The sequence below is a fragment of the Maribacter corallii genome (assembly GCF_047345415.1).
Taxonomy (GTDB): domain Bacteria; phylum Bacteroidota; class Bacteroidia; order Flavobacteriales; family Flavobacteriaceae; genus Maribacter_C.
The window spans coordinates 115344-230686 of record NZ_JBLFEP010000004.1 but is presented as its reverse complement, the minus strand read 5'-3'; the positions used below and the strand labels follow the sequence as shown (position 1 = coordinate 230686).

General features: G+C 40.6%; 90 protein-coding genes and 15 tRNA genes (2 of these 105 cut by a window edge). 43 read left to right on the top strand and 62 right to left on the bottom strand.

The genetic code is table 11. The annotated features are described in order from the left end of the window. Positions 1 to 1853, top strand: partial view of a malectin domain-containing carbohydrate-binding protein gene (locus ACKWCA_RS15320; protein ID WP_413979082.1) — the 3' portion only. Its footprint begins 7723 nt before the window's first position; the window shows 1853 of its 9576 coding nt (coding positions 7724-9576); the start codon falls outside the window, past its left edge; the stop codon is at positions 1851 to 1853. A gap of 72 nt (positions 1854 to 1925) precedes the next feature. On the opposite strand, the gene ACKWCA_RS15315 is transcribed toward ACKWCA_RS15320, so the two are convergent. Then, positions 1926 to 2429, bottom strand: coding sequence for a hypothetical protein (locus ACKWCA_RS15315; protein ID WP_413979081.1), 504 nt, complete (start codon positions 2427 to 2429; stop codon positions 1926 to 1928). 603 nt (positions 2430 to 3032) lie between these two features. On the opposite strand from ACKWCA_RS15315, the gene ACKWCA_RS15310 reads away from it, so the two are divergent. Continuing rightward, the gene (locus ACKWCA_RS15310; protein WP_413979080.1) at positions 3033 to 12731 is read left to right on the top strand and encodes a BspA family leucine-rich repeat surface protein; all 9699 of its coding nucleotides are present in this window, start codon (positions 3033 to 3035) and stop codon (positions 12729 to 12731) included. A 65-nt stretch (positions 12732 to 12796) separates the two neighbouring features. Here ACKWCA_RS15310 and ACKWCA_RS15305 read toward each other — a convergent pair whose 3' ends face one another. The 5 genes from ACKWCA_RS15305 to gcvT form a co-directional block, all read right to left on the bottom strand. Further along, complete coding sequence (locus ACKWCA_RS15305) at positions 12797 to 13507, bottom strand: YebC/PmpR family DNA-binding transcriptional regulator (protein ID WP_413979079.1); 711 nt, start codon at positions 13505 to 13507, stop codon at positions 12797 to 12799. Positions 13508 to 13667: 160 nt separating this feature from the next. Further along, entirely contained in the window at positions 13668 to 13955 is a 288-nt protein-coding gene (locus ACKWCA_RS15300; protein ID WP_413979078.1) for a 4a-hydroxytetrahydrobiopterin dehydratase, read from the bottom strand. A gap of 16 nt (positions 13956 to 13971) precedes the next feature. Further along, the gene (locus tag ACKWCA_RS15295; protein WP_413979077.1) at positions 13972 to 14793 is read right to left on the bottom strand and encodes a sugar nucleotide-binding protein; all 822 of its coding nucleotides are present in this window, start codon (positions 14791 to 14793) and stop codon (positions 13972 to 13974) included. Between the two features lie 3 nt (positions 14794 to 14796). Beyond that, positions 14797 to 15711 (bottom strand): glutaminase, encoded by a 915-nt coding sequence (locus ACKWCA_RS15290; RefSeq protein WP_413979076.1) that lies wholly within the window; start codon positions 15709 to 15711, stop codon positions 14797 to 14799. Continuing rightward, positions 15708 to 16796 carry a glycine cleavage system aminomethyltransferase GcvT gene (gene gcvT / locus ACKWCA_RS15285; RefSeq protein ID WP_413979075.1) on the bottom strand — a complete coding sequence of 363 codons (1089 nt, stop codon included), beginning with the start codon at positions 16794 to 16796 and terminating at the stop codon, positions 15708 to 15710. Before gcvT ends, ACKWCA_RS15290 begins: the two co-directional genes overlap by 4 nt. A 204-nt stretch (positions 16797 to 17000) precedes the next feature. Here gcvT and ACKWCA_RS15280 point away from each other — a divergent pair, with 204 nt between their 5' ends. Beyond that, entirely contained in the window at positions 17001 to 18614 is a 1614-nt protein-coding gene (locus tag ACKWCA_RS15280; RefSeq protein WP_413979503.1) for an aminopeptidase P family protein, read from the top strand. Here ACKWCA_RS15280 and thrC read toward each other — a convergent pair. Genes thrC through thrA form a run of 3 tightly spaced genes read right to left on the bottom strand, consistent with a single transcriptional unit; the run spans position 18611 to position 23280 of the window. Beyond that, positions 18611 to 19906, bottom strand: coding sequence for a threonine synthase (gene thrC / locus ACKWCA_RS15275; RefSeq protein ID WP_413979074.1), 1296 nt, complete (start codon positions 19904 to 19906; stop codon positions 18611 to 18613). The two genes, ACKWCA_RS15280 and thrC, sit on opposite strands and share 4 nt — an antisense overlap. Next, positions 19903 to 20832 carry a homoserine kinase gene (locus ACKWCA_RS15270; RefSeq protein WP_413979073.1) on the bottom strand — a complete coding sequence of 310 codons (930 nt, stop codon included), beginning with the start codon at positions 20830 to 20832 and terminating at the stop codon, positions 19903 to 19905. The genes thrC and ACKWCA_RS15270 overlap by 4 nt, the downstream gene beginning before the upstream one ends. Before the next feature lie 3 nt (positions 20833 to 20835). Then, entirely contained in the window at positions 20836 to 23280 is a 2445-nt protein-coding gene (gene thrA, locus ACKWCA_RS15265) for a bifunctional aspartate kinase/homoserine dehydrogenase I (protein ID WP_413979072.1), read from the bottom strand. A gap of 309 nt (positions 23281 to 23589) precedes the next feature. On the opposite strand from thrA, the gene ACKWCA_RS15260 reads away from it, so the two are divergent. Beyond that, positions 23590 to 25137 carry an NAD(P)H-hydrate dehydratase gene (locus ACKWCA_RS15260; protein ID WP_413979071.1) on the top strand — a complete coding sequence of 516 codons (1548 nt, stop codon included), beginning with the start codon at positions 23590 to 23592 and terminating at the stop codon, positions 25135 to 25137. A gap of 50 nt (positions 25138 to 25187) precedes the next feature. Here the strand turns inward: ACKWCA_RS15260 and ACKWCA_RS15255 are convergent, their stop codons facing one another. Together ACKWCA_RS15255 and ACKWCA_RS15250 are read right to left on the bottom strand one after the other, a co-directional pair. Continuing rightward, positions 25188 to 25598 (bottom strand): STAS/SEC14 domain-containing protein, encoded by a 411-nt coding sequence (locus ACKWCA_RS15255; protein ID WP_413979502.1) that lies wholly within the window; start codon positions 25596 to 25598, stop codon positions 25188 to 25190. Between the two features lie 201 nt (positions 25599 to 25799). Continuing rightward, complete coding sequence (locus ACKWCA_RS15250) at positions 25800 to 28349, bottom strand: ATP-dependent Clp protease ATP-binding subunit (RefSeq protein ID WP_413979070.1); 2550 nt, start codon at positions 28347 to 28349, stop codon at positions 25800 to 25802. Positions 28350 to 28609: 260 nt separating this feature from the next. On the opposite strand from ACKWCA_RS15250, the gene gyrA reads away from it, so the two are divergent. After that, entirely contained in the window at positions 28610 to 31159 is a 2550-nt protein-coding gene (gene gyrA, locus ACKWCA_RS15245) for a DNA gyrase subunit A (protein ID WP_413979069.1), read from the top strand. Positions 31160 to 31201: 42 nt separating this feature from the next. Next, on the top strand, positions 31202 to 32464 hold the full coding sequence (locus ACKWCA_RS15240; RefSeq protein WP_413979068.1) for a tetratricopeptide repeat protein: 1263 nt from the start codon (positions 31202 to 31204) through the stop codon (positions 32462 to 32464). Positions 32465 to 32520: 56 nt separating this feature from the next. On the opposite strand, the gene ACKWCA_RS15235 is transcribed toward ACKWCA_RS15240, so the two are convergent. Beyond that, the gene (locus ACKWCA_RS15235) at positions 32521 to 33273 is read right to left on the bottom strand and encodes a C40 family peptidase (protein ID WP_413979067.1); all 753 of its coding nucleotides are present in this window, start codon (positions 33271 to 33273) and stop codon (positions 32521 to 32523) included. Positions 33274 to 33296: 23 nt separating this feature from the next. After that, on the bottom strand, positions 33297 to 34472 hold the full coding sequence (locus tag ACKWCA_RS15230) for an acetyl-CoA C-acyltransferase (protein ID WP_413979066.1): 1176 nt from the start codon (positions 34470 to 34472) through the stop codon (positions 33297 to 33299). A 206-nt stretch (positions 34473 to 34678) separates the two neighbouring features. Here ACKWCA_RS15230 and ACKWCA_RS15225 point away from each other — a divergent pair, with 206 nt between their 5' ends. The 15 genes from ACKWCA_RS15225 (at position 34679) to ACKWCA_RS15155 (ending at position 49240) form a co-directional block, all read left to right on the top strand. Then, on the top strand, positions 34679 to 36727 hold the full coding sequence (locus ACKWCA_RS15225) for an HD family phosphohydrolase (protein WP_413979065.1): 2049 nt from the start codon (positions 34679 to 34681) through the stop codon (positions 36725 to 36727). A 67-nt stretch (positions 36728 to 36794) separates the two neighbouring features. Then, complete coding sequence (locus ACKWCA_RS15220; RefSeq protein WP_413979064.1) at positions 36795 to 39131, top strand: TonB-dependent receptor; 2337 nt, start codon at positions 36795 to 36797, stop codon at positions 39129 to 39131. A 98-nt stretch (positions 39132 to 39229) separates the two neighbouring features. Beyond that, a tRNA-Ser gene (locus ACKWCA_RS15215) sits at positions 39230 to 39313 on the top strand. Between the two features lie 34 nt (positions 39314 to 39347). Next, positions 39348 to 39422 (top strand) — tRNA-Pro (locus ACKWCA_RS15210). A 218-nt stretch (positions 39423 to 39640) separates the two neighbouring features. Then, a complete protein-coding gene (locus tag ACKWCA_RS15205; RefSeq protein WP_413979063.1) occupies positions 39641 to 39856 on the top strand; it encodes an Arm DNA-binding domain-containing protein in 216 nt (71 codons plus the stop codon). Between the two features lie 15 nt (positions 39857 to 39871). Continuing rightward, the gene (locus ACKWCA_RS15200) at positions 39872 to 40906 is read left to right on the top strand and encodes a site-specific integrase (RefSeq protein ID WP_413979062.1); all 1035 of its coding nucleotides are present in this window, start codon (positions 39872 to 39874) and stop codon (positions 40904 to 40906) included. Between the two features lie 329 nt (positions 40907 to 41235). Beyond that, entirely contained in the window at positions 41236 to 41787 is a 552-nt protein-coding gene (locus ACKWCA_RS15195) for a BfmA/BtgA family mobilization protein (protein ID WP_413979061.1), read from the top strand. Positions 41788 to 41959: 172 nt separating this feature from the next. Next, positions 41960 to 42487 (top strand): O-acetyl-ADP-ribose deacetylase, encoded by a 528-nt coding sequence (locus tag ACKWCA_RS15190; protein WP_413979060.1) that lies wholly within the window; start codon positions 41960 to 41962, stop codon positions 42485 to 42487. Next, positions 42477 to 43031: an NADAR family protein gene (locus tag ACKWCA_RS15185; RefSeq protein WP_413979059.1), complete on the top strand. Its 555-nt coding sequence runs from the start codon at positions 42477 to 42479 to the stop codon at positions 43029 to 43031. The genes ACKWCA_RS15190 and ACKWCA_RS15185 overlap by 11 nt, the downstream gene beginning before the upstream one ends. 14 nt (positions 43032 to 43045) lie before the next feature. Then, a complete protein-coding gene (locus ACKWCA_RS15180; protein ID WP_413979058.1) occupies positions 43046 to 44005 on the top strand; it encodes an ADP-ribosylglycohydrolase family protein in 960 nt (319 codons plus the stop codon). Then, the gene (locus ACKWCA_RS15175) at positions 44002 to 44676 is read left to right on the top strand and encodes an NUDIX hydrolase (RefSeq protein WP_413979057.1); all 675 of its coding nucleotides are present in this window, start codon (positions 44002 to 44004) and stop codon (positions 44674 to 44676) included. The genes ACKWCA_RS15180 and ACKWCA_RS15175 overlap by 4 nt, the downstream gene beginning before the upstream one ends. Before the next feature lie 121 nt (positions 44677 to 44797). Then, entirely contained in the window at positions 44798 to 45814 is a 1017-nt protein-coding gene (locus tag ACKWCA_RS15170; RefSeq protein ID WP_413979056.1) for an SPFH domain-containing protein, read from the top strand. A gap of 1 nt (position 45815) precedes the next feature. Next, on the top strand, positions 45816 to 46739 hold the full coding sequence (locus ACKWCA_RS15165; RefSeq protein WP_413979055.1) for a diacylglycerol kinase catalytic domain-containing protein: 924 nt from the start codon (positions 45816 to 45818) through the stop codon (positions 46737 to 46739). A 238-nt stretch (positions 46740 to 46977) separates the two neighbouring features. Next, on the top strand, positions 46978 to 48015 hold the full coding sequence (locus tag ACKWCA_RS15160; protein WP_413979054.1) for a nucleoid-associated protein: 1038 nt from the start codon (positions 46978 to 46980) through the stop codon (positions 48013 to 48015). Further along, the gene (locus ACKWCA_RS15155; protein WP_413979053.1) at positions 48008 to 49240 is read left to right on the top strand and encodes a hypothetical protein; all 1233 of its coding nucleotides are present in this window, start codon (positions 48008 to 48010) and stop codon (positions 49238 to 49240) included. The genes ACKWCA_RS15160 and ACKWCA_RS15155 overlap by 8 nt, the downstream gene beginning before the upstream one ends. 88 nt (positions 49241 to 49328) lie before the next feature. Here ACKWCA_RS15155 and ACKWCA_RS15150 read toward each other — a convergent pair whose 3' ends face one another. Further along, positions 49329 to 50429, bottom strand: coding sequence for a slipin family protein (locus tag ACKWCA_RS15150; RefSeq protein WP_413979052.1), 1101 nt, complete (start codon positions 50427 to 50429; stop codon positions 49329 to 49331). Between the two features lie 618 nt (positions 50430 to 51047). Between ACKWCA_RS15150 and ACKWCA_RS15145 the strand changes: the two genes are divergently transcribed. Next, positions 51048 to 51557, top strand: coding sequence for a hypothetical protein (locus ACKWCA_RS15145; RefSeq protein ID WP_413979051.1), 510 nt, complete (start codon positions 51048 to 51050; stop codon positions 51555 to 51557). 838 nt (positions 51558 to 52395) lie between these two features. Here ACKWCA_RS15145 and ACKWCA_RS15140 read toward each other — a convergent pair. From ACKWCA_RS15140 to ACKWCA_RS15050, 19 genes are all read right to left on the bottom strand, one after another. Then, positions 52396 to 52468: transfer RNA gene (locus ACKWCA_RS15140), tRNA-Arg, on the bottom strand. Between the two features lie 4 nt (positions 52469 to 52472). Continuing rightward, positions 52473 to 52545: transfer RNA gene (locus ACKWCA_RS15135), tRNA-Phe, on the bottom strand. 116 nt (positions 52546 to 52661) lie between these two features. Further along, positions 52662 to 52733: transfer RNA gene (locus ACKWCA_RS15130), tRNA-Gln, on the bottom strand. 5 nt (positions 52734 to 52738) lie between these two features. After that, positions 52739 to 52810, bottom strand: a tRNA-Arg gene (locus ACKWCA_RS15125). A gap of 6 nt (positions 52811 to 52816) precedes the next feature. Further along, positions 52817 to 52890 (bottom strand) — tRNA-Leu (locus ACKWCA_RS15120). A gap of 4 nt (positions 52891 to 52894) precedes the next feature. Further along, positions 52895 to 52967 (bottom strand) — tRNA-Leu (locus ACKWCA_RS15115). A 5-nt stretch (positions 52968 to 52972) separates the two neighbouring features. Then, positions 52973 to 53045 (bottom strand) — tRNA-Lys (locus tag ACKWCA_RS15110). Positions 53046 to 53050: 5 nt separating this feature from the next. Further along, positions 53051 to 53121: transfer RNA gene (locus ACKWCA_RS15105), tRNA-Glu, on the bottom strand. Between the two features lie 87 nt (positions 53122 to 53208). Beyond that, positions 53209 to 53280 (bottom strand) — tRNA-Pro (locus ACKWCA_RS15100). 5 nt (positions 53281 to 53285) lie between these two features. Continuing rightward, positions 53286 to 53358, bottom strand: a tRNA-Asp gene (locus ACKWCA_RS15095). 4 nt (positions 53359 to 53362) lie between these two features. After that, a tRNA-OTHER gene (locus ACKWCA_RS15090) sits at positions 53363 to 53499 on the bottom strand. A gap of 8 nt (positions 53500 to 53507) precedes the next feature. Then, positions 53508 to 53603: transfer RNA gene (locus ACKWCA_RS15085), tRNA-Cys, on the bottom strand. A 4-nt stretch (positions 53604 to 53607) separates the two neighbouring features. Then, a tRNA-Ser gene (locus tag ACKWCA_RS15080) sits at positions 53608 to 53696 on the bottom strand. A gap of 841 nt (positions 53697 to 54537) precedes the next feature. Continuing rightward, positions 54538 to 55083 carry a tetratricopeptide repeat protein gene (locus tag ACKWCA_RS15075; protein WP_413979050.1) on the bottom strand — a complete coding sequence of 182 codons (546 nt, stop codon included), beginning with the start codon at positions 55081 to 55083 and terminating at the stop codon, positions 54538 to 54540. Then, positions 55074 to 55766, bottom strand: coding sequence for a peptide chain release factor H (gene prfH, locus ACKWCA_RS15070; protein ID WP_413979049.1), 693 nt, complete (start codon positions 55764 to 55766; stop codon positions 55074 to 55076). The genes ACKWCA_RS15075 and prfH overlap by 10 nt, the downstream gene beginning before the upstream one ends. 92 nt (positions 55767 to 55858) lie before the next feature. Further along, positions 55859 to 57250 carry an RtcB family protein gene (locus ACKWCA_RS15065; RefSeq protein ID WP_413979048.1) on the bottom strand — a complete coding sequence of 464 codons (1392 nt, stop codon included), beginning with the start codon at positions 57248 to 57250 and terminating at the stop codon, positions 55859 to 55861. Between the two features lie 669 nt (positions 57251 to 57919). After that, entirely contained in the window at positions 57920 to 58207 is a 288-nt protein-coding gene (locus ACKWCA_RS15060; RefSeq protein ID WP_413979047.1) for a hypothetical protein, read from the bottom strand. A gap of 120 nt (positions 58208 to 58327) precedes the next feature. Continuing rightward, entirely contained in the window at positions 58328 to 58744 is a 417-nt protein-coding gene (locus ACKWCA_RS15055; RefSeq protein ID WP_413979046.1) for a hypothetical protein, read from the bottom strand. Continuing rightward, positions 58734 to 60125 carry an RtcB family protein gene (locus ACKWCA_RS15050; RefSeq protein WP_413979045.1) on the bottom strand — a complete coding sequence of 464 codons (1392 nt, stop codon included), beginning with the start codon at positions 60123 to 60125 and terminating at the stop codon, positions 58734 to 58736. Before ACKWCA_RS15050 ends, ACKWCA_RS15055 begins: the two co-directional genes overlap by 11 nt. Before the next feature lie 158 nt (positions 60126 to 60283). Between ACKWCA_RS15050 and ACKWCA_RS15045 the strand changes: the two genes are divergently transcribed. The 3 genes from ACKWCA_RS15045 to ACKWCA_RS15035 all read left to right on the top strand — a co-directional run bounded on the left by ACKWCA_RS15045 (position 60284) and on the right by ACKWCA_RS15035 (position 65461). Further along, entirely contained in the window at positions 60284 to 60898 is a 615-nt protein-coding gene (locus ACKWCA_RS15045) for an HD domain-containing protein (protein ID WP_413979044.1), read from the top strand. Then, positions 60898 to 61914: a helix-turn-helix transcriptional regulator gene (locus ACKWCA_RS15040; protein ID WP_413979043.1), complete on the top strand. Its 1017-nt coding sequence runs from the start codon at positions 60898 to 60900 to the stop codon at positions 61912 to 61914. Before ACKWCA_RS15045 ends, ACKWCA_RS15040 begins: the two co-directional genes overlap by 1 nt. Positions 61915 to 62014: 100 nt before the next feature. Beyond that, complete coding sequence (locus tag ACKWCA_RS15035; RefSeq protein WP_413979042.1) at positions 62015 to 65461, top strand: VIT domain-containing protein; 3447 nt, start codon at positions 62015 to 62017, stop codon at positions 65459 to 65461. A 285-nt stretch (positions 65462 to 65746) separates the two neighbouring features. On the opposite strand, the gene ACKWCA_RS15030 is transcribed toward ACKWCA_RS15035, so the two are convergent. From ACKWCA_RS15030 to ACKWCA_RS14995, 8 genes are read right to left on the bottom strand one after another with little or no spacing between them, the layout of a single operon-like run. Further along, on the bottom strand, positions 65747 to 67645 hold the full coding sequence (locus ACKWCA_RS15030) for an arylsulfatase (RefSeq protein WP_413979041.1): 1899 nt from the start codon (positions 67643 to 67645) through the stop codon (positions 65747 to 65749). Next, complete coding sequence (locus ACKWCA_RS15025; RefSeq protein ID WP_413979040.1) at positions 67642 to 69156, bottom strand: alpha-L-fucosidase; 1515 nt, start codon at positions 69154 to 69156, stop codon at positions 67642 to 67644. Before ACKWCA_RS15025 ends, ACKWCA_RS15030 begins: the two co-directional genes overlap by 4 nt. 15 nt (positions 69157 to 69171) lie before the next feature. Then, complete coding sequence (locus ACKWCA_RS15020; protein ID WP_413979039.1) at positions 69172 to 69852, bottom strand: L-rhamnose mutarotase; 681 nt, start codon at positions 69850 to 69852, stop codon at positions 69172 to 69174. Between the two features lie 6 nt (positions 69853 to 69858). Further along, a complete protein-coding gene (gene fucP / locus ACKWCA_RS15015; protein WP_413979038.1) occupies positions 69859 to 71118 on the bottom strand; it encodes an L-fucose:H+ symporter permease in 1260 nt (419 codons plus the stop codon). Positions 71119 to 71136: 18 nt separating this feature from the next. Beyond that, complete coding sequence (locus ACKWCA_RS15010; protein ID WP_413979037.1) at positions 71137 to 72153, bottom strand: zinc-binding alcohol dehydrogenase family protein; 1017 nt, start codon at positions 72151 to 72153, stop codon at positions 71137 to 71139. Next, entirely contained in the window at positions 72150 to 73094 is a 945-nt protein-coding gene (locus ACKWCA_RS15005; RefSeq protein ID WP_413979036.1) for an aldo/keto reductase, read from the bottom strand. Before ACKWCA_RS15005 ends, ACKWCA_RS15010 begins: the two co-directional genes overlap by 4 nt. An 8-nt stretch (positions 73095 to 73102) precedes the next feature. Beyond that, on the bottom strand, positions 73103 to 73864 hold the full coding sequence (locus ACKWCA_RS15000; RefSeq protein WP_413979035.1) for an SDR family NAD(P)-dependent oxidoreductase: 762 nt from the start codon (positions 73862 to 73864) through the stop codon (positions 73103 to 73105). Between the two features lies 1 nt (position 73865). Next, positions 73866 to 74948, bottom strand: a complete 1083-nt coding sequence (locus ACKWCA_RS14995; RefSeq protein WP_413979034.1) for a mandelate racemase/muconate lactonizing enzyme family protein — start codon at positions 74946 to 74948, stop codon at positions 73866 to 73868. A 166-nt stretch (positions 74949 to 75114) separates the two neighbouring features. Here ACKWCA_RS14995 and ACKWCA_RS14990 point away from each other — a divergent pair, with 166 nt between their 5' ends. The 5 genes from ACKWCA_RS14990 (at position 75115) to ACKWCA_RS14970 (ending at position 81561) form a co-directional block, all read left to right on the top strand. Next, a complete protein-coding gene (locus ACKWCA_RS14990; RefSeq protein WP_413979033.1) occupies positions 75115 to 75966 on the top strand; it encodes an AraC family transcriptional regulator in 852 nt (283 codons plus the stop codon). A gap of 491 nt (positions 75967 to 76457) precedes the next feature. Then, positions 76458 to 78644 carry a tetratricopeptide repeat-containing sensor histidine kinase gene (locus tag ACKWCA_RS14985; protein ID WP_413979032.1) on the top strand — a complete coding sequence of 729 codons (2187 nt, stop codon included), beginning with the start codon at positions 76458 to 76460 and terminating at the stop codon, positions 78642 to 78644. Beyond that, positions 78641 to 79378 carry a LytR/AlgR family response regulator transcription factor gene (locus ACKWCA_RS14980; protein ID WP_413979031.1) on the top strand — a complete coding sequence of 246 codons (738 nt, stop codon included), beginning with the start codon at positions 78641 to 78643 and terminating at the stop codon, positions 79376 to 79378. The genes ACKWCA_RS14985 and ACKWCA_RS14980 overlap by 4 nt, the downstream gene beginning before the upstream one ends. A gap of 160 nt (positions 79379 to 79538) precedes the next feature. After that, positions 79539 to 79751, top strand: coding sequence for a hypothetical protein (locus ACKWCA_RS14975; RefSeq protein WP_413979030.1), 213 nt, complete (start codon positions 79539 to 79541; stop codon positions 79749 to 79751). Between the two features lie 85 nt (positions 79752 to 79836). After that, positions 79837 to 81561, top strand: a complete 1725-nt coding sequence (locus tag ACKWCA_RS14970; RefSeq protein ID WP_413979029.1) for an Lcl domain-containing protein — start codon at positions 79837 to 79839, stop codon at positions 81559 to 81561. Positions 81562 to 81826: 265 nt separating this feature from the next. Here ACKWCA_RS14970 and ACKWCA_RS14965 read toward each other — a convergent pair whose 3' ends face one another. Beyond that, positions 81827 to 83821 carry a T9SS type B sorting domain-containing protein gene (locus ACKWCA_RS14965; protein WP_413979028.1) on the bottom strand — a complete coding sequence of 665 codons (1995 nt, stop codon included), beginning with the start codon at positions 83819 to 83821 and terminating at the stop codon, positions 81827 to 81829. 458 nt (positions 83822 to 84279) lie between these two features. Then, positions 84280 to 84570 carry a hypothetical protein gene (locus ACKWCA_RS14960; RefSeq protein WP_413979027.1) on the bottom strand — a complete coding sequence of 97 codons (291 nt, stop codon included), beginning with the start codon at positions 84568 to 84570 and terminating at the stop codon, positions 84280 to 84282. Between the two features lie 295 nt (positions 84571 to 84865). On the opposite strand from ACKWCA_RS14960, the gene ACKWCA_RS14955 reads away from it, so the two are divergent. From ACKWCA_RS14955 to scpA, 8 genes are all read left to right on the top strand, one after another. Further along, complete coding sequence (locus ACKWCA_RS14955; RefSeq protein ID WP_413979026.1) at positions 84866 to 87022, top strand: VIT and vWA domain-containing protein; 2157 nt, start codon at positions 84866 to 84868, stop codon at positions 87020 to 87022. A gap of 258 nt (positions 87023 to 87280) precedes the next feature. Then, positions 87281 to 87847 (top strand): hypothetical protein, encoded by a 567-nt coding sequence (locus ACKWCA_RS14950; protein ID WP_413979025.1) that lies wholly within the window; start codon positions 87281 to 87283, stop codon positions 87845 to 87847. A 24-nt stretch (positions 87848 to 87871) separates the two neighbouring features. Next, the gene (locus ACKWCA_RS14945; RefSeq protein WP_413979024.1) at positions 87872 to 88768 is read left to right on the top strand and encodes an SH3 domain-containing protein; all 897 of its coding nucleotides are present in this window, start codon (positions 87872 to 87874) and stop codon (positions 88766 to 88768) included. A gap of 46 nt (positions 88769 to 88814) precedes the next feature. Next, on the top strand, positions 88815 to 89843 hold the full coding sequence (locus ACKWCA_RS14940; RefSeq protein ID WP_413979023.1) for a hypothetical protein: 1029 nt from the start codon (positions 88815 to 88817) through the stop codon (positions 89841 to 89843). A 116-nt stretch (positions 89844 to 89959) separates the two neighbouring features. Continuing rightward, positions 89960 to 92947, top strand: coding sequence for a sensor histidine kinase (locus ACKWCA_RS14935; protein WP_413979022.1), 2988 nt, complete (start codon positions 89960 to 89962; stop codon positions 92945 to 92947). A 7-nt stretch (positions 92948 to 92954) separates the two neighbouring features. Then, on the top strand, positions 92955 to 93704 hold the full coding sequence (locus ACKWCA_RS14930; RefSeq protein WP_413979021.1) for a LytR/AlgR family response regulator transcription factor: 750 nt from the start codon (positions 92955 to 92957) through the stop codon (positions 93702 to 93704). Between the two features lie 247 nt (positions 93705 to 93951). Beyond that, complete coding sequence (locus ACKWCA_RS14925; protein WP_413979020.1) at positions 93952 to 95328, top strand: methylmalonyl-CoA mutase subunit beta; 1377 nt, start codon at positions 93952 to 93954, stop codon at positions 95326 to 95328. Further along, positions 95321 to 97516 (top strand): methylmalonyl-CoA mutase, encoded by a 2196-nt coding sequence (scpA, locus tag ACKWCA_RS14920; RefSeq protein WP_413979019.1) that lies wholly within the window; start codon positions 95321 to 95323, stop codon positions 97514 to 97516. Before ACKWCA_RS14925 ends, scpA begins: the two co-directional genes overlap by 8 nt. Before the next feature lie 57 nt (positions 97517 to 97573). On the opposite strand, the gene ACKWCA_RS14915 is transcribed toward scpA, so the two are convergent. From ACKWCA_RS14915 to ACKWCA_RS14870, 10 genes are all read right to left on the bottom strand, one after another. After that, the gene (locus ACKWCA_RS14915) at positions 97574 to 98581 is read right to left on the bottom strand and encodes a 2-hydroxyacid dehydrogenase (RefSeq protein ID WP_413979018.1); all 1008 of its coding nucleotides are present in this window, start codon (positions 98579 to 98581) and stop codon (positions 97574 to 97576) included. Further along, the gene (locus ACKWCA_RS14910; protein ID WP_413979017.1) at positions 98562 to 99221 is read right to left on the bottom strand and encodes a hypothetical protein; all 660 of its coding nucleotides are present in this window, start codon (positions 99219 to 99221) and stop codon (positions 98562 to 98564) included. Before ACKWCA_RS14910 ends, ACKWCA_RS14915 begins: the two co-directional genes overlap by 20 nt. A 7-nt stretch (positions 99222 to 99228) precedes the next feature. Further along, on the bottom strand, positions 99229 to 99660 hold the full coding sequence (locus ACKWCA_RS14905; RefSeq protein WP_413979016.1) for a hypothetical protein: 432 nt from the start codon (positions 99658 to 99660) through the stop codon (positions 99229 to 99231). Positions 99661 to 99729: 69 nt separating this feature from the next. Then, a complete protein-coding gene (locus ACKWCA_RS14900) occupies positions 99730 to 100170 on the bottom strand; it encodes an Hsp20/alpha crystallin family protein (protein ID WP_413979015.1) in 441 nt (146 codons plus the stop codon). A gap of 98 nt (positions 100171 to 100268) precedes the next feature. Continuing rightward, positions 100269 to 100706, bottom strand: a complete 438-nt coding sequence (locus ACKWCA_RS14895) for a hypothetical protein (protein WP_413979014.1) — start codon at positions 100704 to 100706, stop codon at positions 100269 to 100271. 6 nt (positions 100707 to 100712) lie between these two features. Then, positions 100713 to 101114, bottom strand: a complete 402-nt coding sequence (locus ACKWCA_RS14890) for a pelota family protein (RefSeq protein WP_413979013.1) — start codon at positions 101112 to 101114, stop codon at positions 100713 to 100715. 13 nt (positions 101115 to 101127) lie between these two features. Then, the gene (locus tag ACKWCA_RS14885) at positions 101128 to 101976 is read right to left on the bottom strand and encodes a universal stress protein (RefSeq protein ID WP_413979012.1); all 849 of its coding nucleotides are present in this window, start codon (positions 101974 to 101976) and stop codon (positions 101128 to 101130) included. A gap of 64 nt (positions 101977 to 102040) precedes the next feature. Beyond that, complete coding sequence (locus tag ACKWCA_RS14880) at positions 102041 to 102877, bottom strand: universal stress protein (RefSeq protein ID WP_413979011.1); 837 nt, start codon at positions 102875 to 102877, stop codon at positions 102041 to 102043. 6 nt (positions 102878 to 102883) lie between these two features. After that, complete coding sequence (locus tag ACKWCA_RS14875) at positions 102884 to 103729, bottom strand: universal stress protein (RefSeq protein WP_413979010.1); 846 nt, start codon at positions 103727 to 103729, stop codon at positions 102884 to 102886. A gap of 17 nt (positions 103730 to 103746) precedes the next feature. Then, positions 103747 to 104592 (bottom strand): universal stress protein, encoded by an 846-nt coding sequence (locus tag ACKWCA_RS14870; protein ID WP_413979009.1) that lies wholly within the window; start codon positions 104590 to 104592, stop codon positions 103747 to 103749. 111 nt (positions 104593 to 104703) lie between these two features. On the opposite strand from ACKWCA_RS14870, the gene trxA reads away from it, so the two are divergent. After that, a complete protein-coding gene (gene trxA, locus ACKWCA_RS14865) occupies positions 104704 to 105003 on the top strand; it encodes a thioredoxin (protein ID WP_413979008.1) in 300 nt (99 codons plus the stop codon). Positions 105004 to 105005: 2 nt separating this feature from the next. Here trxA and ACKWCA_RS14860 read toward each other — a convergent pair whose 3' ends face one another. The 5 genes from ACKWCA_RS14860 to ACKWCA_RS14840 form a co-directional block, all read right to left on the bottom strand. Continuing rightward, positions 105006 to 105512, bottom strand: coding sequence for a ClbS/DfsB family four-helix bundle protein (locus ACKWCA_RS14860; protein WP_413979007.1), 507 nt, complete (start codon positions 105510 to 105512; stop codon positions 105006 to 105008). Between the two features lie 190 nt (positions 105513 to 105702). Next, the gene (locus ACKWCA_RS14855; RefSeq protein WP_413979006.1) at positions 105703 to 106542 is read right to left on the bottom strand and encodes a universal stress protein; all 840 of its coding nucleotides are present in this window, start codon (positions 106540 to 106542) and stop codon (positions 105703 to 105705) included. 83 nt (positions 106543 to 106625) lie between these two features. Further along, positions 106626 to 107678, bottom strand: coding sequence for a response regulator (locus tag ACKWCA_RS14850; protein WP_413979005.1), 1053 nt, complete (start codon positions 107676 to 107678; stop codon positions 106626 to 106628). Positions 107679 to 107801: 123 nt separating this feature from the next. Further along, positions 107802 to 109037 (bottom strand): PAS domain-containing sensor histidine kinase, encoded by a 1236-nt coding sequence (locus ACKWCA_RS14845; protein WP_413979004.1) that lies wholly within the window; start codon positions 109035 to 109037, stop codon positions 107802 to 107804. A 352-nt stretch (positions 109038 to 109389) separates the two neighbouring features. Next, positions 109390 to 110349 (bottom strand): ROK family protein, encoded by a 960-nt coding sequence (locus ACKWCA_RS14840; RefSeq protein ID WP_413979003.1) that lies wholly within the window; start codon positions 110347 to 110349, stop codon positions 109390 to 109392. 111 nt (positions 110350 to 110460) lie between these two features. Here ACKWCA_RS14840 and ACKWCA_RS14835 point away from each other — a divergent pair, with 111 nt between their 5' ends. Further along, positions 110461 to 110727, top strand: coding sequence for a hypothetical protein (locus ACKWCA_RS14835; protein WP_413979002.1), 267 nt, complete (start codon positions 110461 to 110463; stop codon positions 110725 to 110727). Between the two features lie 10 nt (positions 110728 to 110737). After that, entirely contained in the window at positions 110738 to 111142 is a 405-nt protein-coding gene (locus ACKWCA_RS14830; RefSeq protein WP_413979001.1) for a hypothetical protein, read from the top strand. Positions 111143 to 111208: 66 nt separating this feature from the next. Here the strand turns inward: ACKWCA_RS14830 and ACKWCA_RS14825 are convergent, their stop codons facing one another. Further along, complete coding sequence (locus ACKWCA_RS14825; RefSeq protein WP_413979000.1) at positions 111209 to 111508, bottom strand: HPF/RaiA family ribosome-associated protein; 300 nt, start codon at positions 111506 to 111508, stop codon at positions 111209 to 111211. 124 nt (positions 111509 to 111632) lie between these two features. On the opposite strand from ACKWCA_RS14825, the gene ACKWCA_RS14820 reads away from it, so the two are divergent. After that, entirely contained in the window at positions 111633 to 112259 is a 627-nt protein-coding gene (locus ACKWCA_RS14820) for a WG repeat-containing protein (protein ID WP_413978999.1), read from the top strand. A 329-nt stretch (positions 112260 to 112588) separates the two neighbouring features. Further along, positions 112589 to 112849, top strand: a complete 261-nt coding sequence (locus ACKWCA_RS14815) for a heavy-metal-associated domain-containing protein (RefSeq protein ID WP_413978998.1) — start codon at positions 112589 to 112591, stop codon at positions 112847 to 112849. A gap of 11 nt (positions 112850 to 112860) precedes the next feature. On the opposite strand, the gene ACKWCA_RS14810 is transcribed toward ACKWCA_RS14815, so the two are convergent. From ACKWCA_RS14810 to ACKWCA_RS14800, 3 genes are all read right to left on the bottom strand, one after another. Further along, positions 112861 to 113655 (bottom strand): DUF6544 family protein, encoded by a 795-nt coding sequence (locus tag ACKWCA_RS14810; RefSeq protein ID WP_413978997.1) that lies wholly within the window; start codon positions 113653 to 113655, stop codon positions 112861 to 112863. An 11-nt stretch (positions 113656 to 113666) separates the two neighbouring features. Next, entirely contained in the window at positions 113667 to 114395 is a 729-nt protein-coding gene (locus tag ACKWCA_RS14805; protein WP_413978996.1) for a sulfite exporter TauE/SafE family protein, read from the bottom strand. A 237-nt stretch (positions 114396 to 114632) separates the two neighbouring features. Next, positions 114633 to 115343: the 3' portion of a LacI family DNA-binding transcriptional regulator gene (locus ACKWCA_RS14800; RefSeq protein ID WP_413978995.1), read on the bottom strand. The gene runs 315 nt beyond the window's last position; 711 of the gene's 1026 nt are visible here — the last part of the coding sequence; its start codon lies beyond the right edge, outside the window; its stop codon occupies positions 114633 to 114635.

Genomic DNA, 115343 nt, shown 5'->3' with positions numbered 1-115343 from the left:
CCTCAAGTTTATTCGATGAGGGGTCATTGGGCGGTTCCGATGTGATCATCAATGGGGATAGTAATGCATTGATCGCTCCATCTATTCTCGTTGACGGACTGGCTACCTCACGCTTGGTTACGGACGCCAATCACTTGGTAGAGGTAACGGGTTCACCGAATAGTTCAATCACCCTTCTACGAGTAGATGGACGTTTGTATATAGATCCGGGTAATCCGAGTGTTGGGTATGATATCGATTTATTCGAGGCCAACCAGGCCTTAGCCAAAGAACTGTACACCGTACAATTGGGTCCTTCAGGTGTTGCGAACATACCCGTGACCCTAACCCAGACCCCAGGGGCAACCAACACTCCAGATGGTGGATTGAACCATTTTATTGCCGTGGTCAACGGACCGAATGGGGAAAACAGTATAGCCTCTAATGTCATTGTCTTGGAATATGATCCCGATGCCATAATAGGTCCGGCCGTGTTGATCGAGATGACACCAGGAGCCGATTTGGATACCAGTACGTTTACGGCTGGAAGCATGCAAATTACCAACAATTCTTCAGGAGCCCTGCAGATTACCAATGTCACCATTGACCTTAGTACGGGTATCTTACCAGATATGGTATTCGATCCGTTAGGTAATGGTGGTGACGCTACGGCCAAGTGTTTCGAGGCCAGTACAGGCGCAACGGCTGTAGGTTTAGTAGTGCCTACTGATCCTTGCGCTACACCATTCTCGCAACCTAGAAACGGAGGTTTTGATGTGATGAGTATCGACTTTAAGGAGTTTGACCCAGGTGAGATTTTCACCTTTGCTACGGATATCGATCCAAACAGTATTCAAGCGGTGCCCGGAGCAGGAGCAGCGGGATCGGTTTCCGGTTTTGAAGTGGTGGGCGCAACGGTGACCATATCCTTTAGTGATGGTTCCAATTTGACGACGAGTATATATGAGGATGGTTCCTTGGGTGGAGGCCAGGCCATAGCGGCTCTTGACACTCCTGTGACCCCATCCATTTCGGTTGTTGGAACTGGAGTCGGGCCGGCAACGGTCAATAGCTTAAATCAAGTCGTAACCGTGACCGGAACCCCTGGAGATGTAGTTTCCTTGATGGTCGTTGATTCGAGATTGTATATCGCGCAAGGAGGTGATCCGTTTAATGTTCCTGATCCGACATACTACGCCAATGAAGCCATGGCAAAAAGTCTTTATACAGGGTTGATCGGCACTGGAGGTTCTGTGGATATTCCTATTGAGCTATTACAGACCTCGTTCGGTAACGGTACTCCCGATGGTGGGTTGAATCAGTTGGTGGCAGTGACGTCTTCCGGGGCGTATGCACCAGATAAACCTGTCAGTAATACTTCAAATGTCGTGACGTTATTGTATGATCCAAATGCGGTCGATACCGGTGATTTGACCCTTTCCTACACCATGCAAGGAAGAACTGACCTAACGACCGAGATGACCGTTGAGGTATATGAGCAAGGAGCATCGGTTCCTAGTTATCAATTTACGCCTACGGGAAGCGCTGGAGGTGAGGTAACGGTTTCCGGTATTGAAGCGGGCACTTATGAAGTGGCTGTTAAAGTATCCAATTACTTACAACGGGTGACCACAGTTACCATCGTGGCTGGTGCCAACACGGCGTCGGTAGCCGAGCTAAGGGCGGGAGATGCTAATAACGATAACTTTGTAACGCTTCAAGACTTTTCGATTTTGGCGGGTACGTTTAATCTACAGGAAGGAGGAGCCGGCTATGACCCTCGCGCCGATTTTAATGGAGATGGTTTTGTGACCTTGGTCGACTTCTCATTGTTGGCCTCTAATTTCAATACCCAAGGTGAGGAAGTCCCCTAAATAAAACTTAAATTTATTCAAATAAGAAAGCCCCTTGCATCATGTGCAAGGGGCTTCTTATATCATTAAGCTTCATCCTCTTTTGATTAGCTTTTTTTGTTTTGGGCTTTCTTTCTTTTTCGTATTTCCGGGAAATACCAAACTGGTACTTGAATAGGTGGTGCCAAATGTCGCCGCTGCCGAATAGACTTGGTCGATGGCATCCAATACCTGATGGTCCGATAGTTCTTTCAACGGATGGATGAACACTGACCAAATGATCTCATCGCTCAAAGCGTATTTCACATCCAGGGCGGAGTGGAAGTTGGCTACGAGCATATTCAGTAGTTGTTCTTCTTCAAGTTCCTTTGTTTCGATAATCGGAGTGATGATGCGCATACGGTTGGCATTGGCATCATAAACACAGATCAAAGGGGTCTCTTGATATAGAAACTGAATGGAATTGCCATTGACCATTAAAGTATCGGATACCTGTGAAATGAGTTCCTGAAGTTTTTCAGGTGACATCGTTTGGGCCTTCAGATGTGATATGTGAACAACTGAGAAAAATATAAAAAGGAATAGGAATTTACGCATAAGGAATTCTTTACGGATTAAGTCGTTCGATGACAGCCTTATTTACAAAACCCCTTTTCCAATCGATTATTGTAAATGCGTTTGGTCTGAATACCATTAATCGAAAGAATCATGCACTTTATCGATGAAGCAAGGCAATACAGGCGTTATAAAGCCGTTATCTATGGAAGTTTATTTTGATTTTGAGTCCATGCATTTGGTTGTTGAGAGGTCCCTGACTTGTTTGAAGTGACTCAATTTAGAAGAGTTTAGTTGCAACAAGAAGGTGACATCGATGTCATGAGGTTTTAGGCATATGAGCCACATGTTGTATCTGTAAATGTTTTACAACGATATATTCCGTAAATCGTCTAGTTAAAGCTATGGTCTCAGGATCATTTAAGTACTTCGCTATGATTTGTAAGAAATTAATGTTCTTTTTGTCGCATAAAAACCAAATCAATATGAAAAGCTCCTTCCTAAGTTTTAAATGTAAAAATATTTCTTTCCCATTTTCAACGGAGTTTTCTAAGCAGACTTTTTTCGGTTTTTAGCAAGATTTTGTTCTACCTATTTTTTTTAACCACCCATTCGGGGCACACAGCCTCTCATCAATTATTATTTATGAAAAAAATTACGTTACTTTTTTTTAGTTTTCTTTTTTCCGTTGGTCTATTTTCCCAAGATCCTACAATCACCAGTTTTACCTTAGTTAACGCTGATAGCAATGACGATATCTTAGAAATCTCAGAGGGTACGGAGATCAATTTATTGGAGTATCCGGGCGTTGAATTCAATATCCGGGCGAATACTTCGAACGAAGTAAAAAGTGTTCGCCTAAAACTGACGGGTACCTTGACCAATACAATGACAGAAAGTGCTGCACCGTACGCCCTATATGGGGATTTTCCAGCAGGAGATTATGAGGGTCAAGTATTTCCGGAAGGCTCGTATACGTTATTAGGAGTTCCTTTTTCAGAAGTAAGTGGAGGTGGAATCAAAGGCCAACGTCTTCTTATCAACTTCAAGATGGTTGAAATACCCATACAGCGGCCATTTATAACTACTTGGAAAACAGATAATCCCGGAGCTTCTGGTGACAACCAGATAACGATTCCCACGAAGAATGATATGGTGTATGATTATTCGGTGGATTGGGGTGATGGTACACAAAGCACCGGAGTCAGTGGGGATATAACACATACCTATGTCACACCGGGAATCTATCGGGTTTCCATTTTTGGGAGCTTCCCTAGAATATGGTTTGGCGGTAATGGATCGGAAATTTCCGATCGACCTGGGGATGCACACAAGATTTTGGAAGTGAATAGTTGGGGCGATATTGAGTGGAAAACCTTTGCGGCGGCCTTTAGTTCTTGTGAGAATTTGGATATCGTTGCCCAAGATATTCCTGATCTCACTAATGTTGATTCTTTTTCGGCGGCTTTTGCTTCCTGCTCGAATCTTGTTGGGAATGAATATTTCAATGATTGGAATATGGAAAACGTTGTAGATATTTCATACATGTTTTATAGAGCAGGTTCATTCAATCAGGATGTCGGTGCTTGGGATTTAAGAAATGTGGATGAAATGAACGATATGTTCGCCTATGCTTCTTCCTTTAATCAAGATATTGGCGCATGGAGATTTCCGAAAGTGAGAAGTTTAGACAGTGTTTTTGAACGCGCTACTAACTTTAACGGGCAAATTGGAGATTGGGATGTAAGCAACATAGAGGCACTAATTGATTTGTTCTCCCATGCCTATGCATTTAATCAAGATATTTCAGAGTGGGACGTTAGCAATGTAAAACACTTAGGGTATGCATTTAACGAAGCTCGATCATTCAACCAAGATCTTTCTAGGTGGAATGTAAGTCGAGCGGAATCGATGTCACACATGTTTTCGGGAGCGTTGGCCTTTGATCAGGATCTCAGTGAATGGAATGTTCAAAATGTCTTTAGAATGCCTAGCATGTTAAATCGGGTAAAGCTTTCTCAGGACAACTATGACAAACTTTTAATGGGTTGGGGCGCCTTGCCAAACCTAAAAAGAGATGTGGATTTTGGTGCCGGAATCAGTGAGTATTGCGATGGTGAAAACGCTAGACAGAATTTGATTGATAATTGGGGTTGGCAAATTACCGATGGAGGAAAGTCTTGCAATTCAGGCCTCTATGTAGAAGGAGTTATGTTAATAGATGCCCAAAATAATCAACCTGTGTACAGGCTGCGAGACAACATGCAGATCATTTCAGGTTCATTACCTTCAGATTTGTTGAATTTTGAGATAATCACTTCCACAAATGTAGAAAGTGTAAAAATAGAACTAAGCGATGGAGCCAATATCGTTCAGACGAGTAATGAGTTACCATATACACTATTCGGGACAAATGAATCTGATTATTTGGGTAGCACTTTGGAAAATGGAAATTATACCTTAAAAGTAACGCCTTTTGCGGAAGATGGATTGACAGGTAGTGAAGGAAATCCATTGGTTTTGAATTTCAAAATTTTGGATAGTGTGCCAAGGGCGTTTGTCATGAGAATTAAAACCGACAATCCGGGTACTTCTGATGATCGAACCTTCTCGATTAAGACTACTCCTGGGGAGTCAGCATATTACGATGTGGACTGGGGTGCCGGTTCTATTTACGGAGGTGTTTCCGGGAATACAAGTTATAGATATCAGCAACCCGGAACTTACACCATTAAAATAACAGGTGATTTTCCCGGTATTGATTTCGAGAATAATGGGGATGCCCAAAAATTACTTTCAGTGGACCAATGGGGCGATATTGATTGGGAATCAATGGAAGGAGCATTCGCCGGCTGTAGAAATATGGAAGTTTTGGCTCAAGATATTCCAGATCTTTCGAATGTGGAAAGTGCTGCTAGAATGTTTGCGTATTGTTCAAATTTGGTCGGAAACGAAACCTTCAAAGACTGGGAGACAAAAACCCTTCAAGACATGTCCAGTATGTTTTTTGAGGCAGATTCTTTCGATCAGAATATAAGTCAATGGAGCACATCAAATGTAACTGATTTTTCAGGAACGTTTTACAGAGCCGTTGCTTTCGACCAAAATTTGGGTAACTGGAGTGTCGGTAAAACCACATCCATGTCGAATATGTTTTTCCAGTCAGGTATGTCTACGTCAAATTACGATTCGACCTTAATTGGTTGGAGTGCTCAAGAACTTCAAAATGGCGTAACCCTTGATGCTGGAGACAGTCAATACTGCTTGAGTGAAGCCGCCCGAGAAAATATTATTGACACATACGGTTGGATTATAAATGATGCTGGTTTAAGGTGTGCAAACGGACCTGTAATAGTTTCCTTAAACCCTGCCGATAACGCTGTTGAGGTGCCTTTAGATTCTCAAATCTCATTCACTTTTGACAAACCTGTTCAAAAAGGATCGGGAGATGTAATTTGGGTGGATGATTCCAATGTTGGAGAATTGGGTAGCAGAATTATTGTAACTGCTATTTCTTACATCAATGGTAGTACGGTAACCATTCCTAGGGGTGGTGGTTTAAACCCAAATGTGAGCTATCATTTAGAAATTGAAGATGATGCTTTTCAAGATTTGTCAGGCAATTCTTTTGTTGGGTTTAATGATGCTACGACTTGGAATTTTTCAACGATCAGTACAGAAGATCAAGATGATCCTCAGCTGGTTGCCTTAAGTCCAATGGACAATGCTACAGACGTCGATATTGATTCAAGTTTTGTTTTAACATTCGATGAGCCTGTTCAGGCTGCTGTAGGGTGGATATATTTATGGGAAAGGGGTACTCAAGCAAATGGACCAACCCAAAGTTTAGCTGTACCTAATTCAAATGTCATATTTAATGATAATACAGTTACGATTAATTTTCCTGAACGACTTAAGTATGATACGGAGTATAATCTTCAGATAAACTATAATGTAATCGAAGACTTATCTGGGAATGATTTTATGGGCACTTCAGGAGATGAATACAATTTTAAGACAAAAATTGGTTTTTTCCCTTTTATCACTACCTGGAAAACGGACAACCCTGGTAGTTCGGAAGATAATCAAATCACCATACCGACTTTTGAAGGTGAAGTATATAACTATGCCGTGGATTGGGGCGATGGTACTTCTAATTCCGGGGTTACGGGTGATATCACGCATACATATGAGTCCTCTGGTACGTATCAGGTTTCAATTTCAGGAGAATTTCCGGGAATTTCCTTTTTTAGTTTGAATGGTGAAAAGGACAATGAAAAACTTCTGTTTGTTAATCAATGGGGTGATATTGAGTGGAAATCAATGGTGTTTGCATTTATGGAATGTTCTAAAATGGATGTAGTAGCTACGGATATCCCAAATTTATCTAACGTAACAAGCTTGCATAGTATGTTTTTGGGAACATCATCTTTAGTATATAATCAGAGCATTAATGATTGGGATTTATCATCTATTACAAATACGGATCAAATGTTCAGTCTATCGACTCAATTTGACCAGCCAATAGGTAATTGGAATGTCTCGAATGTTACGAGCATGGCTAGAATGTTTCAAGCATCAAATTTTAATCAGTCCATTGGCTCTTGGGATGTGGGCAATGTACAAAATATGGAATCTATGTTTGGCAACGCCAAATTCTTCAATCAAGATATTGGAAGTTGGAATACCGCAAGTGTCACCATTATGAACGGTGTGTTTGGTGGAGCGACATCTTTTAATCAAAATATCGGAGACTGGAATACAAGCCTTGTTAATTCAATGTTCGGAATGTTTACTGACGCAACTTCATTTAATCAAAATATAGGAAATTGGGATGTGGGTAACGTCGCTCAAATGGGGCAAATGTTTAGCAGTGCCAAGTCATTTAATCAAGATATTGGGAGTTGGGATGTCGGAAATGTAACTACGATGTCAACCATGTTCCTCGGGGCCGAGTTATTTAACCAAAATATAGGAGGCTGGGATGTCTCTCAGGTCACTGACTTTGACCGGATGTTTTTTGGCGCCACATCATTTGACCAAGATTTAGGTAAATGGAAAGTAGAGAACGCAAACAATATGAGTCAAATGTTTTTAGGCGTGGATATTTCTACCTATAATTATGATAGCTTGTTAATTGGCTGGAGTGCACAGCAACTCCAAAGCGGAGTGACATTCGATGGCGGTAACAGCCAATTCTGCCTAGCTGAAGAGGCTCGTCAAAAAATAATGGCCGATTTTGGTTGGACGATTACCGATGGTGGTAAGACAGTCGACTGTTCGGAACAAAGGCCTTTTATAACTACTTGGAAAACTGATAACCCTGGAAGTTCTGAGGACAATCAGATTACCATACTAGTGAATACTGATGAAGGCTACACCTATCACTATGCCGTAGACTGGGGCGATGGCACTTCTTCGTCTAACCTTACAGATAAGGTCGTTCATACCTATGAGAATCCAGGAATATATCAAGTATCCATTTCAGGGGACTTTCCCGCTTTTCTCCTTCAAAATGAATTTGATTTGACCACAAGGGATGATGCCCGTAAGTTAATCTCTATCGATCAATGGGGAGATATGGAATGGCTTACCATGAAAAGAGCCTTTGAATGGGGTAGTGAAATGGAAATCTTAGCGGAAGATGTTCCGAATCTAACAAGAGTAGTAAGTATGTCTAGAGTATTTGGAGGTTGTTCAATAATGCAAGGTCATCCATCAATGGGAACCTGGGATGTTTCCAATATTGAAGATATGAGCTATATGTTTGCGTCTACCCAATTTGACCAAAGTATCGAGCAATGGGATGTTTCCAAGGTTTCGGCTATGATGGGAATGTTCGCTACCACACCTTTTAATCAAGATATAACCCAATGGAACGTTGCCAATGTAACTGATATGAAAATTATGTTCAGTGGAACTAAAAATTTCGATCAGGATTTAAGTACTTGGAACATATCAAAGGTTGAGGAGATGAGTGGAATGTTTGATCAAAGTGCTCTAACAAACGAGAACTATGATAAAATCCTTATCGGATGGAGTGATCAAACCGTTCAACCGGGGGTCAGACTAGATGCCGATGCCCAGTATTGCAATGCTGAAGCAGCTCGTCAAAAACTCATCGATGATTTTGGTTGGACCATTACCGATGGAGGGAAGGCCGTAGACTGCGAAGAACCGCAACGCCCGTTTATCACCACTTGGAAAACGGATAATCCTGGAGTTTCTGAGGATAATCAAATAACCATCTATACTATTGGAGAAAATAATGATTATAACGTTGATTGGGGAGATGGTACGGTAAATACTGGGGTTAAGGGAGACATTGACCATACCTATATTTTACCTGGCACATACCAAGTTTCTATTACGGGCTCATTTCCGGGTATGTACTTTAACAATGGAGGAAATGCAAGGTTGCGAGACGATGATAAAATTATTTCCATTGATCAGTGGGGTGATATAAAATGGACTTGGCTTGGACTTGCATTCGCGGGATGTAATAATCTGGACGTAAGGGCAACAGATATTCCAGATTTTTCTCAAGGACCAAATTTGTTTGGTATGTTTTCTGAATGCACTTCATTTGTAGGAAACGAGACAATTAACTCCTGGGACATGTCTAGGGTAGATAACACCGCTTATATGTTTCATGGTGCAACCAAATTTAATCAGCCTCTTGATAATTGGGATGTTAGTGATGTTGACTTAATGTACAATATGTTCGCGTTGGCCTCAGTATTTAATCAAGACATATCTTCTTGGGATGTAAGTAATGTAAGAAATATGAACAGTATGTTCATACATGCTTCCTCAATGAACCAAGATTTGAGCAATTGGGACATTTCAAAGGTAGAGAATATGGATAGAATGTTCAATAGGTCAGGTTTGTCAAACGATAATTATGACAAAATATTGATAGGTTGGGGCGAATCCTCTTTATTAAAAGACAATGTTATGTTAGGAGCGCAGAATAATCAATATTGCCTAGCTGAAAACGCCCGTCAAAGACTCATCGATGACTTTGGTTGGATTATTACCGATAGCGGAATTTCTATGGATTGCAACCCTTGTCCGACAACAGAAATCATAATGAATACGCAACAGCAGGTTGATGATTTTGCCATAACATACGATATTGTGAATTGTACGTTTGAAGGAGGTATCCGAATTGAAGGTCCAGACATTGTTAACTTGGATGGTCTCTCAGGGTTGAGCTTTGTTGGGGGTGTTTTAAATATTGTTAATACGCAGGTCACCAATCTGGACGGACTATCTTCGGTAAGCGATGTCGGAACTTCACTATTAATTCAGAATAATGCATTGTTAGAGGATATAGATGGCCTATCTTCCATAACCTCATTGAACCAATTAAGTATCATTGAGAATGACCAACTTACCAATGTTAATGGGTTGTCTTTATTAAATTCTATCAGTAGACTTTCAATATCAGGTAATCCGTCTTTGATTGATATTGACGGGCTAAATGCGCTAACTCGGGTATTCGGGGATTTAATAATAGAAAACAACATTTCATTGCGTAGCCTTGAAGGGCTGTCCTTATTATTGGTTATCTCCGATTCTTTAATTATACGGAATAATGCCTCTTTAACAAATCTTGATGGGCTGTCATCACTGGTTATTATTGATAATGATTTGATCGTGGTATCAAATCAAGCCTTGACCAACCTAGACGGGCTATCTAATTTAGATGGTCTGGGGTCTTTCCTAACCATACAGTCCAATCCAGCACTGGAAAACGTGGATGGCCTGTCTTCAGTTACCAATATGTTTGGTTTAAGTATTATTGACAACTATATGTTGACCAATCTCGGTGGACTCACTAATGTGAACTTCATAGGTGGGGATGTGATTATTATCGGAAACCGAGCCTTATCAGATTGTGCCATTGACGCGGTCTGTGATTCGGAAACCATAGTGATGGGTGCGGTCACGATTTCGGGCAATACTGGAGCCTGTATGGATGAGACAGCTGCAAGGGCAGCCTGTACCGGAACAGTAGAGGTCAGTGCGGATCTTCTAGCCGCTACTTACCTAGAAGGTTCTAAGAACCCTAAGCCTTTGGGGCCCATTCTGCGTGTGGAGAAAGGGAATCGAGAAACCTACCTTAAATTCGATATGAGTAACATTAATGGTACTATTACCGAAGCCCGTTTAGAAATGCAAGTGGCTAGCGATCCAGGAAATGGAAACCTGCAAGTGTTTTTAGGGAGCAGCTCGGAATGGACCGAGACCGGATTGAATGGAGGAAATAAACCCATGGCTGTAGGGAATGCACTTGCTGCCATTACTGGAGGGCACACCGTAGGTCAAACCAAGGTGTGGAACCTTGACGTTGGAAGTTTATCCACGGATGATACCTTGACCTTGATTATCAAACAAAGTGGAGGCAATGATGTGGCATTTGCATCCGATGAGACAGTAAACGCACCAAAACTATTTGTTTCATACAGTACGGTTCCTGAACCGCAACGTCCATTTGTCACTACTTGGAAAACGGATAATCCCGGATTTTTAGAAGGATCGGATAATCAAATTACCATAAAAACCCATCAGGAGGAAAGTTATGCCTATACGGTACATTGGGGCGATGGTACTTCTGACTCGGGAGTTACGGGCGATATCACCCATACTTATCCAGAGGTAGGCATTTATAAGGTTTCCATTTCAGGCTCTTTTCCAAGAATTCACTTCGTGGGATTGCAGAAGATAATCGAGGTGAATCAATGGGGTTCTACAAAATGGTCAAGTATGGCGTCGGCTTTTGCAGCATGTGCATATCTGGATGTCGTGGCACTTGATGTACCGGATTTGTCAAATGTTACTGACTTAAGTGGAATGTTCGACTCATGCGCATCCTTAAAAGGAAACGATAGTTTCAATGAATGGGATACGAGTGCTGCGACCAATATGCGTGAAATGTTTGCTTTCACAAATATCTTCAACCAAGATATAGGCCGTTGGGATACAGGGTCCGTTACGAACATGAATAGAATGTTTATGTATACCATTGAATTCAATCAGAATATTGGGGCTTGGGATACTAGTTCTGTGGTGGATATGGGGGGAATGTTCATCGAGACAACCGCATTTAACCAAGATATCGGTAGTTGGGATACAAGTTCGGTCACCAATATGGATAGCCTCTTTCCTTTTGCAGTGTCCTTTAACCAAGATATCAGTGGTTGGGATACTGGTTCGGTGACGAATATGAATTCAATGTTCTATGATTCTGACGCATTTAATCAGGATATCAGCAGTTGGGACACCAGTTCGGTGGCGACTATGAATTCAATGTTTGGAGAAACCACTGTTTTTGACCAAAATCTTGGGGCTTGGGATGTCAGTTCAGTAACTTCAATGAGAAGAATATTCGGCTCCACTGCTTTATCGGTAGAGAATTATGACAAAACCTTGCAAGGTTGGAGTACGCAATCGCTTCAAAACGGAGTAGAATTTGATGGCGGTAACAGTCAATACTGCCTTGGTGAAGTGGCCCGACAAAAGTTGATCGACGATTTTGATTGGATTATTACTGATGGGGGCAAGGCCACAGATTGTAGTCTTGTTGTAGAAGGAGAAGCCGACCTGATTCATGCGACCTACCTTCAGCGAGCCAATAATCCCCAACCCAATGGTCCTTTGCTACGCGTTGAAAAGGGAATAAGAGAGACGTATCTCAAGTTTGATTTGAGCGACTTCTCCGGTTCAATAACTGAGGCCCGATTGGAGATGCAGGTAGCGAGCGACCCGGGTAACGGAACTGTTGAGGTTTTCTTGGGAAGTAATTCAAACTGGACCGAAACTGGCCTAAACGGTAGCAACAAACCACTCGGTGTAGGAGTTGCACTGGCTGCCATAGGCGGATCACATGCGGTAGGGCAGGCCAAAGTCTGGAATTTGGATGTTGCTTCTTTATCCACAGGAGGCGAACTGACCTTGATCGTGAAGCAAAGTAGTGGCAACGATATGGCCTTCGCTTCCGATGAGACCTTTAATGCGCCACGCTTGGTAGTGACTACCACCTCAATTAACACCTTGGGGTCTGGAGCAAGTCTATCGGGTATCTTAAGTTTGTCACCTAACCCGGCGGTGAACGAGGTTCGGGTATCTTTTGTATCTCCTGAGGGGGTAGAGCTCGTGAACGACATCATGGTATACGATACCACAGGAAGATTAGTACGTACGGTTTCCGCAACGGAAGCGGATATCGAAGGTGCTTTCGAAATTGATGTACGAAGCTTGCAAAGTGGAATCTATTTCATCAGAACGTATGATGAAAACGGCGTGCCCTATCAAAAGCAAATGGCGATTGAACGCTAAAACATAATCTAACTAAAAAAAAGGAGGTCCATCGACCTCCTTTTTTTGGTTATATATCGTGAAGGTTACTCCTGCATGGTATGATATACATTCTGCACATCATCGTCTTCCTCAATTTTTTCCAATAGTTTCTCCACATCTGCGGCATCTTCTTCGGAAAGTTGTTTGGTCACTTGTGGAATACGCTCAAAACCAGAAGACAATATTTCAATTTCGCGCGATTCCAATTCTTTTTGAATGGCCCCGAAACTTTCAAAAGGCGCATAGATCAGAATACCATCATCATCAACAAAAACTTCCTCTGCCCCGTAGTCGATCATTTCCAATTCAAGCTCCTCCGGGTCGATGCCCTCAGAAGGAATTCTAAAATTACAGGTATGGTCGAACATAAATTCTACCGAACCTGAAGTACCCAGGCTTCCGTTGCACTTATTAAAATAGCTGCGCACATTGGCGACTGTTCGGGTGTTGTTGTCCGTAGCGGTTTCTATCAATATGGCAATACCGTGTGGAGCATAGCCTTCAAAAAGCACTTCTTTATAGTCCCCTAGATTTTTATCGCTTGCCCGCTTAATGGCACGCTCGATATTGTCCTTGGGCATGTTTACCGCCTTGGCATTCTGTATGACCGCACGTAGTCGAGAATTGGCATCCGGGTCTGGTCCACCTTCCTTGACCGCAATAACAATGTCCTTGCCAATGCGTGTAAAGGCCTTGGACATAGCGGACCACCGTTTCATTTTACGTGCTTTTCGAAACTCAAAAGCTCTTCCCATGGTAAATCGTTATTTTAATTTGAACGATAGCAAATTTAAGAAAATCAAGTTCAAGCACAAGCAGGGTGTAAAGAATGAATTATTTCAATACTTTTCCTAACTCCTAACTCCTAACTCCTAACTCCTAACTCCTAACTCCTAACTCCTAACTCTTGAGATATCACTCCCCATCGATGATTTCCTCGATCGTATGTGCCAACTTGAAGTCTTTTTCGGTTACACCACCCGCGTCATGGGTATTCAGCCGAATATGAAGGTTTTTGTATACATTGCTCCAATCTGGGTGATGGCCTTGTTTTTCACATTCAAAAGCGATTCGCGTCATCGTGGCGAAGGCTTCTTTAAAATTGGCAAATTCGAAAGAGGTTTCAATAGCACCGTCGACATACTCCCAGCCCTCTAATTTTCCCAAATATTCATTGATTTGTTGATCTGATAGTTTTTCCATAATTCTCTTTTTGTTTCTATGTCATCATATGATGATCGATGATTTCTTGATAGCCGATCTGTAGATTCTTGGGTAACTTATTATCCTTGGGAAGAACGGCCAAATAACGCTCGTCATTCGTAGTGAAAACCCTTTTGAAAATGGGATTGAAGTTACCGATACGATCCACGACCTCTTTGATGAAGTCTTCATGATGCACCAGATCCTTGCTTCCCAAATGATAGATTCCACTTTTGTTTCGGTTGATCAAATAGTGAATCTGCTGTGTTAATTTGTCATCATTGGTTACATTGAGAATCAGATTCGGAAAGACTTCCACCGGCTCGTTATCCAAAATGAATTTCTTTATCTCTTTGATTCGTGGTGAGGCATTGCCAAAAACCATAGGTACCCTTAAGATAGCCATTTTTTTCGCAGGTAATCGCAGAAGCATGTTTTCGATCTTGATTTTCAACCGACCATAAACACTTTCCGATAGGGTCTTGTCATTTTCGTATGAGGGGTATTTACTGTAGGCATCAAATACATTGGCCGACGAAATAAAATAAAGTTTGCAGTCTCTTTTTGAGATATACTCTACCAGATGCTTATGTGCTTGTACCTGGGCAGCGAAATTTCCTCTAAGGGCCGAAATGATGAGTTGTGGGCGGACTTTATCCACCAATTCAAAAACATCATCTTCCTGCATATCGTAGCGGAAAAACTGCTGATTGTTTTCGAATGTCCTTCGAGCGGTAAAATAGGTGCCATAGGTATCGAAATAATTACAAAGTTCCTTATAAATGGCATTTCCCAAAAAACCACTTCCTCCTAAAATGAGTATTTTTTTTGCTTCCAAAACCTAAAATATCGATTGGGCGGTTGCTGTCGTCAATTGTTCAAGGGCTTCCATTCCCAATTTGGAATTTCCTTTGGTGTTCAATCCCGGTGACCAAGTGGCGACACAGAATTTTTCGGGTAATAGGGCAACGATTCCTCCGCCAACACCACTCTTTCCTGGAAGCCCTACCTCAAAAGCAAATTCACCTGCTTCATCGTAAAAGCCACAGGTAAGCATCAGGGCATTGATACGCTTTACTTGTCGCAATGTAAGGTAGGTCTTATCTTTTTGACATTTTCCTCGATTCATGAAAAGATAGAATGCCTTTGTCAATTGTGAGCAGTTCATTTCAATTGCGCATTGATGAAAGTAGAAATCCAGAACGGTCTCCACATCGTTTTTCAAATTGCCATAGGATTTCAATAAATTGGCCGCCGCGTAGTTTCGAAAACCGGTCCGTTTTTCTGAAGCTGCGACTTCGCGATTAAAATCGATATCATCGTCCCCGGCCAAATTCCGAACAAACTGAAGAAAATCCGATTTAGGGTTTTTCAAATTTGAAACAAGAATGTCAGCGATGACTATGGCACCAGCGTTGATCAGAGGGTTTCTTGGAATTCCATTTTCTAGTTCCAATAGCGACAAATGGTTGAAAGGGTCACCGGAAGGTTCAACATCCAAACGTGTCCAAAGAGTCTCTCCGATAAGACCCATCGCTTGGGCCAATGATAGTACTTTTGAAATACTTTGAATGGAGAATACGGTTTCACTATCTCCGGCCTGAAAGTTGTTTTTATTGGAATCAACTAAGTGAATGCCAAATTTTGAGCTATCTGTTTTGGCAAGCTCAGGAATATAAGTAGCGACTTTACCACGATCTTTTGACAAAGAACAATCGGCAGAAATGCTGTTCAGTATTCCTTGATAGTTGATCATTGTTTTTTATAAAAGGGTAGTTTCACGACCGTCGCGGCGACGGCCTTTTTGCGAATCTGAATATGTATTTTACTCCCTATTTCGGAAAAAATGATCGGCACATATCCAAGTCCGATTCCTTTTCCCATAGATGGGGACATGGTTCCTGAAGTTACGACACCGATTTTCTTCCCTTGCCCATCCACAATGTCGTAGTCATGACGTGGAATACCACGATCGTCCAATTCGAAAGCGATTAATTTACGTTCAGGGCCGTGTTCTTTTTCTTTGGCTAGGGCGGCGCTATTGACAAAGTCCTTTGTGAATTTGGTAATCCATCCCAAACCGGCTTCAAAAGGCGAGGTTTCATCATTGATATCATTGCCGTATAGGCAATAGCCCATTTCGAGACGAAGGGTGTCCCGGGCGGCCAGGCCAATAGGCTTTATGCCATATTCAGCTCCGGCTTCGAAGACCTTGTCCCATACCTGTTTGACTTCTTCGTTCTTACAATAGATTTCAAATCCACCCGAACCGGTATAGCCCGTAGCAGATATGATAATATGTTCAATACCTGCAAAATCAGCTACCACGAAATTGTAGAACTTGATCTCCGCTAGATCGACGGAAGTTAGAGACTGCATGGCTTCCACTGCTTTTGGTCCTTGAATGGCCAATAGGGAATATCCTTCGGAAAGATCTCTCATTTCCGCATTGAACTCTGAATTATAGGTCGAGATATGGTCCCAATCTTTTTGGATGTTCGAAGCATTCACTACGAGTAGGTATTGTTCTTCCTTAATCCGATAAACGATAAGGTCATCTACAATACCACCTGTTTCATTGGGTAGGCAACTATACTGGGCTTTACCGACGGTTAATTTTGAGGCGTCATTTGAAGTGACATTTTGAATGAGACCTAAGGCATTCGGTCCACTAATCAAAAACTCGCCCATATGTGAAACATCAAAAACACCAAGGGTGTTCCGAACGGTTTCATGTTCGACATTCACACCTTCATAAGAAACAGGCATATTATATCCGGCAAAAGGTACCATTTTGGCACCCAAAGCCTCATGGGTTGAGGTTAAGGCGGTGTTCTTCATTTCTCTTGTTTTAATGCGGCAAAGCTATCGAATAATTTAAGGATAGGAAAGCGTGGGTATTTTTTTGTTTTCCAAATTAGGTCAATTCGATCGTCGGGAACAGTTGAAATAATAGTATTGATTTTATGGCGCTTTTTTTGTTGTGGTTTTAACAGCGGGACTGAACTTTAATGCCTATTTTGGGCCGAAATTATACCCTTGATGATGAAGACTTTTCTTTTACCTGTTTTGGCATTGTTCTCCGCAGTATTGGTTTTTGGACAACAAACACCTACCGATTTTTTGTCAGCTGATTTTCATAAGAAAAGAAGGGCCGCCGTACGCGAAAAGATGCCACCGAATACTGTTGCTGTATTTTTTGCGAATGCCGAACGCAATCGGGCCAATGATGTAGATTATGTGTATCACCAGGATCCCGACTTTTATTATTTGACAGGATATAGAGAGCCCAATGCGGTGTTGCTTCTATTTTCGGAAGTACAGGAAAACGACACAGGTGCTATTTATGACGAGATGCTCTATGTTCAAGAACGAGACCCCAAAGCTGAACAGTGGAATGGCAAACGTTTAGGAACTGAAGGCGCCAAAGCGCTACTCGGTTTTGAAATGGCATTTAACGGAGCCGAATTTTCAAATTCGAAGACCGATTTCAGCGCTTTTGACAAAGTCCTTTTTTTCGATTTTGAAAATGATTATCGTGATAAAAGGGGTACTGCAGACCTATTCGATTTGATCAAAAGCTTTAAAGAGAAAACCAATTATCCGTCGGATTATGATACGACCAAACAGCAGCTGTACAGCATGATCAATTCGGTTACGGATGAGAATAGGGCCGAAGTAGTTCAAACGTTAAGACGTTATCTCGATTTCAACGAATCGCTCCAGGAAGATGATTTACTTCAGAACTTTGTAGAAGCGAATGATAATCAACAAATCAGCGATATCAAAAAAAAGATATCCTTGAAGTTGGCGGCCCATAATCTGGACTCTTCCTTGCTATCCGAAATCATGGGTTCGTTGCGTGAAACAAAGACCAAAGAGGAGCTGGTGCTTTTGAAAAAGGCGGTCGAAATTTCTGCTGTTGGTCAAATTGAAGTGATGAAGGCAATGCATCCTAATATGTCGGAGACCGAAATACAGGGGGTGCACGAGTATGTCTACAAAAAATATGGAGCCGAATACGAAGGGTATCCTTCCATTGTCGGCGGGGGAAACAATGGATGTATTCTCCATTATATAGAAAATAACAAAACTCAGGTAGGTACCGATTTGGTATTGATGGACCTTGGAGCGGAATATCACGGATATACGGCCGATGTGACGCGCACCATACCTGCGAATGGGAAGTTTTCCGCGGAACAAAAACAGATTTACGATATTGTCTATGATGCACAGGAAGCTGGCATCAAAGCAAGTGTGGTGGGGGCGCCATTTCGAGCACCGGGTGAAGCTGCGAGTAAGGTTGTAACAGACGGACTCTTAGCTTTAGGAATAATAGAGGATGCTGCGGATTCCAGAACCTATTTTCCACACGGAACTTCGCATTACCTCGGATTGGATGTGCATGATCGAGGCACTTATGGGGCCTTCAAACCCAATACCGTGATTACCGTCGAACCAGGAATCTATATTCCCGAAGGAAGTGATTGTGATGAAAAATGGTGGGGTATTGCCGTACGCATTGAAGACGATATCTTAATTACCGATGAAGGCCCAGTGAATTTGTCGGGAATGGCTCCAAGAACAACTGAAGCCATTGAAGCAGTGATGAAGCAACCGAGTCCGCTTGATGATTTTGTATTACCAAAGCTCGACTAAGCTTGTAGTAGAAAAGCTTTCAACTCTTCGTATGAAGAGATCTTAATGGACTTTTTCTTTTGATGCAAGACCTTTTGAATTTGCGCTGGAATACTTATTTTTTCAGGAATGGTTTCCTCTACAACATCCAAAAACTTTACCGGATGCGCGGTTTCCAAGAAGACTCCACAGGTATCGGGATGATTTTCTTGGTACTTTTTCAATCCTAAGTAGCCAACTGCCCCATGTGGGTCTGCAATGTATCCTGAATGGTCGTAGATGTTTCGCATGGCCTCTTTGGTTTTCATATCCGAAAAGGTATAGGAAGAAAGCGTTTGGGACAATGCCTCAAAATCATTCTTGAAAAGATGACGTATGCGTATGAAGTTGCTCGGATCTCCCACGTCCATTGCATTTGAAATGGTCGCGGTTGAAGGTTTGGGATCGTATTCTTGCGTACGCATAAAACGTGGAACAGTATCGTTTACATTCGTTGATGCTATGAAGTGCTGAACCGGCATTCCCAATTGTTGCGCGACCATACCAGCACAAATATTACCGAAATTTCCACTGGGTACCGAAAAAACGATTTCCATGTTTTGTGATTTTACTTGCTTATACGCAAACAAAAAATAGAATAACTGTGGGAGCCATCGCGCAACATTTATCGAATTTGCGGAGGTCAACTGCATAAGTGTCAAAAGCGCTTCATCCAAAAAGGCTGTTTTTACCATCTTTTGACAATCGTCAAAGGTGCCATCGACCTCCAGCGCTGTAATATTTTGCCCAAGAGTGGTCAATTGGCGCTCTTGAATGTCGCTTACTTTTCCGCTAGGGTAGAGAATGACCACGTTTACGCCGGGCACTCCTAAAAACCCATTGGCGACAGCTCCGCCGGTATCTCCCGAAGTGGCGACCAAAACGGTTACGTTTTGTGAAGCTCCCCCTGAGAAGTAACCAAGGCAATTGGCCATGAAACGGGCGCCAACATCCTTAAAAGCCATAGTAGGGCCGTGAAATAGCTCTAGGGTCGCCACATTTTCTTCTAACTGAACTACCGGGAAATCGAAGTCGAGTACATTCGTTAGAATTGCTCTTAATTCGTCATTGGGAATTTCATCACTGACAAATTGATGGATGGCATTAAATGCGATTTCGTGGTTCGATAGACTTTCTATTCCTTCGAAAAAAGAAGTTGGAAGCGGGGTGATGCTTTCAGGAAAGTACAATCCTCGATCAGGAGCGATTCCCTTGATGACGGCTTCTTTAAAAGAAACCTCTGGTGCGGTACGGTTTAGGCTATAAAAGTTCATATGCGATCTACTATTTTTATTCCTTTTGAATTGACCTGCGAAACATGTATTTCGTAGTCCACTCCAATGTTCCGATAGACATTTTCCATCGCTTGCCCGACCTGCTCGGCGGTCTGCTTTCCTTTACTAAAACTGAAAATAGAAGGTCCTGATCCTGAAATGCCACAACCCAAAGCTCCTGCCAATAGTGCTTCTGATTTTACCTCATTAAAACCAGGAATCAAAATCGACCGGATGGGTTCGACAATATGATCTTCCAAAGAACGACCGATGAGGTCGTAATCCGCGGTGAAGAGTCCGGCAATCAACCCACCGACATTTCCCCATTGTTTTATTCCATCGGCTAGTGTGATCTTGGTTTTCAGTATTTTTCGTGAATCCGCGGTCCTCACTTCTATTTGTGGATGGATAACGGTAGCGTATAATTCATTAGGACTTGGAATCGGGATGATGTCCAAAGGGGCATAGCTCCGTACCAAGGTGAATCCACCGAATAGGGCGGGGGCTACATTGTCGGCATGTGCGACACCACTGGCAAGGCGCTCTCCTTCCATAGCGAATTTGACCAGTTCCAATGACGAATAGGGCTTGCCCAATAATTCGTTCATGGCCCAAACCGCTCCGGTAGAACTTGCTGCGCTACTCCCAATACCGCTGCCTGCCTTGATCTGTTTATAAATCTCGATCTCAAAACCTCCTTGATGCCCAATGTCTTCCAACAATGCCATTCCGGCCACTCCGGCCACATTTTTGGCCGTTTCCATAGGGAGGTCTTGTCCTTCTATTTTTGTGATATGAATACCCTCTTTCGAAGTTTTACGAACGACCATTTCATCTCCTATACTATCTAGGGCGACGCCAAGTACATCAAATCCACAGGAGATATTGGCAATCGTTGCCGGACAAAACACTTTTACAGCTTCCATTTTTTAGAAATTTCCGATTCTAATGATATCCGCAAAGATACCGGAAGCCGTGACATCGGCTCCTGCTCCCGCACCCTTAATGATCATGGGCTGGTCAGGATATCTTTCCGTATAGAACAACACGATATTATCACTTCCTTCAAGCGTATAAAAATCATGACCTTTGGGAATCTGCTGTAGACCTACACTGGCTTTTCCCTCTTCGAATTGTGCCACATACTTTAACTTACTACCGTTTTCGATCGCATCTTTGTACAACTGTTGAAAATGAGGTTCGTTCCGGACCAAGGAAGCGAAAAAATCCCCATTGTTGTCGGTAGCCAGACTTTCTTGCGGAAGAAAGGAATGGTTCTCAATATCTTCTATTTCCAACAAGCTTCCGCTCTCACGGGCCAGAATCAAGATTTTTCGCATAACATCGACCCCGCTGAGATCGATTTTTGGGTCTGGTTCGGTATATCCTTGCTCTTGAGCCTCTTTGACGACATCATGAAAAGTGACCTTGTCATTAAAGGTGTTAAAAACAAAATTTAGACTTCCCGACAAAACGGCCTGGATTTTCAAAATCTTATCTCCCGAAGCCATCAGGTGTTTCAAGGTATCGATAATGGGCAATCCTGCGCCGACGTTGGTTTCAAATAAAAATGGAGCATTAAAGGTGCGTGCTAGCTCCTTTAGTTCCTGGTAATTTGAAAATACCGATGAACAGGCTATTTTGTTGCAGGTCACTACGGAAATACTATTGCCTAGATAAGCGTTGTACGTTTTGGAAACCTCGGCACTTGCTGTATTATCCACAAAAATGCTATTGCGGTAATTCAGTTGGTTTACGGTTTCAAAAAACTTGTGCTTATCTGCTGTCTGCCCTGATTGCAATTGTTCTTCCCAGTCTTTCAAGGAAATCCCGTCCTCGTCGAAAAACATGGTCCTTGAGTTGGAAAGTCCAATGACCCTGATATTGAGCTTGAGTTTTTCCTTGAGGTATTTTTTCTGCTGGTGTATTTGATTTAAGAATTTGGAACCGACATTACCGACGCCCATTACGAATAAATTCAGCTGTTTTATATTCTCCTCAAAAAACTGCTCATGTAAGGCATTCAACGCCTTTTTTACATCTTCTTCCTTGATGACCGCCGAAATATTGCGCTCCGATGCCCCTTGCGCTATCGCCCGTATATTCACATTGTTTTTTCCGAGTGTACTGAACATTTTTCCGCTAAGTCCTTGATGGCTCTTCATACGGTCACCGACCAATGCAATGATGGCCAATCTTTTTTCGGCGATTGCAGGTTTGATTTTCCCCCGTTCGATTTCATATTCAAAAGCCGAATTTACCATGGTTACCGCCTTATCTAGGTCATCCGCTGAAATACCGACGCAAATCGAATGCTCCGATGAGGCCTGTGTAATCAAAACTACACTTATATCGGATTGCGATAGTACTTCGAAGAAGCGTTTGGAGATTCCCGGAATACCGACCATGCCCGGACCTTCTAAGGACAATAGCGCGGTGTTGGCTATGTGGCTGATACCTCTGACCGTTTTGCCCTGACTAGTAGAGTTCTTGGTAATTGAGGTTCCTTGATTAGCGGGTTGAAAAGTATTTTTGATTTCGATGGAAATTCCTTTGGCCAATACAGGTTGAATCGTAGGCGGGTAGAGCACCTTGGCACCAAAGTGAGAAAGTTCCATGGCTTCTTCATAGGAGATATGTGGAATTGCCTTGGCTTGTTTCACCCATTTCGGATTGGCGGTGTACATACCGCTGACATCCGTCCAGATTTGCAGAATTTCAGCATCGATGGCGGCCGCTATAATCGCGGCGGTATAATCAGAACCTCCCCGGCCGAGGGTGGTCGCATTTCCTTTTTCCGAAGATGCGATAAATCCTGGTGCAACGATTACTTTTTGAGAAGCTTTATTTATAAAAGTGTTGCAGTTCGCATTGGTCAAGTCAAAGTTGACCGTGGCCTTGCCGTTTACGTTGTTCGTGATGATGAGCGCTCTACTATCCGCATGAATCGCGTCTAACTGCTCTTGCTTGAAATACTCACAAATAATATAAGACGATAATAGTTCTCCATAGCTCACGATTTTATCCGAAAGCTGTGGCGTAATCTCCCCAATCAAAAAAGCACCTTCAAGTAAGGTTTCCAGGGTATTCAATTCACTTTTTACCTTGCTCAAAATAGCACTTTGAACGTTTATATTGATAAGTGACTTGACTGTTGACAAATGTCTGTCCTCTAATTCTTTAACCATCGGTTTGTAAGCTGCATCTTGTTTAGAAGCGAGTAACGATGCATTTAATAAGGTATCGGTAACTCCTCCAAAAGCCGAAACGACCACTACGATTTTATCCGACTTGGTGTCGGAAACGATGTTTTTTACTAAGGTTATGTTTTGTGCGTTGGCTACGGAAGTACCCCCGAATTTTAGAACTTGCATGTCATTGAATTGAAAGTGGATTTTTTTGAAAAGTGCCCGAAATAGGTGTTGTCGAATATATAGCAGATTACCCCAAAGGGGTTGTGCAAGCCGTGTAGCAGTGACTTGTGTGTGTCTTGAAAAATGTTGCTATGTCCGTTTTATAAAAAACCATCTCAGTAATAGAACGGTAAATGTAGTACTTTTGATGTGCCTAGCAAATCTTGCCGATAATTTTTACGGAATTATTAAAAATAAGGTTCTTAAATCGTTAATAATGCTTACGAATGCCGATACTGGGTCAAACCGTTTAAAATATAAAGAACGCATATGAAGATTTTTTCTGCAGAGCAGATTTATGCCGCCGATAAATTTACAATTGAAAAGCAACAGATTACGACCGATGAGCTCATGGAGCGGTCGGCCGTTCAGATTTTCAACTGGATACATACCCGAATGCAAGGTGCTCAGGTAAAAATACATTTGTTCTGTGGTATTGGAAACAATGGGGGCGATGGTATCGCATTGGCCAGACACCTACAAGAACACGGCTATAACATAGCTGTTTATGTCGTGAATTACAGTAAAAAACGCTCTAAGGACTTTTTAATCAATCTGGAACGATTAAAGGCAAGAAAGGTGTGGCCTGAATTTTTGGATGCCGATCACAAACTTCCTGAAATCGGTCGTGATGACATCATTGTGGATGCCATTTTCGGGATAGGGTTAAATCGACCACCCGCGGATTGGGTGGTTCAGCTCATGGGGCATTTGCATAGTTCAGAGGCGTTTATCCTTTCGGTCGATATTCCATCAGGACTATATACAGATCGACTATCAGCCGATAAGAATTCTATTGTCCGATCTAATTTCGTACTGAGTTTTCAAGCTCCAAAACTGATATTCTTTTTACCTGAGACTGGTGTTTACAGCAACCAATGGGAGCTTTTGGATATCGGGTTAGACCCGGAATTTCTAATGACGACGGATACTGATTACGAACTTATCGGTAAGAACGAGGTGCTTCCATTTTATATTCCTAGGGAAAAGTTCTCTCATAAAGGCACTTATGGCCATGCACTCTTGATTGGTGGTAGTAAGGGCAAGATCGGGGCGGTATTGTTGGCTACGCGGGCTTGTTTGAATGCGGGCAGTGGTCTCGTCACGGCCTATGTGCCTGAATGTGGTTATCTGCCGTTACAAACAGGGCTGCCAGAAGCAATGGTGATAACCGAAGGTGAAAATTTCATCTCGAAAATCGAATTCGGTCTTTCCCCGACTGTTATAGGGATAGGAGTGGGCTTAGGAATGGATAAAGCAACCGCTAAGGCTTTTTCCGATTTACTTAAGACCAATGAAATACCAATGGTTATAGATGCTGACGGACTTAATATGCTCTCAGAACACCGAAGTATGTTGGATGATATACCGGGCCAATCAGTTCTAACCCCACATCCAAAAGAATTGGAACGGTTGATAGGTGAATGGGCAGATGATTTCGACAAGCTCGAAAAGACCAAGGCATTTTCAAAAAAGTACAATTGTATTGTCGTTATTAAGGGGGCGCATTCCATTACCGTGTATGGCGATAAGGGCTATGTGAATACCACGGGTAATCCAGGGATGGCCACTGCGGGTAGTGGTGATGTGCTAACCGGAATCATTTCAGGATTTCTAGCACAGGGATACGAACCTCTAAAGGCGGCCCTTTTTGGAGTATATCTGCACGGTAGGGCCGGTGATATCGCCGTTGAACACACTGGTTACCAATCTTTGACAGCTTCAGCGATTAACGAAACCATTGGAATGGCTTTTATCGATTTGTTCAAGATGCCTGAACAACCACAACCGCAAGAGCAAGAAGAACAAGGGCAATAAAAAAGGCCTTTTAAAAAGGCCTTTCTGATTTTAAATGGTCAAAATATAGATTATTTGCTTTTAACTCTTCTTTTTACCCATGCAAGGGCATTATCGAATTCTATAAAAAATTTCATTTGTTTTTTGTAGAACAATTTCTCGATTTTGAAATTGTGCATATCGATTTCCTTTATAGAAACAATAGCGAAGGCTTTAAGGTTTTCCAATTGCCTTATATAGGTGTAAATCGTAGGGTCGATAGCATATGAGTTTTGGCGTAAACTAATATACCCGAAGTCTTTACCCCTGAAATGTATTTCTGAAATACCTATAATTTGATATGCCCTTTCTAATGTGATCGTTGCGCCCTCATCAAAATTCGCTACCATGTAGTTGTCATATACTTGAACCGTGCCCACGTCCAACTTATATTCTCGTATGACTACTCTCTTTCTTTTGTTTTTGGTTTGTCCCACTTTCATTTTTCCCATAGTTGTAATGTCTGAAACGAAAGTAGAATTAACAAGTCCTAAAGAGAAAAATATTAGATTAAACGCGTAAATATCGTTTATATGACGAAATCGTTAATTGGCTGGCACTGTATTTCTTACGAGGCTAATTTTTACCCATAAAAAAAGGAGTCATTTTGTATGACTCCTTTGATTCCAATTTCTTACGGTATATTAAGTCTTCGAAGATTTTTCGGCCTTCTTGATCTTAATCGTCAATTCTTCCTTCTTTTTGTCCAAGTCCATTGAGATGGTATCGCCCTCTTCAAGTTTTGAATTTACGATTTCCTCAGCCAAGGCATCTTCGATATACTTTTGAATGGCCCTCTTAAGTGGTCGAGCACCGTATTGTTTATCAAAGCCCTTTTCAGCGATATAGTCTTTGGCGGTAGCGGATAGCTTCAAGTCATATCCGATATCATTGATGCGCGCATAGAGCTTATCCAATTCAATATCGATGATTTTATGGATATCTTCCCGTTCAAGAGGATTGAAAACAATTACATCATCGATTCTATTTAAAAATTCAGGTGCAAAAGCCTTCTTCAACGCATTTTCGATAACACTTTTCTGATGTGAATCGGCTTGCGATTTCTTTGCGGAAGTACCAAAACCAACTCCTTGACCGAAATCCTTCAATTGCCGTGCCCCGATATTCGATGTCATGATGATGATCGTATTTCTGAAGTCTATTTTTCTTCCAAGGCTATCTGTTAGATATCCATCATCCAACACTTGTAATAACATGTTGAATACATCTGGATGCGCCTTTTCGACCTCATCGAGCAAAATCACCGAATAGGGCTTTCTTCTTACCTTCTCCGTCAACTGTCCGCCTTCTTCATAGCCAACGTATCCCGGGGGTGCTCCGACAAGCCTTGAAATGGCAAATTTTTCCATGTATTCGCTCATATCGATGCGAATCAAGGCGTCTTCCGAGTCGAACAGTTCATTGGCCAAAACTTTAGCCAATTGGGTCTTACCTACACCCGTTTGTCCTAGAAAGATAAATGAACCTATAGGTTTGTTCGGATCTTTTAGACCCGCTCGGTTTCGCTGAATGGCTTTTGCCACTTTCGCTACGGCTTCGTCCTGTCCGATGACATTATTTTTGATCAATTCCGGCAATTCGGCCAACTTATTGCTTTCGGTCTGCGCAATTCTATTGACAGGTATACCACTCATCATAGACACCACATCGGCAACATTCTCCTCTGTAACTATTTCCTTATGGAGCTTACTCTCATCTTCCCATCGTTCTTGCGCAGCGGCCAATTCCTTTTCGAGACGTTTTTCATCATCACGCAATTTTGCGGCCTCTTCGTATTTCTGTTTCTTAACGACGCTGTTTTTCAATACCCGAACATCATCGAGTTGCTTCTCAAGGTCCACGATCTGTTTTGGTACATCCATGTTCACGATATGAACTCGAGAACCGGCTTCATCCAAAGCATCGATGGCCTTGTCGGGCAAAAAGCGATCTGTCATATACCGATTCGTCAGTTTGACACAGGCCACAATGGCCTCATCGGTATAATCCACATTGTGATGATCTTCGTATTTACCTTTGATATTCTGTAATATTTCGATGGTTTCACCTACCGATGTCGGCTCAACGATTACTTTCTGGAATCTACGCTCCAGCGCACCATCTTTTTCGATATACTGTCGATATTCATCCAAGGTGGTCGCTCCGATACATTGAATCTCACCCCTGGCAAGCGCGGGTTTGAACATATTGGAGGCATCTAAGCTTCCAGTTGCTCCTCCAGCACCGACAATGGTATGTATTTCGTCAATGAACAGGATAACGTCATCGTTTTTTTCCAATTCGTTCATTACGGCCTTCATACGCTCTTCAAACTGGCCACGATATTTTGTACCGGCAACCAATGAGGCGAGGTCTAAGGTAACAACCCTTTTCCCATAAAGTATTCTGGAAACCTTTTTGTTGATGATCCGCAGGGCCAATCCTTCGGCGATGGCACTTTTACCAACACCTGGTTCTCCGATGAGCAGTGGGTTGTTCTTTTTCCTTCTACTCAAAATCTGCGAAACCCTTTCGATTTCCTTTTCCCTTCCGACTACCGGGTCCAAGCGATTTTCCTCCGCCATTTGGGTGAGGTCTCGCCCGAAATTATCCAGTACAGGGGTTTTCGATTTTTTATTTCCTTTTTGACCTGAAGTACTACCAAATGTACTTTCCTTACCTTCATTCGCTTCATCACTATCACCGGGAAAGGATTCGGAGGTGGGGGCGTCTACGATATCGTCGTCACTTGTTATCATAAATTTGAACTGCTCCTTCACACCATCATAATCTACTTTCAACTTGTGAAGTAACTTGGTCGTCGGGTCATTTTCATTTCTCAAAATACACAGCAAAAGGTGCGCTGTGTTGATCGACGAACTCTGAAATAGCTTTGCCTCTAAAAATGTGGTTTTCAGGGCACGCTCTGCCTGCCTTGTCAAGTGCAGGTTTTTCTTATCTTTCTGAACGTTGCTGGGGCTTGGGTTAGAGGGGCTAAGAATTTCTACTTTTCTGCGCAGATGGTCTAAATCGACATCAAGTGCATCTAAAATAGTGATTGCTTTTCCACTTCCATCGCGCAAAAGACCTAACATCAAGTGCTCGGTACCGATAAAATCGTGACCCAACCGTAATGCCTCTTCTTTGCTATACGCAATTACGTCCTTAACTCTTGGCGAAAAATTATCATCCATAAAACAATCCGTATAAGCTTTAAAATTAGTAAATCTAGAACAATCTTAGGCAAATACCGTACCCATATTCGATAAACTATATCGAATTGACGAAAAAAGCATCGATTTACAAAATAATCAATAGGGTAATTATCAACTACCTACAACGCAAAAAGTGTTAATAAATTGTTGAATAAAGTAAGGTTTGTGTTCTTTGAAGGCTATGATTTTACGTATATTGGCATGCTTTTTTAATCAATTAAATACTTTAAGAATTGCATATGGCGGAAGGAGAAAAATTGATTCCAATTAACATCGAAGATGAAATGAAATCTGCCTACATTGATTATTCAATGTCGGTCATTGTGTCACGTGCTTTACCTGATGTCAGGGATGGTCTTAAGCCGGTACACAGAAGGGTGCTTTACGGAATGTACGAATTAGGCGTTCGTAGTACAAGTTCCCACAAGAAATCGGCTCGTATCGTTGGGGAGGTCTTAGGAAAGTACCACCCTCATGGAGACACGTCGGTATATGATTCGATGGTGCGTATGGCACAGGAATGGAGTCTGCGCTATATGTTGGTCGACGGGCAAGGTAACTTTGGGTCTGTAGACGGTGATAGTCCTGCAGCAATGCGTTATACTGAAGCGCGAATGCGGAGAATTGCGGATGACATGTTGGCGGATATTGATAAAGATACCGTTGACCATCAGCTCAATTTTGATGATTCACTGCAAGAACCGACCGTCTTACCGGCAAGAATCCCCAATTTATTGGTGAACGGAGCGTCGGGAATCGCAGTTGGTATGGCGACCAATATGCCACCCCATAACCTGACGGAAGTGGTAGATGGTACGGTGGCCTACATCGACAACAACGATATCGAGATCGATGAGTTGATTACCCATATTAAAGCTCCTGATTTCCCCACCGGTGGAATCATTTATGGATACGATGGGGTAAAGGAGGCCTTCCACACCGGAAGGGGCCGTGTTGTAATGCGCGCAAAGGCTACTTTTGAAGAGGTACAGGGACGCGAATGTATCATTGTTGATGAGATTCCGTATCAGGTCAACAAGGCCGATATGATCAAGAAGACGGCCGATTTGATCAACGATAAGAAGATAGAGGGAATCTCAAGTATACGAGACGAGTCCGATCGTAAGGGAATGCGTATCGTATATATCTTGAAGCGAGATGCGATCCCTAACATAGTTCTAAATACCCTATATAAGTATACGGCCTTGCAATCTTCGTTCAGTGTGAACAATATCGCACTGGTGAATGGAAGACCACAGCTATTGAATGTAAAAGAAATGATCCACTATTTTGTGGAGCATCGCCATGATGTGGTGGTAAGGCGCACGACCTATGAATTGAAAAAAGCGGAAGACCGTGCCCACATCTTAGAAGGACTGATCATTGCTTCCGATAATATAGATGAGGTCATAAAGATTATCAGAGCTTCTTCGAACGCCGATGAGGCCCGTGAGAATTTGATGGAGCGTTTCAAGCTTACCGAAATCCAGGCCAAGGCAATCGTAGAAATGAGATTGCGCCAATTGACGGGTCTCGAGCAGGACAAGTTAAGAAACGAGTACGATGAGATCATCAAGACCATTGCCGATTTAAAGGACATCTTGGCGAGAAAGGAACGAAGGATGCAGATTATCAAGGATGAACTTCTTGAGGTCAAAGATAAATATGGGGATGAAAGACGTTCTGAAATCAATTTTGCTGGTGGTGATTTGAGTATGGAAGATATGATTCCGAATGAACAAGTGGTGATCACTATTTCACATGCGGGATATATCAAACGAACTCCTTTGACCGAATACAAGACCCAAAACAGGGGAGGAGTAGGCCAAAAAGCCTCATCAACTCGTAATGAGGACTTCCTAGAACACTTGTTCGTAGGTACGAATCACCAATACATGTTGTTCTTTACCCAAAAAGGGAAATGCTTCTGGATGCGGGTTTATGAAATTCCCGAGGGAAGTAGAACTTCAAAAGGGCGAGCCATCCAAAATTTGATCAATATCGAGAACAATGATAAGGTCAAAGCGTTTATCTGTACCCAAGACCTTAAAGACGAAGACTATGTCAATAGTCATTACGTAATTATGGCGACCAAAAAGGGAACAGTGAAAAAGACTTCTTTGGAACAGTATTCCAGACCAAGGCAAAATGGAATCAATGCCATCGGTATCCGTGAAGGAGATGAGCTGTTAGAGGCCAAACTGACCACAGGAACGAGTCAGATTTTCCTAGGACTTAAATCAGGAAAGGCGATTCGCTTCGAGGAAGGCAAGACACGACCAATGGGCCGTAATGCCTCCGGTGTTAGAGGAATTACTCTAGCGAATGAAAACGATGAGGTAATCGGAATGGTTTCGGTTCATAATTTTGAAGATGAACTTTTGGTCGTTTCCGAAAATGGATATGGAAAAAGATCCAGTATCGATGACTACAGAATCACTAATCGTGGCGGTAAGGGGGTCAAAACGATTTCCATTACGGAGAAAACAGGTGGTTTGGTAGCTATCAAAAATGTATGTGATTCCGATGACTTGATGATCATTAATAAATCAGGGATAGCTATTCGCATGAGCGTTGAAGATCTGCGTGTCATGGGAAGGGCGACCCAAGGGGTAAAGCTCATCAATATCAAGGGAAATGATAGCATTGCCGCGGTAGCCAAAGTGATGAAAGATGATGATGAACTAGAAGAGGTGGACATTATGGATATCGAGGTGACCACTGAAGATGGCACGGCTATTGATAATGGAAGTGCGGATGCTACGGAAAACAGCTCCGAAGAAGAATAAAATAATAAACCTTTTAAACTCTAACTTTTAATATATTCGAAGATGAAAACTAAAATTTTAATACTTGCAACAATGTCATTTGCCATGGTGGCCGTTGCACAGAAGGCTGAACTCAAAACCGCGGAGAAGGCGGTCAAGAGTGGCGATATGGCTACTGCAAAGACGGCGCTTGACGGTATTTCCGGAATGATTGACGGAGCGGATCAAAAATATCAAGCGCAATACCACTACCTCAGGGGGCAAGCTTATGCAGATCTCGGAAAAAAGGGAGATAACGCTGCTTTCACAGAAGCCGCTGAGTCTTTCAAAAAAGTCGTTGAGGTCGAAGAGCAGATGGGGAAATCCAAATATTCAGGAGAGACCAAGCAACGGATAGCGGCCCTGACCGCCGATATGGTGAATTCCGCAGTTGAGGACAACGGCAAAAAGAACTTTAAAGAGGCCGCCGAAAAACTATACATGGCGTATAAATTAAGTCCTCAAGATACTTCTTACCTGTACTATGCCGCAAGTAGTGCGGTAAATGGTCAACATTTTGAAGAGGCCCTTACGTATTACGATGAACTTAAAACTATTGGATATGACGGTAGTGGGATAGTTTATAAGGCGACCAACAATGAAACAGGAGAGGTTGAAACAATGGACAAGGTACAGCGCGACCTTATGGTGAAATCAGGAACATTTAAAGATCCAATTGATGAGAAAACACCATCAAAAACCGCTGAAATCGTCAAAAATACAGCGCTGATATACACGCAATTGGGTCAAGATGAAAAAGCCTTGGAAGCGTATAAAACCGCAAGGGCCAATGATCCTAAAGATGTGAATTTAATCTTGAACGAGGCTAATCTTCATTATAAGATGGGCGACAAGGAAAAGTTCAAGGAATTAATGTCCGAAGCGGCTTCCGTTGCGCCTGATAATCCAGATTTGCACTACAACATTGGGGTAATCAATATGGAACAAGGAAATATCGAAGAAGCTCGTGCATCGTACAAAAAGGCTCTTGAAGTTAATCCGAACTATACGAACGCTCAACTTAACCTTTCCACAACCTATGTGAACGAAGGTAACGGACTCATCGATGAGATGAACTCTTTGGGCAATTCACGCGCGGATATCGCCAGATACGATGAGCTTAAGAAGAAAAAAGATGATCTGTTTATGGAAGGTGCACAGGTACTTGAAGATGCATTGAAGGAGAACCCAGATAATCAAGGGATATTGACCCAATTGAAGAATATCTACGGGGCCATGGGAGATAATGAGAATTTCATGAGACTTAAAAAGTTATTGGGTGAATAGTAAAAGAACCCAAAAATGATTCTTTAAGAGGCCCTACTTCGAAGTGGGGCCTTTTTTTATATGATTTTTTTGATGACCCGAAGTGTATGGGTATATCGGTTGGCTTCGTTGTTAAAAATTCCGGTGTGGTCTATTCGATCGATTCTGACCTTTCCGTGGCAATGGATGATGTAGTTGTTTTCCATGACGATGCCCACATGATCGATAACCCCTTCTTTAGTATCAAAAAATGCAAGATCTCCAGGTTCGCTTTCCTCAATAAAGCTCAGTGCTTCGCCTTGGCCAGATTGCGCCAATGCTGTTCGTTTTAATCGATACCCATTGACTTTGTAGGTCATTTGGGTAAAACCTGAACTGTCTAGGCCAAATGGAGTGCGCCCGCCCCAGAGAAATGGGGCGTTTAGATATAATAATGCCGTTTGTATCAAACTTGATTTATCTTGCTCGTTTTCAAAATAGCTTCCTTCAAATCGATGGCCCAGAATGTCCGCCGTGTGTACCGATGACCCTAATACAAGAGGATGCAAGACACTTTCTTTTGAGGTTACAAAGGAAATCAGGTCGGCCGCATATTTCCTTTTTTCCTTGGCTTCTATGGCATCGTAGTCATTTTGGGTCATGTGAACTATTTGGTTGTTTGGTACCCAACCTTCACATTGGTCAAAAGCTAACCTTATTTTGCTCCAAGTCTTTCTAGACTCAATGACTTTAAAATGTTCGCCATAGAGTATTTGGGATACCATTTCACCGGTATCATCTGCAATAGATCGAACCGGAACAACGCTAAGGTGACAAATACCGTACTGCATGAATGTTACGACCTAGTTCAGAATTAACCTCTTTCGATTACTATGGCCGAAGCACCTCCACCACCATTACAGATAGCAGCTGCCCCGAGTTTTGATTTCCTTTGTTCTAGGGTGTGAAGTAGGGTCACGAGAATTCGGGCACCGGAACAACCTAAAGGGTGTCCTAAGGAGACCGCACCTCCATTAACATTGACATTCTGGTCCGTCAGTCCTAATAATTTCATATTGGCCAGTCCAACCACGGAAAATGCCTCATTAAACTCGAAGAAATCCACGTCATCAATAGTGATACCTGCCTTTGAGAGAGCTTTAGGTAATGCTTTTGCCGGGGCCGTCGTGAACCATTTTGGTTCTTGAGCCGCATCGGCATATCCTTTTATTTTCGCAAGTACTTGCAAGTTCAGTTCTTTCGCTTTTTCCGCACTCATCAATACGAGAGCGGCAGCTCCGTCATTAATAGTAGACGCGTTGGCGGCGGTCACTGTTCCGCCCTTTGAAAAAGCGGCCCTAAGGGCAGGTATTTTTTCGAGTTTCACATTTCTAAATTCCTCATCTTCAGATACTAAAATTGGCTCGCCTCTCCGTTGAGGTACCTCTACCGGAACCACTTCGTTCGTAAAACGGCCATGTTCCCATGCGTCTGCCGATCTTTGATACGATTGTATTGCAAATGCATCTTGATCTTCTCGACTAAAATTATGTTTTTCCGCACATGCATCGGCGCAAACACCCATTGCATTTTGATCATACACATCCACGAGTCCATCTTTCTGCATTCCGTCGATCAAGGAGGTAGGCCCGAATTTTTGGCCGGATCTCATATGTACATAATGCGGAATGAGACTCATATTTTCCATACCACCGGCAACAGCTATTTCTATATCGCCCAAGGCAATTGCTTGTGCAGCCTGCATGACGGCTTTCATACCCGAGGCGCAAACCTTATTCACCGTGGTACAGGGAACACGATCAGGAATGCCCGCAAACAGAGCCGCCTGGCGTGCCGGAGCTTGTCCGGTACCGGCTTGAACGACATTGCCCATTAAAACTTCATCGACGCGATTAGGGTCGAGTGCTATTTTTTCCAAAGCACCTTTTATGGCAATGGCTCCTAGCTTAGGAGCGGGTATGCTTGAAAGTTTACCCATGAAACTGCCGATTGGCGTCCGTACTGCGGAAACAATGACTACATCTTTCATATGAACAATTTATTCAGTCTTATTTTGCGAAATTACTAAATTAAGTGGGTTAATCTAAAATCAAGTTACCTATTGGCCAATTGGGTTACATCGCTTGAAAACCAATAGGTTGAGTGGTTTTTTATGGAATGTAGGTCTAAATTGGATGACTTACGAACTTCTTTTACGGGTATATTTTTCTATTTTTGATATCTGACGTCTTTTCAATGCGAAAATCCCTAGACAACCTTTACAAAAACCAATCACTGATTTACAAGTATGTACTCTATGCTGTCAGTGTATTCGGAATCGTGTTTTTTTTTCCAAAAGGAGGGAAGTTCAAATATGAATTTCAAAAGGGAAAACCTTGGCAATATGAGAATCTCTATGCTCCGTTTGACTTTTCGGTATCCAAGACTGCGGAAGAAATCCAAAATGAGCAGAAACTCGTTAAGAGTAGGCAAATAGACTATTTTACTGTAGATACCTCGGTTCTAGATCAGGCAAAAGAACAGTATGAGGCTAATTTCCCCACTGTTTTTACAACTGAAAATTACAACGAAAATCAACTGCCTACTTTAAAGCAAGCAGGTAGAAAGATTATAAATGAACTCTATGCCAAGGGGGTGATTGAATCCATTTCGGATAAGAACCCTGATGACCCTATCTATCTGGTGGTCAATAACCTTCAAAAAGCGACTGTATTCAGGGAGTTGTATGCATTGGATAGGCTTGATAAGGCAATACGGGACATGTTGCGGGAGAATGGACTCGGTATGTTCGCGCGTCAATTTCAGCAATTACTGGGTGGGTTTATCAGGGCTAATGTTACCTATGACCAAAGTCTTTCCGAAAAAGCATTGGAGGGTGAAATAGCCAAAATTTCACATACCAGGGGAACAATCGATGAGGGAAAATTGATTATTGCCAAAGGGGAAGTAGTCGAGGCCGAAAACTTCAAGATCTTGAATTCGTTACGTGAGGAGTACGAATCCGAACTTTGGGCGGCCAGCAACTATTATTTTATACTGTTCGGCTATACCGTTTTGGTAGCCTTAGTGCTGATGATGCTTCTTTTCTTTCTGAAGAAGTACCGGCCCGAGATCTATCAGAACAACACGAAGGTGACCTTCATTTTTTTCAACATACTACTGATGGTCTTTGTCACCACCATGATGGTCAAATACAATGAGATGTACGTATTTGTAGTACCACTTTGCATACTGCCATTGGTGTTGAAAACCTTTTTTGATGCGCGTCTGGGGCTTTTTGTACATGTGCTTACCGTGTTGATATTAGGTTTTGTAGTACCCAATAGCTTCGAATATATTTTCTTGCAGATCAGTGCTGGTATTGTTACCATTCTCACTATTTCAGAATTATACAAGCGCGCGAATCTTTTCATTTCGGTTGGGCAGATTACCTTGATCTATATCATCGGATACTTGGCCTTTCATATCATCCATGAAGGAAATTTGGAAAATATCGTGTGGTTCACCCTTGGACTGTTTCTACTCAATGGTATGATCACTCTTTTTGTTCAGCCGCTCATTTATATCTACGAGAAGGTGTTCGGCCTAGTGTCCGATGTTTCACTTTTGGAACTCTCAGATACCAATTCTAGATTATTGAAGGAACTATCGAACAAGGCGCCGGGTACGTTCCACCATTCACTCCAAGTGGCCAATTTGGCCGAAGCTGCAGCGAATGAAGTGGGCGCGAATTCAATGTTGGTGCGTGTTGGTGCGCTCTATCATGATATTGGTAAAATGTTGAATCCGACTTATTTTACAGAAAATCAGATTACCAATGTAAATCCGCATGATGAGCTATCGGCAAAAGACAGCGCTAAGATTATTATCGATCACGTGATTGGCGGAATTGAACTGGCACGTAAAAATGGTATACCTGATCGTGTAATCGACTTTATTCGATCACATCACGGAACTACCTTGGTCTACTATTTCTTTAAAAAGCAACAGGAACTCGATGGTGAAGCCAATGAAGATGATTTTAGATATCCTGGCCCCATTCCATTTTCTAAGGAAACCGCGATTCTAATGATGGCCGATTCGGTAGAGGCAGCCTCTAAGAGTTTAAAGAACCCAACCTTTCTTATAATCGATGCCTTTGTAAATAAGATTATCGCCGGGCAAATGTCGGCGAACCAATTTGTGAATGCCGATATCACTTTTAAGGAAATAGAGGTCATCAAAAAAATCTTCAAGCAAAAACTGACTAATATTTATCACCTTAGAGTAGAGTATCCTGAATAGATAGTGAGCCGTGTGAAACGGAATGATTTTTGTAGCATTTTACTAATCAAAAAATAGCGATACGATTATGAAAATACTGCCTTCTATTTTGCTTTTTGTTTCCCTTTTTCAATGTCACTACGCTACTGCACAAGGAGATTCTTTCAAAGAATTCATAAGTGGAGATTTTACAAAGACGCTACCTCAGGATAATAGCCTTCGTGATTCCTTATTGGAATGGCAAGAGCGAATCGCGATCCAATTGGATAAGAAAGCGGTGATGCCTAAAGATTTACTTTTTTTTAAAGCTTATGTTCTCACGGGACCCAAACAACTGAGAGTAAGTGCCAGTGACGTTCTTAAAGTCGAATTATTGGATGGGAAAGGTAAATTGATTAAAAGTCAAAACCATAAGATCCTAAGCGGTCAAACCCACGGTTCATTCGAAATACCCAAAAAACTAAAACAGGGTACGTACTTTTTTAGGGCATATACCCAATGGATGCTAAATTATGGTGCCGAACAAATTGCACTTCAAAAAATTCAAGTAGGTGATTTCGATAGAAGTTCGACTGTGGATAAAATTCAATTTTATCCCGAGGGAGGTGCGTTAGTCGCTGGTTTGGAGAATAAATTGATTATAAGAATCGATGGAAATAGAATAGGTAATGTTCAGATTGTCGATGTACAAGATCAAAGTGTTTCAAATGTGGTGAGGTATGGTGAGAATATATTCTCCGTACTTTTCAAACCTGAGAAGGAGAATCGGTATTTTCTCAAATTCAATAATGGTCTAAAGTATCCACTACCACCCATTCAAGATTCGGGCTACACGTTACAGGTCAATACTATTGAAGAGGATGTTTTTGATTTGCGTATTCTGGCGAGCCCTAAGTTTCAGAATGAAATACTTCATGTTATTGGGGAGTCTAAGGGTATAAGGTATTTAAATGCCGAAGTTGATTTTAAAGATGGTTCGAGCATTGATTTTCAAATACCTAAAAAAGGATTGCCGCTTGGGCTATTTGAGTTGTCTTTACGTAATGAGGGTGGTGAGGTATTAGCGAAAAGAAAGTTACAGATTGGCGAGTCCCAGTTACGGATAGCACTAGAACCAATCGACAAAGAACTGTCTAAAGGGATAAAATCGTTTGCGATTAAAGTGACAGATAGGGAGGGCAAGCCCGTTGCTGCCGAGTTGAGCGTTAGTTTCAAGGGTCATGAGAATACTTTGGAACCTTTTGATGGAGAAGCCCTGTCCGGGTATTCTGGTATGAGTAGGAAAGAGAGGTTTATAAATGATCTGTTGTTGCGTACCCATCAGCTGCCTGTCAATTCTGGAACAAATAGCACCGAGGACTTCCCGGATAAAATATACCATGATTTTCAAAATGGATTGGAGTTTTATGGGCAGGCATATGATTTGAATAACAAATTGATTGCCAATACTGCGGTGCAAATACTTATTAAGACGGAAGAAGGTAACATTGTAAAAGAGGTCCGAACAGATTCTAATGGAATGCTCAAGTTATCGGGGCTTCAGTTAGAAGGAGCTGCGACGATGGTTTTTAGAAGGGTGGCTGAGGATACCAAATCAAAACTGATACGCGTACATACGTACACATATGAAATACCACCATTGAAAGTACCTTCTAATGAAAACAATATAAGTGCCCTTAACTTGAGGAAATCGCGGCCCGAAGTTCTAAAAACACCTGAAAAAAAGCGAGCCTCTTTAGCACAAGAGGAAGGCGTCATTATGTTGGATGGGGTAACCTTGGTAGAAGAAAAAGCAAGAAAAATGTCTGCTCAGTCGGTATACGGTATTGAGCCCACCAGACAAGTATATCAAGATTTGGAAAACCCGAGGACGATTCCTCAATTGTTTCTAGGTATTCCTGGTTTTCAAGTTAGCGGTATGGGCGGTTTGAATCCAACCCTTGTAATACCGAAATCCGTAGGTATTGGCCCCGTACTCTGGGTGGTTGACGGTTTTCCACTCGACCAAGAAACCAGTTCGTTACGTGAGGTAATGAATTTGCTTAGTTATATCGATATTGAGCGTATTGATTTTTTGTCAGGGCCAAGCGCCGCTATATACGGATCAAGGGCTTCTGGCGGTGTAATTTCCATAAACACAAGATCAGGAGATACTGAAGAATATTATGCAAGAAAGGATGGCCAAACCATTTTTCAGGGATTCCACAACTCGGTCGATTTTACAGCATATCAAGAATCGCGTAAAGTGAATAGAAGAAGAGAGAAACTCCCACAAACGCTCTATTGGAATCCTTCTTTGAATACCGATGAAAATGGGGAAGCGATTATCAAAGTAAAGCTTCCATCCGAGGCGCTGAAAATCAAGTTTGAAGCACTTATCTTAACCCCGGAGGGTAGAAGGGGAAGGGTCGTTCAATCCTTCTAAAATTACATCACATAAAATAATCAAAAAAGTTGCTAAGTAATTCTTGAAACAGTACATTTGCATCCGCATTTTGTGCGATAGTTCATTGAGAAAATAAAGGAGAGGTGCCGGAGTGGTAACGGAGCAGATTGCTAATCTGTCGACGCGTAAGTGTCGCATGGGTTCGAGTCCCATTCTCTCCGCAATTTTCTTTTACATTTTAAATAGGATAACCATCGGGGTGTAGCGTAGCCCGGTTATCGCGCCGCGTTTGGGACGCGGAGGTCGCAGGTTCGAATCCTGCCACCCCGACGAACCACTTTTCAAGTGGTATTAAAGCACTGTTAACTGACTGGTTGACAGTGCTTTTTGTTTTTTATGATTTCATCCGATATCATCTAATATCAAATAAAAGGTGTAGAGTTCGGTGAATGGATTGGTACGATGGTTGTGCATAATTTTGGTAGTGGATAGGGCTATTTATAGTCGTCTTTGCAAACAAGGTTTGTTTAACTCAAAAGACTCGTATCATGCGCAACAACAGCACTTTATCAGTACTCATTTTTACAAGGGACATTAACTGCAATCCCGAAAAACTCACAATCTATGCCCGTATAACCGTTGATGGAAGGCGTGCTGAAATCAGTTTAAAACGTAATACCTCGGTGAATGTTTGGGACGTTTCAAAGGGAAGGGTCATCGGAACGACCCAAAAGGCAAGAATGCTGAATAGTTATTTAGACTAGGTGTACGTGCAAATAATGGAGGCACACAAACAACTGCTTTCAGAAGGAAAGTTGGTTACCGCCCAAGCCATTAAAGCCCGCTATTTGGGACAAGACGACCAACATAAGACCTTAAAGGAGTTAGTCGCATATCACAATACAAATATGGACTCTGTGCTGAAATATGGTACAATGAAAAACTACTACTCCACCGAACGATATCTACATAAATTCATCAAAGACAAATTCAAGACCCCCGACATCTACCTAAAACAATTGAACTATAGGTTCATCGTCGACTTTGAACAGTACCTGTTAAATTATCGACCTGAGAAGGCAAGAAAGACCTGTTCCAATAATGGAGCTATGAAACATCTGGAACGTTTGATGAAAATGACCAACCTTGCCGTGAAACTGGAATGGTTGGACAAAGACCCATTTCACCAATTTAAGCTCAACTTTCAGAAACACAATCGGAGTTACCTATCCGAAAGGGAACTGGAACTAATAGAGGAGACCACTTTTAAAGGTAAGGGTTATGAAAAGGTTAGAAATGTATTTCTCTTTTCTTGTTACACAGGTCTATCATATGTTGACGTCAAAGAACTATTTCAAGAACAACTGGTTCTGGGAATTGACGGCAATTACTGGCTACATACCAAAAGGGCCAAGACCGATGAGATTGTGAAGATTCCATTATTACCAAAAGCAAAAGCCATAATTGAAAAATACACGGAAGAAATGAAGCAAAGTCCAGATGGCAAGTTGCTTCCCGTATTTAGCAATCAAAAAGTGAATAGCTACTTGAAGGTAATTACCAAAGCTTGCGGAATACATAAGAACATTACGTTTCATTCTGCCCGTCATACTTTTGCCACAACGGTAACCCTTGCCAATGGAGTACCCATTGAAACTGTTTCCAAAATGTTGGGTCATGCCAAGCTTACAACCACCCAGATCTATGCAAGGGTCTTGGAAAAGAAAGTCGGAGAGGATATGCAAGACCTGATGAACCTTTTTGAAGCAAAGGAGAAACAAAGAAGCGAAGCCCCCAAATCTTACCATAACTGAAATGCGCATGGTCCCTGTTGGATTTTTGTAGCGTCCTGATAGGTAAGCGTGAAGCAAAAATGGAATAGGGCGCATCCTACTTTTTGGTCATTAAAAAGCCCTGTATAGGGTATTCAAAACTTAGGAGTGAAACGGAGAAGATTTGAATAGCAAGAGGACAACGCGCTAAAGCGACGTTGTGAATCTAATTTTAATAACAATATATTGATAATCAATACATTAAATACAAATCTAAAATTAAGGAAATCATCAAAATTGTAACAATTAGTACTACATCCCCATGAAATGGGAGATAAATTGTAACAATCGTTAAAAAAACGGAATGCAAAGTGGATGGATTCGGTACCATACGGCTACATCATAGAACCATCAAAAGGTTCAAGGGGTTTTCAAGGAAATTCAAAAGTTCCTATTCGGAAACCTTGGAGGCGGTTATGGACTTTTTTGAATGGCATGGAATATTACCTTCCAAACGTTTTGCGGACCAGATTAACAAAGAAGAAGCGAAAACAAGGAAGAGGGTAGAGGCAGCGATCGCCATAATCCGGAACATTGAAAAGACACAGACGCTGCCAACCAATATTATGCTGGAAGCCCTATTCGGAAAGCATGAAATCGTACGGAAAAGAAAAGAACCGAAATTGGTAGAAACGAAGTTCGAAAAGCTCACAAGGGAAGAATGGAACAAAAAGGAGAGCAAGGTCTCAAGTATCAAATACGACCGACTTAAAGAAAAACATACTGACAATTTGGAGCGAATGATAGCAGCCTTGAACAAGGTCGAAAAGATAAAACCAAGGTTCGGAAAGCCTTATCTCAAATTGGAGATCAGCCCGATGGAATTGGCGAAACTTAAAAGGCAATTGACAAGACAATTGTAAAAATGCCTCGCAAGCAGATTAGTTTGGTAAGGATTTGGGACTTGCAGCACGAAACTTCGTTTCGTTCGCTATTATTAGATTGTATACCAATTTTCTGTTCAATAGCGGAAAGGTTATAGAATAAAATGTATATTTGTGTATTATATACGCAAATATACTAGAATCTGATTTAGTGAATCCTCATACCAAAATTGAATTAGTCAAAGGTGATATCACCAAGCTAGAGATAGATGCCATCGTGAATGCTGCAAACACTTCTTTACTTGGCGGTGGAGGCGTTGATGGAGCAATCCACAAGGTTGGTGGAAAACAAATTTTGGAGGATTGTATTAAAATTAGAAATAGACAAGGTGGATGTAAAGTTGGTGAAGCTGTAATAACTTCCGCTGGTAAGCTGAATGCAAGACATGTAATTCATACGGTGGGTCCAAGATGGAACAATGGAAAATCCAATGAAGCAGAAAAACTTAAGAACTGCTATGTCAACTGTTTGAGCATCGCGAAAGAATACAACTTGAAATCCATTGCTTTTCCGAATATAAGCACAGGTATCTACAAGTTTCCAAAAGAAAGAGCCGCTAAAATAGCTATCGAGAGTGTCCGCCCTTATCAATCTGAAATTGAAAAGATTGTTTTTGTATGTTTTGATGATGAGAACTATATCATTTACAAAAATGAATTGAGAAAAAATGAAGTATAGCACATCTTGGTTAATTCAAAACTTGGAAAAAAACTTAAAAATTAAGTACCTGTTCTTTTGGGGGCATACTCCTTCAAAGGATGTGACTATTTCTTCTACTTGCCTGAGTCAATGGTGGACTGGTCATCCTTTCGAGGAAAATGGTATTATCTTCCAGACTACTGAACACTATATGATGGCGGGAAAAGCTAAACTTTTCAATGACAATGAAATGTTACAAAAAATCATCGAATCAAAACATCCGGCAGAAGCAAAAAAACTTGGAAGAATGGTAAGGGATTTTGATGCGACCGAATGGGAAAACAACCGTTGTCAAATTGTTGTTCAAGGAAACTTTTTAAAGTTTTCGCAAAACGCTGAACTTAAAGATTTTTTATTGAAAACCAAAGAAAGAGTTATCGTGGAGGCTAGTCCAAGAGATCGAATATGGGGAATAGGAATGAGTAAGAACAATGAAAATGCTTCCGAACCCAAGAACTGGAGGGGTCAAAATCTTTTAGGATTTTGTTTGATGGAAGTGCGCGATCGATTGTTCAAAAAATAGATTTGTCAAATAAAATGAGGACAATAAAAGATGGAATACTGGGACTTGCTATAGGTGATGCGATTGGTGTGCCTGTTGAATTCAAGTCAAGAGAAGAACTTGATGCCTCACCTGTAGTTGATATGAGGGGGTATGGTGCGCATTATCAACCATCAGGAACATGGTCCGATGATAGTTCACTCACCTTCTGTATCGCCGAAGCATTATTGGAAGATTTTAGTCTACGAAAAATAGCCAATAATTTTATTCTCTGGAAAGGTGGTTTACTCTGGACACCCCACGGACAGGTTTTTGATATCGGAATTCAAACCAGTAGATCTATCGATACTCTTCAAAAAATCTTGAATGAAAAAGACCTTGATAGTTTGAAACTGCTTCGATACGAAGCTGACGAATATACAAATGGGAACGGCTCGCTCATGCGAATTCTTCCACTCTATTATGTTTTGAAAGACAAGGTAATCGAAGAAGAGTTTAACTTAATATGGGAAGTATCAGCATTGACACACGGTCATATCAGATCTGCAATATCCTGTCTAATCTATTTGGTCATAATTGATGAATTAATGAATGGCAGGGAAAAGCAAATAGCATATCAAAATACAAGAGAAAGGATAACTAAATTCTTTACGCTAAGGGAAATTGCTGAAAGAGAAGTTCAAGTTTTTAACAGAATTATTAAAAATGATATTCAGCTCTTATCAAGGAATGAAATTCAATCAAGTGGATATGTAATTCATAGCTTGGAGGCATCCATTTGGTGTTTTCTCAATAACAAAACGTATAAGGAAACCATATTGGAAGCGGTGAACCTAGGAGATGATACAGATACTACTGCTGCTATTGTTGGCGGATTGGCCGGTGTGTTTTATGGCTCCGAGGCATTCCCGAAAAGCTGGTATAATAGCTTGGCTAGGTTGGACGACATAGAGTTGCTTTGCAAGAAGTTAGAATTAAAATTTAGTGCCATATGAAAAACAAAATTAAGCTTACCGTAGATGCCGTGGTATTTGGATATGAATCCGGAAACATATCGGTACTGCTGGTCAAACGCAAATACGAACCTTTCAAAGATGAGTGGGCGATACCAGGAGGCTTTGTTTTGGAAAATGAGAATTTGGAGGAAGCCGTACAAAGAGAACTATCCGAGGAGACTGGTGTCAGGATAAATTACCTCGAACAGTTATATACTTTTGGGAATTTAGGGAGGGACCCAAGAGGTAGGGTTGTCTCCGTAGCCTATTTTGGATTGGTTAAACCCAATGCTTTTAAACTACAAGCTTCTACTGACGCAAAGATGGCTGAATGGTTCGATATCAAGAAGTTGCCGAAGCTGGCATTTGATCACAAGAAAATTCTAAAAATTGCCATTGAAAGACTGAAAGGAAAGATTACTTATGAACCAATCGGCTTTGAATTACTCGATAAAAAGTTCCCTTTTTCCGATTTGGAGAAATTATATACAACCCTTTTAGATAGAGAAATAGATCGCCGAAATTTTAAAAAGAAAATTACTAGCCTAAAAGTTTTAGATGAGTTGGATGAGAAGGTCTCCATCGGCAGAGGTAGGCCTGCCAGTCTTTTTAGCTTTAACAAAAAGCGCTACTTCCAGTTGAAAAATGAGGGCATAATCTTCGAAATCTAAAACTTTTTTTATCCTGTAAATTTTAATTTGCGTAAAAAAAACACAAAATATCTTGTGAAGTTCAAAAACACATTTTATATTTGCGTACTAAATACACAAAATAATTTTAAAACTATATATTATGTTCGGAATAAACTATATCAAATTCGATTCGATGAATTATGTTATCCATTTTAAAAATGGAAAAACTAAGAATGAGGGTAGGGGATTGTCCTTTTTCTACTTTGCTCCTAACTCTTCAATAGTTTCAATACCTATGGAGAGTAAAGATTTTCAGTTCATTTTTAATGAGACCACTAAGGACTATCAGGAAGTTTCTATTCAGGGTCAGATAACCTATAAGGTAAAGGACCCAAAACAATTAGCTGAAGTTCTTGACTTTACAGTAGACAGTAAGGGCTGTTATGTAAAAGATGATAATGAGAAAATTCAACAACGTATCATAAATGAAGCTCAAACGGCGAGTGCTGGGGTAATACAAAAATTGAGTTTGAAAGAGGCTCTGCGACAACTACAGCAAATAGAAACTCAGATTATGGATAGTGTTCAAAATTCTAAAACTGTGAATATGCTGGGGCTTGAAATTCTAAGTGTCAATGTTCTTGGTGTGACTCCTAATCCCGAAATGGCTAGAGCTTTAGAAGCTCAAATGAGAGAATCCCTGCAAAAAGAGGCTGACCAAGCAATCTATGAGCGAAGAAACTTTGCTGTCGAACAAGAACGTATCATTAAGGAAACGGAGCTGAATACCGAAATTGCCGTTGAGGAAAAACAAAAACAAATTGCTGAAAAGCAGATGGAGACAGAAGTCGTAAAACAAGAAAACGAACAAAAGTTGAAGGAAATGGATATGGCTTCAAACATTTCCTTAGAGGATGCAAAGCAGAAATTAATTGAACTAAAAGTGGAAAACGAGAAGAAGGAGGCTGATGTTAAAGAGTATGTTTTACACGCTAATCTTCGTCCATATAAAGAATTGGATTGGAAGACTCTTATGGCTATAAATTCGAAGGGTATTGACCCAAGAAATCATATAGCTCTTGCGTTTCGTGAATTAGCTGAGAACGCTGATAAAATTGGCAACCTCAATATTTCACCAGACTTGTTAGAATCTATCATGAGTACCAAGACCAAGTAAGATGGAACTGGATAAAGTAATTGTTATAAGAGATAAGACTAGGCTTGAGCAGCTCATAGAGCGATTCAATTCCAAGGCTCAAGCCAAGTTTTATTTGGAACGCTCTGGGGAAGATTTCGGTTTCTACGAGAAGGAGCATGATACATTTTACACTTCCTTGAATCAAGTGGAAAAAGCAGTCTCCCCCTTGTTCAAGCATAAAGTCTTATTCCGTTCTTTTTTACCCACCTATATGTTCGCGGATGGAGATTTGATAGTGGTTATTGGTCAAGATGGGCTGGTTGCGAATACGGCAAAGTATGTAAACGGACTTCCTATTGTTGCTGTTAACCCTGATGAAGAGCGTTATGATGGTGTTTTACTACCGCATGGTCCAGAGAATTTTTTATCGGCAGTAAAGAGTTTTGTTAATGGAACATATGAATCAAAAAGGGTAACTATGGCTAAGGCCACAATGAATGATGGTCAAACGCTTTTAGCATTTAACGATTTTTATATTGGGGCTGCTTCGCATATATCTTCACGATATAGTCTTGAATTTGGAGGAAAAAAGGAAAACCAATCCTCTAGTGGTATTTTGGTTTCAACAGGTGCTGGCTCTACGGGTTGGATAAGCTCTGTTTTTAATATGACAAATAATATTAACAACTATTTTTACAATCAGAAGAAAGAGTTTGATTCTGGATTGGATTGGGAAGATGATAAGTTGTTATTCGTGGTTCGCGAGCCATTCCTTAGTAAAATGTCCCAGATTGACTTGGGTTATGGAACTATTAAAAGAGGAAAAACTTTAAAAATTGAATCTAAGATGCCAACTAAAGGAGTGATTTTTAGTGATGGAATTGAATCTGATTTTTTGAACTTTAATTCAGGGAGTATAGTGGAAATAGGGATTTCTGAAGAGAAGGCTAATTTAATAATGTAGAAGTTATTGTCTGTATTGAGTGCGGCCTAGGGTGTGGTTTTGATTTTTAAATGTTTACGCAAAACCAAACTATATTCAAAGGTTTATTTTACTTGAAGAATAAACTGATTCAGTTATAAAAGTTTAGCGCTTAGGATTTATTCTTGTATTTAGCACTTATAATTTTTGTAGGAAAAAGTATATTTATGAGCTTAAAAACGATTATTTTTAGGCGCCGTTAACCAAAATACCATACTAGATGGAGCTCTCGATACGAAGAATAATTGTTCATTTTTTAGAAAAAGAAGCCAAAACAACTACTGCTAAAATAGACCCTTCAAAAGAATTGTTAAAAGTAGACGAGTTTGCTGAGACCTTAGTTTCGGAATTGCATGAATCAATAAGTTCGAGTCCAAGTTTGAAAAACGCAGCGTTCAAAAATGATGAAACCAACTTATTTACTAATTCTTTAGATGAATATTTAAATTCTGAAAACGATAATACATTTATTACATTTTCAAATTCATTGTCATTGTTAAGAGAGAAAGTAGAAAAAGAATCATTTGCAAAAGGCGGGTATTATTTGTTTTGTGATTACGTGATAAATGATAATAGGTTCTTGTCTGTTGTTTTACTGCGCAAGAAATCTGGAATTAATATTATTAAAGAAAAGGAAGTTTTTAAGCTTGATAGTTCGGAAAACATCAATATTGAGAAGATTGCTATGGCTGCCAGATTAAATCATAAGATTTATTCTTCTTCTGCTGACGATAGAAATTATTTAGCATTAATCACCACCCAGAAAGATGGAGAAGTTTCGGAGTATTTTAAGGAATGGGTTTTAGCTGAAGGTTTAATTAAAAATGCCGTTAATACCGATAGATTCATTACCATTCTAAAATCTATTGGTCTTCCAATTGATTCCGAAGGTAATGAAATAGGTAGAGCAGATTTCAAACGACAGGTGTATGATTATGTTCGAACTAATAAACGTGGTAGAGCTAATATATATGATATAAGCGCTCATTTTTATGGTGAAGACTCTCAATCTGCAATAAAGGATTTTGCAGACGCAAATGATATTACTTTGGACCCTGAGTTCAAAGTTAGTACAACCAAATGGAAGTCATTAATTACTATTCGAGCCTCGGTTGAAGGAATAAAAATTGATATCGATTACGATAAAATTAACGATGAAAATGTTCAAGTACTAGAAGATAGAGTAGTGATTCATTCAAAAGATTTAGCCTCCTTAATAGCTAAAAAGCATCAAATAGCCCAGACTTCAAATGACTAATAATCATCCATCCGAAGTAGTAAATATTTTAGCTTTCTTTAAATCTTTAAAAGAACAGAATTTTGTTACTTATGATGGTAGAACTTTGACATTACAGTCTACAGAAGAGTTTTCAATTGACTTAGGCTTGATAAAAAAAGTCTTTAAAACAGTTTCTAAGCTTCCAGGGAATCAAGTTGAAATTTTATTATTAAATAGTTGTTTTGAGAATTATTACTTCTTTTTTAACGAAATTGACTTCATGAACCGTTATTCTGTTCTTGAAGATCACTATGCACAAAGTAACGCAATCATATTTAAACTATCTTCCGAAAGTATAGTCAAAGGGATTAATGAACCCTATAGCGATAAGAACAAGTTCATCCATAATTTTCATGAATTCAAGCAAACGTTAAAACTTTTTCTGTCAACACCAGAATTGACCCCATATAAAAGCGATGCAGACAAGACTTTCACTATAATAAGCAAAGAAAAAGGTGTTTTTAATATTGGTTACGGATTGCCAGGTAAAGATTATTTTTTTAACCAAAATTTGTCCGGGCTAAAATCAAATTTTGTTGAAGAATTCACAAAAAAGGAGTTCATACAATTCTTTAAAGAGATTATCATTGCTGGTGTACATCAAATTCCAGAAAAGAGAAGATATTGTGAAATAGTAAAGACATCTTCAACACTTCTAAGTTTGGCTCAACGTGATTATGAAACCTATGTGTCTAGTTTTGCCTTTGATAAGATTAAGTCTGAATTTAAATCAGAACGCGAATTGTATTTTGACAGTCTTGATAAAAGTATTGCGTCTGTTGGTAAGCAAGTAGTCTCATTTCCTCTAACATTCGCTGCGACTATATTCGCGAGCTACAAAGTAAAAGATCAACCGGGTATTTTGTTGCTTATTCTTTTAGCTTATCTATTGTATTCGATAGTGGCGTTTTTAATTTTAAGAATGACGTCTTACAACGTTAAATGTTTAGAGGAGGATGTTTTGAGTGAGGAAAATCATATAAAGGTCTCATATAATGTCATTTTCGATGATTTCAAGGCCGATTTCAAAAAAATTAAAAACAAAATTGATAAACTCAAAATTATTATTAAAGTTCTTTATGGGGTTCTGATATTTCTTTTTATTTTATTTTCAAGTTATGCAATCCATACTATGGGATGGGTAGACCTAGATTCTTTTGTGGAATGGGTGCCAAAACCAAAAACCCAAACTGTTTCAGAGTAATGCTTTTATATGTAGTGCGACAATTGGTGCTGTCAATGAAATGGTGACTAAAAAATGCGCCAACTCTCATTGACGCATTCTAACCAACCTACTTATTGACGGAGAAAATCTCCTTCAATTGCTTTACCATACCTCCGTTGCCAGAGACAGTAATCTCACCGATTTTCTCGGCAATCTTTTCGACGTATTCCATTTCCTTCAATTTGAAGAGCATTTCGTTTTCTTCCATCAACTTTGCGGTGTTCAGCAAACTTCGGGTAGACGCAGTTTCTTCACGTCGGGTAATGGTATTCGCCTGAGCCCTTTTTTGAGCGACCAAAACCTGGTTCATGATATCTTTCATTTCACCGGTCAAGATAACATCACGGATACCACAGCTCAAAATTGCAACACCCAATTGGGTAGCGGCCGTCTTGATATCTGCAAATACAGCTTCTGCAATGCTCTCTTTTCGCTCTAAAAGCTCATCCAAAGTATAGGTGCCAATGTAGGCACGCAATACCAGCTGCATGGCAATGTACAATTGCTTTTCATAGTCTTTGCTTCCTAGCAAGGCCTTTTCAATATCAACAACTTTATATTGCGTATAGAAGTTGATACGAATTGCAGCTTTGTCTTTAGTCAACAATTCTTGACCTGAAATTTCTAATTGTAATTGACGCATATCCGCTCTGGCCATTTTGATGGAGATGTCATTCTTCCAGAAATGGTATGTACCACTTTCTAGTGTTTTGACATAAACATCATCAACCAAGAGGACAGCTTTTTCATAAGCTGCAACTTCCAAAGTACGAACATAAGCTCGCAACTGAGGATGGCTCAGCATAGCTTTGCTGATAGCTTCTGTGATATAGATCTTACTCAAATCCGCCATAACGAACTCGAAGTTTATCAGACCTTTCCAGAAAGCGTACTTACCAGCGGTAAGGACTTGCTTCAAGTTTCCGTTTTCAGAAACCAAGGCCAATTCGGCATCCTTAACTTCGATGATATGTAACATGGCTTCCAAACCTTGGTCCTGTAGCAAGATCTCTAATGCTATAGGAGCCACAAAGGATTTGGTAAGGTCATAAACCTTAACCATGTTTCTAAAGCCTACCCAATGTGTACCATGGGTAATAACTCTTTGGTAATCGCCTCTTTTGAAGACCAAACCTACTTTTCCTGCATTGATCCGTACTCTTTTCATTACTTAAAATTTGTGTCCGCCAGTCGATTGACGGACGAACGGGTTAAACTATTTTCATTTATTATTAATTTGTTTTTCTCTTTTAAAAAACCGCAACTATAACTCATCTATTCGATACGGAAATATTGGTTTTCGAAGTTCGTTACGATTTGTTTTTTGGTATGCTTCGGTCGGTGTTTCCAATACTATTTATTGGTTTTTCCGAGGGAAGGATATTCAAAAAAGAAATTGCCTTTCACATCAAAAATTCAATATTTCAAAGTAGTTTCAAGACTGTTGATTCATCCGAAGAAAAACCAACCGAGGTATAACTACGGCTTTTTGTCAATTATACGGAGTGACCGTCCGGTGGTCTTTTTACAAGTGACCTTCTTGTTGAAAATGGATTTTGAGTCCATAACCTACATTAAAAGTGTAGTGCTCTAACCAACTGAGCTATCCTATGCGTAATAGGAGCGGGAGTCGAACCCGCGACACCTACGTCTATCGCTCTAACCTACTGAGCTACTTCCCCATTTTTCCTGTATAATTTGTGGGGAAGGTGGGAATCGAACCCACGACCTATAGAGTCGGGACTATTTTTTGGAAAACAGCCGAAACCTTCAAGTCAAGTTGTATATGAAGACATTATACTTCTCAGTAAAACTTCACACAATAGTGCTATACAGAAACACCCAACAAGACCAGCTTGATATTGTTATTCCTGCAAATGCAGGAAACTATTTTAATGAACTTTTAGCCTCGCAATATTCCTTGCTATTGCGAGGCACTTCTGCAAACCACGATTCTGCTTGGTTTGAACAATATTTTAAAAAGCGTACTGAGAATACCCACGCTTATGGACAGACTTTCATAGGATTATGGCCGAGGCTTCCCTATTTTTCCACGTTCTCTCCGTTGCTTTGGAAATTACGTACTTGTCCGATGCCAGAAATCATTGTAGCTGTTCGGCAACTTAGACTTGGTTTGCATAGAGGCTTTTGGCCACGCTTTGCAATTACAGGGGTTGGCTTCCCCACCGTTCATAGGTGTCCCTTTGCTGGGCGACCTATTAGAATGTTCACCGCATGGTATAGGCTTGCGACCTATACCATCCCATATATTGCAATGGGTTTAGGCAACTACTAACTGCCACAATGCCCGAAGTCTTTTGCGTATTCTGATGCTCCCAAATGAGCTAAGAGGAAAATGGTTTCTCTCGGGAATCGAACCCAAACAAAACTTTGACCTAGAAGAAGGGCTTCGAGAATGGCTCCGTAGATTTTGCCTACAAAATACCAACCTTCTTCTTGTATGTCTCCCGACACACAGCACTTTAAGCTACCGAACAGTTTCCCGTCGGGTACCTTTTATGCTGCAATGAGCTCCGCTAGGTTGGATGACCTATACGTAACCCATTACCACAACTTCACCTATTGATGTCTCCATCTCAAGCCTACCCAAAAAGTATTGGCTATAAGTCCTAATCTGCTTAAGCGGTCGCCCCTGGCAAATCATGACTTATGTTGGTTGCTTGCTTACCTGTACTGTATTGCAAAAAACAGTCTCCGCTTGCTGTGCCAGCTAACAGATTTATCCTTGTTACCAAGTTTATCTAAGGACGATAAGCCGCCCCGTCATTTACAATAAATGACGATTTTACACGATGAAGCTCCATTGTGGAACTTCTAATTTCAATGAACTCTGTACCTCTTGCCAGATTCGAACTGGCACTTTCGTCGAAACGAACAAATTGGCTATAAATGCGCTTCCCTACTTTGATTCTTGACCATTTCGGTGCTTCTGCAAATTCTATTCATTAGCAGGCACGCCGCCAACAACATCTTCCAATCACTGCGTGGCTACGATCAATATCTTTTACCACAGCTCTTCCTTTTAAGCTAAAGAGGTATTTTCTAATTACTCCACAAAACTGAAACACAACTACGCAATTATTATGCGTAGTTAAAATTTCTTTTACTTTTAGTAAGAGTAGCAAGACTCGAACTCACATCTCTAGGTTCGTAGCCCAGCGTTCTATCCAATTGAACTATACTCCTGTTGTGGAACAGACAGGACTCGAACCTGTATCTTCGGATCTTCAATCCGCAGCATTGACCATCTTTGCTACTGTTCCCTTTTGGGTGTACTCCGTCCCGATAGCTATCGGGAGAACCCTGTTCCTCCCATTCACAGTGGGACGCTTTACCAGATAAGCCTGCCTGCCGGCAGGCAGGCTAGAGACACCATTTGAAGACTCGAAAGGATTTGAACCTTTACAACAAGGATCAAAACCTTGTATGCTAACCGTTACATCACGAGTCTAGTCGTAAGCCTAAAAAGATTCGAACTCTTACCTCAAGGGTAGAAACCTTGCGTGCTATCCATTACACCATAAGCTTATACTGTACCCCACCCAAGATTCGAACTTGGACTTTAAGGATTTTAAGTCCTTTGCCTCTGCCAATTGGGCTAGTGGGGCATCGTACAGGGAGAGAGATTCGAACTCTCAGAGTACTGGTTCTAAACCAGCTGCGTTTGCCATTTCGCCATCCCTGCAATTGTTGAGGCATTAGGACTCGAACCTAAGACTCCCGTGTTAAAAGCACGGTACTCTACCAACTGAGTTATACCTCATTTTGTACTCTGTAGGGGAATCGAACCCCTGTTTCCTGATAGAAAGTCAGGCGTACTACCATTATACGAACAGAGCAAAAGTCTGAGAAGCAAGATTGACTGCGTCTTTCTTGCTACTACTCCTTGCTAATCAAATTCAAGTAAACTTGATTTGATTAAGTCGTCTGAGAAGCAAGATTCGAACTTGCGACCTCCCGCGTCCAAGGCGGGTAAACAACCACCGTTATCTTCCCAGTTTTGCAGTACCGACGGGACTCGAACCCGTACCTTCCCGATAGACAGTCGGGCGCTCTAGCCTTTGAACTACGGTACTAAAGTGGAAGTAGTAGGACTCGAACCTACATGTCATTTCTGAACCTGATTTTAACTCGTTAATTTCTATTGTTTTTATTGGTCTCGTTGAATTCGTAAACTCATTTCAGTCAGGCGAGCCAGCCAATTGCTCAATACTTCCATAATTTTTGGAGACAAGGATGAGATTCGAACCTGCCTGCCGGCAGGCAGGCTCATAAAAAATGATTTTGCAGACCATTGCCTTAACCATTCAGTCACCTTGTCAATTTGGCGGAGGGTAAAGGAATTGAACCTTCACTACCTTTGGTAGACTCGCTTAGCAGGCGAGCGCAACAAACCAGTATTTGCCTACCCTCCAGTTACTTCAGCCCTGGGAGTCTCAATTTGCTAGACTAGCCGAGAATCTCCATGAGCCGTTATTTGCGAACACTTTTATTCATATTTTTTCAGAACGAGTTTCATTTATTCACCTGCCCGGCTCGGGCCAAGAGTGTGGCCACCTCCGCCAACTGGCGGATTGCTCTTCCTTTTTTCAAAGAATAATGCGCATAAAAAAAGCATCTCTTTATCGGAGATGCTTAGTACATATGTGAATGTTGTCTATGACGTCAACACATGATACACGTACTTCTCCTTTGTTTATAAATGGACAGTTGATCACTATAAAACCGTTCAAACCATTTCGGCGAACAGAGATGTAGTTCCAATAATTGTATATGTCTTTTTAAAGATTCCATTTGTATGGGTTTATAATTTATGACGGTGCAAAGATGAAAACGATTTTTAAATTACACAAGAAAAAATCAATTTAATTTATTGATAATCAGATAGTTATATTAAAATATAAACAATAGAATCCCTGTCCGTCATATTGCGGACTTTAAACATTTATTACAACTGTCTGTCTACCAATTGTTTTCTGTTTCAACTATGCTATTTTATTCGTTTACTACTTTTCACATTTTACTTTAAAAAATTCCACAAAAAAAGCGCCCAATTGTAATTGGACGCTTTCATTTTATCGCTTAATCGAGTTATTTCATAGAATCAATTCTTGGATAAAGTCACATAGCGTCCGTTTCGCTCACTATATTCTGAGCGAAAATCGAAGAGACAAAGCTCTATTTGTTGGATGATATGTAACTTTCTCGGTATCATTTGTTTTACAAAGATGTGATTTTTAAACGTTTTGTTACTACTATTTATTCTTTTTCTTCCTTTTTTTAGATGATGATTTCTTCTTTTTAACCTTGGATTTATCCAATTTCAATTTCTTTTTAATTCTATTTTCTTCATCTTCAATGAAAGAAAAGTAATCGTCATTATATGAATACTTCTTAGCATTCTTAAGATGTTTCAGAGCATCTTTATAAGCTTCCTTGGTTTCAGATGCATACGCGGAAAGCCAAAATAAACTTCCTTTTGATATGCCTTTTATGGTGAGAGCAAAAGCAATTAGTTTTGTTGCTCTTTCAATTTCATCAGCCCAAATAAGATATTTTGCGTAGACAGGATAGACATCCATATACTCACTGTCAATAGCAATTACTTTGTCAAAGCAATCGAAAGCTTCAGTATACTGATTCAAGTTTCCTGCATAAACTTTACCTAAAAGACAAAGGGAGGCACAATGATTTTCATCGTAGGACAGGGCGTAGTTCAATGATTCACAAACTTCGTCCCAATCGTAACCCGATGCTGCCTTTGCTTTTAAATAATAGGTATCGGCTATAGTTAGTCCCATTTTTGTTGTTTTAAATCGTTTTTTAGCTTTTGCCGTTTTGGTTTAAAGCTTTTGTTTTCTTTTTTATACTTGAAATCCTTTCCCTTAAAAACCCGAACCGGATTTCCGCGTTCTATATTCAGATGATTTTCCCATTGGTCCGTTATCCTTTCTTTCAGCTTTTCTATGTTAGCCTCGTTTACTTTTTCTTTTAATCGGGCTATCGCAAGTTTTTTGTTTTGATGTTGCGAACGACTATCCATGGCAACTACTTGTACTCCTGTGGGGGTATGAATTGCCCGAACAGCAGAATTAACCTTGTTGACATTCTGGCCGCCAGGACCGGTGCTCCGCATGGTTTGAAACGAAATATCTCGCTCATCCACTTTCGTAGTTTGCGTTTGTTTCAATTCGAAAGCCCCAATAAACCAATTCTTTCGTTTATGGTATTTTCGAAATGTTGAAACACCTATCCACTGAATAGTACCCAACCAAGTTGCTAAAAATGCTTCCATATTTTTTCCTGTCAAGCGGATAGTCACCGATTGTACTGTTCCGTTTTGGCTTCCTGTTTCTCGATGGAGGATACTATGTTTAAATCCTCCCGATTTGGTCTCTTCCAAAAATCGCTTGAGTACTTGGGCAACGACCCAGCTACATTCCGCGGGGCCTCTACCTGCTGTTATTTGAATTATCTTTTCCATTTTATTTCTTTAAAAGAAGCAGCTAGCGTTGGTATTCCAATAACCTTAGGTTTTCAATATGCTTTATGAATACCGTCGCTAACTACTATCTGTTATTTATCCATTCGTACTATTTTGGGTGTAAAGGTTCCGAGTACTTCAACCAATTCTTGTTGATTTGCCATGACCTTTTCAATGTTTTTGTAGGCCATGGGTGCTTCGTCAATTCCTCCACCAATTAGTGTTACTTCGTTTGCCTCTAATTGCTTTTTAATTTCGCTTCTTGTAAACGTTTCTTTACATTTTCGCCTTGAAAAAAGCCGTCCAGCACCATGGGAAGCAGAGTTTAAACTCTCTGTATTGCCCAAACCTTTTACGATGTAACCCGGTGCCGTCATTGACCCAGGAATAATTCCCAACTCGCCTTTAGCGGCGGGAGTTGCTCCCTTTCTATGCACAATACACTCGGCACCATTTACGTCCTGTTTCCAAGCAAAATTGTGATGGTTCTCTATTTTAACCACCGGCTTTGCTCCTAAAAGCTTGGCAAGTCTTGCGTGAATATCATCATGACATGCCTTTGCGTAGTCACCAGCTAAATTCATAGCGAGCCAATACTCTTGTCCGTCATGCGTATTCAAATCCAACCATGCTAAATGCTGCACGTGTTTGGGTAGTGGACATTGTTTTGTTGCCAAATAGGTGTAATGCTTTGCAATGTTTGCACCTAATCCTCTTGAACCACTATGGGAAAGCACACCTAGATATTCGCCCAATTTCAATCCCCATTCGTTCTTGTCATCTGTAATAGTGACCTTTCCGAATTCTACAAAGTGATTTCCACCACCTGAGGTTCCTAATTGCTTGTACGCTTTGTCCTTTAATCTTTTTACCAGCGGAATGTTTTTGAATTCATCACGCTCAAAGATTTCGTGGTCATGCTTTATCTTATGGGTTTCCCGCATTCCGAACTTGGTATGCTCCGAGAGCATATTTGCCAATTGATGTTTCTTTCCTTTGAGGTAAGAAACCGGAATCGGATAAATAGTCAAACACATTCGGCAACCGATATCAACACCAACTCCATATGGAATCACCGTATTCTTAGTAGCCAAAACACCCCCGATAGGCAAGCCATAACCACTATGGGCATCGGGCATCAAAGCCCCAGCAACAGAAATCGGAAGTTTTAAAGCATCATATAATTGGTATTTTGCTTGCTCCTCTATTTCGTTCTCGCCATAGATTTGGAAAGGTGCTCTTGCCGAATTCAGCACTTGTTTTTTGACCACAACTGGATCTAACAAGCTTTCTGCTATCTTACCCCAAACTCCATCACCTTTATAGTTTTCAGGATGCAACAATACTTTTTTGGCCTCCATCAATACCTGTTCTTTCTTTTTTCTTTTGTGATATCGATTGATCTGGCCTAATGTAATGTTGATGCTATTATTCTTTGGAAAACCTAATCTAATTAGGTCTTTTCCACTTAATTTCTTTCCCATGATTTATGAGATATTAGATGTTAGACTCAAGATGTAAGACATCTTTGAGTACAATAATTCACTTGATTATTATCCCGGAAAGTTGTGCCTCGAAAAATATGGGCATAAAAAAAGTCCGAAACGTTAGGGCTTCGGACTTTCTATATTAAGCTATGGCAGCTTTATGTATTGTAGAAGTCCTGAAGCGACACTAATAAAGCACCTGATGCTTTTAGTGTATTCTGATATGTTTTTGAAAAAGTCATATATACTTCAGTTAATAAATTTTGTTGCTGTATTGCGGTGCAAAGCTAAAATGCTTTTTTGAATTACACAAGAAAATACTTATTTAATTTATTGATTGTCAATTAGTTATGTTTAAATTTAAACATAGATATTCCTTTCCGTTGTTTAACAGATGGCAGCATATTTTATCAATTTGCTGTTTTTCAAATACTTAGCTTTCAAATGGCATTCTTTTAGAATTTTGAGAATTCTCAAAAAATTTACATAAAAAAAGCGCCCAATTTCTTGGACGCTCTAGTTATGTATCTTTATTCAATAGTATCTACCCATCAATTCGATGCAATCCTAGCTTGTTAGCGTCCGGTATGTGATTTAAATAATCTGGCATGTACTATTTTATATTATTTGTTTTTAAAATTCAAAGGTTAAAATGTGGCATGATGCCTATAATATCTCTATTACTTTACCATACACATTTTTCGTCCATCCGTTAATTCTACCATGGTTATTGCCAATAAGCAAACCACGCTTGTCACTTTTCCCTTTTACGAGATGCGTAAATACGTTTCCACGTACTTTACAGAACACAATGTCACCAACTTCACAATCTTCCCAACTGATGGGCGCGAGGCGCACCGGTTGTTTGGACTTCAGTAAGGGTAACATAGAATTACCGGGTTCTTTTGAGATGATGGTCTCACCATCAAGTAGTTTTTGAATTTTCCAATTCATACTATAAATTTTAAAAGTTATGCAGACCATAATTGGTGTGCATATCCGATAAAACTTTCAAAAGAACTATTTCAATGAACTGGTGCAAAGATGCGATTATTTAATAATCTTTAAAAGGAACTATATAAAATTCGCCTTTACACTCTTCCATATTTCTCTCATAAATGGAGTAATTGAAAAGACATTTTCTATATTTTTTTCTTCCAAAAGACTCCAGTAAGTAATAATAGAGAAATGCAAAAAACACTCTTTTTCTAGAATGATTTTGCAAATTCTCCAAAGTTCTTTCATTTGATGGTCAGCTTCAGAAATATCATCGTCAAATGAGGAAACTATTAATCCCATTAATGTAAACTTGTCATCATCATCATATAATTCAGTTTGATAAACTTTTAAGAACTCGGAAATTCTACTCGAATCAGATACTGTAAATTCCCAATCTTGCACTGACTGTTCCCAGTACAATCCAAAACGATTAGATAATTTCTTTTCAGAAACTCCACTAGGATATCTTATATATTGCTCTTTATTTTCCATTTTTTCTTTTTTTCCTCCAAGGCGCATTTTTCATCCAATCTCCGGCCATGATACATCCATAAGGCATCACTTCATCTTGAACCGTACCTAATCCAAATTCATTCATTTGGTCTCGAACTGTAGCTGCATTTTTATAGGCACTAGGCAATTCTGATACATCAATCTCATTCGAGAAGAAACGTACATCCAATCCTTTGGTTTCTTCGAAAAATACTTCTTCATTAGTGAACTCAGCTTTGTTTTTCTTATGCTGTGTTCTACTCATGTTTCGACCTGCTCCGTGAGGCGCAAAACCTAAATTCGTTGCTGTGGTATTTCCATCAACTATTAATACAGGCTCGGCCATGTTCAAAGGAATCAATCTTGGCCCCGTAATATCAGGCATAAACTTGGCATCCAAAGGTGTAGCACCTTTTGCGTGATAAAATATATCATCATCTTGGAATACAAAATTGTGTTCGTTCCAAAAACGGTTTTCAATTTTGACTCCCAAAGCATCCAAAGTGGCATCATGAATAACTTCATGATTTTTCTTTGTCCATGCTCTTATGATTTGCAAAGCATGCCAATAGTTTTCACCTTCTTCAGTATCAAAGGGAATCCATGCATTTTGCTTTAAGGTTTCCGGAGAAAGCTCTTGTCGGAAACGTTCGGCAATTTTCATCCCCTTAGTATACAAACGAGCGCCAGGACCACGCGAACCGTGATGAGTAATCAACATGGTGTTTCCGGTTTCTTTGGAAATTCCAACAAACAAGAAATGGTTGCCATCACCTTGTGTTCCCAAATGCGTTCTAGCAATTTGTATCATTTGATTATCTCTAAGGAAATAATTGCTTTCAAATGCTTCTAACAATTCCGTAGGAAATCGATACTGGGCATTTCTATCTCGTCCACCAGGACCAAAATGCGTACTGGCATGTGCGGCATTTAAGACATCCTTTGGGTCAGCTGAACCAAAATCCGTCAACATCACCGAGCAGCAGATATCAGCGCTATGCATACCTGGGTGAATGGCATTCTTAGCAGCAACAACTCCACCAACAGGAATAGTTCCTTTAGGCCCAGCCGGACAAGCATCAGGCATCACTGCACCATCAACTAGGGTAGGAGTGCGCATCAAAATATCCATAGATTCCAAAACGGAGTTTACATTGCTCTTCTCCAATTCGTTTTCTGCTTTGATATTCACTGAATACGGCATGATTTCCGAATGCAGATCCACAATTGGTCCTGGTCGAAATTGCTCCAAGTAGTTCAATAGGGCATCTCCCCGCAATTGGTTGGTATTGATATGTGCCAAGGCTTCAGGAATCCATTTTCCTGATTTGAAGCCCATGGAGATTAATTCTTTTCCAGTAATGTTTACTCTGTTTTCCATAATTTCTTTTAATTAGCCCCACCGACTCCAGCGTTCGGCGGGGCGCTACATGAAGTCGGTGAACCGGCTTCTTTATGATTCCGGTACAAACTTGCGACTCATGTGCGCAATTATTTTGCGTAGTAATTCTTTTCTCTTAATTTTAGTTTAAAGAACGTATGGACTTAAAAGAAAGATACGCCAAGATTTTCTCTAAATACGTATCCGAAGAAACTGAAGTAATTGCACTCTGGAATGAATTAGCAGATGCCTACCAACAAAAATTTCGAAAATATCATAATCTAGATCACCTTACCGAACTCTTTGGCTATTTCGATAAGTTCAAAGATGATATTGAAAATGCTGAAGAGATGCTTTTGGCTATTTACTATCATGATTTTATCTATAGTATTTGGAAAAAGGATAACGAGGAGAAAAGTGTAATAAAAGCGACTCAGGTATTACAAGATATTGGATTTGATGTAAACGGAATTCAACGAATTGAAGCACTTATTCTTTGTACGAAACACCATAATGGCAAATCGAATGATGAGAAATTATTGATAGATTTTGATTTAGCAATTTTAGGGCAGTCCGAAGAGGTATACCAAGATTACGCACGGAAGATTAGAAAAGAGTATGCTAAAATTCCAGGTATTATGTATCGTAAAGGGAGAAAAAAAGTGCTACAGCATTTTCTAGACAAGAGCTCAATTTATCAAACTAAGGGTTTTCAATCCGCTTTTGAAAAACAGGCAAGAGCAAATTTGACCAATGAACTAAATACATTATAATGGCTCTCAATAAAAACGCCCTTATCCGCTACAAAACTATTGACAAATGCCTTCAAAACAACTATCGGCAATGGACTCTGAATGATTTGATAGAAGCGTGTTCAGATGCCTTATATGAATATGAGGGTAGGGAAGTGAATGTAAGCAAACGGACCGTGCAACTCGATATTCAGTTGATGCGGAGTGATAAACTGGGGTATAATGCTCCAATTGTTGCTTATGATAGAAAGTATTACAAATACGCAGATGAGGATTATTCCATTACGGATATCCCGATAACGGAGAACGACATGAATGTCCTTTCTGAAACTGTAGAAATGCTAAAGCAGTTTAAAGACTTTTCTTTGTTTTCAGAACTGGGTGGAATTATTCAAAGATTAGAAGATAAAGTATATACTGAGAAGACGCGTCAATCATCCATAATTCATTTAGATAAGAACGAGAATCTCAAAGGATTACATTGGCTTGACGAACTCTATCAAGCCATTCAGAAAAAAGTAGTCTTGAAAGTGGAGTACAAGTCTTTTAAAGCAGCTACGGCTAATGTAATTACTTTTCATCCGTGCTTATTGAAGGAATTTAACAACAGATGGTTTCTGATCGGGATGGGAAATAAGAACAAAGGCATCGTAAATCTGGCCCTTGACCGAATCATTTCGATTGACTATGATTTCACAACTCCATATTCCAATTATGAATTTGATGCAGACAGCTTTTATAAAGACGTAGTAGGTGTGACCGTTAACCAAGGTGAACGGGCTTCCAATATTAAATTATGGATTGACAAATACAATGCTCCTTATGTCGTCACTAAACCTTTACATCATTCACAGATTATTGAAAAAGAAAATGAGGATGGAAGTGTTGAAGTGAATATCAAAGTGAAAATCAACTTTGAATTGGAACGTTTGATTTTGGGTTTTGGGGATGCTATTGAAGTAATTCAACCTGAAAGACTTCGCAAGCGAATTGCTAAGAAATTGGAAAAAGCTATAAGTCTGTATAGCAAAAGTTAGTTTTACACTTCCCTAAGCCAAAGTACTCTTTCCCTCAATGCCTATTTTATAAAGGATAATTTGGAGCGAGTTTTACATTAAACAATAAAACAGACCAACCATGAAAAAGCTAATTTCACTTATTTTTTTGTCCGTATGCTCCCAGCTTTTTGCCCAAGAGTCTCTGGAAATAGTACTAAAAGATTCTAGTAGATTAAAACTTACTAGTCTAAAAATAGATGTAAGTATCGTTGGTAATTTTGCCACTACTACCTACGATATGAAGTTCTACAACGAACTAGATAGAACTTTGGAAGGAGAACTAGTGTTTCCTTTAGGAGAAGGTCAATCAGTTTCTCAATTTGCTATGGATGTTAACGGCAAACTTCGTGAAGCAGTCATTGTGGAAAAGGAATTGGCTCGTGTTGCTTTTGAAAGTACTGTAAGGCAGAACATTGACCCAGGCCTATTGGAAAAAACGGAGGGAAACAACTATAAGGCAAGAGTATATCCCATATTACCAAGAAAGCATAAACATGTTGTTTTGACTTTTGAGCAAGAACTGTCAACATCGAACAAGCATAAAACCTATGAACTGCCATTAGGTATAAAGGCAGATTTAGATAATTTTTCAATACAAATGCAAGTTTTTAATGGAGAGATGCTGCCTAAAATAAAAAGTAGTAGCTACAAAAACTTCTTCTTTAAAAAGAAGAATGATGTTTTTACTGCAAATTTAGAGCGGCAAAATCATGCTCCAACCTCCCCTGTACTTGTAGAACTACTAAATACAAGCAATACAGAAACAATATTAAGCTATAGGGATTATTTTTATGTGAATCAGACACTCAAACCGAACACCAGACTAAAACAAAAACCTAAAAAAATCAACTTGCTGTGGGATACGTCTTATTCATTAAGAAATAGAAATTTAAGTAAAGAGCTATCGATTTTAGGCGAATATTTCGAATACCTCGGAGACGTTGAAGTACATTTTATTTCCTTTAGTAATGCTATACACAAAAACATTGTTTTCCAGGTTCAGAATGGGAATTGGGAAGGACTGAAAAAAGTACTGAAAGAAGCTGTTTATGATGGGGGCACATCTATGAATTTGTTCAAATCACTACCCAAGAAGTCGGGCGAGACGCTTATGTTCACGGATGGGTTAGCAAATCTTGGAGATTTCTCCATTACGAATAAACAAGCTATTTATACAATCAACTCAACTACTTCATCAAATCATGAATTGCTACGAGAAATAGCTACTTCATCTGGCGGCACTTATATCAATCTAGTTCGGTTACCTCAAACAGAAGCCATAAATACTTTAAAACAAGAAACGTTTCAATTTTTAGGAGCTAAACATAACAGTGCTGTCTGGGAAGTATATCCAAAGAATAAAACATACGTTTCCAAAGATTTTTCTATTTCCGGGAGATTTTCAGAAGAAACCTCCGTAGAACTGTTATTCGGGTATGGTGGAAAAGTAACTGAGAGAATCAAGGTTCAAATTAAAGAATCTCAAGCTACAGAGTTGGTCAAAAGATTATGGGCCAAACAAAAGCTAAAGCACTTAAATACTAACAAAGGGGAGAACAAAGGAAAAATAATTTCACTTGCTAAAAGCCATCATTTGATAACAGATTATACCTCAATGTTGATTTTAGATAGAATTGAAGATTATGTGCGTTATCGTATTGAGCCACCTCAGGAATTGAAAGCTGAATATAAGGAACGGATTAAAAATTTAGAAGAAGAAGAAGTTGATAACCTTGAAGACTTAAATGACAGAAAAGAAGATTTGTTTGATGATTACACAGCTATTTTGGAATGGTACGCTACCAAGTATCCAAAAAAGAAAGTAAAACAACCTAAACGGGAAACATCAAATAATGAAGATAATTCCACACCACTAATTATTACTGCTAATGTGGACACTACCATAGCAACTGATAGTCTTACGAGCCATCCGCCATCTGCAAGAATAAATATCAATATTGATTCGACTAGAGGAATAATTTCGGGTACGGTTTTGGACGTTGATGGAGAACCATTACCGGCAGCGAATGTGATTGTAAAAGGAACAACGACCGGAACAACAACCGATTTTGATGGTAATTTCAGCATCAATGCAGATGAAAATGATGAATTAGAAATTTCTTATTTAGGTTTTAATACTACTAGCATAACAATTGATGGTTCAAATTCTATTTCTGTTTCATTAGAAGAAAACTCTGCAGCGTTGGAGGAAGTAGTTGTTGTAGGATACGGAACGGAAGTGAAAAGAGCAATGACGGCCTCAGCTACCTCGATTGTTTCCCGATCTTTACAAGGGAACGTAGCAGGGGTTCAAATTACCCAAAATTCTGGAGAGCCAGGTTCAAATACAAATGTTGTAATAAGGGGAGTGAGTCCAATGTCTAACAATAACAATCCACTTTATATTGTGGACGGGCAAATAGCAACAAATAATCCGATGCAGGACTTAAAACCCGAAGATATTGAAGGGATACAGGTTTTGAAAGCGTTAAGTGCCGCAGCGATTTATGGTGCTAGAGCTTCAAATGGAGTAATAATTATAACTACAAAGGAAGGCTTGGAATCCAATCAAGAAGCGATAGAGCAATTGAATAAAGAAATAACGGATAAGATTGAACTAAAATCATGGAATCCAGATACACCTTATATTAAGATTCTAGAAAAGGAGGCAACCGCTGAATTAGCTTATAAAAAGTATCTGGACATTAGAGATGATTATTCCAACAGCCCTTCATTTTATCTTGACGTATCTGACTTTTTTGAGAAAAAAGAAAAATATGATATCGCCATTACAATTCTCACCAATCTAATGGAAGTTGAATTGAATAATCACGAAATCATGAAAGCTTTGGCTTATAAGTTGGAATATTATGGAGAGTACCAATTAGCCGCTATTGTTTATGCAAAAGTATTAGAGTTGCGGCCAGAAGAACCTCAGTCATATAGAGATTTGGCTTTAGCGTATGAACAGTCAGGCGAAGTCAGAAAGAGTTATGATTTGCTATACAAATTATATAAAGGAGATTTATTAGAAAAGGATGAAGAAGATCGTTTCTATGGAATAGAACAAATTGCTTTTGTTGAACTTACAAGACTTGTCAATAAATATGGGAAAGAGCTTAAACTAAATAAAGCGAAAAAAGAGAAGTTTAAAGATCTTTCGATGGATGTAAGAATCGTTATCGATTGGAATCATAACGATACTGATATTGATTTATGGGTTGAAGACCCAAGAGACGAAAAGGCTTACTACAAAAATCCGGAAACCAATATAGGTGGTCATATGTCAGAAGATATGACAGAAGGTTATGGACCGGAAGAATTCATGTTAAAAGATGCGCCCAACGGGAGGTACAAAATATTGGTCGACTATTTTGCTGATGATGTACAAAAAATATCAGGCCCAACGGTTTTAAAGGTGACCATGTTTACCAATTACGGCAAGCCAAATGAAGAACGTAAAATAACGGTAGTAAGACTTGATAAAGAAGAAGATGAACTTGAGGTTGGAAATTTAAGGTTCTAAATTTTAAATCCAATCAAATTTTGAAAAGATCTAATTTGTAACAATTTATTCCCTAATTTAGTAAAGCAAAAGACGCATAAAATTTGCATCAATTTGTACCATTTTGAACCGAGTTTAGAGTTCGGTTAGTCATTTAAAATGAAGCCTGTAAAAGGCTGTTAGTTAACATATTGTGGCGATATATTTAGTTCTGCCACCCCGACAAAAGCCAGTTCATTTTTGAACTGGCTTTTTTGTTTTTCATTTCAATCTTCAGTCTTAGTCAACGATTAATTATCATATGATTTAATTGCGCACCAATGTCTGCAATCTTGTCATATAGATATAATAGGTGCCGGCGATGATTTGATTGTCCCCATCGAGCATAGTGCCCTTAATCTTGGTATTGCCCGCGGGTAGACTCATCTCAAAGACCACCTTTTTGTCTTCTGAACCTACTTGAATTATCTCTGAAAATTTACCTACATCGAGCTTTATTGACCGCACCGGTAGTGGATTCATCTGGTTACCGTAAATGAGCTTCTCAATTGGGCCACCAGTACCCCATGCATCTACCTTTTTTGTGAATATTGGGATACCTTGTATTGCTGCATTTGCTTCCCGAGGCCACCGCCTGACTTCAAACCTGTATTTCCCTTGATTTATAATATTCACATGCCATTCACCAACTTCGGGACTACCCATGGCCACCTGGGCATGATTCCAAGGGACTTTTGGCAAGTACCAATCTGACGGAGATAAAAACGTTTCAGGGTCATTGGGATGCCCAACAATAGGGCACGGTGGAACACGATGCATGGGTGTGACCTTAGACCAGTATTTCTTGTGTGCATTACGGATGTTTTCTATTACCTCAGGATGTTCGCCAATACAATCCTTTTTCTGGGCTGGATCATCTTGAAGGTTGTATAATTCCTTATTATCTACTAATCGCCACTGTTTATGCATTCCTACGGTTTTTACCCACGGTTTTGCCTTATAGGTGCGTTGTGTTTCAACAAATAATGTGCGTGCCGAGAGCTCCAATTCCGAATCAAATAGTTGCTGCTTGAAACTACGTCCGTCAAAATCGATTTCACTTTCCAGCTTTAAATCACATAACTCTATTAATGTTGGCAATACATCGATATGAGCGGTCAACGCTTTGACATCAACATCGGATTTGAATTGTCCCTCAGGCCAATGGATAAAGAACGGAACGCGATGTCCCCCTTCATATACCTGTCCTTTATATCCCCTCATGCCAGCGTTAAATAGTTTCACACCGGCAGTTCCTCCATTATCGCTCATAAAAACAATAATGGTGTTTTTGGCTTGATCCGATTCTTCGAGGGCTTTTCTTAAACGATTAATATTCCAATCAATTTGTTCGATACCAGCAAAGAAATAGGAGACTTCTTTTGTTAGGGCAGCATTATCATTATCAGCTAAGGATTTGTTCGGTAGTGTATGTGGGTCATGGGGCAAGTAGGTGGGAAGGTATATGAAAAAAGGCGTGTTTTCTTTATGGTCTTTTTTGATAAAATCTATGGCGGCTGCATAGAATACATCAGGAGCGAATCCGGAGCGTTTTTCGCGTTTGCCATTATACCAGTAATGGTCATTTACCCGGTCATTATCAAACCAATCATCAGTAGTTCCGGTACCTCCATCACCTTGCCCCAACCATTCGTCAAAGCCCCGGTCCATAGGACGATACGGATAATTTGAACCTAAATGCCATTTACCAAAAAGTCCTGTTCTGTATCCTGATGACTTAAAAATATCGGCCATTGTGATTTCCGATGTCCGCAAATGATTACCACCACTTACGGTATGCCAAACCCCCACATGATGAGAATATTTTCCTGTCATAAGTGCTGCACGTGTGGACGCACAAGTGGGGTCCACATGAAAATCGGTAAATCGAACCGATTCCTTATAGAGCCTATCGATATTTGGTGTTTTGATATAAGGGTTGCCATGACAGCTCAAATCACCGTATCCCTGATCATCAGTGACGATTAGAATAACATTTGGTGCTTTGTTGGCAGATGCTGTTTGTGTGCGAGACGTACAACATGAAACCACATATAAACATACTATTATGCCTAAGGGGAATAGTTTTGATGAACGGAATTTCCTAAATCTCATAACAGTTGACCGATTCGCTTTCATTTTTGGTTTCTTCAGTGTTATGCTCATGAAAGAATTTTAAAGACCCAGGCATGTTTTAAGTCAATATCCTTTGGTAATGAAATGATGGTTCCTGTTTCGGTCTGCTTAAATTGAATACCGCCATCATATCCTAGGAGTGCTATACGTTTAATTTTGATTTTTGAAACCGAAAGATATTTTATCGTAATGTCTTGGGTAGGTGGAGCCAAAACCGTTGCGTAAAGGGCACCTTTATTGGTTGTAAAGCGAATATCTTCTTGCGTGAACCCCTTGTTTTTATCCTCGGACAGGTGACCCGTTTCGGTTTTAGTTGGTCCTTCACCATAGACCTCAAAGGGCCTAGTGCCATAAACGGCCTCTCCGTTAAGCTTTAACCACTTTCCAATTTCTAAAAGCGTGGTTTTTTGGTCATCGGGAATAATACCATCTTTTCTTGGCCCGATATTAAGTAACAAACAACCATTTTTACTTACAATATCCATTAAATCGGCTATGAGACTTCCGGCCGTCTTGGGAATCCAGTTTTCAGCGTAATACCAGGAGTTTTTCCCGATCGAGGTATCCGTTTGCCAATATTCTTTGCGTAGGGAATCCATTTTACTTCGTTCTAAGTCCAGCATGTGGGTGCCGGGTTTGAACGATTCATATCTTAAGTTCTTAGTTTGAAGTACGACCGTTTTATTTCGCTTTATCCCCGAATTGTAATAATAGGCCGCCAACTTTTTGTGATACGGAGCAAACTCTGGACGGTCTAAATAAAAATCGAACCACAAAATATCCGGTTGGTATTTATCAATAATTTCCTTTGTTCTCGGCCACCATGTATTGGCCAACCAGTCTGCGCTCGCAGGCGTATAGGGTTCGTGTGGCGGCGCATATAAATCGGCGTACTGTGGGTTACCTGTATCAAAATGGGGTTTTTGTGTATAAAAATTCCAATTAAATGCTAAGTGCGAACTTGCTCCGGATAGTAAACCTTGTTTTTTTATTTCATCAGTGAGTTCCCCAAAAACATCACGTTTTGGACCCATATCAACGGCATTATACGGTGTAATCGTAGACTCGTACAAGGCATACCCATCATGATGTTCCGCAACGGGTACTACATATTGAGCGCCTGCATCCTTGAAGAGATCGACCCAGGCCTTGGCGTCAAAATTTTCCATAGTCCACATCGGTATCAAATCTTTGTACCCAAAATCTTTGGGGTCGCCAAATTTCTCTTTATGGTAAACCGATGCCGGGTGGGGAATGTCATCTATTTTTTCTCCGGTTACATGGTCAACATGTCCTGAATCCAAATACATCCAACGTGGGTACCAATCGGTGTGTAATTCCGCGACTGAGTTTGGACCCCAGTGAATGAAAATTCCAAATTTGGCATCCTTCATCCATTGTGGAATTTCGTATTGTTCTAGACTTTCCCAGTTTTCCTCGAAGCTTATCTCAGGTTCGAGCGCTTCGTTCCTCGCTTCCTTTTTTTTAGGGTTACACCCCACAAAAAGGATGATCATTAAGAGATATTGTATTGTTTTCATTAGTTCCTTTTTTTTTCAATTGGACAACATGTTTTTCATATCCTTCCATTTCTCTTGAATAGCGCTATCTGGATCCGTTTTTTGAAATTGAGCTACCGCTGTTTGCCATTCTTCTTCTCTTGGTAGTTTTTGCCATTTCGGCCCGACTTCTTCTATATTGAAATCAGGGTTGGTATCCATAATCAAAAAGGCCTGGGTACCGGCCAAATAAATCTCCATGTCTTTGACCCCCACAGATTTCATATTGGCTGTTATTTCGGGCCAAGCTTGCCCTATGCCATGAATCCTCTTGTATTCTTCTATGAGATTGGGGACTAATGATAAAGTAAAAACGAACCTCTTGTAGGGTTCAACCGAGGTTTTTAACTGCCCTTCCGTTGGTGTAAAGATGTCTTTTTGGTCAAGTTTATAAATTCGTTCCAAGGCTTTATCATGTTGTGGCATTTTTAAAGGGAAAGTACCATAGGTCTCGGATGCTTTCAACAGCTGAAACAATTTATGCGAATTGAACGACACATTGGTATCCACCAATAAAAAATAGATGTGTTCCTTTTGATAGATTTCAAGGCGGAATATCCCCGCTTTTTTGAAATGGTCTTCGACCGCTATTGATTTTAGTTGCGCATTTAGTTCATAGATATGCTTGTAATCGTCAGGAATCAGGTATGTAAATCGGCGAAATAGGGCGGTATCCATATGTATTTAAGCGTGTGTTTTGACTACATGACCCTTTATCGCAAAAAACAATAGGTATACATAACAAATTAGCGGAACAATGAAAGCGTATTTGATTCCAACGGTATCTGAAATATAGCCCATTACTGGAGGTACAATAGCCCCACCAACAATTCCCAATAGAAACACGGAAGAACCTGTTTTGGTGTATTCCTTTAAATCTTTCATGCTCAGACTGAATATAATCGGATAGATGATGGAAGTGAAAAACCCAACTAGAGACAGGCATGTCAATGAGAAATAGCCATTTGTAATGATTGCTAAAAATACCATTACAAACGCACCAATACTACAAAAAACCAGAACGGTTTGAGGCTTGATTCTCTTTAAAATATAGATGCCCAACAACCGACCTATGAGCACCAAAGCCATGAATGCAGTGATGTATTGTGCTGATTTTTGCTCTGTCAGGTCTGGAAGGTTAAACCATTTGGCATATCTAATAATGAAACTGACGATTCCGACCTCGGCGCCCACATAAAAAAATTCCGCTCCCACGCCATACAATGTATGTCTGAATTTTAGGATGTCGATCAATGCTTTTTTATCCCCTCCTTCTTCGTCTTTTATCGTCGGTAAGTTTGTAAAGACGACCACCAAGCCTATTAAAATCAATAAGGCTCCTAATACAATATAAGGTGGCTTTACTAAATCTGCCTCACCTGATAAAAAGGTTTCCAGCTGACCAGGGGTAAAGGCATCAATGGTCGATTGGGATATGTCTACTTCATGTAAGAGCAGTATCGCCGCCAGCGAAGGAGCAATGGTGGCACCCAAAGAACCAATAGCCGCCGCCATACTCAAACGACTTGATGCTCCTTCTGGACTACCTAACTTGGTAATATACGGGGATGCCGTTACCTCCAAGATCGCAAACCCCGCTGCCATAACGAATAGGGCCACCAGAAAAAATGAATATACACGGGTTTCCGCGGCCGGATAGAATAAAAAAGCGCCAATTGCTGCAATGAGCAAGCCGACGATCATTCCTTGACGGTATCCCTTTTTCTGAATGTACCATCCCGCTGGTAAGGCTACGACAAAGTAAGCTCCAAAAAAAGCGGATTGCACTAATGACGATTGAAAGTCGGTTAGTTGACAAGCTCTTTTAAGGTGAGGAATCAAGACATCATTGATGTTTCTGCTTAAATTCCAAACGAACATCAGTGCCATAACTATTATTAATGGCACTAAAAATCTAGAATAATTTTCTTTTTTGGGCTGCATCAAATCTTAATTATGTACTTAAAACTCTATAATTGCCTTTATTAAATTTTTGGCTTCATAGAGCTTCCCAAATGCTTTGGGTATCTCGTTAAAATTCATGCGATGGGTAATAAAGGATGTTGCATCGATTTTACCTGCTTCGATCAACTTGATGATTTTGACGAAATCCTTACTCAATGCGGCACGGCTTGCCTTAAGGGTCAACTCTTTTTTATGGAATGAAGGATCATGAAAGACGACATCGCCCATAAAAAGACCGATAAATACGATTGTTCCCCCTGCCGCGGCATATTTAAATGTGTTCATCATAGAAGTGGCATTACCTGTTGCATCTAGAATTACAGTAGGTAGATCACCATTTAAAAGTGTTGTCAATTCCTCTTCTATGTCACCTAAAGCATTAATCGTATCGGTTACGTTGGTAATCTCATGACACTTTTTCAATTTCGCATCGTCAATATCCATTGCAATGACTCTCGCCCCTTTCAATTGCGCAAACTGAATCGTACCTAAACCTATTGGTCCTAAACCGATGACTAAAACAATATCATCTTCGTCGATATTCGCCCTGTCTACCGCATGACAGCCAATAGCCAAGGGTTCTATCATTGCCAATTCATCATCCGTTAACGAATTCGTAGCATGTAAAAATTTCGCGGGATATACGAAGTACTCTTGCATGCCTCCGTCCACATGCACTCCTAAAACCTGTAAATGCTCTCCACAATTGGTTTTGCCCCTCCGTACCGCTTGTCCAATGATAGTGTTGTAATACGGCTCTACGGAGCAGGAATCACCCACAACTACATTCGTAACATCTTCCGCTATAGCGACCACTTCGACGGCCAATTCATGTCCTAGAATCCTTGGGTAGCTGAAAAATGGCTGTTGGCCTTTAAAGGCGTGTAAATCGGTACCACAAACACCAATTCTTTTCACTTTTAAAAGTGCATTGCCAGATGACAATTCCTCAGTTGGCTTTTTGACTTCCAAACATTCCCACGTACCCGGTTCCTTTAGTCTGATTACCTTCATTTTGATTCCGTTAGAATACATGCTGTAACTTCATTAAAAATGTCCTCGGATAACTTTCCGGCATTCCAATCATGTATGGTCGCTTTAATTTGGTCAGGGGTCCGTGCTCCCATAACCACCCTATCCGCTTCTTCCATAGAAAATAAATAACGCTGTGCCAAGGTTGCCAAAGACATACCGTGTTTATCCGCCACTTCTTTTACGCGGGTCGCATTTTCTAGATCCGATTGCGTGATCCACTCTCCATCAACACCTTCGCTTTTATATTTTTCAAAACGGTTTCCCAATAATGAAAAGTGGAGCGCGGAAGCCGCATAATACGCTATTCCTTCTTTTTTATACTTCTGGATTTCACCATCAAGTGCGGATAAATTACAGGCATCTAGATGTAAGAAGCCTGAAACTACATCAAAATGTTCCTTGGTGACATAGGGCATGAATTCGGGCGAAGGATTTCCCCCCACACCTAAAGAGTTCACTAAACCTGCGGCCTTAAAGTCGTATAAAGTCTTCAGAATGTTATCTATGTTTTCAATAGGGACCAATTGTGGTTCATGTAAAAACAATAGATCTATTTTGTCGAGATGGAGCGTTTTTATACTAGTGTCCAAACTTCGTTTCATGCCTTCGGCACTGTAATCCAATTTGGTTTCAAAAGCATCTTTTCCTTTTAAACGTCCAATTTTTGTGCTCACAAATGGCTTTGGCCCATGCCATTCCCTCAGGGCCATTCCCACGTAATATTCGGCATTGGCATAAGAAGGTGCCGTATCTAAAACGGAAATACCATGCTCAAAAGCATATAGCAGGGCATCGATGGAATCTCTTTGTTCCACCTTCCCCCAAACACCCCCTAATCCGGAAGTGCCATACACCAGCCTGCTTTCGTGATTGAATGTGGGGCTTTTCGAATGGTCTCCTGTGATGAATGTTGGTTTCATTTGTTCTATTAAAAATTAACTGTTGCCCCACCATCAACGGGAAGTACCACACCAGTAATATACTTTGCGGCTTCTGAGCTTAAAAAAACAGCGGCATGGCCGATATCCTCCGTTTGACCAAAATGATCCATCGCGATTCGATTCGTAATTTGCTGTTTCCGTTGCGGGTCATTAGCAATGGCATTTAAGAACATATTAGATGTAATCCAACCGGGTGCAATTGCGTTTACCCTGACATTGCTTTTAGAATATTCCGTGACCAGGGCATTCACCAAACCGGTCAATGCCGTTTTTGACGTCCCGTAGGCCACTATTTTGTCAATACCGAATAGGCCTGCCATTGAACCGATCATAATAACGGAACCCTTTTTTCTTTGCAGCATATATCTGGCACACTCACGAGTAAGCGCAAATACACTCATCACGTTGGTCTGCAAGATTCTTTCAAAATCTTTATCGGATGTTTCTTGGGCTGTTGCTTTGTGATGCGTCCCGGCATTATTGACCAAAATATCGATTGGTCCAATGGAGTTTTCTATGTCTTCCACCATTGCTGGAAGCGTTTCTTTTTCGGTAATATCGTTTACACGGTAATGGGCATTTTTTCCCAATGTATCTACAGCTTCCTGAAGTACGGTTTCCCTACGGCCTGTGATTACTACCTTGGCCCCAGCTTCTATCATTGTTTTCGCAATTCCTAAGCCTATACCTGTTCCGCCTCCAGTAATGAGGGCGAGTTTTCCTTTCAGTGAAAATACGGATACTCCCATGTTACTTGATTTCTGTAAGTCTATCATCTAAAAAACTAAAACCCCAACCAGGTCGATCATGTGGCTCGGCATAACCATCCTTGATTACCATCGGATTGTCGATCAAGGGGTCGACCCAATCAAATGACTCCGCGCCAACCCCATTTGCTATGGTACAGAGTAAGGGTACGTCATAATCCTTATAATAATGCGGAAGTACCGGAAGGCTGAAACGATCCGCCAAAGCCGCACTTTCTCTCCATGCTTCTACACCCCCGATTCTCAAAATATCCGGCTGCCAAATATCCAACGCTTTTCTTGATGCCAATTCACGAAGCGGTAGTGTGTCATACTCTCTTTCACCCATGGCCAACGATACACCGGTTTGCGCTTTTAGTTTTTGATAGCTTTCAAAATCTTGATGGTGCACAGGTTCCTCAAACCAATGGATATTTAGGTCTTTGGCTTTGCTCGATAACTTTAGGGCCGATTCTAAATTCATACCCTGATTGGCATCCATCATAATGTCTACTCGGTCACCGACGGCTTCGCGAACTTTTCTTAATCTTTCCAAATCGGTATGCACCTTAGGTGAGCCTACTTTTATCTTCACGGCCTTGAATCCGCGATTGGCATAGTTGGTCACCTCTTCCAACAATTCGTCGATGGAGTAAGAAATCCAGCCTCCGCTTCCGTATATGTCGACCTGGTTCTTTGTTGCCCCTATTAATTTATGAATGGATTTATTTTGGGATTTTCCCCAAGCGTCCCACATGGCAATGTTCACTGCCGCCTGTGACCACCTCAATATCCCCTGATTTCCGAAGTATTCAAAAATGTTATCCAGTTTCTGGTATACCGTTTTCGTATCAGAACATTTATAGCCCTTAACTACGGAAATGACATCTTTTAATGCCCCAATGATAGCATTTGGCGAATATTGGAACGATAAAAGATACGATTCGCCTATGATCCCATTTTCCAATTGAATTCGCATCACGATAAAAGAAATCTCGGTCAATGTATGTGTGGAATCTGAAATAGGCTTTTCAAGGTCTGTGGAAGCCTTATATATTTTTATATCCCTGATGGCTAAATCATCCATATTACTTTCTTCGGTATTTCATGTCTTACAAAGATTCTTGATTTCAGTGAGGAATCGGTACAGCGTATGGTTCATTTTGTGCACTATATTGACTTTATATTATTTTTAGGGTACATCATTTACTAATAATAGTCATTTTTGCCTTGGTTATTCGAAATGAACTACTATGAAAGCACATCTTAGAGAAGTTACGACCTCACCGGATAATTCGTTTAAGGTCAAAGTATTTGAGGACCGCGAATTTAAGGCCGAGTGGCATTTTCATCCGCAGTACGAACTGACATTTATGGTACAAAGCACGGGGATTCGCTATGTTGGAGATTCCATGCACCAATTCAAGCGAGGTGATTTGGTTTTGGTCGGTAGAAATGTACCACACTCATGGAAGACCATCGATACTAAAAGTGCGCATGTTAAATGTGTAATTATTCAATGGGATGAAACCTTGCTCAAAGATTGGCTAGACAAACCTGAACTGGTGCCCATCAAATCATTGCTTCAAAAATCATCACATGGTGTTTCTTTTGATTATGAAACCGCTATTTCCCTTGAAGAATCTTTTAGTGCCATTACCACGCAACCTCCTTTTGAACGGTTAATGACTTTAATGCACATACTCCATACCTTGGCAACAAAATCCAAAACACAATTGCTGGCCGGCCCAGGATTTGGTAAGGCACTTTCTTCCAAGGAAAGCCATCGGGTCAATATCATTCATAACTATATCAAGGACAACATTCATCACCAAAATTTACTTCAAGAGCTGGCTGAGAAACTTTTCTTGAGCAAAGAGGCTTTTTGCAGGTTTTTCAAAAAAACCTTTGATAAGACGTTTACCACCTACATAAATGAGTATAAAATAACTATAGCCAGCAAAATGCTTATTGAGACCGATTTATCGGTGTCTGAGATCGGTTATCAATCAGGGTATAATAATCTGTCTTTTTTTCATAGACGGTTTAGTGGATACAAACAAATGTCTCCCAAAGTCTACCGCCAACAGTTTCAAAATTTATGATTATGCAAGGGGAATACCTGCATAGCATTCAAATTTTGATGTCTTTTAAACCAGTTTTACACATCGGTTTTACCCGACGGAGCGCTCTCCCAATAAATTTCTCCAAACATCTTTTTCATAAATGACCCTAGGGTTATTTGCATTTTTTATTTTGTTTTAGCACTCGCAATGGCAGCACTGATTACCTCAAGTGAATACCTCTGACCTTGACCCAAGGACCGAAATTAAAGCAGCAAATGTATTTCCGTTGGCTTAAAAGTAATATGCGTAATACTTGAATAATTATTCGTAAAATGAATGCCTTGTTAGGCCCATAGCGCACTGAATATCATAAAAATAGTATTTGTATATTTCATAGCGTGAAGGTTAGAAACGAAATGCAAGACTTCTTTTTTATTGATATACTTGCCATAAATCAAGTGCTATGGTTTTCTAAATGTCCACTACCACATGATAAACACTCATGAGTTGAATAGTACCAATTTCTATATATGAATTTTAAGCCTAAGGTCGTTGTGGCCCTGTGTTGCTCATTGTTTCTTCTGTCTGGCGTACAATCCCAAAGCACAGCGTTGGACAGTCTTGAAATCGCATTGCAAAACCATAAACAAAAAGATAGTGTAAGGGTAAACCTGTTGAATGAAATTGCAGAGTTATCCTACAAGAAGAATTTGGATAAAACCATGTCTTATGTGGCCGCATCGGAGCGCATCTCCGATTCCTTAGGTTATAAAAAGGGATTGGCCAGAAGTTTGCTCATAAAAGGAAAGGCCCAAATAGAACAATCAAGATTCGAAAAAGCATATCAAACTATTGACGAGGCGCTTCAATTGTATGAAGTAGTGCGATCCAAAAAAGGTATTTCCGAATGCTATAGTACCCTTGGTTTTTTATTCTATAGAAAGGAAGATCAGAAACAGGCCATAGCACATCATCAAAAATCTATGGACATCAATCAAGAATTGGGCAATAAAGAAGCGATTTCAACCAACTTGGCCAATATAGGAAGGGTTTACTTTGAATTAGGCAATTATGTTGAAAGCGTATCTTACTTTAAAAGAGCCTTGGCTATCGACGATGAAATAGGGGATGAGGAAAAAATATCCCAAAATTTGGGCAACATTGGTGTAATATACGCCTATCAAGGAAATCACCCCCAAGCGCTGGAATATTACAATAAATCTATAACCATCGACGAAAAGCGTGGCGATACCTTAGGAATTATTGCAGTACTAAATAATAAAGGCATTATCTATCAAACGATGCAAAATTATGATCAGGCCATAGCACATTATGTACAAGCCCTGCAAATGCAAAAGAAGTACGGTAACAAAAAAAATATGGCCGATATATTGATTAATTTGGGTTTTGTGTATGAGCAGAATAAAGAATATAAATCCGCGTATAATTACTTAAAGGAAGCACTTGACCTATGCAAGGAAATCAACTATAAATCAGGAGAGGCCTACGCCTTGAATAATATGGGGAATGTTTTCATAGTACAGGGGGCGCTGGAACAAGCATTACATCATTTTGAGCAGGCAAAAACCATAAACCTAAGTGTTGATAACCAACTTGGCCTGTGCGTCTCATACTTAGGACTTGCGGAGGTATATGTGGGTCAGAAAAACAATGATAAGGCTTTGATCTATGCCTTAAAAAGCAAGGGAATCTCAAGTAAAAACAAGTTCTTGGAATACCAAAGAGACGTATCTGAGTTACTTTCAAAAATACATATCAATCGAGGGAACTATAAAAAAGCTTACGAGAGCCACCAACGGTTCAAAGTTTTAAATGATAGCCTTTTCAATAAAGAGAATGTGCAAAAAATTGCCCAGTTGGAATATGAATATAAGTACAAACAGGCCATGGACTCGGTCAATATCAGAGAGCTACAGCTTACAAAAACGGTTACGTCGACAAATTTGGATTTGGAAAAATCAAGGCGGAAGTACCTATGGGCAATCATCGGCGTGCTTTCGGTCTCCTTGCTTTTGGGCGCCATTATTTTCTATCAGAAGTTTAAAAACATGAAGGTCAGAAATGAAAACATCGTTATGGAGCAGAAACTATTACGTTCGCAGATGACACCACATTTTATTTTCAATTCATTGTCCGTACTACAAGGAATGATATTGAATAATGAGGATAAGAAATCTGTATCCTACCTTTCCAAGTTTTCAAAACTATTGCGTATTACCTTAGAAAACTCCAGAGACAAAACGGTTTTGCTGTCTGAAGAGATTACTGGGGTAGAAAATTATCTGGCGCTGCAGAACTTGGAAAATGAAGCATATTTGTATAATGTAAGCGTAGCGAATACGATCGACCCTACCTTGTTTAAAATTCCACCAATGTTAATACAGCCTTTCGTCGAAAATGCCGTGAAGCATGCCTTTGCGGATCAAAAGGAAAATCGGGAAATCGAGGTTGATATCAAGCATATCCATGAAAAATTGACCTGCACCATTATCGATAACGGTATTGGTATTGATTTGCAAAAGAAGGGGCATGGCAAAGACAAAAAATCGATGGCGACAACGATTACCTCCGAACGTCTTGAGTTATTGGCCAAAGATTTAAAAATGGAAAGTTCCGTAACAGTGGAGGATCGCAAGAAATACAATGCACAGGGTACTTTGGTCACCTTGGTAATACCTTATGTGAAAATAATATGAAAGCACTGATTGTTGAAGATAAGGCCTACATTCGAAAGGGGTTGGTGAGCTTGTTGCAATCCATAGACTTTGAGGTACAGGTGGTAGGGGAATGTGAATCGGTAGAAGATGCCTTGGTGGTTACCCGATCTTGCAGACCCGATTTGATCTTTCTCGATATCAATCTCACAGACGGTACCGCTTTTGATTTTTTAGAGCGAACGGAAGACCTTTCCTTCAAGGTCATTTTTATCACCGCATATGAAGAGTACGCACTCAAGGCCTTAAAGGCAGGCGCGGCGGATTACTTGCTTAAACCAGTGGATATTGAAGAACTTAAGGCAGCCCTTGAGAAAGTGGCCCAATTACCTGTTGCTGAGCAAAGGGTACATATCAAAACAGCAAAAGCGGCCTGGCACAGTGATGCCTCCAAATTGATATTATCGCTCCATGACAGCTTTCAAGTCGTTGATCTGAACGAATTGTTGTACTGCGAATCGGATAAAGGGTATACCACCTTTTATTGTACGAATGGAAAAAGCCACTTGGTCTCTAAAACGTTAAAGGAATTCGAAGCGCGCTTGGTTGCATTCAATTTTATTCGTCCACACCAATCGTACATGGTCAATTTGAAGTTTATTGACAAATACGATAAATCAGGAGTGATTCACTTAAAAACTGGAACAACGATTCCTGTCTCTTCCCGTAAAAAAGACCACTTCATTGCTACATTTTTGAACAAAAACAGTGAATAAGAGCTGTTTTCAGCTCCTTTTCAGCTAATTTCTTCCAACTACACATTTACGGATATAGGCCAAACTTTTACGCTTATGGGTTTCAAGTACTCTTAAATAAACCCCCTATAACCAACTACACTAGGTCCTTCTGGTTTGCCGTTCTAAACAAAACAAAAATATGGACGATATCAAATCAAAATTAGGTAAAGCAGGATTAATCATCGGGGCAATGGGCATCATGTCTATTGTGCTGTCAATCTTCAATTATAACATTCGGCTTCTCGCTTGGATAGACATCTGGGGCAATACCATGGGATGGATAATTAGAATCCTATTAATCGTCGGTGGAGGTACACTCTTTTTCCTATTCGGAAGAGGTGAAGAGGAATAAAATGAAACTACAAAAACAGACGTATACACGCATTGAAATACAGTATTGATACATCAAACCTTAACATAATTTAAAAACCAATAACATGAAAAAACAATTCAATTTAATCAACCTGTTCGCCATGGCTTTTTTGCTTACAACACTTAGCTGTAAAAAGGACGACGAAGGACCTGCAGGCAACCCGATCAGTATTCAGGATCTGGATGTTGCTATCGATGAAAATCCGACCAATGGCCAAACTATTGGAACCGTACCAACAGAGGGTGATGCAACCCCAAGTTTCAGCATAACATCTCAAACACCTACAGGAGCTTTAAGCATAAATTCAAGTACAGGAGAGTTAACTGTTTCTAATGCCGTTTTATTTGACTTTGAAACGAATCCAATTATTACGGCCACTATCGCCGTGGTAGGAGCTGAAAACACAGCGACGGTTACTATTGGGCTTAACGACCTGAATGAAATAGGGGTTCAAGATCTGACCGCAGCAATTGATGAAAACCCAACTAATGGCCAATCAGTCGGTATGGTTCAAGTTGATGGAGACGGGCCTTTCAATTTTAGCATCGATTCTCAGACACCAGCAGGAGCACTAAGTATAGATAACTCTTCTGGAGAGTTAACGGTTGCGGATGCCAACCTGTTCGATTTTGAGACAAATCCTACAATCACCGGAACTATTGCAGTTGTTGGTGCTGAAAGTATGGCAACCGTTACCATTAATTTGAACGATCTCGATGAAATAAGTGTGGAAGACTTAACCCTCTCCCTTGATGAAAACCCAACGGATGGGCAAGTTGTAGGTACTATACAAGTAGATGGCACCGGAACTTTAAGTTTTAGTATAACTTCCCAGACGCCGGCAGGTGCTTTACATATAGATGCTGGTACGGGGCAATTAACGGTTGCGGACCCCACCTTATTTGATTTTGAAACAAACCCAGTGATTACTGCGGATATTTCTGTTGACAATTCAGTTGAAACTGCAACGGCAATGGCCACTATTAATCTTGAAGATGTTGACGAAATAACGGTTCAAGATTTGATCGCTGATATAGATGAAAACCCAATGAATGGTCATATTGTCGGAACAATACAAGGCAGTGCTAGTGGAAGTTTGACGTATACCATAACCTATCAATCTGCAGCCGGAGCTTTGACTATAGATCAAAATACAGGGGAGTTATCCGTTGCTGATGAAACGTTATTTGATCATGAAACCAATCCAAATATGTTCGCGGTTGTTTCGGTTGATAATTCCGTTTATTCCGTAAATGTAAATGCGACGATTAATCTTAACAACATAAATGAGATTGGAGATTTTAATTATGGTGGTGTTATTTTTTGGTTAGATCCTGCAACAAATAATAGTAGTGGTTTAGTTTGTGCCGTCAGCGACCAAAGTAATAGCATCGGTGCTTCTTGGGGAAGTAATACTCCAACTATTGGTAATGTTGCTACGGCGATAGGAACCGGACAAGCGAACACCAATGCAATTTTAGCTGTACATACACAGGGAACGAATGCGGCAAAATTGTGCAATTCATATACAGCGAATGGGTATTCTGATTGGTACTTGCCATCAAAAGACGAGCTAAATGAAATGTTTGTAAACAAGTCAATTATTCAAACTACTTCGGCTGCCAATGGAGGAGCTAATTTTAAAAATTACGCCTATTGGACCTCGTCAGAACATGCTACGGACCCTACTAGGGCATTAAATCAATTTTTTAATTTCGGTAGCCAGAATTCAAATCAGAAAGCAGCAATATTTCACGTAAGAGCGATACGGACTTTTACGGATTTTTAAAAACCAGATTACAAGGCCACTTACAGCTAACCAATGTAAGTGGCTCTTTATTTTCAATACAAAATGATAAAAGGAGTGGAGAATATAATTAAGATTAAAAACGAACATGATTCGTTGGAAAATCATAGTACTTCCCTTTAGAAAGTGATTGCTTCCGATGAAAACCGAAGTGCCCTGCTTAGTAATGAAAGTTATCAGAAAGAATTAATTCATTTAGACACTGAAGTACGAACAGCGAAATGTACATTCGGCATGATTCATATAGTCAACGCTTAAGTGAAAAATGACCTGTCTTTGTGAAACCTGCGTCAGTTGAAAATCGAAACCAATAGTCAGTTGAAGGCATGTCTTTATTATTGAATTTTCCATCCCATCCTTTTGAACTATCATTTAGAATATCAAGTAATTTCCCATGGCGATCATATATTTCAATGGTATATGCCATATCCTTGCTTCCAATGATATTCCAATGGTCGTTATACCCATCATTGTTGGGGGTGAAAAACTTCGGATACCCCAAAATGACCGCAGTTGCCGTTGTGACCGCACAGCCTCTTTTATCCCTCGCGTAAATCATATAGCTACCCGGTTCAAGCCTATCGAAGAATGGATGTTCTTGATAGTCGATACCGTCTATGGAATATTCGTAAAGTTCATTACCATTGACCTCGAACGCAAGGCTATTATTATCACTAAATTCGATGACCTCAATATTGGAAATTATCGGCATTTGAACAACCTCTACCGTTACAACGGATTCTGCAGGTGTGCAAAACCCATTGTCCACCAGATAGGTATACGTTCCCGGAGAATCAATTTTAGGATTAAATAGTCCATTACCTTGACTTAAATTGGGACTCCATGTGCCCGACGGGTCTGGGTTGCCCTCTAAATAGTCAAATAAATTCTCAGGGGTATCATCAAAACAAAACAGCTTTGCACCATTGATTCCCGCACTTGGGCTTTCCAGTACGGTAAGGGTTACGGTTTCCGTTTGAATTTGGGTCGTACAAAAATCTATCTGGGCTCTAAACAAATAATTGTTGAAATCAGGAGAAACATTCCACAGCTTTAATTCCTCAAGATGTACTCCGCTATAGCTGGTGTTATTGGCTAAATCTTCCCAAGTTAATCCTGCGTCTGTACTTACTTGCCACTTTAGGGAATTCGGGTGTTGTAAAGAAACCGAAATAATTACATTGTCTCCTTCACATGCCACCAAATCGATAGGTTGTCTTAAAATTATGGGGGTGGTATCTTCCTGAAAATCGAATACTTCATTGGCATCGATATCTTGTGGTGCCGTATACCCATCGGGTTCATTCACGATTAAGCCATTTGAATCAACGATATCCGGACGTGTACCCAGTACCCCATCGCCATCAGGGTCGCTAAAGCCCGCCTCGATGACGTCATAGCAACCATCGCCATCACTATCTAAGTCTATGGAATCAATTTGTCCATCGTCATCCGTATCCAAAGTCGGATTTCCCCCAAGCTCAGTAGTATCTAAAATACCATCATTGTCATCATCAAGGTCAACATCATCGGTAATGCCGTCTTTATCGAAATCACAGTAGAATTCCCAAACTACCTCTATAGCATCGGCAAAGCCGTCCGCTCCGTTTAATTCAAACTCAAATGATACTGTTGTCACAATACCTTCTATTTGAACAGATCCCGCTGCCCCTCCAACTGTTGGTATTCCACATTCTGAGGTGGTATTGTTTCCAAATAACTGGTCGGGCGTTCGAGTGATCGTACTTGCCGTAACTTCAAAGTGATCCCCATTTCCAGCAAGTCTTCTTAGGGTCAAATTAGGCGTAAGAAGTGTCAGGAGGGCCGAATTGGCATTTGGTCCAAATCCATATCCGCCACCAAGTCTGTCTAGATGTAGGATAGGGTTTGTTACCGGACGGCTAAAGGTAAATGTCAAAATTCCTTTTCCATTAGTTCCAAAATCTAAAAAGGGGGCTAAGGCACCACGATTGACAATCGTATTTGAAGAATAGGTATTGGGAATGTTACATCCCATCAAACCGGTACTAAAGTTGACCGATGCGTTGTTTCGTAATCCAGAAACGGAAGTGGTGATGTTGAGGTCGCATACATTGGAAGTCCAACGTGTGCCACTACCGGTCCATGTTTCAGTGAAATCTTGCGAAGAAATAATGGAAGGGCCAGACAAAAAAATGAAACAAATTACCCACTTCGCAGGTATGCGTTCCAAGGAAAATAAAGCTCTTTTTCGTCCGTTCAATGCCGATTTTTTAGGTTGTCAATTATATAGGGACAGAATCTTTAACCTTGTAAAGAGTTCTTCATCTTGCTCAAAGGTAGAATGGGGCTACATGGACGCAAAATGAAAACGTTGAAAGTAAACGTATTTAGGATTAGAGGTTCGAGCGATGAAGGGTACGAGTTAAAAAAGAAAATCAGTGCCGATAAGATGATTATTTACCCGATTAACTGATTTGTCAGGACATAAAAAAAGCGCCAGCTCACATTGACGCATTCTAACCTGCTACTTACTTTTTTCCAGTCGTCCCAAAAAAAAAGCGCCCAATCTCTTGGACGCTCTAGTTCTGTATCGCTTTCTTAATAGTATCTACCCATCAATTCGATGCAATCCTAGCTTTGCAGCGTCCGATATGTGATGTAAATAATTTGGCATATACTGTTACTTTTAAAATTCAAATATTGAAAATGGCATGGCGCCTATAATATCTCTATTACCTTACCATACACATTTTTTGTCCATCCGTTAATTCTACCATGGTTATTGCCAATCAGCAAACCACGCTTGTTACTTTTCCCTTTTACGAGATGCGTAAATACGTTTCCACGTACTTTACAGAACACTAGGTCACCAACTTCACAATCTTCCCAACTGATGGGCGCAAGGCGCACCGGTTGTTTTGACTTCAGTAAGGGCAACATAGAATTACCAGGTTCTTTTGAAATGATGGTTTCCCCATCAAGTAATTTTTGAATTTTCCAATTCATCATTTAAATTTTAAAAGTTATGCAGACCACTATTGGCATGCATATCCGATAAAATTTTCAAAAGAACGATTCTCAATGAACTGATACAAAGATGCAGCATTTATGCTCATTTTTCCAAATTTTCAAGGGGTTTACGATGAAGTGTATTTGTTCTACGACTTGAACTCCGTCTCCAAAATTTGATATTTAAGCTTAGGGCTACGAATTCTACTCCATCGTCAACGAATACTAAAACCGTCCTATCAATACAAATCATCAAAGCTAGATTTGACCAAAAAGTGATACTCTAAAACTAAAGATGATGAAATTAGTATATACCCTTTTATTCTTATGTGCCCTTTCTTTCGGATTTACCCAAGAGACCAGTGGTCCCTATTTATCCGTCAATACAGCAGCTGCCCTGATACCTTTGAAAGTAGCTAGATCCGAAGTGCAGATTTCCGGTACTATTGCCCACGTGCGTATCACCCAGGTATACCAAAATTTGGGTAATCGACCTATTGAAGCCAACTATGTATTCCCACTTTCGAGCAAAGCGGCCGTCCACAAAATGCAGATGACCATAGGTGACCGAATAGTCAATGCCAAGATATTTGAAAGGCAAGAAGCGAAGAAAGTATATACCGCCGCTCTTGAAGAAGGAAAACGTGCTGCAAAATTAGACCAAGATCGACCCAATGTGTTTCAGATGAGCGTAGGTAATATTATGCCTAATGATGAAATCGCCATTGATGTCTTTTACACAGAAATGCTTGTGCCGGTAGATGGAGCGTACCAATTTGTTGCTCCTGCTGTCGTAGGTCCAAGATTTACTGGAGAAAGCACCAATAGGGAAGAAAGCTTCAACATTCCCTATACCGAAAAGGGAATTGCGGATGCCTTTGATTTTGACATGACCGTTACCCTGAATGCGGGCATGATCATTCAAAATATAGGCAGTAGTACCCATAAGGTCAATGTGAACTATCCCGATGCCAAAACGGCTGAGGTCTTTTTGTCGAAAAGCAATGAGAACCCTGCGAATAGGGATTTCATTCTGAACTATAACCTTCGAGGTGGCCACATACAATCCGGGCTCCTCCTGTATGAACATGAAGATGAAAACTTCTTTGCTTTTCAAATGGAGCCTATAAGCAAGGTTGCCTTAGATGAGATTCCTGCTCGAGAATACCTTTTTATCGTTGATGTATCGGGTTCTATGAACGGATACCCACTGGAGGTTTCGCAAGAACTCATGCGAAACCTACTCTGTGATTTAAGGCCAACGGATACCTTCAATGTGCAGTTGTTCGCTTCAAGTTCCACGGTTTTTAGTGCGGTCCCATTGGAAACGAATGAGCAAAACATCGAAGCGGCCATTCGTTTTCTTTCGGAAGGTCAAGGTGGAGGTGGCACACAATTGCTGAGCGCCTTAACCGATGCGTACAAGCTAACCCGAAAAGATCGCGGTAGTGCCCGTTCTATGGTCATTATCACCGATGGCTATGTCAGTGTGGAGAAAGAGGCTTTTGAACTGATCCGAAATAATCTTGACCAAGCCAATGTCTTTACTTTTGGTATAGGCTCAAGTGTAAATCGCTACCTCATAGAGGGTATGGCAAAAGTAGCAAATAGTGAATCGTTTGTGGCCACTACGATGTCGGAAGCCCAAGAAGTAGCGAAGAAATTTAAGAAATATATTGCCACGCCTTTGTTGACTCAAGTAAAGATCGAAGCAAAAGGCTTTGATGTATACGATGTGGCTCCCCATAGTATTCCAGATCTTTTTGCGGCACGACCGGTGACCGTCTATGGCAAATACCACGGCAACCCCAAGGGCGAGCTCCTTATTACCGGTTACCAGGGCAAGAAAAAGTTTCGTCAAGAATACAACGTATCACATGGCCATCTGAGCAAAGCGAATAAGGCACTTCGGTATCTGTGGGCGCGAAAAAAAATCGCGGAACTGGATGATTACAAAAAGTTGTTCAATGACCCCGTCAAGGATAGCGTCATCGCCTTAGGGCTACAATACAATCTGGCGACTAATTATACCTCCTTCGTCGCCGTGGATGAACTAATTGTGAACAAAGATGGCGACCTAAAAACCATAAAACAACCCTTGCCTATGCCGCAACATGTGAATAATTCAGCAGTGGGAGCAGCGGCGGAAGTGAACGTAAAGACAAACTTTAAAAAGGCGTTCAAGGTTGTTTTCAACGAAGCGTTTTCCACATCGGAAAAAAGATATGTTACGATGGCATTTAAGGCGATATACTCAAAACTAGTGGAGCGTTGCTTGGATGATTTTAAGGGCATACGTATACAATTCAATGCGACCGGCAAGATAATTCGTATCGAAAAAATGGAAAATGGGGAATGGATTTATGACAAGGCCCTAACCAAAGAATTCATCAGTTTTTCCAATAAACAAATGGGTATTACCAAAGAACTCCTAGTGACCTTAACGAAATAGAATAGTTTTTAGTTGGTTTGTTGTGTTCCCTGAGGGGAAAGAAGGCCTGTAAGATCTAGAAAATCTTGCAGGTTTTTCTTTGGTCATCAAAGCACTTTACCTGTACATAGGCAAGAAACGGCTCCTAATGTAAAACTGGGCAAACTATGCTACAAACGAATTCTAGTTGAGGTACTACGAATACTAGAAGACCCCCTCTAAACCCAACTGTGCGCTATACATTAGAGGTATATAAAAAAATAAACCAAAATAAGACCCATGAAAAAAATAGTAACAGTATTCGCAATTGTACTTGGTTGTTTTGCCACTTATGCCCAAGAATTCACAGCGACTGAAAAGTATACGGTTGTAAACGAGCGTAGTCTCGATCAAAAGGAAGAAAATGGCCGTGCCCTCATCGATCTGGTCGCAACCGAGAATCTCTCGAATCCGATTGCCACCTTGAAAATTGCCGAACAAGAACTATTGGAAGAAGTTCATATTACTTCACTAAAAGCCCCTGGTTTAGAGGCTATTGTTGAGATTCTAAAAGTGGAGTTGGTCTATTCAGCCTGTTGTGTAAGCACCGACACGTATTATTTTTTGGTATCCGAGGATAGGGATTTCATCAATTTGCCACGACTTGAAAACGTGTATTGTGAAGACCCAGAAACCGATACCCATTATATTTTCCCCATCCAATCCTACGGCCGGGAAGGAATGATTCTCAGAACAAAAAAACACTATACAGCAACCCATGAAACAAAGGAAATCGAAGTCACCCAGAGTTTTGTTTGGAATGATGATGACTTTGATCAAGAAGAAGCAATAAGTGCAATAAAGTAATAGTAACCCTTAAAATTCAAAAAAATGAAAAATGTAAAAAGAAGTGTCTTAGTAGTATGTCTGTTTGCCCTAGCGAAAATGTTCGGTCAAACGGCCCCACGAGTCCATTTTGAAACCATGAGCGTCGAAACCCCTGTGGAAGAACTATCTTATCAATACCTTTTGGCCCACAAGGTATTCTTGCGTGATAAGCCTTCATTAAAAGCGAAACGATTGGGAGTTCTAGATATCGGTACACGTATGGTCGTACGGGAAAAAAGTAAGCACGCTCAAGAAATCAACGGTATAAACAGCAACTGGTACCGTGTAACCGTTGGAGAGGCAACAGGATGGGTCTGGGGTGGTATGATTGCCCAAAAGGCCTTCGGCAGTGGTGCGGATTATAAGGTAAAATTCGTTTATGGATTGGAGAGTAATACGGTAACCGAAGCTGGTATCAATGAGACCAAGTACCAACTACGGGCCTTTAAAGACGGTGTTCAATTAGATAAAGTTGTCTTGGATAGTCTGTCCGCTTTTCCTCTAGGCATAAAAAACATCGGTAATAAAGGGCTGTTCAATGTAGAGGATATCATTGCCCTCGACTTGGCTGATCTCAATACCGGGCATACGATTGGAAAGAGCTATATCTTCTGGAACAACGGCAGGTTTACGAATGTCGCCAATTTAAGAGACCAGGAGACCGATGCATACGCCAAAAGTGAATACTTTGTTTTTCCATCCGATATGCAGGGCATCAAAAGTACTTTGGAATTGAAAACTACAATTACCGATAAAAATGGAACACTGGAAAAGGAAAAGATCGAACAACGCAAAAAATGGACTTCGAGTTTTTATACATGGAATGGCTATCAGTTGTTAAAGAAAGAACACATTCCGGTGATTTCTGAAAATGTAGTGGTCAGCACCCTTCATAGATAAGATCAAGATGCAACTTAAAGTGATTTTCATAGTTTTTTTAATGTGCATGGGCTGCAAGAAACCGTTTTCGAATACTCCGGAAACGGTTCTTGCCTTGCCTTTAAAGCAAGAGCAAAAACAAGAATCCATCGTGTTTATTGCCGGTTTCGATGAGGGAGACAATAAATATTATGCCAATGCCAAAGCGTATTTTTCAGGAAAGGGAATGTCGATTGTCGACACCCTATTTTCAATAGAGGAAATCATTACATGGCTGAACCAAAGAGCGAAATACCATACTTCTTTCAACGAAATACATATTGTTAGCCATAGCAATGCCTGGTTGGGAATGTCCTTAAGAACCACCAAAAATGGCAAACGTGTTACGCTAGAAGCGCTGCAAGACGTACAGCGATACCATCGATTTCCTAAAATCCAAGATGGAGTAACCCACCGAACAAAAATTGTTTTCCATTCTTGCGGACTGGGTGAGAATCAAGAACTGCTGAGGGAATTAAAGCGTGCATTTTCAAACACGAACACAAATTCAGGATTAAATTCAAATGAGAGCGGGCCGCAGGTATATGCCTCGGCCTTCTTCAATGTTTTTGGAGGGAAGTTTGCAGGGCACTATTTGGCTCGACCATACTACGGATTCTATCCGACCGGAGCGTCAAAGGGTCCTTTGTATCTTTCCGAAGAATTTGCGAAAAAGTACCCCGATACCCGAATCGATTGGTTCGATGCCGTAAAAACACGAACGGAAACCCATGCAGGAGTACCCTATAGTTATAAGTTCAATATTCCGGTAAACTGGGAGTTTACATTTGATGAGGGTAGTGACATCCCCACCTTGGAAGACAAGGAGGCTCTCTTGGACTTTATATCGGAATCTCCGGAAATAGCGGCGACCCTCTTCACCTTGAATATTCCAATAGAGAACTATCGTTGGAGATGGAAATTAAGTGGAAATAGACTCCAGATTAAAGGAAAAACCACGGTACTCTGTGTACTGGCACCCATTTTGCGGGATAGCCATAGTAGCGAGTATCGGGAGCCGGCGGTGGATGACCGACTACTCTATCAAATATTATAACGGTATTTTCGTTACATGAGCATCGAATAACACGGGCATAAGGATAGCAGGCCCAAGCAGCATCAACTAAATTGAAATCGATTTCTACATACCTTTTACTGTTCTTTTGCTGTACAATGGCAGACGGACTTATGGCTCAAAACAGCCAGCTTAGGGCATATACCATTGAAGACGGTTTGCCGCAATCACAGGTTTATGCGATGGTACAAGATGAAATCGGTTACCTTTGGTTGGGCACGCAGGGTGGGGGACTCGCCAATTTCGATGGTCGAAAATTCGAGGTTTTTAATGAGGATAAGGGCCTACTTTCCAATTATATTCATTCGCTTTATGTGCAACATGATTCTCTATTTATCGGTAGCCAAAGCGGACTGTCCATAAAGATCAAGAATCGCTTCGTAAATTATGAGGCTCCGCAGGTACAACAAATTTATTCGTTCAAGAATAGGATGTACCTGGCTACTAAAAATGGCATTTATTTTTTTTCCAAGGATAAAAAAGTACAGCAGCTCAAGATACATCCAGAGATTGATGCAAGTAGCGTCAATGCGATCTGTTTTGATGGCAGTGTGTATTGGATCGCTACGAATACAGGACTTTGGAGGCTTAGCGATTTGAACGCTTCAGCCGCGGAAGTCACGAAATGGGAAAGCAATGATTTCACATCCGTTCTTGCCTATGGGAATCGAATTTTTGCCGCTACTTTCGATGATGGGGTCTTTATTTTGGACACGAAGAATTCCGAAGATCCTTTTCTTATGCCCGAGCCGACACGTATAAATTCCATGTCAATCCAAAATGAAGATGAACTATGGATAGCTACTGATAATGAAGGAGCTGTAGTCGTTGAAACCCGAAAATTCTCGGAGATAAAAAACCTGAATACAACGAATGGACTGACCGTGCCACATGTGAGGACGGTCATGAAGGATGACCGTTCCAATCTATGGATAGCGACCTCCGGAGGTGGATTTTATAAGTACTTTCAGAACAATTTCAAGCATTATGATAAGACGACAGGTCTGAAAGGAAACCGTATTTATGCAGTACACCACGCTGAAGACGGGGTTTGGTTATCAAGTTCGGAGAGCGGTCTTACGAAAGTCGATTCTTTAGGTCTTCATCCTGTTGAAAACGTCACCGATTTCGCCGATGTGAAAATCAAGACAATTGCCAGTGATGCTGATGGAAATATTTGGGCCGGGTCTGATGATAGAGGTGTCTTGCTTCGGGAAACCAAAATGGAAGACAGTCTTGTTTTTACGGCATATGACGCTTTTCAGATTCATATCGATACCGTTTTAAAAAAAGTAACCAAAACCCATGTTCTCAATGAAGACAATGGTTTTCCGTCCAATTGGATTCGTAAAGTAGTGATCACTGATGACGCGATCTGGGCGGCCACATACGCTAGTGGTATCGTGAAATTCAACTACTTCCCGGAGCAAGATAGCTTGGTGATCCGTAAACAATTTGGTAAGAAAGAGGGCCTACATGATTTACTGCTCAATGATTTCGTTGAAGATGCGGTTGGCAGGCTGTGGTATGCCACGAGAAATGGATACCTTGGGTATATTCAAGATGATGTTGTTACCCCCGTTCATACCTCACTAGAACGGCATACTGCAATAGGATCTCTATTGTTTTATGAAAACAAGCTTTTCTTGGGCACCTTTGGTAAAGGTGTTTGGCATGCCGAAAGTTCGGACTTGGAGACCGTACGACCATTGAAGGGGGCAAAAAACGTATCATCTGCGAATGTCTATCAATTGATTTTTGATGATCAGGGCTATTTATGGGCCGGTACTGAGAAAGGGGTCGATAAGATCGAATTGAACCCAGCAGGTGAAATCGTAGATGTGCGCCATTTTGGTAAAAATGATGGCTTTCTGAGTATAGAAACATGTTTGAATGCTGTGGATAAGGACAATAAAGGTAATCTGTGGTTTGGTGGTATTTATGGGCTAACACAATACATACCTAATGAAAATAGTAGGGCGACTATCAAACCCAAGGTCTATTTTATCGGAATCGAAGAGGCCTATAAGGCCATTGATTCGCTTCCGCTGAAGGACTGGACAAATAGTGAAAAGGTCTTGCAATTGACGCCTGAGCAGACACAATTGGGGTTTTCATTTCGAACGGTCGATGTAAATCATCCCGACGAAATTGAATACCGCACCAGATTGGATAATACCGAATGGAGCCCATGGGTGAAAGAGAACAGACAAAATTTTGCGGGGCTCGCCTATGGTGCTCATATTTTTTCGGTTCAATCACGAAACCATCTTTGGACAGTAAGTGACCCCATACGATTCCGTTTTTTTATTGACAGGCCATTGTATCAAAAAGACGGATTTAAATGGGCGGTTTTGGCGATTTCGGTTTTAGGGCTGTTGGGTATGGGTCTGTTCTATATTAGAAAGATAAAGGCCAAAAACAAGGCGGCACAAGAACGTTTGCAAACCCAAAACTACCTTTTGACCCTAGAACAGAAAGCCCTGCAGTTGCAAATGAATCCACATTTCATTTTCAACGTACTGAATGGAGTTAAGGGTATGGCCGGTAGCAAGCCCGAAAAGATGAATTCGACTATCAATAGTTTTGCGACGCTGCTCCGCGAAACCTTGCATAATTCACGAAAGGAATTCATTAGTCTGGCCCAGGAAATCAAGACCCTAAACCACTATATAGCAGTTGAAAAGTTGATGGCATCCAAGTCCTTTAGCTATCGTATTGATGTAAAGACTGAACCTAGTGCCGAAGAAATTTTGATTCCACCGATGTTAATCCAACCGTTTGTTGAAAATGCCATTCGTCATGGTATTTTGAAAGGTGATCGCGATGGAAAGCTTGAAATAGGTTTCCATGCTACCGAAACCGATTTGCATTGTCGTATCATTGATAACGGTATGGGTATTTACAAATCGCAAAATGAAAAGGTGAAGACGGATCACCAATCCATGGCGCTTATGGTAACCAAAGAACGTTTAGAATCGATTGCTGGGACGAACACCTTGCAAATCGACGAAATCAAGAATACCGATGGTTCTGTTGGCGGAACTGAAATTAGCTTTAAAATACCTTTGTTAACTGAATATTGAATAGACTATGCTCACAGCGATTATCGTAGAGGACATGCCTGAATCATTGGCACTATTAAAGCAGGATGTAATGACACAACATCCTGATATCGAAGTGGTCGCAACGGCTCAGAGTGTAGTGGAAGCTGCAAAAGTGTTGCGAAAAACCCACGCTGATATCCTCTTTCTTGATATCATGCTCGGTGACGGAACGGGTTTCGATATCCTAGAGATCTTCCCTGACCTGAAATCCAAGATCATCTTCGTGACGGCAAGTGACGAATTTGCGTTACGGGCCTTCAAATTTGCGGCAATCGATTATGTGCTGAAACCCTATTCCCACGAAGAACTAGGGTTGGCAATTACACGGGCTAAAGAGCAGATTCGACCGAATCAAGAACGTTTAGCGATTTTAAAGGATACCCTTGTCGCTCCGGAGCAACGACCAGATAAAATATCGTTGCATACCCTAGACAAGATCATCATCGTGAATTTAGATGATATCGTACGCTGTGAGTCCGACAGTAACAATACTATTTTCCACCTTCAAGACAAGCGTAGGGTATTTGTGACCAAGACCTTAAAGTATTTTTCGGAGATGTTGCGACATTATGATTTTGTACGTATCCATCAAAGCCACCTGGTCAATCTGCAATACATTAGTGCGTACATCAAGACCGATGGGGGTTATCTCATGCTTAAAAATGGGGAGAATGTACCTGTTTCGGTCCGTAAGAAAACGGAGATCATTGAGATTTTGGATCGAATGCATCGGTAGGTACACTATGATTGATAAACTCGGATATTGACCGATTTTTAAAACACCATGTAATTGATACTAACAGTACATGGATATCTGTTGTTCGAATCGTATGTGCTTATCAGCCTAAGGATGTGGGTCAGCAACAAGAAAATGAACCAAGTTTTACGTACTTCAGAACAAAGTGGCTAACTTGCTTCACAAGTAACACAATACTTAGGTTCAATCGATAATCCATAGGTTGAATGGGTAAAAGTTGGTAGGCATGTCAAATCGCGAACTATTTAGCGAATTTCAAGAAGTTTCCGCAAAACAGTGGAAACAAAAGATACAAGTCGATCTCAAAGGAGCGGACTACAATGAAACTCTGGTCTGGGAGTCTCTCGAAGGGATTAAAGTCAAGCCTTTTTATCACACTGATGATGAGGTCCCGATGGTGCAAAACGAACGAAAGAATGGTACCTGGAAAATAGGATTCAATATCGATGCTAGTAATGCCTTAACGGCGAACAAAAGAGCCCTGAATATGCTTCAAAGAGGGGTTGAAAGCCTAAGGTTTACGATTCCGTCCGAAGAAACAAAAATAACGACTTTGCTTGAAGGTATTGACATCAAGATAGTTCCTATCCATTTGAACATGGCGTTTTTATCGCGCAAGTACCTAAATGAAGTGGTTGAGTTTTATGGAAGTTCCTTAGAAAATGTATCATTCCATATAGACCCTGTGGGGCAACTCGCTAAAACCGGTAACTGGTTTGATAATTGGAATAAGGATTTTGAATTCCTAAAAGATACGCTGACCGGAAGCGCTGCAAACGTACTTAGTGTAAACTTGGCCCTATATCAAAATGCCGGAGGGAATATGGTACAGCAACTGGCCTACGGCTTGGCACATGCGAATGAATATCTCAATGCCTTTATCAATACGAATGATGATCCACATCCGAAATGCTTAACCTTTACTGTTTCCATTGGAACCAGTTATTTTTTTGAAATCGCAAAGTTGCGGGCGCTACGACGGTTATGGGACGCCTTGATCGAGGCCTACCCTACGGATGTAAAAATGCATATCATAGCCAGTCCAACAAGGAGGAATAAAACCTTATACGACTACAATACCAATATGTTGCGTACGACTACGGAGTGCATGGCGGCTATCTTGGGTGGGGCCGATGAAGTAATGAACATACCTTATGATGCGATATATCATAAAAACAATGAATTTAGTGATCGCATTGCATTAAATCAATTGCTATTGTTGAAAAACGAAAGCTATTTTGATAAGGTGCAAAATGCAGCGGATGGAGCTTATTTCATTGATACCATCACTTCTCAATTGGCTGAAAAGGCGCTGATACTGTTCAAGTCCATTGAAAAAGGAGGGGGATTTTTAAAGCAATTAAAGGCCCATACCCTACAAAGAAAAATAAGCGAAAGTGCTCAAAAAGAGCAACGTGAATTTGAGAATGGCACCGAAGTTTTAGTGGGTACCAATAAGTACCGCAACCAGAATGACAAAATGAAAGATGAAATCGAGTTGTACCCTTTCTTAAAAACGAATCCCAGAAAAACCCTGGTTCAGCCGATTCTTGAAAAACGGTTGGCTGAAAGCATCGAACAAAAACGCTTGGACGATGAGTAGGAGGGATGTATCAAACATCGGTCTAAGGACGGAAAATGAAAAGTCAAAGACGCAGGCCGAAAAAACCGATGTCGGTTCGAACCTAGTCGAGAATAGCATACCATTCGAAACCGCGGAAACAATCACGATAAAGGCGCTGTTTTCCGAAGAGGATATTGAAGATGCGGAGCATTTGAATTTTGCAGCAGGAATTCCACCATACCTGCGAGGCCCTTATTCCACAATGTACGTACGCCGCCCCTGGACGATTCGCCAATATGCAGGATTTTCCACTGCCCAGGAGAGCAATGCCTTCTACAGAAGAAATTTGAAGGGAGGCCAGAAGGGATTATCGGTCGCCTTCGATTTACCTACGCATCGCGGCTATGATAGCGACCATGAACGAGTGGTCGGTGATGTCGGCAAAGCTGGGGTCGCTATTGATTCAGTCGAAGATATGAAGATCTTATTTGAAGGAATTCCGCTGGATCAAATGTCCGTATCCATGACCATGAACGGTGCTGTTTTACCGATCATGGCCTTTTACATTGTGGCCGCGGAAGAACAGGGCGTCGATAAGGCACGCTTAGCGGGAACCATCCAGAATGATATTCTAAAGGAGTTTATGGTTCGAAATACCTATATATACCCTCCAAAACCATCGATGCAACTGGTGGCCGATATTTTTGAATACACCAGTCGGTTCATGCCCAAGTTCAATAGTATCAGCATATCCGGATACCATATGCACGAGGCCGGGGCATCGGCCGATATTGAATTGGCGTATACCTTATCGGACGGACTGGAATATATTAAGACCGGACTCAAAGCCGGACTTAAAATCGATGATTTTGCGCCGCGTCTATCGTTTTTTTGGGGTATCGGGATGAATCATTTTATGGAAATCGCCAAGATGCGTGCGGCACGAATGCTATGGGCCAAATTGGTAAAGCAGTTTAATCCGAAGAACCCGAAATCGCTTGCCTTGCGCACACACTGCCAAACAAGTGGATGGAGTTTGACGGAGCAGGACCCTTTCAATAATGTGGCCCGAACCACCATTGAGGCGATGGCGGCGACCTTAGGAGGTACGCAAAGCTTGCATACGAACGCTTTGGACGAAGCGATTGCCTTACCCACTGATTTTTCGGCCCGAATAGCACGTGAGACACAGCTTTTCATCCAAGAAGAAACAAAAATCACCAAAACCGTGGATCCTTGGGCAGGTAGTTATTATGTGGAATACTTGACCGATCAGCTCACCAAAAGATCTTGGGACTTGATACAGGAGGTAGAGGAATTGGGCGGAATGACCAAGGCCATTGAAGCAGGAATTCCGAAGATGCGTATTGAGCAGGCTGCGGCACGAAAACAAGCGCGTATTGATAGCGGTCAAGACGTCATAGTAGGGGTAAATAAATTTCAGCTTGAGGAAGAAGAGGAACTTCATATTCTCGAAGTCGATAACCAAGAAGTACGAAGGCAACAATTAGAGCGTCTGGCTGCGCTTAAAAATTCAAGAAATGAGAAAGCTGTAGAAAGCGCATTGGCCAAATTGACCGCTGGGGCCCTATCGAAAATGGAATCTGGTGACGAAAATTTGCCTCTGGGTAATAATTTGCTAGCTTTAGCGGTAGAGGCGGCGCGCTTGCGGGCGACCTTAGGTGAAATCAGCAGCGCTCTCGAATCGGTTTTCGGACGCCATAAAGCGGTGATAAATTCATTTTCAGGGGTGTATTCAAAAGCAATAAAAGATGACGATAGTTTTAAAAAAGCGCGGGCTATGGCCGATCGATTTGCAGTACAGGATGGTCGTCGTCCACGTATTATGATCGCTAAAATGGGACAAGATGGGCATGACCGTGGGGCAAAGGTAGTGGCTACAAGCTACGCCGATTTAGGATTTGATGTCGATATCGGTCCTTTGTTTCAAACTCCTCAAGAAGCTGCAAAGCAGGCGGTCGAAAATGATGTACATATTCTTGGCGTCTCTTCATTGGCAGCAGGACACAAAACGTTGGTTCCGGCCGTTATCACAGCGTTAAAAACCTATGGTCGTGAAGATATTATGGTCATTGTGGGAGGAGTGATTCCAAAGCAGGATTATCAGTTCTTATTTGATGCAGGGGCGGCTGCGGTTTTTGGTCCGGGTACCAAAATAAGTGATACTGCCATTCAATTACTAGGGTTATTGATGGATGAGGTCTAAAGACAAACAACCAAATCCGGTGTATCATTCGGGTACTCTTATTTTAGAATTCCAACACTAGGAAAGTACCCACTCAGACCCTAATTCGTTTTTGCATACAGTACCCGAGACCCAATCATCTATGTTTTTAAAGGTAGTAGCGGCAATACCCGATAGGGCTTCTGGGGTCATATATGCTTGATGTGGTGTCAACAGTACATTGGGCAGAGCAAGTAATATTTTCAATTGTTGATTTTCAATACCCTCATTGGAATGATCCTTGAAGAACGTACCTTTTTCTTTTTCAATAACATCGGTGCAGTAGCCAGCAATCTCTTTTTTTTGTAAAGTGTCTATTAGGGCCCTTGTATCTACAATGGCTCCACGTGCCGTATTGATTAAAATGGCCCTTGGTTTCATTAAGGCCAACTTTTTCCTGTCGATCAAATAGTAGTTGTCATAGGTCAAGGGAATATGGAGACTTACGACATCCGATTTTTTCAAAACTTGGTCCATAGTCCCGTAGGTCACGCCACAAAGTTCGACTAGATCCGCATCCGGTTTTAAATCGCAGGCCAGAACCTTGCACCCAAAGCCATGCATGATCTTGACCATAATACTTCCAATTTTTCCGGTACCTATGATGCCAACGGTCTTTCCGTGCAGGTTTGAACCCATTAACCCTTTCTGTGAGAAATTATAACGGATCACCTGACTATGGGCCAAGACTATTTTTCGATTGAAAGCAAGTAGCAGCGCAGTAGCATGCTCGGCAATAGCGTGAGGCGAATATTCCGGAACATTGGCTACTTGAAAACCAAGGTACTTAGCGGTCTTGATCCGAATATTATTATGACCTGCAGAGCGCAACGTAATGTATCGTACACCTAAGTTCCAGAGTTTTTCAAGCACGATACTTGAAGCATCATCACCCGAGAATATTGAAACCGCTTTATAGCCCATGGCCTGAATAGCCGTATCGGTATCTAAGGCGTCTTCGGTATAGGTAACCTTGTGACCGCTTTTATTTGCGTTATCAAGAAAAGGAATTTCATATTCCTTTGCGCTATAGATCAGTACCTTCATTGTTGTTCGGTTTTCTAAAGATCAAATCTTGCTCTTCCATAGCGACCACGATCAGTCGCACATAATCTTTAATCGTCTTGTCAACATTGTCGGGATCTAGAATATCAACGCTGCCTCGCCATATCAATGAACGCTCTTTACCAACACATATACAGTATAGCGAAGTCTCGGCATTGTACACCGTATAGGTTTCATAATATTCATCCTCATAATAGATACTTTGATGCTTTCTATAATCTTCACTGAATCCTTCGTTACTATTGTAAAGATCATCTATGGACTTCATAAAAGATTGTCTGCTTTCAGACCCAACTATTTTTGTCAATAATATGGCGTCAAAATCCTTATCCAAAAGACTTTGTTCGAAGTTGTTCAGTTCTTTTTCGGTTCGTCTTGAATCGGTAAAGTTCACATCAAAAACATCAAGACTTCTGACGGCCTCTATATTTCTGGCTTCGAATTGTTTTTGCAATTTGGTCTCGAAGTTTGCTCGGGCTTTTCTATTATTACTGATACCGACAATCAGTACCTTATTTGCATCGAAGATGACGATATCTGGATTTTTCCAATTTTGGACCATCTCTGTTGAAGAGCATCCTATGAGGCCCAACAGGAAGAACAATAGTAGTTTTTTCATCATTTCCTTTTTATGGTTGTAGTCGTTCTCGTTTGTCTTTTTTTCTAATCGAGCTTAGCAGTTTAAAAAGTCGCTCTTTGATTGCCCGATATCCTTGGGTATAATCGTTCATTTCTCCTTTGAGTTCTTCGTGTGTGGCCAAATAGGCCTTTTCCATTTTTAGTTGATCGATATCATCAACAAGTATCTCCAGTTGATTTCCGTGGGCCTGCACCTTTTTGAAGAGCGGAACACTATTTTTTTCGGCTGTTTGGAGTTGTCCGACAAGGGTTTTGCTTTTCTGATAAATACTCGAGTCGATTAACTGAAGTGTAAATGATTGTACTAGCTTGTTCAAGAAAAGTTGCTCCTCCCTCATGAACTTCAGTTCTGAAAGCCAAAGCTTGGTCTCTTTATGTAGTTCATCAGCGCTCAACCATTGTATGTAGTAATACGTTTTCATCGTTTTGGATTTGAAACATGTGCTATAAAAACGTCAAGCGGATACCATCCGCTTGACGCATAGTGCGTATTACGCTACTTCGATAACCCTTTTAGGCTTTTCCGATGTTTCTTCGTTTTTCATAAGCCGAAGCTTTAGTATGCCATTGGTATAGGTAGCTTCCACATCTTTCGAATTGTCCACAGTTTTTGGTAATTGAAGGGACCTTCTGAAAGAACGATAGTTAAACTCCTTTCGGGTATACGCATCATTTTGCTCTTCCTCCTCTTCGTTCTTCACGGCGGATACTTCGAGAATATCATCGTTCATGGTAATCTCGAAATCCTTTTTTTCGAAGCCGGGAGAAGCCAACTCTATCTCAAAGCCATCATCATGTTCTTTCACGTTCATGGCGGGAAGCGACTTCTCTAAGTTGAAGAAATCGCTATGGAATAGGTCATCACGATCAAAGAAATCGACCAAATTACTATTCCAGGGAAATCGGTTTTTGTTAAACTTGATAAGTGACATAGTGTTCGATTTTTGAGGGTTAATACATCGATTCATATTCAAGGCTAAAGTATACTCCCATCACAAAATTTAAAATGATTTTGGTCAGTTACGAGCGACTAAGGGTTCGATTTGGGTTTATTTTTTTTCAAAATTCCCCCGGCATAATTGAATATTTCCGATTTCAGCATCTGAAAACTTTTCAAGCACTTGGTAACTTCGACTTTCATCGTGTCATGTCGCTGATAATAAGGTTCATCGCACTTAGAATCGGTACACCTTAACATTCCTACAAGATTTTTCTCATGGTTGCTGACAAGAGTTCCCAATTTCTCTTTTTGTTGCTTGACTTTTTTGAGACGGAATAGATAATCTTGGATGCGTTCGAATAAGTTCGGGGTCGTAGGCTGAAAAATATAAGCGTTCAGAAGATGGTCAATGAATAGTATTTCGTCTTGCATGAAGTAAAGGTTCGATTGCCATTGCCTCAACTCTTGATGCAAGCGCTCTACTTTTTGAGACTGATCGGCCTTTGTGAATTGATTTTGAGAGGTCATACGCTGCTATTTATAAAAATCCCGTATCAGGGCCACCACCTGATTATCGGTCATGCTATCCACTTTAATAACCGATCTTACTTTTGCTGCAAGTAGTCGGTGGTTATCGTTGAGCTCTTTTCTGAACTTAGTAGCGGTATCAGCGGGACCAAATATGATAATCGCTTCAGCATCTTTGACTAGTTCTGCGAGCGTATTGAAATACCTTTTAATTTGATGCTTTTTACGTTCCGAGTATTTGCTGTCTTGTACAACGTCTTGAGGGCCACCTTTCAATTTAGTGCCCGAACCTCCCGAAGGCCGATAATTTTCGACCTCCGAAAAAAGGGTTTGTCTGACTTCTCCTTTTTCCGTCAATGTGATGATATGTGCTTTCTGGATATCCATCCAAATTCCTATTTTTTTCATTATGCGGGTAGAATTAGATTACATCGTGCAAAGTGAGCACGGGTATTTTTGAATGGTATCCCATTTCTTTTACTAAAGGGTTGGAGAGTATGCTTCCAAATAAGCTATGTTTCTTATTGACAAATGCAATCATATCACTTTCCCTACTTTCGACGAATGCACTGATTCCTGATTTTACTTTTAGGTCTCTCAGTGTATGATAGCTATGATCGGTACCTTCAAGTATCGATTCGAGCAATTCCTTATTGCTCATTTGTTCACGATTTAGTTTTAATTCTTTTTCAATATGTAAAACCCGTATCGCTGCATGATGAAATGAGGCTATTTCCAAGAGGTAGTTCAATTCTCTACGCTTAAAATTGGTTTTGTAATCCGTAGGAAAGACAATCTCTTTGGGTGCTTTGAATCGAAGCTCTTGTGGAATTGCCATTACCGGACACTCGGTTACCTTCTCCATGACATCAACTGCGTTCGTTCCGAAGACCACACTTTCAGAACCTGTTGCTCCTTTTGTACCCATGATGACCATGTCAATATCATATTTGGCAATGGTCGATTTGATGGCGAACAATAGCGAATTGAAAGTTGAAATGGTGTGAAAGCGATGTTTCGGATTGTCTTGATTCAGCGCCAAAATATCCATGAGTTTTTCGAATCTCTTTTCCGAAGTGTGCCTAGCGTTTTCATAGGCTTGGTCACCAGGTTCAGGTACGAAAAACTTATCTATGGAATACCCATTGACCAAGTATGCATTCAGTAAGTAAAAATCACAGGTTTGGTCTTTATAGAGTTCCAGCGCATAACGAATTGCGTTCAGCGCGTTTTTTGAAAAATCGGTGGGTAATAAAATTCTTTTGTCCATATCTTGATAATTGAGATGATGTCATAAAATTAGAGGCCAAAGACCAACCGTGCTATGACCATCGTCAGTCTTCATACGGAATCACTAAAAATGGAATGTCAAGATCAAAGGCTATTCGTTTGATAACCGGTTCTCGGCTTATTTTTTCGAGAAAACTATGTTCGTAGTTGACCATGACGAGCAGGTCTATGTTCATCTCTTCTAAAAAGCCTTGAATTGCGGTAGCTTTACTCTTGAATAAGGGCATCCAATTTAAGGTGTGGTCGAAATCGGAGAAATAATCCAACAAGAGCCCTCGATTCATATGTTGTGTCTCAGTGAAAGTTTCCTCCTCATTAATATGCATGATTCGTATTTTACTATTGAATTGCCTTGCGATAAACCGCAACGGTTCTAAAAGTTCGACATCAAAATTGCTTTTGTAATCCGTAACAAAGGAAATAGCCTTGGGCGGGTTGAAATCTATCTCTTTGGGAATCGTCAGAATCGGACACTTTTTAATTCCACCAATAGCCCTAAGCACGTTGCTCCCCAAAAAAATAGCTTTCATTTCTGAACAACCACTGTTGCCCATTACAACAAGATCAATGTTTTTCTCTTGAATTGTTTCTTCTATGGCCACTACTAAATCACCCTGAACCGATAAGGTTTCGAAATCATAATTGGAGTCGGGCCGATCCCTTTTGATCCTATGATATGTTTCGCGTAGCCCATCGATCGATTGGTCGGCCAACGCTTGTGATTCCGAGACGGCATCTTTTAGACCGGACAATACTGTATTCTCATCATACACGTGTAGCAGGTAAAATTTGCCTGGTGAGTCCCCAAGTAGTCGGGTAGCATGAAAAAGGGCATTGTAGGCATTGGACGAAAAATCAGTGGCAACTAGGATATTTTTCATTTTCTTTTATTTTTTAGGTTCGGGGATGACCATAAACGGAATGGTGATATGAAAACCGATTTTCTTGATGACAGGTTCGATAAAAAGACGCTCGAAAAAAGTGTGTTTGTTCTTTATCATCACCAATAGGTTCATCCGTTTTTTCAATTGAAAATTATTGATGGCATCAATGATACCTTGGCTGGGCAAATCGTGGAACAAATGAGCGGTTTCCGCTAGTAGGTAATTTAGCTTCTGCTGGTTTTCTACTTGTTCTTCCGTTAATTCGTTACCCGTTGAAACATGCATCACCTCAATGCTCGAAATATGCTTTTTGGCAATGTCGAGTAGTTCCTGCAACTGCTCTTTTTCATAATCGACCTCATAGTCCGTTGGAAACAGAATTTCTTTTGGGGTTTCATATTCGAATCCTGATGGAATAGCAATTACAGGGCAGGTGACCTTTTTGATGAGGTGTACGGTTTGTGTACCCAATAAAATTTCCTTGGCCCCGGTGGCACCCTTTGTGCCCATAACGACCAAGTCTGCATTCTCATTTTCGACAAGTTGTAGCACCTCGTTCACCAATAAGTTAAATGATGCATGTGGGACGAATAGATGTTTTGGATTATTGAATTGAGTCGTTAAAGTAGCTTGTAGTTCTTCCAATTGCATTAGCGCATTGGCCTGATATTCATCCCCTAATGGTATTTGTCCTGGATTTCCCAACATATATTCAGGCTGATAAACGACTGGTGTATAGGTATGGACTAGATAAAAAACGCATTCTTCATCTGTAAATAGTTTCATGGCATATTCGCATGCATTGTAAGCATTTCGCGAAAAATCAGTAGGCAAGAGTATTTTTTTCATAATAGGTTCAATTAATTTTATCTTGAAATGTTCTGTAACACCAAAAAAGGAATCTCAAGATGTAATCCGATTTTGTCAATAGTGGACTGATATAGCATGTCTTCCATATAGGAATGTCTTGAGTTGACGATGACCAATAAGTCGATTTTCTTGTCAACGATATGTTTTGTAATGGCATCGGTTTTGTCAGCGTCTACGGTAGTTTCAAAAGTCAACTTCGCCTTCATCAAACAACTTTCAAGAAAGAACTTGTTATCTGCCTGGCGCGTTGAAAGTTCTTTGATAGGATTGATGTATAAAAAATGAATTGTAGATCGAAAAGAACCGCTCATCTGCCCAAGCAGTTTCAATTCCCTTCGCTTGTAAGGCACCAGGTAATCGGTGGGAAATAAAACTTCTCTTGGCGCATTGTATTCATATTTTTCAGGAATGGCCAGTACAGGGCAATGCACATATTTAAGTACTTGTAATGTATTGCTTCCGAAGTTTAAGGTCCGATCATTGGTCTTTCCCCGGGTTCCCATAACCACAATATCAAGGTTTTCCCTTTTTGTCCATTCATTGACTTCATCTACTAGGGCACCAAAGGCTGCCACGGTTTTATACTTGTGCTTCGGGTTTGGGGCGTAGCGCTTGACTTCGTGTAACAACTTTTTTAATTGAGCTTCTACGTAGTGGGCGGTCGTTTCTTTGAGCCCTTCCAAAAAACTGCGATTTGATTTGATATCTTGATCGTAAACTTCATCGGCATACGCGTGTAAAATCAGGAACTCACTTTTTTCATATTTGAATACCTGGCAAGCATATTTCAGGGCATTAAAAGCATTATCTGAAAAATCCGTTGGTATCAAAACCCTTCTCATGATATTTAGTTTTGAACCAAAATTAAGGGCCGTTGCTTCTTTAAACCATGATATCCGTCAGTTACAACAGTTCAGGATTTCTTATTTTCGCAGAACTGCAATTTTAGAGTGATGAAGAGTACTTTTGACAAAATCATAAAAACGGATACCCCTGTTCTGGTAGATTTTTTTGCAGATTGGTGCGGACCGTGTAAAATGCTGGCGCCCATTCTAAAAGAAGTAAAGGATGAACTTGGGGCCGCTGTAAAAATCGTGAAAATCGATGTGGACAAAAACCAATCTTTAGCGCAGAACTATCAGGTTAGGGGAGTGCCCACAATGTTGCTTTTTAAGAATGGTAAGCTTGCATGGCGACAATCTGGAGTGGTACAAAAGAACGATATCATAAGCGTAATCAAAGCATATTTGTAGCGCTAGGCTGCTTCCTTCATACATTTTTTGATCAATTTGTAGGCCCAATCATAATGACTTGAGGTAGCCGAGATGAGGTACGCGGCCAATGAGGTGCTGCCCGTCCAGATATATTTTTTCTTTTCGAAAAGATCGGCATCCGAATGCTTTTCAATTCGATTTTGAAGGGTTTGGAAGGAACTGTCCAATAGTGCCCTTGCCTCGTTCAAAGAAATGTTGGTATACTTCTCTTGAATCTTGCGATTTAAATCGGGTAACGTTTTCCAAGTATACCCCTCGCTCGGCATGTTAGGCATGATACCGGCCATCCCAACTTGATACCATTCTAGAAACATAAGGTGCCAATGATGCAAATGCGCTATGACATCTCGTATGTTTCTGTTCAGATACCCTTTGGGAAATTCATTTCGATACTGGTTCTCAGGTAACGAATCAATATGGTCCATAAGTCTCTTGTAATTCTTTTGACTTAAGGAAAGTAGCGCTGATTTGGTTTTAGGTCTTGGCATTTTTAATTGGATTATTTTACGCTTTACGCTTTACGCTTTACGCCTTGCGTTTTGTGCTACACCTTGTAAGTTTTTAGTTATTTGCTTCGTGTTGCCGATTGGTCCGGGTTTGTCATTTCAATTTTTCGACTCTCATGGATTTTATGGAGTAAGGACACCAAATGTACCTTCTAAAGAGCGGCATTGATTTTTATTCATGCAGTACCAAAAAAGGTATTTCCGTATGATAACTTATTTCTTCCACTGCGGGTCGGAATAAGATCCGCTGGAAAAAATTCAAGTTTTTGGCCACCATGGCAATCATGTCAATATCCCTACTTTCAGTGAAACACTGTACTGCAGTTTCTAATTTTGTACCGGTCAGGGAATGAAAACTATGGGCCACGTCCACCAGATAATCATCTAAAAAATCCTTCTTTTTATTTTGCGATTCCGTTAGCTCTTCTCCTTTTTTTGAAATGTGTAAAATACGGATAATGGCGTTGTTCAGGGTAGCCACATGAATCAAGGTATCCAAGACGTTCACGTCGTAACTGATATGATAGTCCGTGGGGAACGCTATTTCTTTCGGATTGGAAAATACCGCGCCCTCAGGAACTGCCAACAATGGTCGTTTCACTTTAGTGATAACATCACCGGTATTACTGCCTATAGTGACCTTTTTCAATCCAGAAGCTCCTTTGGTTCCCATGATGATAAGGTCTATTTTCTTTTCTTCGGTTTCTCTTTTAATGGCATCTATGAAGTAGTCATGAATAGCAGATGTAACAAAAGTGTGCTTGGTGTTCAAAGGAAGTTTTTCAATGCGATTCAATAGTTCCTTCAATTCTTTTTTACTGTCCTCAAGTACATAGTCCTTGAAATTTTCAGCAGCACTACGTATCGCAGTTCCAGCCCCGGAATAGGGAGGTATGGGATTGATATTGAGCAGATGGAAGGTGCATTTTGACTTCTTGAACAATTCAAGTCCGTACACAATGGCGTTCCATGCGTTTTTTGAAAAATCAGTAGGAATAAGAATTTGATTCATGCCGGTTTGTTTAGTGGTTTACGGCATAAAATTAGAACCATCATCTGACCAATAAAATGACGAAGGTCATATTTGCACCCGCTTCATGTGATTCGTTTTAAAGCGTTTACATCCATAATTTTAATGTTTCTATGATCAATACGTATGAGTCCCTCTTTCTTAAAGCTAGATAGCGTACGAATAAGTGTTTCTGTTGCCATACCGGCGACACTGGCAAGATCACTTCGTAAAACATGAAGGTTATCGTCGGAATCTTTTTGCAGTTTTTCAGAGAACTTGAGAAGGGTAAGGGCCGTTTTTCTACGGACCGAACCGTAAGCCATTTCCAAGAGTTGTTCCTTTGCTTCCGACAGATACTCCGATAGGGCCTGCATGAGTTCCATGGTCAAGGCATGGTTCTTTTCAAGAAGATTTTTGAGTTGCTCGGCCGAGATACTCATCATTTCGATCTCTTCCATGGCCGTTGCATATTCTTGATGAGGGGTGTTCTTAGTGAATGAGGTAAACCCGAAAAAGTCATCGGCCTTGTAGATGCCGGTAATCAATTCTTTACCCATTTCATCAAGTTTGTGGGTCTTCACGATTCCCTTGATAATGAGGTATACCCTGTTGGAATGCATACCTTCTCGATAAATACATTCCCCAGCCCCATAATTCAAGGCTTCACCGTGATCATCTATGAAATTTTTGAGCTGATGAAGGCTGTGCAGTATAGGGTTCCGGTCGGAAGGTGCTGCTATGACGGTCTCTTTCGATTCTTTAAGAATGGCTATTTTCGCCAATCGACTCTCTATGGCACCAATCAATTCTTGCTCTTCAAATGGTTTGGTGAGATAATCATCAGCACCGAGATTCATTCCCTTGCGAATATCTTTGCGTTCGGTCTTTGCGGATAGAAAAATAAAAGGAATACTTTTGGTACTTGAATTTTCCGATAACGCTTGCAGTACGCCATAGCCATCTAATTCGGGCATCATAATATCGCAAACAATCACATCCGGTAGATAGTTTTGAGCTAGTACGACTCCTTTTTTACCGTCCGATGCGGTCTGTACTTCATAATTGGATAATTGCAATAGCTCCGCAGTCGTCTCTCGCAGTATGGTATCGTCTTCGATCAGTACTATTTTTTTCATCCCAGTTGTTTTATGCTATCCCATATATTTGAAACCTACGCCTTTGGCAATGTTGTAAAATGTATGTTTAAGTTCATTTCCGGTTGATCCGTTCTATTTTCAGGGTGCTTCCAAAGGCCTGGATCAGCTGCCATTTGCATCTGCCAGGGGTAGGGTGACCGTGAACGTACTTCCCTTATTTTCATGGCTTACAAATGAAATGCTACCGTTTAAGTTCTCTAAGTGTCCCTTGATGATGTGCAAACCAATGCCCGTTCCACTATTCAGTACGGCATTTTCAGCCCGAAAATAGCGTTCGAAAATGTGTCTTTGGTCTTTTTCGGGAATACCTATTCCTTGGTCGATTACGCTAAAAATAATTTGATTGGTGCCGAGTTCTATTTTAAGGTCAATAAGTGTATCTTCCGAAGAATACTTGATCGCATTGTGTAATAGATTCGTTAAAACCAAGTTCACAATTTTCTCATCTTGGCGAATAATGACATCCTCTATATTTTGTGGATAGGTGATGCGCTGTCCGATTTTTAATAGCATGTTGGAGTTGTAAACAACTTCGTTGATCACCTTGCTTAACGAAAAATCGGTAAACCTGTAGACCTCTTTCCCTTCCCTCAAACGTTCAATGGAAAGAAAATCGGTAAGAATGGTATTCAATCGCTTTACCTCGCCAATAATGGTCTTAAGGTGCTTATCTCTTTTTTCTTGTTGCTCCTCTTTTTTGTATTTGCCTACCAGGGTAGCCGAGGTCATAATTCCGCTCAAAGGGGTTTTGAATTCGTGCGAAACCAACGAAAGAAATTTAGTCTTCAATTCATTGAGTTCCCTTTCCTTTTGCAATGCGTTCTTTATTTTTTTCTCAGCAGATACCCTTAACTTGATTTCTTTTTTGAGTTCGGCCACGGTGTCTCTTAATTCTACCGTTCGCTTCTTTATTTTTTTCTCCAAGTTTGCATTGAGCTCATGTATTTCGCGCTCCCTTTCCTTGACATCGGTAATGTCGATGATAAGTGCCATGACGTAGGAGTTTCCATAAAGCGAAAACGGATTGAGTCCTATTTCCAACGGAAACTGTTCCTTATTTTTTCGCAACCCGAATAACTCACGTCCATGAGCCATTCTTCGTTTGTTTCTGTTTTTGTGATATTGTGCGACGTGCTTTTTGTGGAATTCGTGGTGAGAAGGTGGGAGTAAGATGTCTAAAGAACTTCCTTTGAGTTCATCAGTCTCATAACCGAACATTTCGTTTGTTCTACTATTGGTCGCTACGATAATCTGATCTTTGTTGACGACTAATATCCCTTCGGATACTGCCTCCGAAAGTAAATTGAATATGTTGCTATTCTGATCGAAAACCCTCATTTTTCTTTCGAGTTTCTTTTACGTTTACTTCACCTATTTGAAGCCTACTTTTTTATGGTTTGATTCCTTACCGATATCTAAATGACAAAAATTCAGAGCATGCTATGCCATGTATTCCAATAAAAAATGGAAAGATGAAGCAAAACGGGCGTAAAGCACATGACCAAGGTCATAGGTGCCTATGGTATTACCAAATTGCTTTTAACTACAAACGGGAGAGTTGACTTTACGGGACTATCCTGTTACAAGGCTATTTTTTTGGTGGTTGACCAAGTATAAAGATAAGAAAGTAGGATGACAAATAACGCTTTGATTTTGTGCCAATTCGTTGTTGTGGGTTTCTTTTTTTGTGTCATAATTTGCGCCAGGCCAGTGCCGCAGGTCCCAAAACCGAGTTGTTTCCCGGACTGTCTGAAATCAATACCTTTACCTTTCCCCTGTAGGCCTCGAAAAGGTGTTGTTCCATGCTTCTGACAGTAGGTGTAACCAAGATTTCCCCTGCTTTACTCAGCCCGCCCAGTAAGATAAAAGCCTCTGGATCCAAGTGTGCCGCAGTGTCCGCCATTTGTACCCCGAGCGTTTCAGCCGTTTGTTTAAAGGCTTTTAACGCAATGGGGTCACCCTGAAGCGCGGCATCTGAGATAAGCTCACCAGTCATGTCATCAAAACTAATACGGCGCAACGAAGAATCGTCGCGCATTTCGGCAATAAGTTCAAAAATAGTGCGTCGTATACCCGTTACCGAAACATAGGTTTCCAAACACCCTTGTAGTCCACAGTTACATTGTCTTGCATTTGGGCTCGAATCTACGTTTACATGTCCTAGCTCACCCGCCATTCCATGTTGGCCTATCAATAAATTACCATTTGAAATAATTCCGCTGCCAAGTCCTGTTCCTAAAGTGAGTACCACGAAGTTTTTCATTTCCTTTCCCAGTCCGAACTCTAGTTCGCCAACTGCTGATGCATTGGCGTCGTTGGCAAGCGCTATGGGTACTCGGTATACTTCTTTCAGCGATGCTGCCAAAGGCACTATAGTGCCCCATCGAAAGTTAGGGGGATTTTCCATTGCCCCAGAATAAGGATTAGCATTTGGCGCACCAACACCAATTCCCATAAGTTCCTGATCTGTTTTTTTCTGAGATTGAAGAGCTTCAATTTCAATTTGGAGCCGCTGAAAGAAATCGGCGAAGGCTCCCTTGGCACCTGTTTTGAATGTTGTACTATTGAGAATCTGACCGGAAGAATCGACCAAACCAAGCTTGGTATAGGTACCGCCAATATCAATGCCCAAAACAACTCCCTTTTTCATGGTTTCAATAAACGAACAAAGTAATTGAAAAATCCGTTTGCCTTACATGATAAAAATCATTTCGTTCGGATGATGCTATGGCTAAATTTGATTTATTGAACACCAGAAGCTATGAAGGCGATCGCTACAATTGATAATCTGAAATCGAAGGACTCAAAAAACTGTATTGTCCGGAATTTAAGTCGTATTCTCAACCTACGCATTTTGGATATCGATCTGGAGCATAAGACCGTTCACCTTGTTTACGATAGTATGCTCGCCTTTGAAATGGCGAAACGCGAGCTTTTGAGCATCGGTTATCCCATTACAAAATGTACCTATCAAGAACCGAACCTTCAGGAAACGACAAGGGATTCCAAATTACCTTCCGAGTTTTAAACCCTGTAATATGATGTTACCAAGCGAAAAAATAGGCAATGAATTTTATCAAAGTTTAGGTAAGCTGTTTTATGCGGTCGCAATGGCCGATAAAAATGTTCGCCCAATAGAGATAGAACGGTTAAATGAAGATGTTCAAAAGTATTGGTTATCCGTTGATGCCATTGAAGATGAATTCGGTACGGATGCCGGTTACCAAATAGCAATCGTATTTGACTGGCTACAGCAAGAGGAGAAGGAGAGCAATACCTATTATCAGGAGTTTGTCGACTTCTACCATGAACACCCCAGCAAATTCAATACAACTATTAAGCAACTCATCTTTAAAACGGCTGATGATATCGCCTCGTCATTTGCGAACAAAAACAAGTCTGAATTGATTCTTTTGGCCAAATTAAGATTGCTCTTACACTAAACATCGGTTTGATATTTGAAAAGAACCCCGACGGGTCACCCGCGGGGTTCCTTTAGACGTTCTGCTTCAATGCTTTGAGAAGATTTCCTTTCGTTTCTTCAGTTGCTTTTCTACATCTTTTATAGAAGCTATTGCTGCTTTTTCAAAATGTTCTTCATGAGACTTGGCAAAAATTCGTGGTCCGGGAGCGCTTAATTCTATTTCACATATTTTTCCTTTCTTACCAGGGTCATTCTCTAGTTTAAAATATACCTGCGCCCGTATGACCCAATCATATTTTTGGGCTAATTTCTTCAATTTTTTAAGCACGAAAGCGTCCATACTTTCACTTGTCGGCATTTGTACGTATTGTATATCGATCTTCATCGCACGTTTATGTTTTTAGGTTAAAGTGTAAATATAGAAGCAACTTTTTTCAATGTGCATGACTAATATCATTTTGAAAAAAGAAGGGACAGCTTACTTTCGAAATCCAAATAAATTTAACGTCATGGGAAAAATAATAGTACTGATTCTTTTAACAACGTTTCCGTTAATCACCGCTTCGCAAATTAGTCAAGTAGATGAAATTGCTCCTTTTAGTGAGGGACTTGCCGGGGTTAGAAAAGGAAATCAATGGGGCTTTATAGACCAAGAGGGAACATTGGTTATTGACTTTCGAGATGATTTAGTCTGGAATGAGAATGCGGATAACGCTACGTCAGGTGTAAAAGCGATTCGCCGACCTAGTTTTAAAAATGGGAGGTGTCTTGTGAAAAAGGAAATCGAGGAAATTCCCGTATACGGTTTTATCGATACAAATGGAGAACTTGTGGTTCCACATAAATTCTTGAATGTATCCCCTTTTAATGATGGCTATACTACAGGTATTATCTACGAAAAGGTATTACAAGGTAGAAATGAAATCAAAATGGAAGTCTACAAATATAAATTTCACGAAGTGGTTATGGATACCTCAGGAAAAATTCATGAATACTTGGTAAAACCAGAGAATATTCAAATGCGGAAGTCTCGATATGAATTGCCTTGGCTTCGGACAAAAATGCTGTCGAAGCGTTTGATTGCAGTTCGTGGAAATGATAATTTATTGGAGATTCGAAAGTTGGATTTGAGATGATAATAAAGGAAAAGGGTTCATGAAAATTGATAATTTCTAGGACAGAAGAAGATGCTATGACGGCTAACATTCCATAAAGACAGACCTGCGATTCATAGTTTTGTTTCCTCTAGTGCAGTACATAAGTTGATGTTTTTTACCGGTCCCACCGATTTGAAATCTGGGAAACATCTTTTTAAAGAACATTTTAATTGCTCTTTCCCCGAAGGATAGACTAGCGTTCGGTGCGGTGAAATGATATTTATCATATGCTGAATTTACTATGAACAATATCTTTGTGCTTTCGATTTCAATGGATTCAAAAAACGGGTAGATGCCTACGTATCAATATGACAATAGAAGTACAAAACCTTAAATGTGGCGGCTGCAGCAATACCATCAAAAACAAATTGGAAAGCCTACCGTTTCTTAAAAACCTTGAAGTAGATGTGGAAGCGTCTAGTTTGCGATTTGAAGAGTTATCACAAGAAAATTTAGCCTTGGTAAAGAAAGAACTTTCGGAAATGGGCTATCCCGAGGTAGAAGACTCGAATAGTCTAGGCCTTAGGGCAAAGTCATATATCAGTTGTGCCAAAGGCCGGTTCCTTTAGTTTCTCATGGATTATTCTATACTAAAGGCGGTAAGGGTGGCATTGAAATACTCAAAATCACCTTCTTCTAAATTCCATATAGCACGTAGCCTGCTGGGAATCAAAAGCCCCTTCATTTCTTTATAGTTTTCTACCATTCCTGTAAACTTTTCTAAGGACTCATCTTTATATCGTTGGGTTTGAAAATGTGTAATTAGACCCTCTTTATTGAAGTGAAAGATTCCTTCTGTACACGTGCCATTGAATTGTACTAGCGCTTTAGTACTTCGTTCATTTATGGTCTCCCAAGCGATATTTTTACTTAAAAACCCCACAGGGTAGCATACGAGCTCGCCTAAACATCTGGCCAGAGCACTTTCGTCGGTTTTTTGGTTATGGAAAATGGCTAAATTTTTTAGGCCGAAAAGGTTGATTTTCACCTCACCTTTCCCGCTCACACTTTTGTCGCGTATGAACAAGGGGTATGCCTGAGCGCTCCAGAGAAAATTTGGGGAACGAGCGGTCATATACTGGATCGCCCTGAAATTCGTCCATCCTTTTCCGACCTTGGTTTTAATACGACCCTGTTGCCTAAAGGAAACATGTCCATCCATGAATTTACCAATTACGCCTACCTTCTCTAAATAGATGCTTAGGGGTTTGGGCAAGTGTTTTAAATCGGCTTCGGTGATTCGTTTTTGTCCTTTAGGATATTGATGGAACAATGCGTTTTTTTCTTTTGAAACCACGTCTTGAAATCGATAAAACCCGAAGAACAGTAGAAGCGCCAGAAAGACAATAAGGGATAAAAAAAGATAGCTATACATGGTACGTATGTTTATATATTGGACATTACGGTCAGTAGCCCGATTCCGAGCAAGAGGAACAATACGAAACGTTTGAATTGGGCCTGAGTAATTCTGTCGAGTATTTTCTTGCCCAAATAAGTTCCAATAATACTCACTCCGATCAGGATAGGAATCAAATACATATCATGCCAGTGAACATAGCCATTGTAGGTATAAACGATACTGCGGCTCAGATCAATACCCAAATCAATGATGGCCGACGTGGCAATAAACTTTTCTTTGTTGAGGTTAAAAGCTGACATGGTAGCACCTCTGATGGCCCCACCTGTTCCTAATAGACCGGCAAACAAGCCGGATAGGGAACCTCCAATGATCGCATTTTTTTTGGTGTCGTCGACCTTAAGGTTTTTGTATATGAGAAATAATAAAGCAAATACGACCAAAAATACACCCAGAAAGATGGTCAGTATTTTAGGATTCGCATATTTGCTCAAGAAACCTCCTAGTGTGACAAATAGAATGGCTGGAACACCCAAATAGAGCATGAGCTTTTTGTCGAACCCCTTTCGAAAGAATCCAATCTTAGCGATATTGCTTGAAAGGTGAAATAGCGCTGTTATGCCCAAGACCGTCTGGAAATCCATAAAGTAGCTTGCCATGGGCACGAAGAAAACGGAGGAACCGAAACCACCGACCGTGCCCAGTATTTCAGCTACGATAGAAAGGATAATAAAAAGTGGTAAATAACGCGTGAGCATGTCCCTAGCTTTAGAGCTCAAACTACCTTTTATAGGGGCCATAGGAAATGATGAATATCATTTGCCATGAAATCAATGCGTATAATCGCAGGAAAACGTATCGGTTCCCTGCGAAGCCTAAATGAAAATGTCTTTCGGGCTAAATTACTTGATATGGGGGTGATTGCAGAAAGGCCTTAGAGAACAAGATTGGAACTGTGAAAACGAAGATCACATCGCAGAGCGGTCGACCATAGTTCAAGGCAATCTATTGCGATTGGTCGAATTTCGGACTACAAGGAAAGACTTTAAAACCTTTTTTTCATAGCCCGCTTCATAGTGGTCGATTTGTTTTAAAATAAGACGGGCCGATTCTTCTCCCATACGATATGAAGGTTGGTCCATACTGGTTAGCGAAGGCTGCAAAAGTTCGTCGACCGGCTCATTGTTGAACCCGATAATGGCAAGGTCTTCCGGAATCTTTAAGCCGCGCTCCTTGGCCGCTAGCATTACCTGAATCGCCATTTGGTCGCTAAAGGCCAAAATGCCGTCAGGGGTTTTGGGCGCATAAAGGAGGCTGCGTGCCGCGCTTAATGCGTTTTCACCATCGAACTTGCTGTACACGATATAATCCGCATTGGGTCGCAACCCTTTTTTCTGTAAAGTTGAGGAATAACCGGCAGCTCTTGCCTTGTTGATTTGAAGGATCTTGGGTCCACCGAAGTAGGCAATATTTTTGCAACCGACATCGATGAGGTGTTGGGTGGCATCCCCACCGGCTTTGTAATTGTCGATTACCACTTTATCGGTTTCCACGTCATCACATTGTCTATTAAAAAAAACCAGTGGAATCTTTCTGTTTTTCAACGCTTCAAAATGACTGAAATCGGTTGTCTCACTTGCCAAGGAGGCAATGACGCCCGCTACGCCCAAATCTATCAATTCGGTCACAAGACTGTGCTCTCGCTG

What these genes read in the sequence shown, in the direction of transcription:
- ACKWCA_RS15300 (WP_413979078.1), bottom strand. Translation starts at nt 13,955, where the DNA reads ATGGAAAAACTATCAGATCAACAAATCAATGAATATTTGGGAAAATTA.
- ACKWCA_RS15305 (WP_413979079.1), bottom strand. Translation starts at nt 13,507, where the DNA reads ATGGGAAGAGCTTTTGAGTTTCGAAAAGCACGTAAAATGAAACGGTGG.
- ACKWCA_RS15145 (WP_413979051.1), top strand. Translation starts at nt 51,048, where the DNA reads ATGAAGACATTATACTTCTCAGTAAAACTTCACACAATAGTGCTATAC.
- ACKWCA_RS15005 (WP_413979036.1), bottom strand. Translation starts at nt 73,094, where the DNA reads ATGAAACCAACATTCATCACAGGAGACCATTCGAAAAGCCCCACATTC.
- ACKWCA_RS15030 (WP_413979041.1), bottom strand. Translation starts at nt 67,645, where the DNA reads ATGAGCATAACACTGAAGAAACCAAAAATGAAAGCGAATCGGTCAACT.
- ACKWCA_RS14810 (WP_413978997.1), bottom strand. Translation starts at nt 113,655, where the DNA reads ATGTATAGCTATCTTTTTTTATCCCTTATTGTCTTTCTGGCGCTTCTA.
- ACKWCA_RS14870 (WP_413979009.1), bottom strand. Translation starts at nt 104,592, where the DNA reads ATGAGAAGGGTTTTGATACCAACGGATTTTTCAGATAATGCTTTTAAT.
- ACKWCA_RS15010 (WP_413979037.1), bottom strand. Translation starts at nt 72,153, where the DNA reads ATGAAGGTAATCAGACTAAAGGAACCGGGTACGTGGGAATGTTTGGAA.
- ACKWCA_RS15230 (WP_413979066.1), bottom strand. Translation starts at nt 34,472, where the DNA reads ATGAAAGATGTAGTCATTGTTTCCGCAGTACGGACGCCAATCGGCAGT.
- ACKWCA_RS14935 (WP_413979022.1), top strand. Translation starts at nt 89,960, where the DNA reads ATGGCAGACGGACTTATGGCTCAAAACAGCCAGCTTAGGGCATATACC.
- ACKWCA_RS14895 (WP_413979014.1), bottom strand. Translation starts at nt 100,706, where the DNA reads ATGACCTCTCAAAATCAATTCACAAAGGCCGATCAGTCTCAAAAAGTA.
- ACKWCA_RS15160 (WP_413979054.1), top strand. Translation starts at nt 46,978, where the DNA reads ATGGAGCTCTCGATACGAAGAATAATTGTTCATTTTTTAGAAAAAGAA.
- ACKWCA_RS15280 (WP_413979503.1), top strand. Translation starts at nt 17,001, where the DNA reads ATGAAGACTTTTCTTTTACCTGTTTTGGCATTGTTCTCCGCAGTATTG.
- ACKWCA_RS14840 (WP_413979003.1), bottom strand. Translation starts at nt 110,349, where the DNA reads ATGAAAAAGGGAGTTGTTTTGGGCATTGATATTGGCGGTACCTATACC.
- ACKWCA_RS14820 (WP_413978999.1), top strand. Translation starts at nt 111,633, where the DNA reads ATGGGAAAAATAATAGTACTGATTCTTTTAACAACGTTTCCGTTAATC.
- ACKWCA_RS15180 (WP_413979058.1), top strand. Translation starts at nt 43,046, where the DNA reads ATGAGGACAATAAAAGATGGAATACTGGGACTTGCTATAGGTGATGCG.
- ACKWCA_RS14940 (WP_413979023.1), top strand. Translation starts at nt 88,815, where the DNA reads ATGGGCTGCAAGAAACCGTTTTCGAATACTCCGGAAACGGTTCTTGCC.
- ACKWCA_RS15150 (WP_413979052.1), bottom strand. Translation starts at nt 50,429, where the DNA reads ATGAAAAGAGTACGGATCAATGCAGGAAAAGTAGGTTTGGTCTTCAAA.
- ACKWCA_RS15270 (WP_413979073.1), bottom strand. Translation starts at nt 20,832, where the DNA reads ATGGAAGCTGTAAAAGTGTTTTGTCCGGCAACGATTGCCAATATCTCC.
- ACKWCA_RS15255 (WP_413979502.1), bottom strand. Translation starts at nt 25,598, where the DNA reads ATGAAAGTGGGACAAACCAAAAACAAAAGAAAGAGAGTAGTCATACGA.
- ACKWCA_RS15065 (WP_413979048.1), bottom strand. Translation starts at nt 57,250, where the DNA reads ATGGGAAAGAAATTAAGTGGAAAAGACCTAATTAGATTAGGTTTTCCA.
- ACKWCA_RS14830 (WP_413979001.1), top strand. Translation starts at nt 110,738, where the DNA reads ATGATGTTACCAAGCGAAAAAATAGGCAATGAATTTTATCAAAGTTTA.
- ACKWCA_RS15185 (WP_413979059.1), top strand. Translation starts at nt 42,477, where the DNA reads ATGAAGTATAGCACATCTTGGTTAATTCAAAACTTGGAAAAAAACTTA.
- ACKWCA_RS14995 (WP_413979034.1), bottom strand. Translation starts at nt 74,948, where the DNA reads ATGGATGATTTAGCCATCAGGGATATAAAAATATATAAGGCTTCCACA.
- ACKWCA_RS14850 (WP_413979005.1), bottom strand. Translation starts at nt 107,678, where the DNA reads ATGAAAAAAATAGTACTGATCGAAGACGATACCATACTGCGAGAGACG.
- ACKWCA_RS14805 (WP_413978996.1), bottom strand. Translation starts at nt 114,395, where the DNA reads ATGCTCACGCGTTATTTACCACTTTTTATTATCCTTTCTATCGTAGCT.
- gyrA (WP_413979069.1), top strand. Translation starts at nt 28,610, where the DNA reads ATGGCGGAAGGAGAAAAATTGATTCCAATTAACATCGAAGATGAAATG.
- ACKWCA_RS15040 (WP_413979043.1), top strand. Translation starts at nt 60,898, where the DNA reads ATGGCTCTCAATAAAAACGCCCTTATCCGCTACAAAACTATTGACAAA.
- ACKWCA_RS15205 (WP_413979063.1), top strand. Translation starts at nt 39,641, where the DNA reads ATGCGCAACAACAGCACTTTATCAGTACTCATTTTTACAAGGGACATT.
- ACKWCA_RS14875 (WP_413979010.1), bottom strand. Translation starts at nt 103,729, where the DNA reads ATGAAAAAAATACTCTTGCCTACTGATTTTTCGCGAAATGCTTACAAT.
- ACKWCA_RS14980 (WP_413979031.1), top strand. Translation starts at nt 78,641, where the DNA reads ATGAAAGCACTGATTGTTGAAGATAAGGCCTACATTCGAAAGGGGTTG.
- ACKWCA_RS14860 (WP_413979007.1), bottom strand. Translation starts at nt 105,512, where the DNA reads ATGCCAAGACCTAAAACCAAATCAGCGCTACTTTCCTTAAGTCAAAAG.
- ACKWCA_RS15260 (WP_413979071.1), top strand. Translation starts at nt 23,590, where the DNA reads ATGAAGATTTTTTCTGCAGAGCAGATTTATGCCGCCGATAAATTTACA.
- ACKWCA_RS15240 (WP_413979068.1), top strand. Translation starts at nt 31,202, where the DNA reads ATGAAAACTAAAATTTTAATACTTGCAACAATGTCATTTGCCATGGTG.
- prfH (WP_413979049.1), bottom strand. Translation starts at nt 55,766, where the DNA reads ATGGAAAAGATAATTCAAATAACAGCAGGTAGAGGCCCCGCGGAATGT.
- ACKWCA_RS15060 (WP_413979047.1), bottom strand. Translation starts at nt 58,207, where the DNA reads ATGAATTGGAAAATTCAAAAACTACTTGATGGTGAGACCATCATCTCA.
- ACKWCA_RS15250 (WP_413979070.1), bottom strand. Translation starts at nt 28,349, where the DNA reads ATGGATGATAATTTTTCGCCAAGAGTTAAGGACGTAATTGCGTATAGC.
- ACKWCA_RS15025 (WP_413979040.1), bottom strand. Translation starts at nt 69,156, where the DNA reads ATGAAAACAATACAATATCTCTTAATGATCATCCTTTTTGTGGGGTGT.
- ACKWCA_RS15050 (WP_413979045.1), bottom strand. Translation starts at nt 60,125, where the DNA reads ATGGAAAACAGAGTAAACATTACTGGAAAAGAATTAATCTCCATGGGC.
- ACKWCA_RS15220 (WP_413979064.1), top strand. Translation starts at nt 36,795, where the DNA reads ATGAAAATACTGCCTTCTATTTTGCTTTTTGTTTCCCTTTTTCAATGT.
- ACKWCA_RS14915 (WP_413979018.1), bottom strand. Translation starts at nt 98,581, where the DNA reads ATGAAGGTACTGATCTATAGCGCAAAGGAATATGAAATTCCTTTTCTT.
- ACKWCA_RS14835 (WP_413979002.1), top strand. Translation starts at nt 110,461, where the DNA reads ATGAAGGCGATCGCTACAATTGATAATCTGAAATCGAAGGACTCAAAA.
- gcvT (WP_413979075.1), bottom strand. Translation starts at nt 16,796, where the DNA reads ATGAAGAACACCGCCTTAACCTCAACCCATGAGGCTTTGGGTGCCAAA.
- ACKWCA_RS15020 (WP_413979039.1), bottom strand. Translation starts at nt 69,852, where the DNA reads ATGGATACCGCCCTATTTCGCCGATTTACATACCTGATTCCTGACGAT.
- ACKWCA_RS15075 (WP_413979050.1), bottom strand. Translation starts at nt 55,083, where the DNA reads ATGGGACTAACTATAGCCGATACCTATTATTTAAAAGCAAAGGCAGCA.
- ACKWCA_RS14900 (WP_413979015.1), bottom strand. Translation starts at nt 100,170, where the DNA reads ATGTCACTTATCAAGTTTAACAAAAACCGATTTCCCTGGAATAGTAAT.
- fucP (WP_413979038.1), bottom strand. Translation starts at nt 71,118, where the DNA reads ATGCAGCCCAAAAAAGAAAATTATTCTAGATTTTTAGTGCCATTAATA.
- ACKWCA_RS14990 (WP_413979033.1), top strand. Translation starts at nt 75,115, where the DNA reads ATGAAAGCACATCTTAGAGAAGTTACGACCTCACCGGATAATTCGTTT.
- ACKWCA_RS15315 (WP_413979081.1), bottom strand. Translation starts at nt 2,429, where the DNA reads ATGCGTAAATTCCTATTCCTTTTTATATTTTTCTCAGTTGTTCACATA.
- ACKWCA_RS15155 (WP_413979053.1), top strand. Translation starts at nt 48,008, where the DNA reads ATGACTAATAATCATCCATCCGAAGTAGTAAATATTTTAGCTTTCTTT.
- ACKWCA_RS15035 (WP_413979042.1), top strand. Translation starts at nt 62,015, where the DNA reads ATGAAAAAGCTAATTTCACTTATTTTTTTGTCCGTATGCTCCCAGCTT.
- ACKWCA_RS15200 (WP_413979062.1), top strand. Translation starts at nt 39,872, where the DNA reads ATGGAGGCACACAAACAACTGCTTTCAGAAGGAAAGTTGGTTACCGCC.
- scpA (WP_413979019.1), top strand. Translation starts at nt 95,321, where the DNA reads ATGAGTAGGAGGGATGTATCAAACATCGGTCTAAGGACGGAAAATGAA.
- ACKWCA_RS14925 (WP_413979020.1), top strand. Translation starts at nt 93,952, where the DNA reads ATGTCAAATCGCGAACTATTTAGCGAATTTCAAGAAGTTTCCGCAAAA.
- ACKWCA_RS14910 (WP_413979017.1), bottom strand. Translation starts at nt 99,221, where the DNA reads ATGATGAAAAAACTACTATTGTTCTTCCTGTTGGGCCTCATAGGATGC.
- ACKWCA_RS14955 (WP_413979026.1), top strand. Translation starts at nt 84,866, where the DNA reads ATGATGAAATTAGTATATACCCTTTTATTCTTATGTGCCCTTTCTTTC.
- ACKWCA_RS15310 (WP_413979080.1), top strand. Translation starts at nt 3,033, where the DNA reads ATGAAAAAAATTACGTTACTTTTTTTTAGTTTTCTTTTTTCCGTTGGT.
- trxA (WP_413979008.1), top strand. Translation starts at nt 104,704, where the DNA reads ATGAAGAGTACTTTTGACAAAATCATAAAAACGGATACCCCTGTTCTG.
- ACKWCA_RS15170 (WP_413979056.1), top strand. Translation starts at nt 44,798, where the DNA reads ATGTTCGGAATAAACTATATCAAATTCGATTCGATGAATTATGTTATC.
- ACKWCA_RS14880 (WP_413979011.1), bottom strand. Translation starts at nt 102,877, where the DNA reads ATGAAAAATATCCTAGTTGCCACTGATTTTTCGTCCAATGCCTACAAT.
- ACKWCA_RS14885 (WP_413979012.1), bottom strand. Translation starts at nt 101,976, where the DNA reads ATGGACAAAAGAATTTTATTACCCACCGATTTTTCAAAAAACGCGCTG.
- ACKWCA_RS14815 (WP_413978998.1), top strand. Translation starts at nt 112,589, where the DNA reads ATGACAATAGAAGTACAAAACCTTAAATGTGGCGGCTGCAGCAATACC.
- ACKWCA_RS14950 (WP_413979025.1), top strand. Translation starts at nt 87,281, where the DNA reads ATGAAAAAAATAGTAACAGTATTCGCAATTGTACTTGGTTGTTTTGCC.
- ACKWCA_RS15175 (WP_413979057.1), top strand. Translation starts at nt 44,002, where the DNA reads ATGAAAAACAAAATTAAGCTTACCGTAGATGCCGTGGTATTTGGATAT.
- ACKWCA_RS15225 (WP_413979065.1), top strand. Translation starts at nt 34,679, where the DNA reads ATGCGAAAATCCCTAGACAACCTTTACAAAAACCAATCACTGATTTAC.
- ACKWCA_RS14825 (WP_413979000.1), bottom strand. Translation starts at nt 111,508, where the DNA reads ATGAAGATCGATATACAATACGTACAAATGCCGACAAGTGAAAGTATG.
- ACKWCA_RS14855 (WP_413979006.1), bottom strand. Translation starts at nt 106,542, where the DNA reads ATGAATCAAATTCTTATTCCTACTGATTTTTCAAAAAACGCATGGAAC.
- ACKWCA_RS15000 (WP_413979035.1), bottom strand. Translation starts at nt 73,864, where the DNA reads ATGGGAGTATCCGTATTTTCACTGAAAGGAAAACTCGCCCTCATTACT.
- ACKWCA_RS15055 (WP_413979046.1), bottom strand. Translation starts at nt 58,744, where the DNA reads ATGGAAAATAAAGAGCAATATATAAGATATCCTAGTGGAGTTTCTGAA.
- ACKWCA_RS14970 (WP_413979029.1), top strand. Translation starts at nt 79,837, where the DNA reads ATGAAAAAACAATTCAATTTAATCAACCTGTTCGCCATGGCTTTTTTG.
- ACKWCA_RS15290 (WP_413979076.1), bottom strand. Translation starts at nt 15,711, where the DNA reads ATGATCAACTATCAAGGAATACTGAACAGCATTTCTGCCGATTGTTCT.
- ACKWCA_RS14960 (WP_413979027.1), bottom strand. Translation starts at nt 84,570, where the DNA reads ATGATGAATTGGAAAATTCAAAAATTACTTGATGGGGAAACCATCATT.
- ACKWCA_RS14890 (WP_413979013.1), bottom strand. Translation starts at nt 101,114, where the DNA reads ATGAAAAAAATAGGAATTTGGATGGATATCCAGAAAGCACATATCATC.
- ACKWCA_RS14975 (WP_413979030.1), top strand. Translation starts at nt 79,539, where the DNA reads ATGGACGATATCAAATCAAAATTAGGTAAAGCAGGATTAATCATCGGG.
- ACKWCA_RS14930 (WP_413979021.1), top strand. Translation starts at nt 92,955, where the DNA reads ATGCTCACAGCGATTATCGTAGAGGACATGCCTGAATCATTGGCACTA.
- ACKWCA_RS15045 (WP_413979044.1), top strand. Translation starts at nt 60,284, where the DNA reads ATGGACTTAAAAGAAAGATACGCCAAGATTTTCTCTAAATACGTATCC.
- ACKWCA_RS14845 (WP_413979004.1), bottom strand. Translation starts at nt 109,037, where the DNA reads ATGAGGGTTTTCGATCAGAATAGCAACATATTCAATTTACTTTCGGAG.
- ACKWCA_RS14985 (WP_413979032.1), top strand. Translation starts at nt 76,458, where the DNA reads ATGAATTTTAAGCCTAAGGTCGTTGTGGCCCTGTGTTGCTCATTGTTT.
- ACKWCA_RS14945 (WP_413979024.1), top strand. Translation starts at nt 87,872, where the DNA reads ATGAAAAATGTAAAAAGAAGTGTCTTAGTAGTATGTCTGTTTGCCCTA.
- thrA (WP_413979072.1), bottom strand. Translation starts at nt 23,280, where the DNA reads ATGCAAGTTCTAAAATTCGGGGGTACTTCCGTAGCCAACGCACAAAAC.
- ACKWCA_RS14905 (WP_413979016.1), bottom strand. Translation starts at nt 99,660, where the DNA reads ATGAAAACGTATTACTACATACAATGGTTGAGCGCTGATGAACTACAT.
- ACKWCA_RS15235 (WP_413979067.1), bottom strand. Translation starts at nt 33,273, where the DNA reads ATGCAGTACGGTATTTGTCACCTTAGCGTTGTTCCGGTTCGATCTATT.
- thrC (WP_413979074.1), bottom strand. Translation starts at nt 19,906, where the DNA reads ATGAACTTTTATAGCCTAAACCGTACCGCACCAGAGGTTTCTTTTAAA.
- ACKWCA_RS15165 (WP_413979055.1), top strand. Translation starts at nt 45,816, where the DNA reads ATGGAACTGGATAAAGTAATTGTTATAAGAGATAAGACTAGGCTTGAG.